Origin of the sequence: Escherichia sp. MOD1-EC4550 (genome assembly GCF_963876935.1) — a bacterium.
In the GTDB taxonomy this organism is placed as follows: Bacteria; Pseudomonadota; Gammaproteobacteria; order Enterobacterales; family Enterobacteriaceae; genus Escherichia; species Escherichia coli_F.
Genome location: NZ_CAWNSE010000018.1, coordinates 1 through 115,343, shown reverse-complemented (window position 1 = coordinate 115,343; position 115,343 = coordinate 1). Strand labels below are relative to the sequence as shown.

97 protein-coding genes, 3 pseudogenes and 1 riboswitch (1 of these 101 running past the window's edge) are annotated in these 115,343 nt (G+C 50.8%); of the genes and pseudogenes, 50 read left to right on the top strand and 50 right to left on the bottom strand.

What is annotated here, in order from left to right; genetic code table 11:
* The 8 genes from AACU19_RS15140 to yihU form a co-directional block, all read right to left on the bottom strand.
* Positions 1-547, bottom strand: the 5' portion of a protein-coding gene (locus tag AACU19_RS15140) for an MFS transporter (RefSeq protein ID WP_001279685.1). It extends 857 nt beyond the left edge of the window; the window shows 547 of its 1,404 coding nt (coding positions 1-547); the start codon lies at positions 545-547; its stop codon lies beyond the left edge, outside the window.
* Positions 548-587: 40 nt separating this feature from the next.
* On the bottom strand, positions 588-1,973 hold the full coding sequence (locus AACU19_RS15135) for an MFS transporter (protein ID WP_039021514.1): 1,386 nt from the start codon (positions 1,971-1,973) through the stop codon (positions 588-590).
* Between the two features lie 45 nt (positions 1,974-2,018).
* Positions 2,019-4,055, bottom strand: coding sequence for a sulfoquinovosidase (gene yihQ, locus AACU19_RS15130; protein WP_105279129.1), 2,037 nt, complete (start codon positions 4,053-4,055; stop codon positions 2,019-2,021).
* A 106-nt stretch (positions 4,056-4,161) separates the two neighbouring features.
* Positions 4,162-5,037, bottom strand: a complete 876-nt coding sequence (locus AACU19_RS15125) for a sulfite exporter TauE/SafE family protein (RefSeq protein ID WP_000345431.1) — start codon at positions 5,035-5,037, stop codon at positions 4,162-4,164.
* 60 nt (positions 5,038-5,097) lie between these two features.
* Complete coding sequence (locus tag AACU19_RS15120; protein ID WP_123057666.1) at positions 5,098-6,000, bottom strand: aldose-1-epimerase; 903 nt, start codon at positions 5,998-6,000, stop codon at positions 5,098-5,100.
* Positions 6,001-6,118: 118 nt separating this feature from the next.
* The gene (gene yihS / locus AACU19_RS15115) at positions 6,119-7,360 is read right to left on the bottom strand and encodes a sulfoquinovose isomerase (RefSeq protein ID WP_000870914.1); all 1,242 of its coding nucleotides are present in this window, start codon (positions 7,358-7,360) and stop codon (positions 6,119-6,121) included.
* 15 nt (positions 7,361-7,375) lie between these two features.
* Positions 7,376-8,254, bottom strand: a complete 879-nt coding sequence (gene yihT, locus AACU19_RS15110; RefSeq protein WP_001046461.1) for a sulfofructosephosphate aldolase — start codon at positions 8,252-8,254, stop codon at positions 7,376-7,378.
* 23 nt (positions 8,255-8,277) lie between these two features.
* Positions 8,278-9,174 (bottom strand): sulfolactaldehyde 3-reductase, encoded by an 897-nt coding sequence (gene yihU, locus AACU19_RS15105; RefSeq protein ID WP_105279127.1) that lies wholly within the window; start codon positions 9,172-9,174, stop codon positions 8,278-8,280.
* 167 nt (positions 9,175-9,341) lie between these two features.
* Between yihU and yihV the strand changes: the two genes are divergently transcribed.
* From yihV to AACU19_RS15055, 10 genes and pseudogenes are all read left to right on the top strand, one after another.
* Positions 9,342-10,238 (top strand): sulfofructose kinase, encoded by an 897-nt coding sequence (gene yihV / locus AACU19_RS15100; protein WP_000621629.1) that lies wholly within the window; start codon positions 9,342-9,344, stop codon positions 10,236-10,238.
* 33 nt (positions 10,239-10,271) lie between these two features.
* Entirely contained in the window at positions 10,272-11,057 is a 786-nt protein-coding gene (locus tag AACU19_RS15095) for a DeoR/GlpR family DNA-binding transcription regulator (protein ID WP_000059678.1), read from the top strand.
* 98 nt (positions 11,058-11,155) lie between these two features.
* Positions 11,156-11,755 carry a glucose-1-phosphatase gene (yihX, locus tag AACU19_RS15090; protein WP_105279126.1) on the top strand — a complete coding sequence of 200 codons (600 nt, stop codon included), beginning with the start codon at positions 11,156-11,158 and terminating at the stop codon, positions 11,753-11,755.
* On the top strand, positions 11,749-12,621 hold the full coding sequence (locus AACU19_RS15085) for a virulence factor BrkB family protein (protein ID WP_032185608.1): 873 nt from the start codon (positions 11,749-11,751) through the stop codon (positions 12,619-12,621). The genes yihX and AACU19_RS15085 overlap by 7 nt, the downstream gene beginning before the upstream one ends.
* Positions 12,618-13,055 carry a D-aminoacyl-tRNA deacylase gene (gene dtd, locus AACU19_RS15080; protein WP_000560983.1) on the top strand — a complete coding sequence of 146 codons (438 nt, stop codon included), beginning with the start codon at positions 12,618-12,620 and terminating at the stop codon, positions 13,053-13,055. Before AACU19_RS15085 ends, dtd begins: the two co-directional genes overlap by 4 nt.
* A gap of 44 nt (positions 13,056-13,099) precedes the next feature.
* On the top strand, positions 13,100-14,041 hold the full coding sequence (fabY, locus tag AACU19_RS15075; protein ID WP_157945122.1) for a fatty acid biosynthesis protein FabY: 942 nt from the start codon (positions 13,100-13,102) through the stop codon (positions 14,039-14,041).
* A 414-nt stretch (positions 14,042-14,455) separates the two neighbouring features.
* Positions 14,456-15,343: pseudogene (locus tag AACU19_RS15070) on the top strand (hypothetical protein); the annotation flags it as partial.
* 12 nt (positions 15,344-15,355) lie between these two features.
* Positions 15,356-16,270 (top strand): transposase, encoded by a 915-nt coding sequence (locus tag AACU19_RS15065; protein WP_241957780.1) that lies wholly within the window; start codon positions 15,356-15,358, stop codon positions 16,268-16,270.
* Positions 16,271-16,964: 694 nt separating this feature from the next.
* The gene (locus AACU19_RS15060) at positions 16,965-17,183 is read left to right on the top strand and encodes a ribbon-helix-helix domain-containing protein (protein WP_032185613.1); all 219 of its coding nucleotides are present in this window, start codon (positions 16,965-16,967) and stop codon (positions 17,181-17,183) included.
* 219 nt (positions 17,184-17,402) lie between these two features.
* Positions 17,403-17,644 (top strand): annotated as a pseudogene (locus AACU19_RS15055) (ribbon-helix-helix domain-containing protein).
* A 330-nt stretch (positions 17,645-17,974) separates the two neighbouring features.
* Here AACU19_RS15055 and fdhE read toward each other — a convergent pair.
* Genes fdhE through fdnG form a run of 4 tightly spaced genes read right to left on the bottom strand, consistent with a single transcriptional unit; the run spans position 17,975 to position 23,498 of the window.
* A complete protein-coding gene (fdhE, locus tag AACU19_RS15050; RefSeq protein WP_000027715.1) occupies positions 17,975-18,904 on the bottom strand; it encodes a formate dehydrogenase accessory protein FdhE in 930 nt (309 codons plus the stop codon).
* Positions 18,901-19,536 carry a formate dehydrogenase cytochrome b556 subunit gene (gene fdoI, locus AACU19_RS15045; RefSeq protein WP_000829013.1) on the bottom strand — a complete coding sequence of 212 codons (636 nt, stop codon included), beginning with the start codon at positions 19,534-19,536 and terminating at the stop codon, positions 18,901-18,903. Before fdoI ends, fdhE begins: the two co-directional genes overlap by 4 nt.
* The gene (fdoH, locus tag AACU19_RS15040; RefSeq protein WP_000331377.1) at positions 19,533-20,435 is read right to left on the bottom strand and encodes a formate dehydrogenase O subunit beta; all 903 of its coding nucleotides are present in this window, start codon (positions 20,433-20,435) and stop codon (positions 19,533-19,535) included. The genes fdoI and fdoH overlap by 4 nt, the downstream gene beginning before the upstream one ends.
* Positions 20,436-20,447: 12 nt before the next feature.
* Entirely contained in the window at positions 20,448-23,498 is a 3,051-nt protein-coding gene (gene fdnG, locus AACU19_RS15035) for a formate dehydrogenase-N subunit alpha (RefSeq protein WP_015953878.1), read from the bottom strand.
* A gap of 193 nt (positions 23,499-23,691) precedes the next feature.
* Here fdnG and fdhD point away from each other — a divergent pair, with 193 nt between their 5' ends.
* The 4 genes from fdhD (at position 23,692) to AACU19_RS15015 (ending at position 30,249) form a co-directional block, all read left to right on the top strand.
* Positions 23,692-24,528 carry a formate dehydrogenase accessory sulfurtransferase FdhD gene (gene fdhD, locus AACU19_RS15030; protein ID WP_039021507.1) on the top strand — a complete coding sequence of 279 codons (837 nt, stop codon included), beginning with the start codon at positions 23,692-23,694 and terminating at the stop codon, positions 24,526-24,528.
* Positions 24,529-24,839: 311 nt separating this feature from the next.
* Positions 24,840-26,675, top strand: a complete 1,836-nt coding sequence (locus tag AACU19_RS15025; protein ID WP_039021506.1) for an ATP-binding protein — start codon at positions 24,840-24,842, stop codon at positions 26,673-26,675.
* Position 26,676: 1 nt separating this feature from the next.
* The gene (locus tag AACU19_RS15020; protein ID WP_105279123.1) at positions 26,677-28,983 is read left to right on the top strand and encodes a hypothetical protein; all 2,307 of its coding nucleotides are present in this window, start codon (positions 26,677-26,679) and stop codon (positions 28,981-28,983) included.
* Between the two features lie 210 nt (positions 28,984-29,193).
* Entirely contained in the window at positions 29,194-30,249 is a 1,056-nt protein-coding gene (locus tag AACU19_RS15015) for a YiiG family protein (RefSeq protein WP_105279122.1), read from the top strand.
* A 101-nt stretch (positions 30,250-30,350) separates the two neighbouring features.
* Here AACU19_RS15015 and AACU19_RS23755 read toward each other — a convergent pair whose 3' ends face one another.
* The 5 genes from AACU19_RS23755 to rhaB form a co-directional block, all read right to left on the bottom strand.
* The gene (locus tag AACU19_RS23755) at positions 30,351-30,899 is read right to left on the bottom strand and encodes a PTS fructose transporter subunit IIA (protein ID WP_105279121.1); all 549 of its coding nucleotides are present in this window, start codon (positions 30,897-30,899) and stop codon (positions 30,351-30,353) included.
* A gap of 313 nt (positions 30,900-31,212) precedes the next feature.
* Positions 31,213-31,527: an L-rhamnose mutarotase gene (rhaM, locus tag AACU19_RS15000; protein ID WP_000619503.1), complete on the bottom strand. Its 315-nt coding sequence runs from the start codon at positions 31,525-31,527 to the stop codon at positions 31,213-31,215.
* 9 nt (positions 31,528-31,536) lie between these two features.
* Positions 31,537-32,361: a rhamnulose-1-phosphate aldolase gene (gene rhaD / locus AACU19_RS14995; RefSeq protein WP_105279120.1), complete on the bottom strand. Its 825-nt coding sequence runs from the start codon at positions 32,359-32,361 to the stop codon at positions 31,537-31,539.
* Between the two features lie 82 nt (positions 32,362-32,443).
* Positions 32,444-33,703 (bottom strand): L-rhamnose isomerase, encoded by a 1,260-nt coding sequence (gene rhaA, locus AACU19_RS14990; RefSeq protein ID WP_105279119.1) that lies wholly within the window; start codon positions 33,701-33,703, stop codon positions 32,444-32,446.
* The gene (gene rhaB, locus AACU19_RS14985) at positions 33,700-35,169 is read right to left on the bottom strand and encodes a rhamnulokinase (RefSeq protein ID WP_105279118.1); all 1,470 of its coding nucleotides are present in this window, start codon (positions 35,167-35,169) and stop codon (positions 33,700-33,702) included. The genes rhaA and rhaB overlap by 4 nt, the downstream gene beginning before the upstream one ends.
* A 287-nt stretch (positions 35,170-35,456) precedes the next feature.
* Here rhaB and rhaS point away from each other — a divergent pair, with 287 nt between their 5' ends.
* Together rhaS and rhaR are read left to right on the top strand one after the other, a co-directional pair.
* Positions 35,457-36,293 carry an HTH-type transcriptional activator RhaS gene (rhaS, locus tag AACU19_RS14980; protein WP_000217153.1) on the top strand — a complete coding sequence of 279 codons (837 nt, stop codon included), beginning with the start codon at positions 35,457-35,459 and terminating at the stop codon, positions 36,291-36,293.
* Between the two features lie 73 nt (positions 36,294-36,366).
* Complete coding sequence (rhaR, locus tag AACU19_RS14975; protein ID WP_001361122.1) at positions 36,367-37,215, top strand: HTH-type transcriptional activator RhaR; 849 nt, start codon at positions 36,367-36,369, stop codon at positions 37,213-37,215.
* Here rhaR and rhaT read toward each other — a convergent pair.
* Positions 37,212-38,246, bottom strand: coding sequence for an L-rhamnose/proton symporter RhaT (gene rhaT, locus AACU19_RS14970; protein WP_105279117.1), 1,035 nt, complete (start codon positions 38,244-38,246; stop codon positions 37,212-37,214). The two genes, rhaR and rhaT, sit on opposite strands and share 4 nt — an antisense overlap.
* A gap of 284 nt (positions 38,247-38,530) precedes the next feature.
* Between rhaT and sodA the strand changes: the two genes are divergently transcribed.
* The 3 genes from sodA to yiiM all read left to right on the top strand — a co-directional run bounded on the left by sodA (position 38,531) and on the right by yiiM (position 41,217).
* On the top strand, positions 38,531-39,151 hold the full coding sequence (gene sodA / locus AACU19_RS14965) for a superoxide dismutase [Mn] (RefSeq protein ID WP_001297064.1): 621 nt from the start codon (positions 38,531-38,533) through the stop codon (positions 39,149-39,151).
* A 259-nt stretch (positions 39,152-39,410) separates the two neighbouring features.
* Positions 39,411-40,394 (top strand): 2-keto-3-deoxygluconate transporter, encoded by a 984-nt coding sequence (gene kdgT / locus AACU19_RS14960; protein ID WP_105279116.1) that lies wholly within the window; start codon positions 39,411-39,413, stop codon positions 40,392-40,394.
* A gap of 148 nt (positions 40,395-40,542) precedes the next feature.
* Entirely contained in the window at positions 40,543-41,217 is a 675-nt protein-coding gene (gene yiiM / locus AACU19_RS14955) for a 6-hydroxyaminopurine reductase (RefSeq protein WP_105279115.1), read from the top strand.
* Positions 41,218-41,321: 104 nt separating this feature from the next.
* Here the strand turns inward: yiiM and cpxA are convergent, their stop codons facing one another.
* Both cpxA and cpxR read right to left on the bottom strand, forming a co-directional pair.
* Positions 41,322-42,695: an envelope stress sensor histidine kinase CpxA gene (gene cpxA, locus AACU19_RS14950; RefSeq protein WP_000580426.1), complete on the bottom strand. Its 1,374-nt coding sequence runs from the start codon at positions 42,693-42,695 to the stop codon at positions 41,322-41,324.
* Positions 42,692-43,390 carry an envelope stress response regulator transcription factor CpxR gene (gene cpxR / locus AACU19_RS14945; RefSeq protein ID WP_001033722.1) on the bottom strand — a complete coding sequence of 233 codons (699 nt, stop codon included), beginning with the start codon at positions 43,388-43,390 and terminating at the stop codon, positions 42,692-42,694. Before cpxR ends, cpxA begins: the two co-directional genes overlap by 4 nt.
* A 149-nt stretch (positions 43,391-43,539) precedes the next feature.
* Here cpxR and cpxP point away from each other — a divergent pair, with 149 nt between their 5' ends.
* The 5 genes from cpxP to cdh all read left to right on the top strand — a co-directional run bounded on the left by cpxP (position 43,540) and on the right by cdh (position 48,404).
* Positions 43,540-44,040, top strand: a complete 501-nt coding sequence (gene cpxP, locus AACU19_RS14940) for a cell-envelope stress modulator CpxP (RefSeq protein ID WP_001223800.1) — start codon at positions 43,540-43,542, stop codon at positions 44,038-44,040.
* 148 nt (positions 44,041-44,188) lie between these two features.
* Positions 44,189-45,091, top strand: a complete 903-nt coding sequence (gene fieF / locus AACU19_RS14935) for a CDF family cation-efflux transporter FieF (RefSeq protein WP_001076748.1) — start codon at positions 44,189-44,191, stop codon at positions 45,089-45,091.
* Between the two features lie 180 nt (positions 45,092-45,271).
* The gene (gene pfkA, locus AACU19_RS14930) at positions 45,272-46,234 is read left to right on the top strand and encodes a 6-phosphofructokinase (RefSeq protein WP_001318165.1); all 963 of its coding nucleotides are present in this window, start codon (positions 45,272-45,274) and stop codon (positions 46,232-46,234) included.
* 318 nt (positions 46,235-46,552) lie between these two features.
* Positions 46,553-47,542: a sulfate/thiosulfate ABC transporter substrate-binding protein Sbp gene (gene sbp / locus AACU19_RS14925; protein WP_105279114.1), complete on the top strand. Its 990-nt coding sequence runs from the start codon at positions 46,553-46,555 to the stop codon at positions 47,540-47,542.
* 106 nt (positions 47,543-47,648) lie between these two features.
* A complete protein-coding gene (gene cdh, locus AACU19_RS14920) occupies positions 47,649-48,404 on the top strand; it encodes a CDP-diacylglycerol diphosphatase (RefSeq protein ID WP_105279113.1) in 756 nt (251 codons plus the stop codon).
* Positions 48,405-48,458: 54 nt separating this feature from the next.
* Here the strand turns inward: cdh and tpiA are convergent, their stop codons facing one another.
* A complete protein-coding gene (gene tpiA, locus AACU19_RS14915; RefSeq protein WP_001216325.1) occupies positions 48,459-49,226 on the bottom strand; it encodes a triose-phosphate isomerase in 768 nt (255 codons plus the stop codon).
* A 107-nt stretch (positions 49,227-49,333) separates the two neighbouring features.
* The gene (locus AACU19_RS14910) at positions 49,334-49,933 is read right to left on the bottom strand and encodes a YiiQ family protein (protein WP_105279112.1); all 600 of its coding nucleotides are present in this window, start codon (positions 49,931-49,933) and stop codon (positions 49,334-49,336) included.
* A gap of 100 nt (positions 49,934-50,033) precedes the next feature.
* Here AACU19_RS14910 and AACU19_RS14905 point away from each other — a divergent pair, with 100 nt between their 5' ends.
* The 3 genes from AACU19_RS14905 to uspD all read left to right on the top strand — a co-directional run bounded on the left by AACU19_RS14905 (position 50,034) and on the right by uspD (position 51,440).
* Positions 50,034-50,474 carry a DUF805 domain-containing protein gene (locus tag AACU19_RS14905; RefSeq protein ID WP_000155255.1) on the top strand — a complete coding sequence of 147 codons (441 nt, stop codon included), beginning with the start codon at positions 50,034-50,036 and terminating at the stop codon, positions 50,472-50,474.
* A 211-nt stretch (positions 50,475-50,685) separates the two neighbouring features.
* Positions 50,686-50,985, top strand: coding sequence for a DUF406 domain-containing protein (locus AACU19_RS14900; protein ID WP_000655986.1), 300 nt, complete (start codon positions 50,686-50,688; stop codon positions 50,983-50,985).
* A gap of 26 nt (positions 50,986-51,011) precedes the next feature.
* Entirely contained in the window at positions 51,012-51,440 is a 429-nt protein-coding gene (gene uspD / locus AACU19_RS14895) for a universal stress protein UspD (protein ID WP_000323553.1), read from the top strand.
* A 4-nt stretch (positions 51,441-51,444) separates the two neighbouring features.
* Here the strand turns inward: uspD and fpr are convergent, their stop codons facing one another.
* The 4 genes from fpr to glpF form a co-directional block, all read right to left on the bottom strand.
* Entirely contained in the window at positions 51,445-52,191 is a 747-nt protein-coding gene (fpr, locus tag AACU19_RS14890; RefSeq protein WP_105279111.1) for a ferredoxin--NADP(+) reductase, read from the bottom strand.
* A gap of 96 nt (positions 52,192-52,287) precedes the next feature.
* The gene (gene glpX / locus AACU19_RS14885) at positions 52,288-53,298 is read right to left on the bottom strand and encodes a class II fructose-bisphosphatase (protein WP_105279110.1); all 1,011 of its coding nucleotides are present in this window, start codon (positions 53,296-53,298) and stop codon (positions 52,288-52,290) included.
* Positions 53,299-53,528: 230 nt separating this feature from the next.
* Positions 53,529-55,037 (bottom strand): glycerol kinase GlpK, encoded by a 1,509-nt coding sequence (glpK, locus tag AACU19_RS14880; RefSeq protein WP_105279109.1) that lies wholly within the window; start codon positions 55,035-55,037, stop codon positions 53,529-53,531.
* Positions 55,038-55,059: 22 nt separating this feature from the next.
* Complete coding sequence (gene glpF / locus AACU19_RS14875; RefSeq protein ID WP_000084268.1) at positions 55,060-55,905, bottom strand: glycerol uptake facilitator protein GlpF; 846 nt, start codon at positions 55,903-55,905, stop codon at positions 55,060-55,062.
* A gap of 424 nt (positions 55,906-56,329) precedes the next feature.
* Here glpF and zapB point away from each other — a divergent pair, with 424 nt between their 5' ends.
* The gene (gene zapB, locus AACU19_RS14870; protein WP_001296623.1) at positions 56,330-56,575 is read left to right on the top strand and encodes a septal ring assembly protein ZapB; all 246 of its coding nucleotides are present in this window, start codon (positions 56,330-56,332) and stop codon (positions 56,573-56,575) included.
* A 38-nt stretch (positions 56,576-56,613) separates the two neighbouring features.
* Here the strand turns inward: zapB and AACU19_RS14865 are convergent, their stop codons facing one another.
* The 8 genes from AACU19_RS14865 to priA form a co-directional block, all read right to left on the bottom strand.
* The gene (locus tag AACU19_RS14865) at positions 56,614-57,240 is read right to left on the bottom strand and encodes a hypothetical protein (RefSeq protein WP_123057342.1); all 627 of its coding nucleotides are present in this window, start codon (positions 57,238-57,240) and stop codon (positions 56,614-56,616) included.
* A gap of 348 nt (positions 57,241-57,588) precedes the next feature.
* On the bottom strand, positions 57,589-58,074 hold the full coding sequence (gene rraA, locus AACU19_RS14860) for a ribonuclease E activity regulator RraA (protein WP_000872908.1): 486 nt from the start codon (positions 58,072-58,074) through the stop codon (positions 57,589-57,591).
* Between the two features lie 92 nt (positions 58,075-58,166).
* The gene (gene menA / locus AACU19_RS14855; RefSeq protein WP_000139496.1) at positions 58,167-59,093 is read right to left on the bottom strand and encodes a 1,4-dihydroxy-2-naphthoate polyprenyltransferase; all 927 of its coding nucleotides are present in this window, start codon (positions 59,091-59,093) and stop codon (positions 58,167-58,169) included.
* 66 nt (positions 59,094-59,159) lie between these two features.
* Positions 59,160-60,491 (bottom strand): HslU--HslV peptidase ATPase subunit, encoded by a 1,332-nt coding sequence (gene hslU / locus AACU19_RS14850; RefSeq protein WP_001293344.1) that lies wholly within the window; start codon positions 60,489-60,491, stop codon positions 59,160-59,162.
* 9 nt (positions 60,492-60,500) lie between these two features.
* The gene (gene hslV / locus AACU19_RS14845; protein ID WP_000208242.1) at positions 60,501-61,031 is read right to left on the bottom strand and encodes an ATP-dependent protease subunit HslV; all 531 of its coding nucleotides are present in this window, start codon (positions 61,029-61,031) and stop codon (positions 60,501-60,503) included.
* A gap of 92 nt (positions 61,032-61,123) precedes the next feature.
* Positions 61,124-62,071 carry a cell division protein FtsN gene (gene ftsN, locus AACU19_RS14840; protein ID WP_039021498.1) on the bottom strand — a complete coding sequence of 316 codons (948 nt, stop codon included), beginning with the start codon at positions 62,069-62,071 and terminating at the stop codon, positions 61,124-61,126.
* A gap of 91 nt (positions 62,072-62,162) precedes the next feature.
* Complete coding sequence (cytR, locus tag AACU19_RS14835) at positions 62,163-63,188, bottom strand: DNA-binding transcriptional regulator CytR (RefSeq protein WP_000644901.1); 1,026 nt, start codon at positions 63,186-63,188, stop codon at positions 62,163-62,165.
* Positions 63,189-63,343: 155 nt separating this feature from the next.
* Positions 63,344-65,542: a primosomal protein N' gene (gene priA / locus AACU19_RS14830; RefSeq protein WP_105279108.1), complete on the bottom strand. Its 2,199-nt coding sequence runs from the start codon at positions 65,540-65,542 to the stop codon at positions 63,344-63,346.
* Positions 65,543-65,744: 202 nt separating this feature from the next.
* On the opposite strand from priA, the gene rpmE reads away from it, so the two are divergent.
* Positions 65,745-65,957 carry a 50S ribosomal protein L31 gene (rpmE, locus tag AACU19_RS14825; RefSeq protein WP_000710769.1) on the top strand — a complete coding sequence of 71 codons (213 nt, stop codon included), beginning with the start codon at positions 65,745-65,747 and terminating at the stop codon, positions 65,955-65,957.
* A 60-nt stretch (positions 65,958-66,017) separates the two neighbouring features.
* Here rpmE and AACU19_RS14820 read toward each other — a convergent pair whose 3' ends face one another.
* A complete protein-coding gene (locus AACU19_RS14820) occupies positions 66,018-66,626 on the bottom strand; it encodes a YiiX family permuted papain-like enzyme (RefSeq protein WP_105279107.1) in 609 nt (202 codons plus the stop codon).
* A gap of 59 nt (positions 66,627-66,685) precedes the next feature.
* Entirely contained in the window at positions 66,686-67,003 is a 318-nt protein-coding gene (gene metJ / locus AACU19_RS14815) for a met regulon transcriptional regulator MetJ (protein WP_000852812.1), read from the bottom strand.
* Positions 67,004-67,279: 276 nt separating this feature from the next.
* Here metJ and metB point away from each other — a divergent pair, with 276 nt between their 5' ends.
* A complete protein-coding gene (gene metB / locus AACU19_RS14810; RefSeq protein ID WP_105279106.1) occupies positions 67,280-68,440 on the top strand; it encodes a cystathionine gamma-synthase in 1,161 nt (386 codons plus the stop codon).
* A gap of 2 nt (positions 68,441-68,442) precedes the next feature.
* Positions 68,443-70,875 (top strand): bifunctional aspartate kinase/homoserine dehydrogenase II, encoded by a 2,433-nt coding sequence (metL, locus tag AACU19_RS14805; protein WP_000110774.1) that lies wholly within the window; start codon positions 68,443-68,445, stop codon positions 70,873-70,875.
* 231 nt (positions 70,876-71,106) lie between these two features.
* Here the strand turns inward: metL and AACU19_RS14800 are convergent.
* From AACU19_RS14800 to AACU19_RS14785, 4 genes and pseudogenes are all read right to left on the bottom strand, one after another.
* Positions 71,107-71,952, bottom strand: a pseudogene (locus AACU19_RS14800) (nucleoside-specific channel-forming protein Tsx); the annotation flags it as partial.
* Positions 71,953-72,030: 78 nt separating this feature from the next.
* A complete protein-coding gene (locus AACU19_RS14795; protein ID WP_105279105.1) occupies positions 72,031-73,650 on the bottom strand; it encodes a bifunctional metallophosphatase/5'-nucleotidase in 1,620 nt (539 codons plus the stop codon).
* Positions 73,651-73,690: 40 nt separating this feature from the next.
* Entirely contained in the window at positions 73,691-75,241 is a 1,551-nt protein-coding gene (locus AACU19_RS14790) for a bifunctional metallophosphatase/5'-nucleotidase (RefSeq protein WP_001261171.1), read from the bottom strand.
* Positions 75,242-75,473: 232 nt separating this feature from the next.
* Positions 75,474-76,601 carry a hypothetical protein gene (locus AACU19_RS14785; protein WP_000067197.1) on the bottom strand — a complete coding sequence of 376 codons (1,128 nt, stop codon included), beginning with the start codon at positions 76,599-76,601 and terminating at the stop codon, positions 75,474-75,476.
* Between the two features lie 132 nt (positions 76,602-76,733).
* Between AACU19_RS14785 and AACU19_RS14780 the strand changes: the two genes are divergently transcribed.
* The 4 genes from AACU19_RS14780 to yijE all read left to right on the top strand — a co-directional run bounded on the left by AACU19_RS14780 (position 76,734) and on the right by yijE (position 83,067).
* Complete coding sequence (locus tag AACU19_RS14780; RefSeq protein WP_105279104.1) at positions 76,734-78,287, top strand: bifunctional metallophosphatase/5'-nucleotidase; 1,554 nt, start codon at positions 76,734-76,736, stop codon at positions 78,285-78,287.
* Positions 78,288-78,669: 382 nt separating this feature from the next.
* Positions 78,670-79,560, top strand: a complete 891-nt coding sequence (gene metF / locus AACU19_RS14775; protein WP_000007523.1) for a methylenetetrahydrofolate reductase — start codon at positions 78,670-78,672, stop codon at positions 79,558-79,560.
* A 327-nt stretch (positions 79,561-79,887) separates the two neighbouring features.
* Entirely contained in the window at positions 79,888-82,068 is a 2,181-nt protein-coding gene (gene katG, locus AACU19_RS14770) for a catalase/peroxidase HPI (RefSeq protein ID WP_001296626.1), read from the top strand.
* A gap of 93 nt (positions 82,069-82,161) precedes the next feature.
* Positions 82,162-83,067: a cystine transporter YijE gene (yijE, locus tag AACU19_RS14765; protein ID WP_105279103.1), complete on the top strand. Its 906-nt coding sequence runs from the start codon at positions 82,162-82,164 to the stop codon at positions 83,065-83,067.
* A 24-nt stretch (positions 83,068-83,091) separates the two neighbouring features.
* Here yijE and AACU19_RS14760 read toward each other — a convergent pair whose 3' ends face one another.
* From AACU19_RS14760 to ptsP, 4 genes are all read right to left on the bottom strand, one after another.
* Positions 83,092-83,709 carry a DUF1287 domain-containing protein gene (locus tag AACU19_RS14760; RefSeq protein ID WP_105279102.1) on the bottom strand — a complete coding sequence of 206 codons (618 nt, stop codon included), beginning with the start codon at positions 83,707-83,709 and terminating at the stop codon, positions 83,092-83,094.
* Between the two features lie 271 nt (positions 83,710-83,980).
* Entirely contained in the window at positions 83,981-85,084 is a 1,104-nt protein-coding gene (gene gldA / locus AACU19_RS14755; protein WP_000373989.1) for a bifunctional L-1,2-propanediol dehydrogenase/glycerol dehydrogenase, read from the bottom strand.
* Between the two features lie 10 nt (positions 85,085-85,094).
* Positions 85,095-85,757 (bottom strand): fructose-6-phosphate aldolase, encoded by a 663-nt coding sequence (gene fsa, locus AACU19_RS14750; protein WP_105279101.1) that lies wholly within the window; start codon positions 85,755-85,757, stop codon positions 85,095-85,097.
* Positions 85,758-85,768: 11 nt separating this feature from the next.
* On the bottom strand, positions 85,769-88,270 hold the full coding sequence (ptsP, locus tag AACU19_RS14745; RefSeq protein ID WP_105279100.1) for a phosphoenolpyruvate--protein phosphotransferase: 2,502 nt from the start codon (positions 88,268-88,270) through the stop codon (positions 85,769-85,771).
* A 308-nt stretch (positions 88,271-88,578) separates the two neighbouring features.
* Here ptsP and AACU19_RS14740 point away from each other — a divergent pair, with 308 nt between their 5' ends.
* The 5 genes from AACU19_RS14740 to AACU19_RS14720 are packed head-to-tail and all read left to right on the top strand — an operon-like array spanning position 88,579 to position 93,528.
* The gene (locus AACU19_RS14740; protein WP_001572162.1) at positions 88,579-89,658 is read left to right on the top strand and encodes a PTS fructose transporter subunit EIIC; all 1,080 of its coding nucleotides are present in this window, start codon (positions 88,579-88,581) and stop codon (positions 89,656-89,658) included.
* Between the two features lie 14 nt (positions 89,659-89,672).
* A complete protein-coding gene (locus AACU19_RS14735; RefSeq protein WP_000161265.1) occupies positions 89,673-89,993 on the top strand; it encodes a PTS fructose-like transporter subunit IIB in 321 nt (106 codons plus the stop codon).
* A 50-nt stretch (positions 89,994-90,043) separates the two neighbouring features.
* Positions 90,044-92,341, top strand: coding sequence for a formate C-acetyltransferase (locus AACU19_RS14730; protein WP_088542119.1), 2,298 nt, complete (start codon positions 90,044-90,046; stop codon positions 92,339-92,341).
* The gene (locus AACU19_RS14725; protein WP_000204103.1) at positions 92,307-93,185 is read left to right on the top strand and encodes a [formate-C-acetyltransferase]-activating enzyme; all 879 of its coding nucleotides are present in this window, start codon (positions 92,307-92,309) and stop codon (positions 93,183-93,185) included. The genes AACU19_RS14730 and AACU19_RS14725 overlap by 35 nt, the downstream gene beginning before the upstream one ends.
* Position 93,186: 1 nt before the next feature.
* Positions 93,187-93,528 (top strand): PTS fructose-like transporter subunit IIB, encoded by a 342-nt coding sequence (locus AACU19_RS14720; RefSeq protein WP_000323849.1) that lies wholly within the window; start codon positions 93,187-93,189, stop codon positions 93,526-93,528.
* Here the strand turns inward: AACU19_RS14720 and AACU19_RS14715 are convergent.
* The 4 genes from AACU19_RS14715 to argE form a co-directional block, all read right to left on the bottom strand.
* Complete coding sequence (locus AACU19_RS14715) at positions 93,515-94,366, bottom strand: AraC family transcriptional regulator (protein WP_105277511.1); 852 nt, start codon at positions 94,364-94,366, stop codon at positions 93,515-93,517. The two genes, AACU19_RS14720 and AACU19_RS14715, sit on opposite strands and share 14 nt — an antisense overlap.
* Positions 94,367-94,514: 148 nt before the next feature.
* Positions 94,515-96,248 (bottom strand): phosphoethanolamine transferase CptA, encoded by a 1,734-nt coding sequence (locus tag AACU19_RS14710; RefSeq protein WP_000556307.1) that lies wholly within the window; start codon positions 96,246-96,248, stop codon positions 94,515-94,517.
* A 181-nt stretch (positions 96,249-96,429) separates the two neighbouring features.
* A complete protein-coding gene (gene ppc, locus AACU19_RS14705) occupies positions 96,430-99,081 on the bottom strand; it encodes a phosphoenolpyruvate carboxylase (protein WP_001005598.1) in 2,652 nt (883 codons plus the stop codon).
* A gap of 301 nt (positions 99,082-99,382) precedes the next feature.
* Entirely contained in the window at positions 99,383-100,534 is a 1,152-nt protein-coding gene (gene argE / locus AACU19_RS14700; RefSeq protein WP_001353723.1) for an acetylornithine deacetylase, read from the bottom strand.
* 153 nt (positions 100,535-100,687) lie between these two features.
* Here argE and argC point away from each other — a divergent pair, with 153 nt between their 5' ends.
* The 6 genes from argC to oxyR all read left to right on the top strand — a co-directional run bounded on the left by argC (position 100,688) and on the right by oxyR (position 108,128).
* On the top strand, positions 100,688-101,692 hold the full coding sequence (argC, locus tag AACU19_RS14695) for an N-acetyl-gamma-glutamyl-phosphate reductase (RefSeq protein ID WP_105279099.1): 1,005 nt from the start codon (positions 100,688-100,690) through the stop codon (positions 101,690-101,692).
* Between the two features lie 7 nt (positions 101,693-101,699).
* Positions 101,700-102,476 (top strand): acetylglutamate kinase, encoded by a 777-nt coding sequence (gene argB / locus AACU19_RS14690; RefSeq protein WP_105279098.1) that lies wholly within the window; start codon positions 101,700-101,702, stop codon positions 102,474-102,476.
* A gap of 60 nt (positions 102,477-102,536) precedes the next feature.
* The gene (argH, locus tag AACU19_RS14685) at positions 102,537-103,910 is read left to right on the top strand and encodes an argininosuccinate lyase (protein ID WP_032185652.1); all 1,374 of its coding nucleotides are present in this window, start codon (positions 102,537-102,539) and stop codon (positions 103,908-103,910) included.
* A 484-nt stretch (positions 103,911-104,394) separates the two neighbouring features.
* Entirely contained in the window at positions 104,395-105,609 is a 1,215-nt protein-coding gene (gene manD, locus AACU19_RS14680) for a D-mannonate dehydratase ManD (RefSeq protein ID WP_000690928.1), read from the top strand.
* Positions 105,610-105,675: 66 nt separating this feature from the next.
* Positions 105,676-106,959: an MFS transporter gene (locus tag AACU19_RS14675; protein WP_000382176.1), complete on the top strand. Its 1,284-nt coding sequence runs from the start codon at positions 105,676-105,678 to the stop codon at positions 106,957-106,959.
* Between the two features lie 251 nt (positions 106,960-107,210).
* Positions 107,211-108,128, top strand: a complete 918-nt coding sequence (gene oxyR / locus AACU19_RS14670; protein ID WP_001025939.1) for a DNA-binding transcriptional regulator OxyR — start codon at positions 107,211-107,213, stop codon at positions 108,126-108,128.
* Here oxyR and sthA read toward each other — a convergent pair.
* Positions 108,111-109,511, bottom strand: coding sequence for a Si-specific NAD(P)(+) transhydrogenase (gene sthA, locus AACU19_RS14665; protein WP_001120810.1), 1,401 nt, complete (start codon positions 109,509-109,511; stop codon positions 108,111-108,113). The two genes, oxyR and sthA, sit on opposite strands and share 18 nt — an antisense overlap.
* Before the next feature lie 331 nt (positions 109,512-109,842).
* Between sthA and fabR the strand changes: the two genes are divergently transcribed.
* On the top strand, positions 109,843-110,493 hold the full coding sequence (gene fabR, locus AACU19_RS14660) for an HTH-type transcriptional repressor FabR (RefSeq protein WP_001309117.1): 651 nt from the start codon (positions 109,843-109,845) through the stop codon (positions 110,491-110,493).
* Complete coding sequence (locus tag AACU19_RS14655) at positions 110,493-110,864, top strand: YijD family membrane protein (RefSeq protein WP_105279097.1); 372 nt, start codon at positions 110,493-110,495, stop codon at positions 110,862-110,864. Before fabR ends, AACU19_RS14655 begins: the two co-directional genes overlap by 1 nt.
* Before the next feature lie 39 nt (positions 110,865-110,903).
* On the opposite strand, the gene trmA is transcribed toward AACU19_RS14655, so the two are convergent.
* Positions 110,904-112,004, bottom strand: coding sequence for a tRNA (uridine(54)-C5)-methyltransferase TrmA (trmA, locus tag AACU19_RS14650; RefSeq protein WP_105279096.1), 1,101 nt, complete (start codon positions 112,002-112,004; stop codon positions 110,904-110,906).
* Between the two features lie 113 nt (positions 112,005-112,117).
* Positions 112,118-112,307, top strand: a riboswitch (cobalamin riboswitch).
* Between the two features lie 65 nt (positions 112,308-112,372).
* Here trmA and btuB point away from each other — a divergent pair.
* A complete protein-coding gene (gene btuB / locus AACU19_RS14645; RefSeq protein WP_105279095.1) occupies positions 112,373-114,217 on the top strand; it encodes a TonB-dependent vitamin B12 receptor BtuB in 1,845 nt (614 codons plus the stop codon).
* A complete protein-coding gene (murI, locus tag AACU19_RS14640; RefSeq protein WP_105279094.1) occupies positions 114,162-115,019 on the top strand; it encodes a glutamate racemase in 858 nt (285 codons plus the stop codon). Before btuB ends, murI begins: the two co-directional genes overlap by 56 nt.
* The last annotated feature ends 324 nt before the right edge of the window (positions 115,020-115,343 follow it).

Below are 115,343 nucleotides of genomic sequence, written 5' to 3'. Positions count from 1 at the left end.
AGTCAGAAAATAGCGACTGCAACGGAATAAACGCCACGGTACAAATCAATAGCCCTATGGTTGCACCACCCTGGCGGTAAGCCGCAAGCTGCGCGCGCTCATTGGGGTTTTTGGTAATTGCTGGGATCATCGCGCCATACGAGCAGTTCATCAGACTGTATGAAAGTCCAAACATCATAAACAGCGCGGTGGCAATCGTCGTTTTAATCGGCAAACTAAAAGTGGTGGCGATAAACTGGAGCGTTGCAATTAACGCCGCCGGAACCGCTGCATATAAAATAAAGGGACGAAATTTGCCTTTAGGCCCAATATTTTTCCGCGAGTCGAGTAAAAATCCGGTGAGCATATCGGTAAACGCGGTAAAGAATTTCGCCACCAGAAAGATAATCCCGCCATAGTAAGCAGGCATCCCTAATTCATCGGTATAAAATTTGAGGAGATACAGAGTGCCGATGCTAAGCATTAAATTCGAACCGACGTCGCCCATGCCATAAGCGATTTTTTCCCGCAGATTCAGTTTTAATGTCAGTGGATTATGGTCAGACATAATCACTCCTTATAACGCCCCGCAGGGCGTTGTTTATTATTTATGCCGTGCGTTTACGGGCTTCTATTTCTTCAACAATGCGGACGTACATTTTCTCGTTCAGACTGTAGAAGCAACCCATCGCAACAATGGTGACTACCGCCAGTGCGCTTGGGTAGATGAAGATCAGCTGGCGTAAACCTTCGATGGTATGGTCAGCCTGCGCCACGTTTGGCACATAGCCGATTTGCGTCAGCATCCAGCCTGGGAAGAAACCTGCCAGCGCCTGAGATACTTTGCGAAAGAAGGTGAAGCCGGTGTAGACCGTACCTTCCGAACGAACGCCGGTGCGCCACTCGCCGTACTCGACGGTGTCAGAAACCAGCGCCCAGTTCAGGCTGTTAACAAACGCTGAGCCGAAGAACGCCAGGCAGGAGAACGCCACAAAGCTGACCGAGCCGCCGCCGAAGAAATAGTTGAGCAGATCGCCCAGCACCCAGATCAGCAGACCGCCGATATAGACTTTCTTCTTACCAAAACGTCTGACTGCACCAGGCATCAGGAACACGCCGATGAAAATACAGCCCATGCTGAAAAATCCCATATACGACAACAGGATGGGATCGTTAAGCACGTACTGGGTGTAATAGACCTGAATGGCGAGCTTGACGTTAAATGCCCCTAAGGTACAGAGGTTAGCAATGCACAAAATGAACAGCGGGCGGTTACCGGCAATCGCACGGAAAGATTGCAACAAGCCTGGCTTTTGCGCCGGATTTGCAGGTTGCGTTTCGACATAACGCTCTTTCACGCCCGAATAGCAGATCCACATAAACAGCAGGCCGAACAGTGAAAACAGCGTGGCGGCGAAGATATAGCCAAGTTGCTGATTACCCTCGATAAGATTCATAACCGGCACGAATCCCACCGTACAAAGCAGCAGGCCCAATGTAGCGCCACCCTGACGCCATGCCGCCAGTGATGCGCGTTCGTTGGGGTTTTTGGTAATAGCGGGGACCATTGCGCCATAAGAGCAGTTCATCATGCTGAAAAACAGCCCGTAGAGCATAAACAGGATAGTGGCCATCACCGTTTTACCGGTGACATCAAACGGTGTGCCGACAAAGTTGGCGATCGCCAGTAAGGTGACCGGGAATGACGCATACAGAATAAAAGGACGGAACTTACCTTTTGGACCGATCTTGCGTCGGGAATCGAGCATGATGCCGGTACCCATATCGGTAAACGCAGTAAAGAACTTCGAAATCAAAAAGATAATGCCGCCATAGGTACCAGGCAGCCCCAGAACGTCGGTATAAAACTTCAAAAGATAAAGCGTGCCGATATCCAGCAGGATGTTAGAGGCCAGATCGCCGATACCGTAAGAGAGTTTCTCTTTAAAGGGCAGGCGTAAAGTAGCCGGATCTTCCGTTGTGATGTGACTCATCGTTGTTCTCCCTGTGCCCGTGAGTTTCCCCACGGGCGGACGTGATTAGATGCTTTTTAACGAGGCGAACAGTGCAGCCCATTCGCTGTCGGCGCGATAAAAGACCGGCGGTTTGCCGATGGGCGCTTCAACGGTGACTTCTCCACCGTGGAAGGTTTCTCCGCTCCAGGTGTGGACCCAGTTATCCTCTGGCAGATAGAGCGTCCAGTCGCTGCGACCTTGCTCGTGCACCGGAGCGACCAGAATGTCGCGGCCCAGCAGGTACTGATATTTCAGGGTGTAGGTGTGTGCATCGTCTTCGTAATGCAGGAACAGCGGGCGCATAACGGGCAGACCGGACTTCGCGTTCTGCGCGACGGCGTCTTTGAGGTAAGGTTTCAGGGTGGTGAAGACGGTGGTCATACGGGCAAAATGGGCGATGGTTTCCGCGTCGCCGTCAAACTGCCAGTTGTCGCCAGGACGGTTACCTTCGTGGGTGCGCATCATCGGCGTGAAGGCGCTGAAATCGCACCAGCGCAGCAGCAGCTCTTTGCTGCGCTTCATCTCAAACAGGGTGGTGTAACCGCCAATGTCACTGTGATGCAGGCCATGCCCGGTCATCGCCAGCGAGAGCGCCGCCGGAACAACCGACGCCAGGCCATCGTCCAGACTCCAGTCGACGTTCTGGTCGCCCGCCCACATCATGGTGGAGTATTTCTGGCTACCGGTAGAACCGGCGCGCATAAAGAAAAGGATCTCGCCAAGCTTGCCCGTTTCTTCAAGGGCTTCGTAGTTACATTTCGCCCACAGTGCGGGCCAGGCGTTATGCATAATTTCGGCGCTAACGCCGTTATGCAGATACGTATCGGTCGGCAAGTATTCGCCAAAATCTGCCATCCAGCCGCCGCAGCCCAATTCGATCATGTTTTTCTTGATGACTTCTTTGAACCAGGAATATGCTTCAGGATTGGTCAAATCGACAACGCCGCCGTAAAACTCCCCAAATTCCACCAGATAGTCACCGCCAGAGGCATCTTTTGCCAGATAGCCATGTTGCGCCGCTTCTTCGCAGAGATCTTTATCGCTGGCAACATACGGGTTGATGTAGGCGAGGAACTGCACGCCTTCTTCTTTCCATTGCTTGATGCGGGAATCTAACTGTGGGTAGTTTTCACTGTTCCACTTCCAGTTCCACATCACACGTTTGCCAAAAGAGGTCATACGGATCCCGGACCAGTCCTGCGCCCAGATGCCGTTGACCTTCACGCCCGCGTTACGCATGGTGTCCAGTTTCTTCTGGCATACATCTGTCCCGCCCTGAATACCTAGCGTTACCCCGTCATAAATCCAGTCGGGCAGTTCTGGCTGACGTCCCAGCAGGGCGGTTAATTTTTCCAACAGGGAGATGTATGTGTCCGCACATTCAAAACGCAGGGTGGCATTGTCTTCCCACAATGCCAGTTCATGGTATTCCGGAGCACTGAAGTCGAAGTTCATATAGCAGCTGTTATCGACATGGCAGTAATACTTCTGCGTGCTGACAAAAGTAGGCTGCGGGAAGAAAGTCCAGTAATAGTCGCCGCCCGCGTTCTCTTTGCAGTCGGCCTGCCAGGTGACATAGGTTTGTTTGTTGCGACCAACGCCTTGTTCACTGGTCCATAGCGGGAACGGTTTGCCGCGCAGATCAAAGTAGGAGAATTGTTCGCCGCAGCCGTAGATATGGTCCTCTGGTTGTGCGGCAAGACGCAGCCAGATGCGGTTGTGGTGATGGTTGTCGTTTTGTAGTTCCAGCAATAAACGGCCCTGATCGTCGGCAGAGATACGCAGCGTGGCGCTAATGTCAGAACCACGGCTGAAATGGATTAACCAGCCATCCGGTGACTGGCTGACGATGGCGTCGGTGAGCGCAATCTTCTCCTGCAATTTATCTTTAATGCTGAAATTACCGCGGAACATATCGATATCCGCTATACCTGAGCCAATCGATAAGCAAGGATTATCTTTGCTATGGATTAAAATAAGACGGTCTTGAAAACGTAGAGTAAAACTGTCGTTATTCTGATGAAGTTGAAAATCTAATAACTGTGGGCGTGGCGTATCCATAAATAATCTCCATAGAGTATAAAATTAATATTTCATGCCATCCTGTTATTACAGGTTTCATTAATTAAAGAATGTGTGAAGGTATAAATTAAAACCCGCATAATGATTATTTACTTTCTTCAGCCCGGCGGATTGCCGCCACTTTTTTACCAAATGCCAGTTGCAGTATAACTAACAAGGTAAACGGAGGCAGAAGTGCGGCAGCGGCGGGAATTCCCAGCGCGCCTTTTATCAACATGGAACCGGAGGCAATCAGCAACAAAAAGACCATCACACGGAACACTTTGACCGAAATGCGTTTATGCACATATTGTCCAATCAGTGAACCGAGGATCATGGTGGGAATACAAAACAGCACCAGTTTAAAGATAGAAACAGTCAAAATTCCGCTGGTCGCCAGCCCGCCGATCACCGCGATGTTGTTTGCGGTGAAGAAGGCGTTCAGTGTGCCGCGAAATGCCGCCGGACCTAAGTTACGCAGCATCCCGTAGATAACCATCGGCGGCCCGTTGGTTGAGAACGCCGCGCCTAATGCGCCAGCTACTGCGCCGATAGGTGCGGCGATCCAGTTACGGTCATAAATCGGCAAGCGAGGAATAAACATGCTGTAAAAGGAGTAGAGGATAAGAAATCCACCTAAGCCCACTTTCATAAAATGGTCGGGTAAATATGACAGCGCATATAAACCGACGGGTATTCCCAAAAATGAGAAAATAATCAGCACCATTGCCGAGCGCCAATCCGTTTCTTTGCGTGATAGCCAGGTGGCGTACAAGGCGGTTGCGGTGCCGACAATTACCGAAAGTGGTGTTGCCATTTTAACGGGGAGCATTAACGTGACGAGTGGCATGGTGGTTAAACCGCCACCAAATCCCGCGCATATCCCCACAAAGGTATAAAGAAACATCAACGCGATAACGATACATACCACGTTTGTTTCCAGCATGGCCCCATCTGGCGAAAATAACGTAAAAAAGTCCATAATATTTCCTGTTGTGTAAATACAACCCTAAACAATGATCTCGTTTTTTTCTTAATGAAATTAATTGTGCTGCCCGTGAATATTAAAAAACAGGCGATGCGTTATTCCTGGTTCCAGTAATAATAAATCGGTGCCGGAATTAAAGGCGTTAGGCGGGCAACTCATAGGTTCAACTGCCAGTCCCTGACGCTGTAATTTTTCGCCGCTATAAACCTGCACCCAGGGTTGATCGGAACAAAGACTCACCGAAAGTGCCTGCTGTGGATGGGTAATGGTCATTTCCCACAGATCATTAGCGGTTTTAAAGGTATGGTCTATTTTTGTCGCGGCTATTTTTGTCGCCCGCGTGAAATTTAAATTCAGCTCATCAACGTGGTGAAGCGTTGTCGGATTTGCGTGCTCATCGACGGCATAAACCTGTTCTGCCGGAAGCTGGAAAAGATAGTCATCAACAGATGTTAAGTTGCAGGTTAAATAAGGATGAATACCCACACCATAAGGTGCGGTCACAGTACCAATATTCTGGCTTGCGATCTCAACGGAAAGGCCCGTGCGAGCATTGAGCGAATAAACAACCTGCGAAGCCAGCATAAACGGATAGCCGTAACTGGGCGGTAGAAAAGCTGTCAGGGTAACGCTGGTGGCGGTTAATTCGCTAATTTGCCAGTCTCGCCAGGCAAGCAGCCCGTGAATAGCGGCTTTTGAACTATGTTCATTAATGGGTAACTGATATTCCTGTCCCTGATAGCGGTAACAGCCGTTGGCGATCCGGTTCGGCCACGGAATAAGCACTTTACCCAGATGCGCCAGCGGCATCTCTTCGGGTTTGTGCGGGATGACTAAATGACAACCCTGAAAAGTTAATTCAGCCAGACCAGCACCAACCGTCACGATAGTCGCGTGATAATCCCCCGCGGCAAGTGAAACGGTTTGTCCACTGCAATGCATGTTGGTGATTTGCATACGAGGCACCTTAATTAAAAAACGGCATACAGCCTCCCATGAGGCTGATGTCAAACCAAAAAACTGCGCCGGGCGGTCCCCTCTCCCCTTTGGGGAGAGGGTTAGGGTTTTCAGTCAGTTATTTGGCATTCACGTCCAGCAGACCCGCCGCAACAGCCGGTGCCAGGCCTGGTGCTAACGGGATACGCGGGATCACCAGGCAATGCAGCAGGTGATAAATATCCTGTTTACCGTCCCAGACTTTGGTGGTGACCTTATTGTCCGCATCCAGCTCCTGCCACCAGGAACCATTTTCATAGTCCATCAGGTACTTAATGCAGTAGTCCCACCATGTCTGATACCAGGTTTCGTACTGGCGATCGCCGGTAACGGTGTAGAGCGCGTAAGCCGTACCCATCGCTTCTACGATAGGCCAACGCACACGTTCGCGGACCACCGGTTTGCCTTCCCAGTCAACGGTATAAACAATCCCGTCGGCACCATCGGGCGCCCAGGCATCGCGCACGGTAGCGTTGAACAGACCTTTGGCATCTTCTAGCAACCAGGCCGGAGGCTGTTCGCAACGGGCTTCCAGGGCAGCGTGGATATGCAGCATTAAACGGCCCCATTCGATCCAGTGGCCCGGCGTGCCTCCGAATGCGCGGAAGCGGTGCGCCGGGTTATCTTTGTTGTAATCCGGCAGCGGATTCCACTGGGTATCGAAGTGCTCGTTAACGCGATAATGATTATTTCTGGCGACGTCGTGGATAATGACGGAAGCCACGCGAATCGCGCGATCCAGCCATTTTTTGTCATGCGTTACGTCATAAACAATCAAGAAAGCTTCCACCGCGTGCATATTGGCATTGCCGCCGCGGTACTCTTCGGTTTTGCTGAAGGCTTCGTCCCAGGATTCCAGGCACATCTGCTCTTCTTCGCTCCAGAAGTATTTCTCGATAATTTCAATGGTGTAATCGAGCAGCTTACGCGCTTCCGGGTGACCCGTTGTGACGGCACTGGCGGCACCCAGCAGGGCAAAGAAATGTTGATAGCCCTGTTTGGAGGCATCCACCACGCCCTCGTCATTGACACAGGCATACCAGCCGCCATATTTTTTATCGCGCAGTGCGCCGTTCATGGCTTTGATACCATGATCAACCAGCGAGTAAGCGCCAGGTCGACCCATCGCCGCAGCAACGGAATACACGTGCAACATACGGGCGGTGATCCACAGATGGGTGCCCATCTCTTCTTTGATTTGCCCTTTATTGCCTAACCAGCCAAAGCCAGTCGGTACTACGGAATTTTTACCAAAATCAAAGATGCGATCGGTTTCCTGTTCCAGCCAACGGTTGTGACTTAAGGTGTTAAACCATTTCATTTTTGTATCCTCATCTTAACGGCGTTTAGCCATCATTTCGTCGACGATATCGCCAAGTTGTTGTAATTTCGGTGCGCAAACGTCACGCAGCATCAGTTCGTTGTCTGGTAAACCGACGACCGATGCCCAGACGGCACGACCAGCCAGGAAGCCCGATGCACCCGCTGTCATTGCCACGCGTACGGCACGCGGGAACAGTTTTTCGTCGACGCCGGATGAGAGGATCACCCACGGCATATTGATATGGTCATTCAGACGTTGTGAAGCACTGAGAAGCTCTTGTTGCGGACCTTTGCCATAAAGCGGCATTTCAACTTTGTAGAGGTCAGCGCCACTGTCGCCCAGCTCTTTAGCGGCATCGATGATCGCTTGTTCGCGATCGAATTTATCGCCACGACGCGGTGGGCGGACGACTGGCTCAATGATGCTCACCAGACCGTGTGAGTGGCACAGTTCATTGAACTCTTTCACCATATCCAGGCGTTGCTGCGCATCTTCATCACTACGCCACAGCACCAGCAGTTTTAAGGCTTTACCGCCGTCTTGTTTGATTTGTAGCGGGTTGATTTTGCGGTCAATGACTACGCTATCTACCGGAATACCGTTGCCAGGGATGAACTCATCGGCGGCGACAATCATGGCGCAACTTTTGGCAATCGCGTTTTGCTCAACCACCTGGCGGTAGCAGAATTGTTGATCTACCAGAATCGCCGATGCATAAGGTGAAAGCGTCTTCGCGGCGTTAACTTTGAAATCAGTTAAAACGCTATCGGCTACTGGAGCGGGTGCGCCAGCCGCGGCAAACATCATGCGCATGGCTTCGCGCTGATCGACCGCCAGCATGGCAAAACCGCCCGATGCGCGCGTAATGTCGTTGATGGTGTACTTATTCATTCATTTATTCCTTTATCCAGTCGTTACATTTTTACTTTGGCAGTCATCCCGGCACTGACACGGACCTGCTCCAGAATGGCGGACCAGTCCTGGCGACCTCGACCCGCTGCGCGCGCCTGGCTATAAACCTCCCGTGAGGCGGCCCCCAGCGGCATCGGCACATGCAACTGGTTGGCGACATCGAGGGCGATGCCAAGATCCTTATGGGCAAGATCGATCATGAAGGCGGGAGAGAGATCTCCACTGAGGACTTTGTTCGGCCAGGAAGTGGTGAAGTGGCCTTTACCGGCGGCAGTACCGCTCATTACCTTGACGGCAACATCGAAGGGAAGATTGAGGGCTTCGCACAAAACGGCGGCTTCTGCCGACAACGCATTGAGCGCGATGCTCATGTAGTTGTTGATAAGCTTAACGCGGATCCCCATGCCCGGACCGCCCGCGTTGATCAACTCGCTGCCCATCGCCATCAGGATCGGCGTGGCGCGTTCAACTTGTTCAGCAGTGCCGCCAGCCAACAGGAGCAGAGTACCGGTAATGGCATTTGCGGAAGTACGGCCAACCGGAACATCCATCATGCTGAAGCCTCTGGCCTGCATATCAGCAATCAATTTATCGGTTTGCAGCGGGTGGATGGTCGACATATCAATGACCAGCGCATCGGAAGATAAGCTCTCACAGACACCGTTTTCACCGAACAACACGTGACGCACCAGATCGCCATTCGGCAACATGGTAATGATAAATTCGGCACCTTTAGCGGCCTGCGCTGGGTTAGCAGCGGGAGTCGCCCCTTTGTCTACCAGATGCTGTACGGCTTCGGCATTCACATCGAAGACGCAAAGTTGAAGCCCTTGCTGCAATAAATTGCTCGCCATTGGCGAACCCATTTGCCCTAAACCGATAAACGCGATTGCTGCCATAACCCTCTCCTGAATACAGTGATGTCACTTTTTGTCATTTATGACATGTCTTGCTTGTCTGTTTTTGATCGTATTTGTAATTTATCGTCAAAAAATTGACAGCCGTCACTTTTTAAACAATTGATGAAATTAAAATGAACGCATCCCAAAATGCTTAAGGAATGACCATGATTCGTGTTGCTTGTGTAGGAATTACCGTGATGGATCGCATCTATTACGTGGAAGGGTTGCCGACGGAGAGCGGTAAATACGTGGCGAAAAATTATACGGAAGTCGGCGGCGGGCCAGCGGCTACAGCAGCAGTTGCGGCGGCCAGACTAGGTGCGCAGGTCGATTTTATTGGTCGCGTCGGTGACGACGACACGGGCAACAGCCTGCTGGCAGAGCTGGAATCCTGGGGCGTTAACACCCGTTACACCAAACGGTATAACCAGGCGAAATCTTCGCAATCCGCCATCATGGTGGATGCCAAAGGAGAGCGAATCATCATTAATTATCCCAGCCCAGACCTGCTGCCTGATGCAGAGTGGTTGGAGGAAATTGATTTCTCTCAGTGGGACGTGGTGCTGGCAGATGTACGCTGGCACGACGGCGCGAAAAAAGCCTTCACCCTGGCCCGGCAGGTGGGCGTGATGACCGTGCTGGACGGTGATATTACGCCGCAGGATATCAGTGAGCTGGTGGCGTTAAGCGATCATGCTGCTTTTTCAGAACCGGGTCTGGCGCGGCTAACGGGCGTGAAAGAGATGGCGAGTGCCCTAAAACAGGCACAAATGCTCACAAATGGACATGTCTATGTTACTCAGGGCAGTGCAGGCTGTGACTGGCTGGAGAATGGCGGGCGACAGCATCAGCCAGCTTTCAAAGTTGATGTGGTAGATACTACCGGTGCGGGCGATGTTTTTCACGGCGCATTGGCGGTGGCGCTGGCAACAGGTGGAGATTTAGCGGATTCCGTCCGCTTTGCCAGCGGTGTGGCGGCGTTAAAATGCACGCGTCCCGGTGGGCGTGCCGGGATCCCTGACTGTGATCAAACCCGATCTTTTTTGTCACTTTTTGTATAAAATGCCAGGGTGATGGTTTTTCGAGGAATTTTCATGAGCCTTACCGAACTAACCGGTAACCCGCGGCACGACCAACTCCTCATGCTGATCGCCGAGCGTGGGTATATGAATATTGATGAGCTGGCAAATCTGCTGGATGTTTCCACGCAGACGGTCCGCCGGGATATTCGTAAATTAAGCGAGCAAGGGCTGATCACGCGCCATCACGGTGGCGCGGGTCGGGCCTCCAGCGTCGTTAATACGGCGTTCGAACAGCGTGAGGTTTCGCAAACTGAAGAGAAAAAAGCGATTGCCGAAGCGGTGGCAGACTATATTCCTGATGGATCGACAATATTTATCACCATCGGTACGACTGTCGAACATGTCGCCCGGGCGTTACTTAACCATAATCATTTGCGGATAATCACGAACAGCCTGCGTGTGGCGCATATTCTGTACCACAACCCGCGCTTTGAAGTGATGGTGCCCGGCGGTACATTGCGCTCTCATAATAGCGGGATCATTGGCCCTTCAGCGGCGTCCTTTGTGGCCGATTTTCGGGCTGATTATCTGGTAACAAGCGTTGGGGCGATTGAGAGCGATGGCGCGTTGATGGAGTTTGATGTTAACGAAGCTAACGTGGTGAAAACGATGATGGCGCACGCGAGAAATATTCTGCTGGTCGCCGATCACACTAAGTATCATGCTTCGGCGGCGGTTGAAATTGGTAATGTGGCACAGGTCACTGCGCTCTTTACCGACGAGCTGCCGCCCGCTGCGCTAAAATCACGTTTACAAGACAGCCAAATTGAAATCATCCTTCCCCAGGAAGACGCGTAGAATTTTGTGACCGTTGACCTTGCTTCATACCTGACCACATAGCCAAACCCATCCTTTCCCGCTACAGTTAATTTCTTGTGGCGCGAAAGGAGGCAAAAATGCTCTATATCTTTGATTTAGGTAATGTGATTGTCGATATCGACTTTAACCGTGTGCTGGGAGCCTGGAGCGATTTAACGCGTGTTCCCCTGGCTACGCTTAAGAAGAGTTTCCACATGGGCGAGGCGTTTCATCAGCATGAGCGTGGGGAAATTAGCGACGAAGCGTTCGCAGAGGCGCTGTGTCATGGGATGGCCCTGCCGCTAAGCTACGAGCAATTCTCTCACGGCTGGCAGGCGGTGTTTGTCGCGCTGCGCCCGGAAGTGATCGCCATCATGCATAAACTGCGTGAGCAGGGGCATCGCGTGGTGGTGCTTTCCAATACCAACCGCCTGCATACCACCTTCTGGCCGGAAGAATACCCGGAAATCCGTGCTGCTGCTGACCATATCTATCTGTCGCAAGATCTGGGGATGCGCAAACCTGAAGCACGAATTTACCAGCATGTTTTGCAGGCGGAAGGTTTTTCAGCCAGCGATACGGTCTTTTTCGATGACAACGCCGATAATATAGAAGGAGCAAATCAGCTAGGTATTACCAGTATTCTGGTGAAAGATAAAACCACCATCCCGGACTATTTCGCGAAGGTGTTATGCTAAAAAACATTCAGGACAAAGCCAGGCACCGTACCCGTCCACTATGGGCCTGGCTAAAACTACTCTGGCAACGCATTGATGAGGACAACATGACAACCCTGGCAGGTAATCTTGCCTATGTGTCGTTGCTCTCTCTTGTGCCGCTGGTTGCCGTTGTTTTTGCGCTTTTCGCCGCGTTTCCCATGTTTTCCGACGTCAGTATTCAGTTGCGTCACTTCATTTTTGCCAACTTTCTGCCCGCAACTGGCGATGTTATTCAGCGATATATCGAACAATTTGTTGCCAATTCCAACAAGATGACCGCCGTTGGGGCGTGCGGGCTGATCGTCACAGCATTATTGCTGATGTACTCCATCGATAGCGCATTGAATACCATCTGGCGCAGTAAACGAGCGCGACCAAAAATTTACTCGTTTGCCGTGTACTGGATGATTTTAACGCTGGGGCCGCTGCTGGCAGGGGCCAGTCTGGCGATCAGTTCCTATTTGCTCTCCCTGCGCTGGGCAAGCGATCTCAATACGGTCATCGACAATGTGTTGCGTATTTTTCCGCTGTTGTTGTCGTGGATCTCCTTTTGGTTGCTGTACAGCATTGTTCCTACCATCCGCGTACCTAACCGCGACGCGATTGTCGGTGCGTTTGTCGCCGCACTCCTGTTCGAAGCAGGAAAAAAAGGTTTCGCGCTTTATATCACCATGTTCCCGTCATACCAGCTCATTTACGGCGTGCTGGCGGTGATCCCCATTCTCTTTGTCTGGGTCTACTGGACATGGTGTATCGTCTTGCTTGGTGCGGAAATTACTGTCACTCTCGGGGAATACCGCAAACTAAAACAAGCAGCTGAACAAGAAGAAGACGACGAACCATGATTGCATTAATTCAACGCGTAACCCGTGCCAGCGTCACCGTGGAGGGAGAAGTGACGGGCGAAATTGGCGCGGGACTTTTGGTGTTATTGGGTGTCGAAAAGGATGACGACGAACAGAAAGCAAACCGTCTGTGCGAGCGTGTGCTCGGCTATCGCATCTTTAGCGATGCCGAAGGCAAGATGAACCTCAACGTGCAACAGGCGGGCGGCAGTGTGCTGGTGGTTTCCCAGTTTACCCTCGCCGCAGATACCGAACGGGGGATGCGTCCAAGTTTCTCCAAAGGCGCATCACCGGATCGCGCAGAGGCGTTATATGACTATTTCGTCGAACGCTGCCGTCAGCAAGAGATGAACACGCAAACAGGACGCTTCGCTGCGGATATGCAGGTATCGCTGGTCAATGATGGCCCCGTAACATTCTGGTTGCAGGTATGAGCCAGCTTCCAGGGTTGTCACGGGAAACAAGAGAGAGTATCGCTATGTATCACCTTCGGGTTCCACAAACAGAAGAAGAATTAGAGCGTTACTATCAGTTTCGCTGGGAAATGTTGCGTAAGCCCTTGCATCAACCAAAAGGTTCGGAACGCGACGCGTGGGATGCGATGGCGCATCACCAGATGGTCGTCGACGAGCAGGGTAATCTGGTGGCAGTAGGGCGGCTGTATATTAATGCCGATAACGAAGCGTCCATCCGTTTTATGGCCGTTCATCCCGACGTGCAGGACAAAGGGTTAGGAACGCTGATGGCGATGACTCTGGAGTCGGTGGCGCGTCAGGAAGGTGTTAAGCGCGTGACCTGTAGCGCCCGCGAAGACGCGGTGGAGTTTTTCGCCAAGCTGGGGTTTGTTAATCAGGGAGAAATCACCACGCCAACCACCACGCCGATTCGCCATTTTTTGATGATAAAACCTGTCGCCACTCTGGATGACATTCTGCATCGCGGCGACTGGTGCGCGCAGCTGCAACAGGCGTGGTACGAACATATCCCGCTAAGCGAAAAAATGGGCGTGCGCATTCAGCAATATACCGGGCAAAAATTTATCACCACCATGCCGGAAACCGGCAATCAGAATCCGCACCACACGCTGTTTGCCGGGAGTTTATTCTCGCTGGCTACGCTCACCGGTTGGGGGCTTATCTGGCTAATGCTGCGCGAACGCCATCTCGGCGGAACCATTATTCTGGCCGATGCGCATATCCGTTACAGCAAACCAATCAGCGGTAAACCACACGCGGTAGCCGACCTCGGTGCCTTAAGCGGCGATCTCGACCGTCTGGCGCGCGGACGTAAAGCACGGGTGCAGATGCTGGTCGAAATCTTTGGCGACGAGACGCCGGGGGCGGTGTTTGAAGGCACGTATATCGTTCTGCCCGCGAAGCCATTTGGCCCGTATGAAGAGGGCGGGAACGAAGAAGAGTAGCTGATGGAGAGGGGCGGTGTAGCCTCTCTCACTCATTCAGGTCATTTACATCAGCCCCTGACTATTCCGGTTATATTGAATAAGAACGCTATAAATTTTTATTCTTCGTTGGCACCATACGTGTCTTGCTACATCACTGTTCAGGAGCATTTAAATATTATTTGTAGAGGTGAGTGGCAATTATCGCCGATAATGCTTAATTCATCATCTTACTTCAGGTTTGAGCGATTTTTGATAGCCAAAACCCCCTCTGGTACCATACTTTTCTCATAAATATTTTTAAAATCTATAGCTAACAAACATTATGCAAAGATAATGGACTGGTATCATTGTCAGTATCATTCATTTACTGCTCTGGATGTTATAAATAATTATGTTGCATGTTTGCTCTTAAACCGTGGGAAGGAGGCTGTAATGGTTGCCAATATTAATCTCATTAAACAAGAAAGTTATTCTATTGTTAATTTAGAAAAACAACTAACGAGTAATGAATCACCGAAGCAAACGCTATTAAATCATTTTTCACTTTGCCTTAAAATGGAAGGTGAGGAGCAACTGTGCGATTGTGTTAACGAACTGAAACTCGGGTTGTCGAGTAATAATGAATATGACCTGTTCAAAAATAGAGAAACCTCACTGTGGAAACGCAAAGTACCAGAAAGCGCAGCGCTGGCAATGACGGGAACAGTATATAAATTATTTGGTAGTCGCTTACTCAACGCCCGCAATCAGTTAGATAAAAACCTCCTCGAAATGGCTATGCAAATGGTTTATGGCAAAGATATGGTGACAAAGTCAGGGGATATATTGATTGATATACAATTAAATAAGGATGGCAGCCTCCAGAGTAAGCACTACACATTTGATGTAGGTGAAGTTATAAACAGTTATAATATTGACCTCTTTGTGAATGCCTCGAGTATTAATCAAACTTACTTACATGATAAAAACCCTGGTGACGTTATTAGCCTATATGGCACTTTAGATAACGTTCCTCTTGTAGTAAAGGAATGCACCGGTAAAAATCATCAAATTAACGTTAAAGCCAAATTGCCACAAGAACGAAGTGAAAAAGTTGAGGATATGTGTGAAAGAATGAGAGGTGGCATCTCTATGTTTAACCACACCACAAAAACAGCTGATAATATAGAGCATAATTTGCAGCTAAGTTTTCTCGTGGATTCACGACCGTCGATCACCAATAAATACTCAGCCAAAGATGTAAGTCCAGATATACTTACATTGCCCGTCAACGTATATCGGGCAGATTTTAAAATTAAAATCAATAACGAAGTAGAGAAGGCTTCGTCAATTGTGTTATGTGCTGTGCAAAAAAATCTCCATGCAGCAAGGAAAGTTCTTAGCGGGATAATAGGAAATGTGCCAAAAAATAATAAACCAAAAACAATCATTTTTGATTTGCGTTTTCTTAGTGCAATTAAGCAGAAAGTTTTTTTTGGCAATGAAAAACCGTTGTTTGTAAAACATACCGCAATGATGAGGGAGGCATGCCAGGATTTACCGCAGCCAGTGGAATATATTCCTTTAGACTGTGAAGCGCATAGCCATCGCAGCGTCGCCTTTGCCAAAACCGTGGTTGCACCTATCATGGTGACAGGTGTGGGCGCTGCTTTAATGTATGCAACATCATCAGGCCCGTATTATGCGAAAAGTATTTCTGACTCTCCGGATATCGAGATGATAAAAAATCGTATGGCTGGATTATTTAACCACATGGGTAATTCTGTACAAACAAAATATCGGCCGGTTTTTGATAAATGGAATGAATTGGTAGATAAATTAAACCACGAAAGAAATACAGTACCGTTTGCGTGTTTGACCACCATTTTAGCAACAGCGTTAAATGAAACCCCAGAGGGGGATACGAATGTTGCCGTTGTGATGGGGTGTAAATCTGCGAAAGATCGAACGATATCCATTGTTCTTGGCAACTCGATGTTGCAAACACTCATTGAAAAACGCCTCGCCTATGGTGGAGAAATTGAAAACCTTTTTGATCAACAGGGATATTTTAGTTGCGAGTCATTAACAGCTGAAGAATTAATGATGTTAAAAGACCTTTTTGATATTCGAGTTCTTCATCTCTCTAACAAATTTAATGTTGGGTTGCAAGGTAATATCAACACGGATGTTTTACAAGATTCGTTTTTTAAAAATGTCGATTTCATTCATGAATCTAACTCGTATACCGTAGGGATGGGAGTCTGAAGAGTAAAACTCATTTGAATTACCAGAATTCGGCCAATGCATTGCAAAAATGACATACAAAGAGAGAAGTGTGCAGGCACTTAGCCGCGAGGGGCATGGTTATGCCATACAGAAAGCACCAGCATTCAGAACTCCTGTGAAAGCGGCATAGTGCCGCCTGCTCAGGAGTTTTACTATGACCCGTAATCGTGCTTAACGTTACCATCCTATGATTCGATTAAAAAAACTCACCGTCGCGCTGATGATTGACGTCAATGCTATCGGATGATACCGGGGTGTTCCGGAAGGAATTCCTTGTTTCCCGAACTGTTACCCACAAAATTATAACGACGAGCAAGTAAAGACCGGTTGGTGGCAGCATTGACCGGTCTGTGATGGATGTTAAATTTCACCTTAAATCCTGGTGCTGTTAGGATGCTGACGTTTTTCGGGTACACCATTCAGATTATGCAAATGAAGACCCAATCAAAAAATAAATATCCCTGAATATAATATATTTATAGCACCCATATCTCATCCTGGGCGATAACCAAACCATTTTTGATTAACAAATGAAACAACTGCAACGTTCTTATTATTTCTGGAAAACGTCTCGCAAAAACAAAACAGCATGCAAAAATCCGCTTTTTTTAAATGATTTTTCGGCGTAATTTTCGCACATACATTAATGAGTAATATATGTAAGGTATTGGTAATGGTGATGAATACGGTTTTTCTTCATTTATCAGAAGAGGCAATTAAACGGCTGAACAAGCTTAGGGGCTGGCGTAAGGTTTCACGATCTGCAATTTTACGCGAAGCGGTAGAGCAATATCTGGAACGTCAGCAATTCCCGGTGCGTAAAGCAAAGGGAGGCAGGCAAAAGGGGGAGACAGTGGGTGTCGATGATCAGTGTAAGGAGCATAAGGAATGACAAAAAATTTTTTATTCTTGAATATAAAAAACCAGATGTCCTTATTCTGGTATTAATACAAGGTTGTTTTACTTGAACTTATAATAACTGCAATTGTTACATCGTATCTGGAAAACGCCTCGCAAAAATAAAAAGTGATGCGTAAATGCGCTTTCTTTAAAGATTCGGCAAGAGTACTTTTCTCTCTATAGATTCAAAAATGATATTGGCGAGATATTTATGAACTCTCTGGCAGGTATGGATATGAGCAGAATTTTACTCGATTTATCGAATGAGGTGATTAAGCAACTTGATGATCTCGAGGTCAGCGTAATCTTCCGCGTGCAGACCTATTACGAGAAGCGGTAGAACAATACCTGGTAAATCAATCGCAAACAGCAAGAACCAGTGCTTTTGGCATCTGGCAAGGATGTGAGGAAGATGGTGTCGAATACCAGCGTAAGCTGCGCGAGGAATGGTAATGGGAAAAAATGATATCAATCAGATTGCTGACAACGTGCGAGTTGTACATGCCGGATGCGGCGTGAACGCCTTATCCGTCCTACAAAGTCGTGAAAATTCAACATATTGCAGTTTATTGGTAGGCCTGATAAGCGCAGCGCATCAGGCAATCTTACGCTTGTCATCAGTGACATACCAATAACCTTATCGATGTGTTGGCGGGAAGAATGAGGCCAAACAGGCACTAACAGCATGGTCTTGAATGGGTAACGCGGAATACGAGAGATGGTGTCGTCATACCCTATGAGCTGTAATCCGGGCGACCTGCGCCACCCGGAAAACGTCAGAGATTACTCCCCTTCACCCGGAAACAGGAACGGGTTAATGGAACTGCGGGCGTAGCCTTCTTGCTCCATTCGCGCATCCAGTACCAGAGAGGCGAGGTCATCTGCCACGGCTTCAACTTTCGGCTCTTTTTCCTGATAAAGAATCTTCAGGTAAGTGCCACAGTCATCGCAGCTTTCGGCTTTAATCGCGGCCTGTTCGTCATCCAGCGACCAGTAATGCAGTTTGCCGCTCTGTTCACAGTTGCTGCATTTTACGCGCACTACGTGCCATTCAGTTTCACACAGGTTGCAGTGCAGGTAACGCAGACCCTGAGTGGTGCCAATTTGCACCATACTGGACACCGGCATAGAACCACAAACCGGGCAATATTGACGTTGTTCGCCGTATTCAGCGCGGGCTTTGCCGGGGATCAGATTGGCCATCTGCGCCCAGTAGAGCGACAGTGCGGCCCAGATAAACGGCGCTTTATCGCTGCTGACGGACGAGAAATCAGAGGCGAACAGCGCGCTGGCCATATCTTCCAGCTCCTGGCTTGATGCCTTCTCCAGATTCTCAATCACTGCCAGCGCCGGGCCGCTCATTTCAGGTTTCAGCTCAGCAATCATTGCCATCAGCAGCTTTTGCCAGTGCTTATCACGCGGCAAAACGTGAATATCCAGCGGTGGCTTGCCTTGTGCGCTGGCTTCTTTAATGCGCGCGGTCAGATCCATCTCCAGCGGATGGTCGTACAGCACCACTTCCTGGGCGTGGGCGATAAGCGCAGCAAAGCGCAGATAATCACCCAGCGGATTATTTTCTGCCAGCTCGCGCAGACGTTCAGCGCGGCGGTTGTATAAATTTTTGAGCCGAGGGAACAATAACGGCGGAATCATATCCGCCGTACGTTTCTCGCTCGAACCCAGCTCATCTTGCGGGATTATGCGAATACTCATTCAGCTTTCTTTTCCGTTGTCTTGCGGACCTCACGGTACCAGCGCGGGTGATGTTTCTTCGCCCAGGCGCTGGTAACCCATCCTTCCACCATGGCGGTAATCGTGCCTTTCACCCAAAGGGCGGCGTAGATATGCACCATGATAACCACAATTAACGCCACTGCGGCAAATGAATGCAGCATTAACGCGAATCGGATCACCGGGATTGAGAAAGCAGGCGCAAAATAAGGACGCCAGATAATCACACCGCTCACCAGCAGCAGGACCAGGAAAATAATCGCCGCCCAGAAAACGCATTTCTGACCGAAGTTATAACGCCCGGTGTCACCTACTTCCTCGTTGACGACGATCTTACGAATATTCTTCGCCCAAAAGATATCATCCCGATTGATTAGGTTGTGATGCCAGTAACGGAAAAACATGATGATGAACGAGGCAAACATAACCACGCCGACAAACGGGTGCAGAATGCGCGCCAGCTGCGGTGTGCCCATGATTTGCATCAACCAGTTGAAGGAAGGGAACAAAAAGCCCAGCCCGCTCACCGCCGCCAGGATGAAGCAGAAGGCGGTGATCCAGTGGTTGATACGTTCCGGCGCGGTGTAGCGCACGATGGTGTCACGTCGTTTCATTTGCGCTCCTCGTCTTTCTCTTCGTGCAGATTATTCTCTTCCTCATCCGCACGGTTCGGACCGACACCCACGTAGTGGAAGATACTGGCTGCGAAGGTAGCCGCAAAGCCAACAGCTGCGAGCGGTTTCCAGATGCCTTTCCAGAATTTCACGGTTTCGCTGATTTCCGGGTTCTCCGGCAAGCCATGATACAGATTCGGCTTGTCAGCATGGTGCAGCACGTACATAACGTGTGTACCACCCACGCCTGCCGGATCGTACAGACCCGCATTGTCGTAACCACGGGTTTTCAGCTCAGCCACGCGCTCGCTCGCCAGCGTTTTCATCGACTCTTTCGTACCGAAGTGAATCGCACCCGTCGGGCAGGTTTTCACACAGGCCGGTTCTTGCCCAACCACCACGCGGTCAACGCACAGCGTACATTTGTAAACGCGGTTGTCTTCCGGGTTGAGGCGCGGAATGTCGAACGGACAGCCCGCAATGCAATAACCGCAACCAATGCACTGCTCAGACTGGAAGTCGACGATACCGTTGGCATACTGAATAATTGCCCCTTCCGCCGGACACGCTTTCAGGCAGCCTGGATCGGAACAGTGCATACAGCCGTCTTTACGGATCAGCCATTCCAGTTTGTCGTTCTGCTCCACTTCCGAGAAGCGCATCACCGTCCACGATTTGGCGCTTAAATCATTGGGGTTGTCGTACACCCCAATGTTATTGCCGACGGTATCGCGAATGTCGTTCCACTCTGAACACGCCACCTGACAGGCTTTACAGCCGATACAGGTGGTGACGTCGATGAGTTTCGCCACTTCTTCCTGGAAGTCCCGCGCCTGAGGCGCGGGGGTCAGACCGTTAGTCGCGGAACGACGAATGATATCTTGAGATTGATAAGCCATATGTCGTCTCCGTTACACCTTTTCCACATTCACAAGGAAGGACTTAAACTCCGGCGTCTGCGTGTTCGCATCACCGACGAATGGCGTTAACGTGTTGGCAATAAAGCCTTTTTTCGCAACACCTTCATAGCCCCAGTGAATCGGAATACCGATGGTATCGATATCTTTGCCATTCGCTTTCAGCGTGCGAATACGTTTGGTCACCACCGCTTTGGCTTTGATATAGCCACGGTTGGAGGAGACTTTCACGGTATCGCCCTGGGCAATGCCAAGTTTATTCGCCAACGACTCCCCGATTTCCACAAACTGCTCTGGCTGCAAAATCGCATTCAACAGCGCGTGTTTGGTCCAGTAGTGGAAGTGCTCGGTCAGACGATAGGTGGTTCCGACATACGGGAACTTATCGGCTTTACCCAATGCTTCGGCATCGTCTTTAAAGATTCGCGCAGCCGGGTTCGAGATAACGTTTGGATGCAGTGGGTTAGTTCCCAGCGGCGTTTCAAACGGCTCGTAGTGTTCCGGGAACGGACCTTCCGCCATCTTATCGAGGGCAAACAGACGCCCCATGCCTTCCTGCTGCATGATAAACGGCCCGACGCCACTGCCCGGAGGCGCTGCGCTGTAGTCCGGAATATCCCAGCCGGTCCATTTGGTGCCGTCCCATTTCAGCAACTGACGCTTCGGATCCCACGGGTTACCCTGCGGATCTGCGGAGGCGCGGTTATACAGAATGCGGCGGTTAAGCGGCCATGCCCATGCCCAGCCCAGCGTGTTACCGAGGCCAGACGGATCGGCGTTATCACGACGCGCCATCTGGTTGCCTTCCGGCGTCCAGCTACCGGCGAAAATCCAGCAGCCACAGGAGGTGGTGCCGTCATCGCGCAGTTGAGCGAACGAGCTAAGTTGTTGGCCTTTCTTGACGATAACCGCACCGGTTGCCGGATCGGTAATATCGGCCAGCGCCTTACCGTTGCTCTCCATCGCCACTTCTTCCGACTTCGGCTCATGCGGGATGGCGTAGTTCCAGGTCATGTTCAGCACTTGGTCCGGGTTCGCGCCACCCTGTTCGGCGTACATCTTGCGCAAGCGCAGGAAGATACCAGAGAGGATCTCGCCATCAGTCAGCGCAATCCCCGGGGCGTCCGCACCTTTCCAGTGCCACTGCAACCAGCGACCGGAGTTAACGATTGAACCGTTCTCTTCCGCGAAGCAGGTCGATGGCAGACGGAACACTTCGGTCTGGATCTTCGACGAGTCCACTTCGTTCAGCTCACCGTGGTTCTGCCAGAAGTTAGAGGTTTCAGTGTTCAGCGGGTCGATAGTGACGAGGAACTTCAGTTTCGACAGACAACCGATCACTTTGTTTTTGTTCGGGAATGAGGCAACAGGGTTAAAGCCCTGGCAGATATAGCCATTGACCTTGCCCTCTTTCATCATCTCGAAGTATTGCAGGACGTCGTAGCCTTTATCCCACTTCGGCAACCAGTCAAAGCCCCAGCTGTTTTCTGCCGTCGCTTTATCACCAAAGAAGGCCTTCATCATGGAGACGAAGAATTTCGGGTAATTGCCCCAGTAGTTAACCTGGCCTTCCAGCAGCGGTTTCGGCGTATTGGCGGCAAGGTAGGTTTGCAGATCGGTCTGCTTCTCGCTTGGCAGCGTCATGTAACCTGGCAGGCTCTGCGACAGCAGCCCCAGGTCCGTCAGCCCCTGAATGTTGGAGTGACCGCGCAGGGCGTTAACGCCGCCGCCTGCCATCCCCATATTGCCGAGCAGTAGCTGGATCATCGCCATCGTACGAATGTTCTGCGCGCCAACGGAGTGTTGAGTCCAGCCGAGCGCGTAAAGGAACGAGGCAGTTTTATCGTGAGCACTGGTCTCTGCGATGTATTCGCAGACTTTCAGGAACGCGTCTTTCGGCGTACCACAGATGTTTTCAACCACATCTGGCGTATAACGGGAAACGTGCTGTTTCAGCAAGTTCCACACGCAGCGCGGATGTTGCAGCGTGGTATCGCGTTTGGCGAAGCCGTTTTCGTCCAGTTCGTAAGTCCAGGAGGATTTATCGTACTTGCGTTTTTCCGCGTCGTAGCCGGTGAACAGGCCATCTTCAAAGCCGTAATCCTCACGCACGATCAGGCTGGCGTTGGTATAGGCTTCGGTGTATTCGCGGTTGAATTTTTCATTGTTCAGCAGGTACAGCAATACGCCTGACAGGAAAGCAATGTCAGTACCGGAACGAATAGGGGCATAGTAGTCAGCCACCGCCGCCGTACGCGTAAAGCGAGGATCGATCACAATCAGCTTCGCGCCGTTGTGAATTTTGGCTTCCATCGCCCAGCGGAACCCGACCGGGTGTGCTTCAGCGGCGTTACCGCCCATCACCACGACGAGGTTGGCGTTCTTGATGTCGACCCAGTGGTTGGTCATCGCACCGCGACCAAATGTTGGAGCAAGACTTGCTACCGTTGGTCCGTGTCAGACACGCGCCTGGTTGTCGACCGCGAGCATACCCAGCGCGCGGGAGAATTTTTGCGTTAAATAGCCGGTTTCGTTACTCGACGCGGAAGCACACAACATCCCGGTGGAGAGCCAGCGGTTAACAGTCACGCCTTCGGCGTTTTGCGCAATGTAGTTAGCATCGCGGTCTTCTTTCATCAGTTTGGCAATGCGATCAAACGCCTCTTCCCAACTGATTTGCTGCCATTTATCAGAACCTGGCGCACGGTATTCCGGAAACTTCAGACGGCTTTCGGAGTGGATGAAATCCACCAGGCCAGCGCCTTTCGGACAAAGTGCACCGCGGTTGACCGGGTGATCCGGGTCACCTTCGATATGGAAGATAGATGCTTTGGCGTTTTTTGCTCCGTCACCGAGGCTGTACATCAACAGCCCACAGCCTACGGAACAATAGGTGCAGGTATTACGGGTTTCGCGGGTGCGCAGCAGTTTATACTGCCGGGTTTCCGCGAGTGCTACGCTGGGTGCAAAACCCAGTGCCGCTGCCGTGGTGCCTGCCATACCGCCAGCGCAGATCTTAAAGAACTGCCTTCTGCTGACCTGCATGGATTGCTCCTTGTTTCGACATTGTCACGTCCCATTTACATTCGCTTGCTGCGTGTGCAGGGAGTGGGAGTTATTTTTCTTTGCGGAAGGGGCCGCAAAGGTCCAGAATTGGCTCAATTTCCCTCCATCCAGGAAGGGTTTGTAACAGAATACCATAATGTTGGTGTGTGTGTTCTTATCCGGTTAATAGAAAGTGAAAAAAACACAGCAAAAAGAAATCAAAAATGTGACAAATGTCACAGGTGTTCGTCAAATTGAGTTATGGCGGCGTGACGATTTACAACACCCACGGTTAGATGAGGTGGCGGAAGAGGTTCCCGTTGCGCTGGTCTACAACGGCATTTCGCATGTGGTGATGATGGCGTCGCCCAAAGACCTTGAATACTTTGCGCTCGGTTTTTCGCTTTCCGAGGGGATTATCGAAAGTCCGCGCGATATCTTCGGTATGGATGTCGTTCCTTCCTGTAATGGTCTGGAAGTGCAAATTGAGCTTTCCAGCCGCCGCTTTATGGGGTTGAAGGAGCGTCGTCGGGCGCTGGCGGGGCGTACGGGCTGTGGCGTGTGCGGCGTGGAGCAACTTAATGACATCGGTAAACCGGTTCAGCCGCTGCCGTTCACTCAGACATTTGATCTCAACAAACTGGATGATGCATTACGCCATCTCAATGATTTCCAGCCAGTGGGGCAACTGACTGGTTGTACTCACGCCGCTGCCTGGATGTTGCCATCTGGCGAACTGGTAGGCGGGCATGAAGACGTGGGTCGCCATGTGGCGCTGGATAAACTGTTAGGCCGCCGGTCACAAGAAGGGGAAAGCTGGCTGCAAGGTGCGGTGCTGGTTTCCAGTCGTGCCAGTTATGAAATGGTGCAAAAGTCAGCGATGTGCGGCGTCGAGATTTTGTTTGCGGTGTCTGCCGCGACCACGCTTGCCGTAGAAGTGGCTGAGCGTTGTAATTTGACGCTGGTGGGCTTTTGTAAGCCGGGTCGGGCAACGGTTTATACTCATCCGCAGCGATTGATTCATAATTAAAGAAATACCGCAATTCTGATTCTGGATTGCGGTTTTATTTTTCTATTAAATAATCCTCAATATATTATTCAGCATTCAAATAATAATTTCACCACAAGAAATTATCTCGTTAAATCCGGGTTATATCGATATACTCCAGTCGCATTAATCCTTTAAGAATTAATCATTATTTATATAAGACATTTTGTTTTAATCATCGCGTCAATAAATAAATGTTTCCGATGAGTGAATGCAAATAACAAACCTTGCACCGGTTGTAAAAAACAGCAATGTATTTTCAATAGTAGGTGATGGATTATGAGTATTGAAAAATGAGTACATTACAGTTACCTGGCAGTTCATATTCTACAGAAGTTAATTTAAACGGTTTAATTGAGGTGCTTAGTAAGCATCTTTACTCCACTCCCGTAGTTGCCGTGCGCGAGCTGGTGCAGAACGGCCATGATGCGATTGTGCGTCGCAGGATTGAGCAGCCCGATGCGCCAAAGGATAACCAAATTCGTGTGGTGGCTGACGTGGCGAAGTCCACTATCACTATTACTGATACCGGTGCGGGTCTGACAGAAAGCGAAATTCACGGCTTCCTTGCTACAGTGGGCGTGGGTTATACCCGAATGTTGCGCCAGCAGGATGACAACACCGGTTTAATTGGTATGTTCGGCCTCGGTTTTTTGTCGGCCTTTGTACTGGCAAAAGAGGTCACGGTGTTGACCACATCCTGGCAAACGCCGGATCAGAGCTGGAAATACCACTCTACCGACGGGCAAAAATATACCGTTACGCCGCATCAGTCCTCGGAAACGGGTACGCAGGTGATTCTGACGCTCAAAGAAGAGTACAGCCATCTGGCGAGTAACAATTTGCTGAACCGCGTTCTTTCACGCTATTGCATATTACTGCACGAACCAGTCTATGTCGGTGATGCCAGCGAGCCGGTGAATAAACTGCAACCACCGTGGCGTGAAGTTGCCCCTGAAGGCGTAACCATGCACCGCGCGCTGGTACAGCGTAAAAATCTCGCCTTTGCCGCACAGTTTGAATCCTCCTTCGAACCGATTTGCACCATTCCGGTGGTGCCCGTGGGGATGAGCGACGCGGTTGGGATTTTATGGATTCAGGATGGCGCAACCTACGGCACCAGCGATAACCGCAACCTGTCGCTGTTTTTGCGCGGTATGTTACTGGATGATGAAGCGCGTGAGTTGTTACCTCCCTGGGCCGGATTTATTGGCGGCGTGATTGAGTCATCGAAACTAACGCCTACGGCGAGCCGGGAAGATCTCCAGCGGGACGAAACCTGGGTTGCGGTGCAGGAGGCGTTAAAGGAGGCGCTGATTTCTGGTTTGTCCGATCTCGCACAAAATCAGCCAGAAATCTGGCGGCGTGTATTAATGCGCCACAACGAAGCGTTGCTCGGTGCGGCATTATGTGATGACCGTCTGTTTGATTTGCTCAAAGATCGCTTGCAGGTGCCAACGTCAAAAGGGGCGTTGCTGGCGAAGGATTTACGCGTTAATAACAGCATTCATATTCTGTTAAGCCGCGACGGCGGTTTTGAAGAGATGTTGTTCCACATTCTGCAACGGCCCGTTGCCCGTGGCGATCGCTATGCGGTGGTGCCATTTTTACGTCGTTGGGCGCTGTTATATCACTGCCGGATTATCGAAGTCGGTACGCAAACGGGTAATGAGCAGTTGTTCAGCCTGGCAGAATTACCTGAAGAGCAGGTTGCTTATCTGGAAGAGCATCTTTGCGACGGCGAGCAATTAATTATCTCCCGCTTCGAACCAGCGGTTTTACCGCTCGTGGTCACGCCAGACCGCGAAGCAGAATTAAAACAAATTCTCGAACAGGATGACGCAGATAAACGCATCAGCACCGCAGCGTTAATGCTGGCGCGGCAATTTACCTCGCAAATCCAAAAGACTAAAACTTCAAGTCTGTATATCAATCTTAATAACCCCTGTGTCATGCAACTGGTGACGGCATTACAACACCATCAACAGCCAGCGGCAGCATTACGGTTATTAAAATCGCTGAAAGTGATTTTGTGCTCCAGTGGTAATAAAGAACAGCAGTGGGATTTACATCAGGCACTGGAAGATTTTACTCAGGTTATTCCTGTCTTAATTAATCAAGGAAAATAAAATGGATATATGGGAGTGGTATCACAAATATACTAAGGAGTTACGCGATGCCGGGCAGGAGTATATTCCGCAACTTATCGATGATTATTCGGAAGGCGTTATGCACCTGCAAATGGAAAAGTGCGATTCGCTGTTACCTGAAGTAAAAGCACTTACCCAGGTGGCAAAAAATCCGTGGCTGGAGATTTTTATTGGTCACTGGGAAATGCGCCATCGCCTGACTAACCGCGAAGAAGGTGAAAAAGTACTGCCTGACGTAGTGGCGCTGTTTGAAAAAGCGCACCGGGAAGAGACAAAAGATTGCCCACAATCTATCTGCGTTACCCAGGATTTATCCGCCTGCTACGAAAATATTGATGCACCTGGCTGGGCGAATGAACGTATGGCGGTATGTGAAGAAACCATCGCGCGGATTGATCCGACCTGGAGCTGTTTTCAGTGTTTGTCCACTGAATATGCCAGTGCACTGATAGATTCCAAAAGAATAGAGGAGGCATTGGCTTATCTGGATCGACAAATCGACGCAGTTAAAGCAGCCGGGGAAGATGATATTGATGCATTACTTTATACTCGTGCCGATATTCTGATTGAACTTCAGCGTTATGATGAAGCACGCATACTGATTGATGAGCTGACAGAAGCCAATGATTACTGGGGCCGCGACCGCATTAGTAATCACCTCAAAAAACTGTACATCATGGCGTTATGCGGGCAGGACGAAGAAGTCTGGGAGGAATTACCGCGTTGGTCAGATCTGACTCCCCATTCATGGGGGTCATGGCTGAAAATCATTACTGTGTTACTTCCCCGTCATCCACAAAGAAACAACTGGCAACTGGCGCGCATCATCCAAAAAATGCTGGAGCACCGCTCGCAGGCCGGAGCGCACCGCAAAGTGGTTGATCTGGCGAAACTGCAAATTACCCTGGCGCTGGAGCGTGAATCCGTCTGGGTTGCCAAAATAGCGATGAAACTGGCCCAGCGACACATGCCAAAATTACGCGTGTTACTGGAGGTTGATCGTGAGTTTCTCGAACTGAGTGAAAAAATCGCCGCCAAAGAAGCAGAGTTGCTTGCTCGTCCGGTTGTAGAAGTACCTGAAAATAGCGATGAAGAAACGCAACCAGATCCAGAAAAAGACGTCGAAACATTCCGCCGCGCTTACCTGAACGCGCCAGATGATGCGGAATTGCTGGGCAAACTGGTCAATGCGTTAAACGCCTGTAATGCGATTGATGAGTCGATTGAACTTCTGCAACGCTACGTCGAAAGCCACATCCAGGAAGATAATGGTCTTTGCTTCGAGCTGTTGGATTTATTGCTCCACCGTGACGATCTGCAAACCATTGAGCACCTGGCGAAGCAGTATGAACAGGCGGGGCTGCTACATATGGCCTTGTGGTTCCGTGCGCGAGTGATCAACCAACAGGAAGACTGGAGTGAACTCGAGTCGATTGGACACCAGTTGCTGCAACACGAAAAAGGGCGTGAGTGGGTTGGCGTTTATCGCATGTGCTCCTGGGCAGCACAAAAACAGGAAGCCTGGGATCGACAGCTGGATTATTTACAACAATTGCAGCAACTGATGATTAGCCGTGAAGAAGATATTCGCAATCTCCAGTGGGATATCATGGCGACCGCCAGCATCCTGCAACAATGGGATTTGGTTCGTGCTATTGCCGCTGAACTGGAAATCGAGCTCATAGAAGGCGAAGGTTTTATTGACGAAAAATGGGGGCTGCTAAACATTCGCTTCCGGGAAAATTATGAATATCGATATTACTATGCTCAACGTATTGGGCCGGTAACAGCAAGGATCATTGAGCCGACTTACCGCACCGATTATCCGCAACATGTTGATGAGGTTGTGGTATTCGATGCAGAAATGTTAAACACCCGCCCCGAAGACGAAGAAGAGCAGAAGAATTTCACGCCACTTTATGCCTGCCTGCAAACCATTATCCCCACCGAGTACGGCGAGTCCTGGTTCTGTGAAGGAGTCATGCCTGGTGAAGAAGAGTTTAATACTTTCCGTGAGGCGCTTCGTGAACGAAACTGGTACTACTGGAGCAACAGTAATGACGACTATACGTTAACGGACAGTCATCAGGGTGAAGATGCGCAGCCACTTCCCGCATTCTACTTTGTTATCAGTGCGCCGCGTTCAATTTCTAAAGGTGATATCGATAAGACCTTGCACGAATTGACCGCTGACTGGGAACATCCGTTGTGCTGGTGGCGTCTTGCCAAAGAAGCCGGGGCGAATGAAGAGAAACATGCTGCTATTGCCGAACGCTACGGGATGTAGTGCATGATTAATGGTGGGGGACATGACACTCCCTCCCGCAAAGGTTGTGCCGTTAATTAAAATAAGTCCTGTGATTTAGAAATTAAATTACAGGACTTATTCATTTTATGAATATTATCGATTTATTTATAAACAAAACGCGTGTAGTGACATTTTCTTTTTTCATTTATTATATTCACTCTCTTATTTATCTATTTATAAGGCAATTAAATGAAAAGGAATTTATTATCTTCCGCTATTATAGTCGCCATAATGGCCCTCGGTATCACTGGTTGTGACGATAAAAAATCCGAAACAGAAACTCCCCCGCCTGCCAATAGTCAACCTGCCGCACCAACTCCTGAAGCGAAACCTACTGAAGCTCCCGTTGCAAAAGCAGAAGCTAAACCTGAAACACCTGCGCAACCGGTGGTCGATGAACAAGCGGTTTTCGACGAAAAAATGGATGTCTATATCAAGTGCTACAACAAGTTACAGATCCCGGTACAGAGCAGTCTGGCGCGTTATGCTGACTGGCTGAAAGATTTTAAACAGGGGCCTACCGGTGAAGAGCGTACTGTTTATGGCATCTACAGTATTAGTGAATCGAATCTCTCTGAGTGTGAAAAAGGAATAAAAAGAGTCGTGGCATTAACGCCTGCGCTGCAACCTATTGATGGCGTGGCGGTGAGTTATATCGATGCTGCTGTGGCGTTGGGTAATACCATTAACGAAATGGATAAATATTACACCCAGGAAAATTATAAAGACGATGCGTTTGCGAAAGGGAAAACGCTGCACCAGACATTCTTAAAAAATCTTGAAGCCTTTGAACCTGTAGCAGAATCTTATCATGCGGCGATTCAGGAAATTAACGATAAGCGTCAGCTTGCGGAACTGAAAAATATTGAAGAAACAGAAGGAAAAACATTCCACTACTACTCCCTGGCAGTCATGATTTCAGCGAAACAAATTAATAACCTGATATCGCAAGATAAGTTTGATGTTGATGCGGCAATGAAGAAAGTCTCTGAACTGGAAACGCTGGTGGCGCAGGCCAAAGAAGCGGATAAAGGCGGTATGAATTTCTCGTTCATTAATTCGGCAGACCAGTATCAACTCGAGGCTAAAAAATATGTTCGCCGCGTCAGAGATAAAGTTCCGTATTCTGACTGGGATAAAGAGCAACTTCAGGATGCAAACACAAGCTGGATGGTCGACGACTCATTTCCGCGAGCGTTACGCGAGTACAACGAAATGGTCGATGATTATAATCGCCTGCGTTAAACGTTTTTATTTTTGCTGAGAAATACAAGGTCGGATGCGGCGTAAACGCTTTATCCGACCTACACGTCGTTAAGCCGTGTCAAACGTGGATCCGACATCATTCACTCCTGACGAAGTAACGCTATACACCCTTCATATCCCGTTAGCCCGGCAATAGTCTCCGCCGGATACGTACATAGTACGCTTGCCAGAGAGCTGAATATTTTCAACTCGTGGCGCGCATCAGCGGCGGCACAGGCGATCAACACATGGTTAATGACTTCGTTATTCACCTCGAGCGGTTGGGCGAGGGTAATAAAAAATCCACGAAAACGGCGTTCCTGTTCGCTCCAGCCATGTGGGATGGCGAGACGATTAACAATCAGGTTTTCGCCTTCGCCGTCGCTGGCTTTCCAGTTAATGGCCTGTGCTTTGCGGGCGAATAACACGAAGGGTAGTTTAACGCAGGCGCTTTTACCGTGTGGTACGGCAATGCCAGAACCAAATCCCGTGGAGTGCATTTTTTCGCGTCGCAGTAGGATCTGCAGAAACGTATGAGAATCGGTAATGAAACCATTTTGACATGCTATTGTAGCCAGCTGTCTCAGAATGGAATAATCGCTATTGCCCTGAATATTCAAGGGAATACAGCTTGCAGTAAGAGCAGCCATTAATCGAACTCCATAAAATATATTTTAACCCATTGTAATGGTGGAGCGACTAAGTGATGAGAGTCGATATGTCGGCAAACGATGACAATTTGAGATAGAGGGAAAGGTCAGGTTTGCGGAGTAATGCAAATAATGGTTATTTAAATAAACGACATGAATCATTAATGAGTTATTCATTATTTTTGTGATTTGCTCATAATGTATCGGGGAAATATAACTTGCCTGGATATACTCATTGAAGGTGCAATATGTTTATTTTTTTAAGTAGAAATTAAAAGTATTGTGCCGGAGGCATCTCCGGCACATTGGGCAATTACGGCAGGTAAAACACTTCTTGCAGCTCGCTACTGACTGGGCTGTTATCCGGGTTAGCTGGCATAACGTCGGTCATATACTTCCACCAACGTTGGCAAACATCAGTACTGGCTACCGCATTCCACCGTTCTTCAGATTCAATCTCTACCGTGGCAAACAGCAGATTACGCGCTTTGTCGAGGTAAATGGCGTAGTTATGCGCACCGTGAGATTTCAACACTGCTTCCAGTTCCGGCCAGATTGGATTATGCCGACGCTGATACTCTTCGTGGGCGTCGGGGTTAACCTGCATGACAAAGGCTTTGCGGATCATATTTGCTCCTTACAGCGCCAGCGCACTGGCAAGTGGTGTAACGCCGAAACGCTGGCCGAGTGCTATCAGCTCTTCACGACTGATGGTCTGTTTCATGCCGCCCATCGAATAAACCTTCACTAATACTTGTGCTGATTTTTCTGCGGTGTCGATTAAACCGAATGTTTCATCCAGTGTCGGACCGCTGCCGAAGACGCCGTGGAAGGGCCACAACACCAGCGAATGTTTTTGCATTTCCTGTGCGGTCGCCTGGCCGATTTCGTCCGTGCCGGGCACCATCCACGGCAAAATGCCGACGCCATCCGGGAACACTACCAGACACTCGGTGCTGCCTTCCCAAAGCTGGCGAGTGAAGAGCGCGGTGTCGTTTTCCAGTACGTAGGTAAGGGCGATCAGGTTGGTGGCGTGGCAGTGCATGATCACCCGATCTTTACCGTTGGTGGCTTTAATGCGCTCGCAGTGGGAAAGGAAGTGAGCCGGAAGTTCAGAGGTTGGAACGGCTTCGTGAGTTAGCCCCCAGAGAATGTGGTAGCCCGCGCCGTCGCTGTCGACTTTTACGACGCCTAAGTTAGCCGCAGGATCAAGCTGGACGTTACGGAAGAATTTGCCGGAGCCGGTGACAATAAACGGTGTATTTGCCAGTAAAGGCATGGGCTGGCTGAGCGGGATATAGCGCGGTTGTGCATGAAAGTTGTCGTGATACGGTGCGATATCGGCGTCATCCAGGCGCAGCGTCAGGTTACCACCATTGCGCTCGTCCCAGCCTTTCAGCCAGGCGTCGGTGGTGGCTTTGATCATTCCCTGGAGAAACCAGGACTGGGTAATGTTTTGCATATTCTGTGTTCCTGTAAATTCGGTGTTGTCGGATGCACGACCCGTAGGCCGGATAAGGCGCTCGCGCCGCATCCGGCAGTGTTTACCCACGCTGGCTCAAAATTTCTTTTTCATAAGCCCGCACGCTTTCCAGCCATTCGCTACCCGCTGGGGTATCGTGACGCTGACAATACATTTCCCACACCGCCTGCCACGGCAACGATTTCTGCTCTTCCAGTAGCGCCAGACGCGCAGTGTAATCGCCAGCTGCTTCCAGCTTGCGCAGCTCAGCGGTAGGTTCCAGCAACGCACGCAGCAGGGCTTTTTTCATATTGCGTGTACCAATGACCCACGCGGCAATGCGGTTGATAGAGGCATCAAAGAAATCGAGACCGATATGTACCCGGTCGAACAGATCGTGACGAACAATCTCACTGGCAATCGCCTGAGTTTCATCATCCAGTAGCACTACGTGATCGCTGTCCCAGCGAACCGGACGGCTGACGTGCAGCAGCAACTGCGGCACATACAGCATGGCGGCGGAAATCTTGTCGGAAATCACTTCAGTTGGGTGGAAATGTCCGGCATCCAGGCACAGCGCCGTCTGGCGGCTGGTGGCATACCCCATGTAAAACTCATTGGAGCCAACCGTGTAGCTCTCCGCGCCAATACCAAACAATTTGCTCTCAACGGCGTCGATATGGTGCGCAGGATCCAGCTTCTCGCTGATCACTTCATCCAGTGCTGCCAGTAAACGCTGGCGCGGGGCGAGACGGTCAACGGTGATATCTTTCATGCCATCCGGGATCCAGATGTTCATCACCGACGGTGTGCCGAGTTGCTCGCCAAAATAGGCTGAAACACGGCGGCTGGCTTTGCAGTGATCAATCCAGAACTGGCGAATGCTGTCGTCGGCATGGGAAAGCGTAAAGCCATCGGCGCTTAGCGGATGCGAAAAACAGGAGGGGTTAAAATCCAGACCGAGCTGATTGGTTTTCGCCCATTCAACCCAGTTTTTGAAGTGCTCTGGTTTGATTTGGTCGCGCGAGACTGGCGTGTCTGATTCCAGATAGATGGCATGTAAATTCAGCCGTTTCGGCCCCGGAATCAGCCGCATCGCCTGTTCCAGATCGGCACGTAGCTCGCTGGCATTACGCGCTTTGCCCGGATAATTGCCAGTAGCCTGAATCCCACCGGTCAGCGAACCTTCCGGGTTTTCAAAACCGGAAACATCATCGCCCTGCCAGCAGTGCATTGAAACGGGTAAACGATCAAGTTGGCGCAGCGCCTCCTCGACATCAATCCCTACTGCCGCGAAACGCTGTTTCGCCAGCTCCCAGGCCTGTTCCAGTTGAGTGGTCATGCGCAAAGCTCCTTTGTCTGTCGTGTAGAGTGAATCTGCGCCACATAGTGGGCAATTTCACTGTCAGGATTAGGGGTAAAGGTGGTCAGATTCGCGGTGGTGCTGACGACCTGACGGAAATCATCCACATTGTTGAGTTCATCCAGCGTCATTAACTGGATGCCGATATTGCCGAGCGTCGAGGCTTCAACAGGCCCGGCAATCACCCGAATACCGCAGGCATCGGCACATAGCTGATTGAGCAGCGTGTTCTGGCAGCCGCCGCCGACAATATGCAGTTGCGAGAAATCTTCACCGCGCAGTTGCGCCAGCTCATGCAACACATCGGCATACAGCAGCGCCAGACTGTCGAAAATACAGCGCGCCAGCTCAGCATCACTTTCCGGGATCGGTTGCGCCGTTTCCCGACACGCAGCCTGAATTTCGCTGCACATCTCGTCAGGATTAATAAAGCGATCGTCATTGGGATTGATGATAAAGCGGCAGGCCGGGAGTGCCTGTGTCGCGGCGATAAGCGCCGGAAGATCGTTGATTTGCCGCTCCTGAAGCACCCGCTGAAGCAGCCATAAGCCCATGATATTTTTCAGCACCCGATAGCGACCTTCCGCCCCACCTTCATTGGTGATGTTGGCTGCCAGCGCCGTGTCATTGGTAAATGGCGTCTGGCTTTCGAAGCCCATCAATGACCAGGTGCCAGAAGAGAGATAAGCGGCGCGTGAACCATTTAACGGCGAGGCGATAACCGCGCTGGCGGTATCATGGCTGGCAACGGCGACGACAGGAATTGCATTACCTTGCGGGCAAATCCAGTGACCAATGACATTACCCGGATGCGTCGGGCGACCAAACCAGGCTTTGTTGGCCCCGCTCCACGCCAGTAGCGTTTCGTCCCAGTCGTCGCTATTGATATTGACCAGTTGCGTGGTGGTGGCGTTGGTATACTCCCAGTTCATCTTGCCGGTCAGGCGATAACTAAAGTAATCCGGCATCAGCAGAGCGTGAGCAATGTGTGGAATAAGTTCAGGTTGTTGCTCCGTCAGCGCACGCAACTGATAAAGCGTATTGAAGGGTAGAAATTGTATGCCGCTACGCTGATAAATATCGCGTTTGCCGAGTTGCTGTTGTGCCTGCGTCATCAGACCATGGGTGCGGCTATCGCGATAAGCAACGGGCAGACCCACACGCTTACCCTGTAGGTCGAGCAGCACAAAGTCCACGCCCCAGGTATCAATCCCAATGCTATCGATACGAATCCCTTGCTCGCACACCTTGTTTAATCCAAGGCGAATGGCACTTTCCAGGCTATCCACATCCCAGGTGACATAACCGTTCTGGCTATGCAGGCCATTGTTAAAACGATGGATTTCGCGCAGCGTCAGGCTGCGGCATTCACGCTCGTAACGCGCCAGCATCACGCGCCCACTGGATGCGCCGAGATCGACGGCGACACAATTGCGAAAGGTCATAATGTGATCCTGCTGAATTTCATTACGACCAGTCTAAAAAGCGCCTGAATTCGCGACCTTCTCGTTACTGACAGGAAAATGGGCCATTGGCAACCAGGGAAAGATGAACGTGATGATGTTCACAATTTGCTGAATTGTGGTGATGTGATGCTTACCGCATTTCCTGAAAATTCACGCTGTATCTTGAAAAATCGACGTTTTTTACGTGGTTTTCCGTCGAAAATTTAAGGTAAGAACCTGACCTCGTGATTACTATTTCGCCGTGTTGACGACATCAGGAGGCCAGTATGACCGTATTACATAGTGTGGATTTTTTTCCGTCTGGTAACGCGTCCGTGGCGATAGAACCCCGGCTCCCGCAGGCGGATTTTCCTGAACATCATCATGATTTTCATGAAATTGTGATTGTCGAACATGGCACGGGTATTCATGTGTTTAATGGGCAGCCCTATACCATCACCGGTGGGACGGTCTGTTTCGTACGCGATCATGATCGGCATCTGTATGAACATACCGATAATCTGTGTCTGACCAATGTGCTGTATCGCTCGCCGGATCGATTTCAGTTTCTCGCCGGGCTGAATCAGTTGCTGCCACAAGAGCAGGATGGGCAGTATCCGTCTCACTGGCGCGTTAACCACAGCGTGTTGCAGCAGGTGCGACAGCTGGTTGCACAGATGGAACAGCAGGAAGGGGAAAATGATTTACCCTCGACCGCCAGTCGCGAGATCTTGTTTATGCAATTACTGCTCTTGCTGCGTAAAAGCAGTTTGCAGGAGAACCTGGAAAACAGCGCATCACGTCTCAACTTGCTTCTGGCCTGGCTGGAGGACCATTTTGCCGATGAGGTAAATTGGGATGCCGTGGCGGATCAATTTTCTCTTTCGCTGCGTACGCTACATCGGCAGCTTAAGCAGAAAACGGGACTGACGCCTCAGCGTTACCTGAACCGCCTGCGACTGATGAAAGCCCGACATCTGCTACGCCACAGCGAGGCCAGCGTTACTGACATCGCCTATCGCTGCGGATTTAGTGACAGTAACCACTTTTCGACGCTTTTTCGCCGAGAGTTTAACTGGTCACCGCGTGATATTCGCCAGGGACGGGATGGCTTTCTGCAATAACGCGAATCTTCTCAACGTATTTGTACGCCATATTGCGAATAATCAACTTCGTTCTCTGGCCGAGGTAGCCACGGTGGCGCATCAGTTAAAACTTCTCAAAGATGATTTTTTTGCCAGCGACCAGCAGGCAGTCGCTGTGGCTGACCGTTATCCGCAAGATGTCTTTGCTGAACATACACATGATTTTTGTGAGCTGGTAATTGTCTGGCGCGGTAATGGTCTGCATGTACTCAACGATCGCCCTTATCGCATTACCCGTGGCGATCTCTTTTACATTCATGCTGACGATAAACACTCCTACGCTTCCGTTAACGATCTGGTTTTGCAGAATATTATTTATTGCCCGGAGCGGCTGAAGCTGAATCTTGACTGGCAGGGGGCGATTCCGGGATTTAGCGCCAGCGCAGGGCAACCACACTGGCGCTTAGGTAGCATGGGGATGGCACAGGCGCGGCAGGTTATCGGTCAGCTTGAGCATGAAAGTAGTCAGCATGTGCCGTTTGCTAACGAAATGGCAGAGTTGCTGTTCGGGCAGTTGGTGATGTTGCTGAATCGCCATCGTTACACCAGTGATTCGTTGCCGCCAACATCCAGCGAAACGTTGCTGGATAAGCTGATTACCCGGCTGGCGGCTAGCCTGAAAAGTCCCTTTGCGCTGGATGAATTTTGTGATGAGGCATCGTGCAGTGAGCGCGTTTTGCGTCAGCAATTTCGCCAGCAGACTGGAATGACCATCAATCAATATCTGCGGCAGGTCAGAGTGTGTCATGCGCAATATCTTCTCCAGCATAGCCGCCTGTTAATCAGTGATATTTCAACCGAATGTGGCTTTGAAGATAGTAACTATTTTTCGGTGGTGTTTACCCGGGAAACCGGGATGACGCCCAGCCAGTGGCGTCATCTCAATTCGCAGAAAGATTAATTCGCCATGCCCATGCCGACGATGTTGGCGGCGACAATAATCACCACACAACCGAGGCTCAACACCGTTACCGGATGGCGACCTGCATTGTTCCACTCTTTCAGCACCAGCCCGACGATACCGCCGCACAATACATAGAAGCTCATATGCAGCATCCAGCTGATGTAGTCATACTGCGCCGGAATGCGGGCGTGGCCCCAGGCATAGAAAAAGAATTGCAGATACCACATCAAACCGCCCAGTGCCGAGAGTAACACGTTGTGAATGATCAGCGGTTTTGCCAGCGAAAAGTCGGCTTTTAGCGACAAATCCTTCACTTTTGCCAGACGAATGAAGCAGAAACCGAGGTTGATGATCGCGCCGCCTCCCATGATGACAACATAGCTTGGCAGAGCGACATACAGTGGATCGACGCCCAGTGCGGCAGCGGCTTCATGCATCGGTTTTGCGGCGTTCATCGCAAAGGACATCCCGGCAGAGAAAATGCCGCACATCACCGCCAGCAGCAGCCCTTTTTTCAGATTGAACTCTTCGGCTTTAATGCCCATTTTGCGCTCTTTTAACTGCCCGGCACGGGTCACAATCCCTACACCAATCAGCGCTACCAGAACGCCGAGCAACGTCATGCGTCCGCCTTCAGTATTAATCAGAACATCGAAATTGCCGTTGATAATTGGCGTCATCAGCGTACCAACAATCAACGTAATGCCAATGGCGATGCCAATTCCCATCGACATGCCGAGATAACGCATGGTCAGGCCGTAGTTGATATTACCGATCCCCCACATAGCACCGAACAGAAAAACAGGCAGCAGTGTAGAGAGACTAAACGAGCTGTAATACGCCCAGAAATTCGGTAGTAACAGGGCGCTGATGGCCCACGGCAGAATAATCCACGAAACAATCCCACCGACTGACCACATGGTTTCCCATGACCATTTCTTTACTTTTTTGAACGGCGCGTAAAAACAGGCTGCACTGGCCGCGCCGATCAAATGCCAAAATATCCCCATCGTAATCGCGTTACTCATCTTCTTATCCTCATCATTTTTCGTCGCGTCACATCTCCGACGAGATGAGTGTAAAAATCGTGCTGTCGATTAACCTTTCGCCTGTTGCCGCCGTTGTCGATTTACTGGCAATCACGGCATTAAGTGGGTGATTCGCTTCACATCTCGGGCATTTTCCTGCAAAACCATACCCTTACGAAAAGTACGGCATTGATAATCATTTTCAATATCATTTAATTAACTATAATGAACCAACTGCTTACGCGGCATTAACAATCGGCCGCCCGACAATACTGGAGATGAATATGAGCTATACCCTGCCATCCCTGCCGTATGCTTACGATGCCCTGGAACCGCACTTCGATAAGCAGACCATGGAAATCCACCACACCAAACACCATCAGACCTACGTCAACAACGCCAACGCGGCGCTGGAAAGCCTGCCAGAATTTGCCAACCTGCCGGTTGAAGAGCTGATCACCAAACTGGACCAGCTGCCAGCAGACAAGAAAACCGTACTGCGCAACAACGCTGGCGGTCACGCTAACCACAGCCTGTTCTGGAAAGGTCTGAAAAAAGGCACCACCTTACAGGGTGACCTGAAAGCGGCTATCGAACGTGACTTCGGCTCCGTTGATAACTTCAAAGCAGAATTTGAGAAAGCGGCAGCTTCCCGCTTTGGTTCCGGCTGGGCGTGGCTGGTACTGAAAGGCGATAAACTGGCGGTGGTTTCTACTGCTAACCAGGACTCCCCGCTGATGGGTGAAGCCATTTCTGGCGCTTCCGGCTTCCCGATTCTGGGCCTGGATGTGTGGGAACACGCTTACTACCTGAAATTCCAGAACCGCCGCCCGGACTACATCAAAGAGTTCTGGAACGTGGTGAACTGGGATGAAGCAGCGGCACGTTTTGCGGCGAAAAAATAATCATTTGCCGCCTGCTGCAATGAGGCGTTTACGCCGCATATCAGCTTAAAAAATGAACCATCGCCAACGGCGGTGGTTTTTTTGTGATCAATTTCAAAATAAAAACAATGATCCGATAAAAATAAAACAGTGTTTCAATTGATGTGGTTTTGATCACTTTTATTGATTAAATGAATGTCTATCTTCGTTTTCATCAACACTGATGCTCCGTTGAGGAATTACGCATCAGCCCTTAAAAATATGCCGACAGGTGATGGAAATGCAGATAAAACGCTCGATTGAAAAAATCCCGGGGGGGATGATGCTCGTCCCGCTATTCCTTGGCGCACTGTGCCACACCTTCTCGCCGGGGGCGGGGAAATATTTTGGATCATTCACCAACGGGATGATTACCGGTACGGTGCCCATTCTGGCGGTGTGGTTTTTTTGCATGGGGGCGTCAATAAAATTAAGCGCGACGGGAACGGTATTGCGTAAATCCGGTACGCTGGTGGTAACAAAAATTGCCGTCGCGTGGGTGGTTGCGGCAATTGCCTCGCGCATTCTTCCGGAACATGGTGTTGAAGTTGGATTCTTTGCCGGACTTTCAACGCTGGCGCTGGTGGCGGCGATGGATATGACCAACGGCGGACTTTACGCTTCCATCATGCAGCAGTACGGTACGAAAGAAGAAGCTGGGGCATTTGTGTTGATGTCATTGGAGTCCGGGCCGCTCATGACGATGATTATTCTGGGCACTGCCGGGATTGCCTCGTTTGAACCGCATGTTTTCGTCGGCGCAGTATTACCGTTCCTGGTGGGCTTTGCCCTTGGGAACCTTGACCCTGAATTACGAGAATTTTTCAGCAAAGCGGTGCAGACGCTGATTCCATTCTTTGCCTTCGCGCTGGGCAATACCATTGATTTGACTGTAATTGCCCAGACAGGTTTGCTGGGGATCCTGTTGGGTGTGGCAGTAATTATCGTGACCGGTATTCCGTTGATTATCGCCGATAAATTGATTGGCGGTGGCGATGGCACTGCCGGAATTGCCGCTTCCAGTTCCGCAGGGGCCGCGGTAGCGACACCTGTGCTGATTGCAGAAATGGTGCCTGCGTTTAAACCGATGGCTCCGGCAGCAACTTCCCTGGTCGCGACGGCGGTCATTGTGACTTCGATTCTGGTGCCAATTCTTACCTCTATCTGGTCACGTAAAGTCAAAGCCAGAGTGGCGAAAATCGAAATTTTAGGCACGGTAAAATAAACCTGCTTCCTTAATCCCCACAGCCGGATGAACTAACGTTCGTCCGGTTTGCGATTGAGCTCCTGCCTGGATACATACCGCGAAAACAGCACGCCTGACATAAAATAAATATGGTCTAATGGGGAAATTTCTCGTGGAGAGGGAACAGATGCGATATCCGGTTGATGTATACACAGGCAAGATTCAGGCTTATCCCGAAGGCAAACCCAGCGCAATTGCCAAAATCCAGGTTGATGGTGAGTTGATGCTGACGGAGCTGGGGCTGGAAGGTGACGAACAGGCGGAGAAAAAGATCCACGGCGGGCCAGACAGAGCGCTGTGTCATTATCCTCGTGAGCATTATCTCTACTGGGCGCGGGAATTTCCGGAACAGGCGGAGCTGTTTGTTGCGCCTGCGTTTGGCGAAAATCTCTCAACCGACGGTCTGACGGAAAGTAATGTTTATATTGGTGATATTTTCCGCTGGGGAGAGGCATTAATTCAGGTCAGCCAGCCACGCTCACCTTGCTATAAACTCAATTACCATTTTGATATCAGCGACATAGCGCAGTTGATGCAAAACACGGGTAAAGTGGGGTGGTTGTATAGCGTGATTGCGCCAGGGTTGGTATCTGCTGATGCGCCGCTGGAGTTGGTTTCCCGTGTCAGTGATGTGACCGTGCAGGAGGCTGCTGCCATCGCATGGCATATGCCGTTTGATGACGAGCAGTATCACCGTTTACTCTCCGCTGCCGGGTTATCGAAAAGCTGGACGCGGACGATGCAGAAACGCCGACTGAGCGGCAAAATCGAAGATTTTTCACGGCGGTTGTGGGGAAAATAACCCCCGGAGAGTAGGCCTGATAAGACGCGACTAGCGTCGCATCAGGCATCATGCTCAGATGCCGGATGCGGCGTAACGCCTTATCTGGCCTACAAATGCGGAGTTTAACTCCGCTTATACAGCGGCAGCCAAATCACCAGCCGCAAACCGCCCAGCGGGCTGTCTTCTGCCTTCACCCAACCACGGTGCTGCTGGATAGCTGTTTCGACAATCGCCAGCCCTAAGCCCGTACCGCCAGATTCACGATCGCGCGCTTCATCGGTGCGATAGAACGGACGGAAAATCTGCTCGCGATCTTCCGGGCTAACGCCAGGACCATCGTCGTCCACCGTAATGGTGATACCATCTTTATCTACCGCAAAGCCCACCTCAATCTTCGTATGGGAATAACGCAGAGCATTACGAACAATGTTTTCCAGCGCACTTTCCAGAGCGTTCGGGTTGCCATACAGAGGCCACGGCCCAGGCGGGAAGTTAACCGTAAACGACTTGCCCATTTGTTCCGCTTCGAACGCCGCGTTATCCAGCACTTCACCCCACAACTGGTTAGCTTTCAATGTCTCGCTCACCAGCGCGTTTTTCTGCTGATTACGTGACATCACCAACAGGTCGTTGATCATGCTGTCCAGACGCTGGGCTTCGGTTTCAATACGCTCCAGTTCCTTGCTTTCACCACTACGACGGCGCAATAACGCCGTACCCAGTTGCAGGCGCGTCAGTGGCGTGCGCAGTTCGTGAGAGATATCAGAAAGCAGACGCTGCTGAGAGGTCATCATGCGCTCCAGCGCGGTGACCATCTGGTTAAAACTGGCACCAGCGGCAAGAAATTCCTGTGGCCCCGCTTCAAGTTCCGGGTGCTGGCGTAAGTTTCCCTGGGCAACTTCATCGGCCGCGTTTTTCAGCTTACGCGCCGGTTTTGCCAGACTCCAGGCCAACCACAACAGCAGCGGCGTACTGACCAGCATGGTGACAATCAGCAGTAATAGCGGGCGGTCAAACAGTAAGTTAATGAAATCGGATTGAGAACTGCTGGCCGGACGAATCAGATACAGTTGGTAATTATCTTCGCCATCACGCACGGAGAACGGACCGACCAGTTCCACGCGGCCATACTTTTTCTTCTGCGGATGATCGGCGTTATCGGCCTGGCCAATAAAGTTGCGAATGATCTGCATTTCGCTGCGTTCAGCGCCGATCACGCGGCCCTCGGTGGTCACCAATAACAAACGCTGTCCTGGCGGTGCCCACTTATCAATCGCCCGGAACAGACGCCGCCACCACATTAAATCGTTGGGCGGATCGTTCGCCAGTTCCGCTTCGACATGCTGCTCAATCATCAGCCCCTGACGCTGTTCGCTATCCAGAAGCTCGGTCATCTGGCGTGAATCGAGCTTGGGTAACATCAAAACCAACATCAACACCAGCGCCAGCGTCAGCCAGAAGATGGCGAAGATGCGCGCGGTTAAGCTGCCTATCATGAAGCAGAAACCATCAGATAGCCGCGACCACGCAAGGTTTTAAACCACGGGTGACCATCTTTACGATCCGGCAGTTTACGACGCAGGTTGGAAATGTGCATATCGATAGCGCGGTCGAAAGGCGTCAGGCGTTTGCCCAGCACTTCCTGGCTTAAATGCTCACGGGAAACCACCTGACCCAGATGCTGTGCCAGCAAATAGAGCAGGGTAAACTCAGTGCCGGTTAACTCCAGCGTTTGCCCGTCGAAGCTGGCTTCCTGACGGCCTGGATTCAGCACTAAAGCATCAACTTCCAGTGTCGGTGAACCGTTGTCGTTGTTTTGCTGTTGCTCGCTCCAGTGCGAACGGCGCAGGATCGCGCGAATACGTGCCACCAGCTCACGATCATTAAACGGTTTCGGGAGATAGTCATCTGCGCCCAGCTCAAGGCCGAGAACGCGATCAAGTTCACTGCCGCGCGCCGTCAACATAATGACAGGCGTCTGGTGTGTCTGGCGAAGTGCTTTTAATGTGTCGATACCATTTTTCTTCGGCATCATGACATCAAGCAAAAGTAAATCAATGCTGTCGTCCAGAAGATCAAGCGCCTGTTCCCCATCGTGGGCAACAATCACGTTGAAGCCTTCCATCTCGAGCAGCTCCTTTAACAGGGAAGTCAGCTCTCGGTCATCATCAACTAACAGGATTTTATTCATTGTTTAAATACCTCCGAGGCAGAAATTACGTCATCAGACGTCGCTAATCCATGACTTTACGTTGTTTTACACCCCCTGACGCATGTTTGCAGCCTGAATCGTAAACTCTCTATCGTTGAATCGCGACAGAAAGATTTTGGGAGCAAATGATGCGCATAGTTACCGCTGCCGTCATGGCCTCAACGCTGGCAGTCAGTTCATTAAGCCACGCTGCTGAAGTCGGTTCAGGCGATAACTGGCATCCGGGTGAAGAACTTACGCAGCGCAGTACGCAGAGCCATATGTTCGACGGCATAAGTTTAACCGAACATCAGCGTCAGCAGATGCGAGATCTTATGCAACAGGCCCGGCACGAACAGCCTCCTGTTAATGTTAGCGAACTGGAGACAATGCATCGCCTTGTCACCGCAGAAAATTTTGATGAAAACGCTGTGCGCGCACAGGCAGAAAAAATGGCGAATGAGCAAATTGCTCGTCAGGTTGAGATGGCAAAAGTCCGCAACCAAATGTATCGCCTGTTAACGCCGGAGCAGCAAGCGGTTTTAAACGAGAAACATCAACAACGAATGGAGCAGTTGCGCGACGTGACGCAATGGCAAAAAAGTTCATCGTTGAAGCTATTGAGTAGTAGCAACTCACGTTCCCAGTAGTAAACCCTGTTTTCCTTGCCATAGACACCATCCCTGTCTTCCCCCACATGATGTGGGGGTTTTTTTTATCCTCAATTTGCCTACTGCTTAATGCATTGCAGATGATTTGCTTCCGTTATACTACCGTCAGTTGATAGCGGGAGTATTTATGAATCAATCTTATGGACGGCTGGTCAGTCGGGCGGCGATTGCTGCAACGGCGATGGCTTCGCTGCTATTGCTGATTAAAATTTTTGCATGGTGGTATACCGGGTCGGTGAGTATTCTCGCCGCGCTGGTGGATTCGCTGGTGGATATCGGCGCGTCGTTGACGAATTTACTGGTGGTGCGATATTCCCTGCAACCTGCCGACGATAATCACTCGTTTGGTCACGGTAAAGCTGAGTCCCTCGCGGCGCTGGCGCAAAGTATGTTTATCTCCGGTTCGGCACTATTCCTGTTTTTGACGGGTATTCAACATCTGGTATCTCCAACACCGATGACAGATCCAGGCGTCGGGGTTATCGTGACAATTGTGGCGCTAATTTGTACGATTATCCTTGTCTCGTTTCAGCGGTGGGTGGTGCGCCGGACGCAAAGCCAGGCGGTGCGGGCTGATATGCTACATTACCAGTCTGATGTTATGATGAACGGCGCAATTCTGCTGGCGCTGGGGTTGTCCTGGTACGGCTGGCATCGCGCCGATGCTCTGTTTGCATTGGGAATCGGCATCTATATTTTATATAGCGCGTTACGCATGGGATATGAGGCGGTACAGTCATTACTGGATCGCGCATTACCTGATGAGGAACGGCAAGAAATTATTGATATCGTGACTTCCTGGCCGGGTGTTAGCGGCGCTCACGATCTTCGCACGCGGCAGTCAGGGCCGACCCGCTTTATTCAGATTCATTTGGAAATGGAAGACTCTCTGCCTTTGGTTCAGGCACATATGGTGGCGGATCAGGTAGAGCAGGCTATTTTACGGCGTTTTCCGGGATCGGATGTGATTATCCATCAGGACCCCTGTTCCGTCGTACCCAGGGAGGGTAAACGGTCTATGCTTTCATAATCAGTATAAAAGAGAGCCAGACCCGCATTTTGTGTATAAAATACCGCCATTTGGCCTGACCTGAATCAATTCAGCAGGAAGTGATTGTTATACTATTTGCACATTCGTTGGATCACTTCGATGTGCAAGAAGACTTCCGGCAACAGATTTCATTTTGCATTCCAAAGTTCAGAGGTAGTCATGATTAAGAAAATCGGTGTGTTGACAAGCGGCGGTGATGCGCCAGGCATGAACGCCGCAATTCGCGGGGTTGTTCGTTCTGCGCTGACAGAAGGTCTGGAAGTAATGGGTATTTATGACGGCTATCTGGGTCTGTATGAAGACCGTATGGTACAGCTAGACCGTTACAGCGTGTCTGACATGATCAACCGTGGCGGTACGTTCCTCGGTTCTGCGCGTTTCCCGGAATTCCGCGACGAGAACATCCGCGCCGTGGCTATCGAAAACCTGAAAAAACGTGGTATCGACGCGCTGGTGGTTATCGGCGGTGACGGTTCCTACATGGGTGCAATGCGTCTGACCGAAATGGGCTTCCCGTGCATCGGCCTGCCGGGCACTATCGACAACGACATCAAAGGCACTGACTACACTATCGGTTTCTTCACTGCGCTGAGCACCGTTGTAGAAGCGATCGACCGCCTGCGTGACACCTCTTCTTCTCACCAGCGTATTTCCGTGGTGGAAGTGATGGGGCGTTACTGTGGCGATCTGACGCTGGCTGCGGCCATCGCCGGTGGTTGTGAATTCGTTGTGGTTCCGGAAGTTGAATTCAGCCGTGAAGACCTGGTAAACGAAATCAAAGCGGGTATCGCGAAAGGTAAGAAACACGCCATTGTGGCGATTACCGAACACATGTGTGATGTTGACGAACTGGCGCATTTCATCGAGAAAGAAACTGGTCGTGAAACCCGTGCAACTGTGTTGGGCCACATTCAGCGTGGTGGTTCTCCGGTGCCTTACGACCGTATTCTGGCTTCCCGTATGGGTGCTTACGCCATTGAACTGCTGCTGGCAGGTTACGGCGGTCGTTGTGTAGGTATCCAGAACGAACAGCTGGTTCACCACGACATCATCGACGCTATCGAAAACATGAAGCGTCCGTTCAAAGGCGACTGGCTGGACTGCGCGAAAAAACTGTATTAATGATTTCGGAAAAAGGCAGATTCCTTTAGCCTGAAACCGATGACAGAAGCAAAATGCCTGATGCGCTTCGCTTATCAGGCCTACATGAATTCTGCAATTTATTGAATTTGCAAACTTTTGTAGGCCGTATAAGGCGTTCGCGCCGCATATGGCATGGACAAAGCGCACTTTGTCAGCAATATGAGGCGGATTTCTTCCGCCTTTTTAATCCCCCAGCATATACCCGCAAGTTATAGCCAATCTTTTTTTATTCTTTAATGTTTGGTTAACCTTCTGGCACGCTTTGCTCATCACAACACAACATAAGAGAGTCGGGCGATGAACAAGTGGGGCGTAGGGTTAACATTTTTGCTGGCGGCAACCAGCGTTTTGGCGAAGGATATTCAGCTTCTTAACGTTTCATATGATCCAACGCGCGAATTGTACGAACAGTACAACAAAGCATTCAGTGCCCACTGGAAACAGCAAACTGGCGATAACGTGGTGATTCGTCAGTCACACGGTGGTTCAGGCAAACAAGCGACGTCGGTAATCAATGGTATTGAAGCTGATGTTGTCACTCTGGCTCTGGCCTATGACGTGGACGCAATTGCGGAACGCGGGCGGATTGATAAAGAGTGGATCAAACGTCTGCCGGATAACTCCGCACCGTACACTTCCACCATTGTTTTCCTGGTACGTAAGGGCAATCCGAAGCAGATCCATGACTGGAACGATCTGATTAAACCGGGTGTTTCGGTGATCACGCCTAATCCGAAAAGCTCTGGTGGCGCGCGCTGGAACTATCTGGCTGCCTGGGGCTACGCGCTGCACCACAACAACAACGATCAGGCAAAAGCGCAGGATTTTGTTCGGGCACTGTATAAAAACGTCGAAGTTCTGGATTCTGGCGCGCGCGGCTCCACTAACACTTTTGTCGAGCGCGGAATTGGCGATGTACTGATTGCCTGGGAAAACGAAGCTCTGCTGGCAGCGAATGAACTGGGGAAAGATAAATTCGAAATCGTCACGCCGAGTGAGTCTATCCTCGCAGAGCCAACCGTGTCGGTGGTCGATAAAGTGGTTGAGAAAAAAGGTACTAAAGAGGTGGCGGAAGCCTACCTGAAATATCTCTACTCGCCAGAAGGTCAGGAAATTGCCGCGAAAAACTACTACCGTCCGCGCGACGCTGAGGTAGCGAAAAAGTACGAAAATGCGTTTCCAAAATTGAAGTTATTCACCATTGATGAAGAGTTCGGCGGCTGGACGAAAGCGCAAAAAGAGCATTTTGCTAACGGCGGTACGTTCGATCAGATCAGCAAACGCTGATTTCCCCAGGATAATTATCAACCCCGGTGGTTTCTCGCGGCCGGGTTTTTTATTTGTCACGATTTTGCGTTACCCTTGCATCTCTTTGAGGTACAGGGAAAAAAATATGAAAAAAGCGGGTCTTCTTTTTTTGGTGATGATAGTTATCGCCGTTGTGGCTGCCGGTATTGGTTACTGGAAATTAACCGGTGAAGAGTCGGATACATTACGTAAGATTGTCCTTGAGGAATGTTTGCCCAATCAGCAGCAAAATCAAAATCCTTCGCCATGTGCGGAAGTCAAACCTAATGCCGGATACGTGGTTTTAAAAGATCTTAATAGCCCACTGCAATATCTGTTGATGCCAACGTATCGTATTAACGGTACTGAAAGTCCTTTGTTGACCGATCCTTCAACGCCGAACTTCTTTTGGTTGGCCTGGCAGGCGCGTGATTTTATGAGCAAAAAATACGGCCAGCCGGTTCCCGATCGCGCGGTTTCTTTGGCGATCAACTCCCGCACCGGACGTACGCAAAACCATTTTCATATTCATATCTCTTGTATTCGCCCTGATGTGCGCGAACAGCTGGATAATAATCTGGCGAACATCAGCAGTCGCTGGTTGCCGCTGCCAGGTGGCTTGCGCGGGCATGAATACCTGGCGCGTCGGGTAACGGAAAGCGAACTGGTACAACGCAGCCCATTTATGATGCTTGCAGAAGAAGTGCCTGAGGCGCGGGAACATATGGGAAGCTACGGGCTGGCGATGGTGCGGCAGAGTGATAATTCGTTTGTGTTGCTGGCGACACAACGAAATCTACTGACGCTGAACCGTGCTTCAGCCGAGGAAATCCAGGATCATCAGTGTGAGATTTTGCGTTAAGGCGAGGAGTTAAGGAAAGTAAGTGCCGGATATGAAATCCGGCACCTGTCAGACTTAAGCCTGTTTAGCCGCTTCTGCAGCTTTAACGATCACTGCGAAAGCGTCAGCTTTCAGAGAAGCACCGCCAACCAGCGCGCCGTCGATGTCTGGCTGAGCAAACAGTTCTGCAGCGTTAGACGCGTTTACAGAGCCGCCGTACTGGATGATCACTTGTTCAGCGATGTTAGCGTCAACTTTAGCGATGTGGTCACGGATGAATTTGTGAACAGCCTGTGCCTGCGCCGGAGTTGCCGATTTGCCAGTACCGATTGCCCATACTGGTTCGTAAGCGATTACCGCACCTTCGAATGCTGCAGCACCCTGAGTTTTCAGTACCGCGTCGATCTGACGTGCACAAACTTCTTCAGTTTTGCCCGCTTCGTTTTCAGCTTCGGTTTCACCGATGCACAGAACCGGAGTCAGACCCTGCTCTTTCAGCACCGCGAATTTTTTCGCGATCAGTTCGTCAGACTCTTTGTGGTAAGTACGACGTTCAGAGTGGCCGATGATGATGTACTGTGCGCCGATGTCTTTCAGCATAGCAGCAGAGGTTTCACCGGTGAATGCGCCGGACAGGTTCAGGTCCACGTTTTGCGCACCCAGCATGATGTGGCTGCCTTCAGCTTCGCGCTTCGCCATATCGATGTACATTTCCGGTGGTGCGATTGCAACCGCACAGCCAGCAACACCTGCCAGCTCTTTACGCAGGTTAGAAACCAGCTCGTGAACCATGTGGCGGCTGCCGTTCAGTTTCCAGTTACCCATCACTAAAGGATGTCGCATTTTAATTCTCCACGCTTATAAGCGAATAAAGGAAGATGGCCGCCCCGCAGGGCAGCAGGTCTGTGAAACAGTATAGAGATTCATCGGCACAAAGGCTTTGCTTTTTGTCATTTATTCAAACCTTCAAGCGATTCAGATAGCGCCAGCTTAATCGGTTCAACAGCGAAGGTCAGCCCCTTTTCGCCGTTATCCGCGACAACATAGCGTAGTGCACCTTCAGTCTCGGTGTAATAACGTTTGTTTTTCCCCGCCGTTAGCAGTGACTGCAGCTTTTTCTGGCTTTGTGTTTTAGTCATTAATGGGGTGAGTGTGCGGATCACCGCCGCCATGTATTCCTGTGCTTTCGCTTTCGCGGCTTTTTGCTCTGGCCCCTGGATAGGTAGCCAGGTCATTTGAATACTTTTGATTTTTAAGGTGCCGCGCTCCAGTGCTGTAGAAGCATACAAGTTCTCATTAATTTTACTGGCAGCGCGAGTGAGATTGGCTTTGTCGGGGCTACTGTCGATGGCACGAAATTCGTTCAGTGGCAGGTTGGGATTCTGGCTGTTAAAGTCTTCTCGAAACTGGCTGATGGAGAGATCGAAAGTAGGAGCTCCAGCCAGCAGATAAGGCGCGGTCGTTGCCGTATCTGGTGTTTGTGCATGCACCGTTGTTGTAACGGTTAATGCAGAACATAAGAGAAAAAACAGCGTACACCCTGGCTTCATTGACAGTACCTTTTGTTATGACTGGCTCCGATTAAAACGATATCTGTCGCCCTTGTCAAAAGGGTAGAATCCTGGAAAAGACAACCATCAAGGAACTTACATGACCATACAGCAATGGTTATTCTCATTTAAAGGGCGTATTGGACGCCGTGATTTCTGGATTTGGATAGGCCTGTGGTTCGCAGGCATGTTGGTGCTTTTCTCACTGGCGGGTAAAAATTTACTCGATATTCAGACCGCGGCGTTTTGCCTTGTGTGCTTGCTTTGGCCAACAGCGGCAGTAACCGTTAAGCGCTTGCATGATCGCGGGCGTTCCGGCGCATGGGCATTTCTGATGATTGTGGCGTGGATGCTGCTGGCGGGTAACTGGGCGATTTTACCTGGTGTCTGGCAATGGGCGGTGGGGCGTTTTGTCCCGACGTTGATTCTGGTGATGATGCTTATCGATCTTGGTGCGTTTGTTGGCACACAAGGCGAAAATAAATATGGTAAAGATACCGAGGATGTGAAGTATAAAGCCGACAATAAATCAAGTAATTAACCTTTAATATATCTCTTACTGCTATTTTTTTCCGGGTTTGTTATTTCCACGTTGAAAATGACAATGCCCGGAAAATCCTTCTGATCTCTTCACCTTAAGCAATATCAAAAAAAATGGTAATCCATAAGATCATTACTTGTTTGTTCTTCCCTTAACGGCGCATTATTCTTAAGTCGTAATCGACAGAGAGGCGAATATACAGAGGTGCCCTATGAAAGATGTCGTAGATAAATGCAGTACTAAAGGATGTGCGATTGATATCGGTACGGTGATTGATAACGACAACTGTACCAGTAAGTTTTCGCGCTTTTTTGCCACCCGCGAAGAAGCAGAGTCCTTTATGACTAAACTGAAAGAGCTTGCCGCCGCTGCATCCTCTGCGGATGAAGGGGCCAGCGTGGCCTATAAGATTAAGGATCTGGAGGGGCAAGTTGAGCTTGATGCGGCCTTCACCTTCTCATGCCAGGCCGAGATGATTATTTTTGAGTTATCACTGCGTTCGTTAGCTTGATGGAGTTGCTTTAGAAGGAGTTAAACATGGCTTATAAACACATTGGCGTGGCAATTTCCGGGAATGAAGAAGATGCCTTACTGGTGAATAAAGCCCTGGAGCTCGCCAGACATAATGACGCTCACCTGACGTTAATTCATATTGATGATGGCTTAAGCGAGTTGTATCCGGGTATCTACTTCCCTGCAACAGAGGATATTCTTCAATTGTTGAAGAATAAGTCGGATAACAAGCTGTATAAACTGACGAAAAATATTCAATGGCCGAAGACAAAACTGCGTATTGAACGTGGGGAAATGCCGGAAACACTGCTGGATATTATGCAACAAGAGCAGTGCGACCTCCTTGTCTGTGGTCATCACCACTCATTTATCAACCGTTTGATGCCGGCATACCGCGGGATGATCAATAAGTTGAAAGCGGATCTGCTCATCGTGCCGTTTATCGATAAGTAACCGCTTACCAGTAATGCTCCGCTGTCATATGGCCCGGTCGACGACGTAAATGTTTCGTCATCTGCCGGGTTTCTTTTAGCAACTGTTGCGTATCGCGAACCATCTGTGGATTGCCGCACAGCATCACATGGCTGGTTTCTTTATCCATCGGCAAGCCCACCGCACTTTCCAGTTCACCACTTTCAATTAACGCCGGTATTCGCCCGGTGAGCGAACCCGCCGCCGTTTCCCGACTGACCACCGTCTGAATGCGCAGTTTCCCTTCGTAGCGTTTTTCCAGTTCTTGCATCAGTGGCAAATAGCTTAAGTCGGCGGCATAACGTGCGGCGTGAACCAGAACCAGACTTTTGAAGCGATCTAAATCTTTGCCCAGTTGCAGAATTGATAAATAAGGGCCAATCGCTGTACCGGTTGCCAGCATCCACAGTGTTTCGCAGTCAGGGACCTCATCCAGCACAAAGAAGCCAGCTGCTTCGCTAACCACCTGTACTTCATCGCCCGGTTTCAGTGCCGCTAATCGTGGGCTTAATTTTCCATCGGGCACGGTCACCAGGTAAAACTCCAGATCGGGATTATCAGGAGAGTTAACGTAGGAATAGGCACGCTGGACGCGTTCGCCGTCAATTTCAAGGCCTAGTTTGGTAAATTGCCCGGCAGTAAATGGAAGCACGGGAGCGTGAACGGTGAGACTAAACAGGGCGTCGGTCCAGTTCTGCACTTTAGTGACTTTGCCTGTTACCCAATCAGCCATGTTTTTCTCCTGTTTTGATTGACTTGCCTTATCTTCGTTCTCCGAACAAAAAAATTCCAGTCCCGAAGGACTGGAAGGCTCAATCGATCAAATCACTCAGAGAATGTGCACCTGCATTTCCGGGTCTTTACGATCCAGATAGTGGATGGACTGAATGCGGCGAATGGTGCGTGACTTGCCGCGGATCAGCAGTGTTTCGGTGGTGGCGATATTGCCTTTGCGGCTAATACCTTCCAGCAGATCACCTTTGGTGATGCCAGTGGCAGAAAAGATGACGTTGTCGCTGCGCGCCATATCGCCCAGACGCAACACTTTACCCGCTTCGATACCCATCGCTTTGCAGCGCACCAGCTCCTGCTCACCAATGCGGCGATTTTCTTCGTTGTCGCCTTTGACGTCATGACGTGCCAGCAGACGACCATTCATGTCGCCATCTAATGCGCGGATCACCGCCGCAGAAACCACGCCTTCCGGCGCGCCACCAATGCCATACAGCACGTCAACTTCGCTGTCTGGCATACAGGTGAGAATCGAGGCCGCAACGTCACCATCCGGAATGGCAAACACGCGCACGCCGAGTTGCTGCATTTCTGCGATAACGGCATCGTGGCGTGGTTTAGCCAGAATCGTTACCGTCAGTTCGCTCAACGGTTTGCCGAGCGCCGCCGCAACATTGCGCAGGTTATCTGCCAGTGGCAGATTCAGGTCAATGGTGCCTTTGGCTCCCGGTCCGACGATCAGCTTCTCCATATACATATCCGGCGCGTTGAGGAAGCAGCCTTTATCGCCTACTGCCAGCACCGCCAGCGCGTTAGCCTGGCCCATCGCCGTCATGCGCGTGCCTTCAATCGGATCAACAGCAATATCTACCGCATCGCCGCGACCGGTACCGACTTTTTCACCAATGTAGAGCATCGGCGCTTCGTCGATTTCACCTTCACCAATGACGATGGTACCGTCAATGTTGACCTGGTTGAGCATAATGCGCATGGCGTTAACCGCTGCGCCGTCCGCGGTGTTTTTATCGCCGCGTCCTAACCATTTGTAGCCAGCCAGCGCCGCAGATTCGGTGACGCGGGAAAATTCGATGGCAAGTTCTCGTCTCATAGCAAACTCTAAGCAGTAAGGAATGGCGCGAAGTGTAGCACAGGGGAAGGGCAGGATTATTGATGTGTGCGGGGGTTGCCCCCGCACGATTTCAGAGTCTACGACATGCCGGATGCGGCGTGAACGCCTTATCCGGCCTACACAAAATGGCATCGGCTCGTAGGCCTGATAAGACGCGTAAGCGTCGCATCAGGCGATCAGTATCAGGCAATTGGTTCAGATGCCTGATATTACTCGTCGTGTTCTTCCCACGCCATCGCGCGTTTGACCGCTTTTTTCCAGCCAGCGTAACGGTAATTACGCTCGGTGGTTTCAATGCCAGGACGGAACTCGCGCTCAATCACCGCTTTCTCTTGCAGCTCGTCGAGGTTCTGCCAGAAGCCTACCGCCAGACCAGCAAGATAGGCCGCACCCAATGCGGTGACTTCGCGCACTTCCGGGCGCTCAACGCGCGTGCCGAGAATATCGGACTGGAACTGCATCAGGAAATTGTTCGCCACTGCGCCGCCATCCACGCGCAGGGCGTGTAGACGAATACCAGAATCGGCCTGCATCGCTTCCAGCACGTCACGCGTCTGATAAGCAATAGACTCCAGCGTCGCGCGTATAATGTGGTTAGCGTTCACTCCACGAGTCAGACCGAAAATCGCCCCGCGCGCATACGGATCCCAGTACGGCGCACCCAGCCCGGTAAAGGCCGGAACCACATACACACCGTTGGTGTTTTGCACTTTGGTGGCGAAATATTCGGAATCGTAGGCGTCGTTAATCAACTTCATCTCATCACGCAGCCACTGAATGGATGCGCCCGCCATAAACACCGCACCTTCCAGCGCATAGTTTACTTCGCCAGTTGGGCCACAGGCGATGGTGGTCAGCAGGCCGTTTTCTGATTTCACCGCTTTCTCGCCGGTGTTCATCAGCATAAAGCAGCCAGTGCCATAGGTGTTCTTCGCCATCCCTTCTTTCACGCACAACTGACCGAACAGCGCCGCCTGCTGGTCACCGGCGATCCCGGAGATTGGAATACGCGTGCCGCCTTTACCACCAATGTTAGTCTGACCGTACACTTCGGAAGAACGACGCACTTCTGGCAGCATCTCGCGCGGAATATCCAGCACCTCCAGCATTTTGTCGTCCCAGTCCAGGGTATGGATGTTGAACAACATGGTACGAGAGGCGTTGGTGTAATCGGTGACGTGGACACGGCCCTGAGTCATTTTCCAGATAAGCCAGGTATCAACGGTGCCAAACAGCAGTTCGCCGCGCTTAGCACGCTCGCGAGAGCCTTCCACATGGTCGAGGATCCACTTCACTTTGGTGCCAGAGAAGTACGGGTCAATCACCAGACCGGTATTGCTTCGAATGTATTCTTCCATGCCATCGCGCTTGAGATGCTCGCAGATCTCGGCGGTACGACGACACTGCCAGACAATAGCGTTATAGATAGGCTTGCCGGTTTCTTTTTCCCAGACAATAGTGGTTTCACGCTGATTCGTAATACCGATAGCTGCAATTTGATCGGAACTGATATCGGCTTTCGCCAGCACTTCTACCAGCGTGGAGCTTTGGGTGGCCCAGATTTCCATTGGGTCGTGTTCTACCCAGCCTGGTTTTGGGTAGATTTGCTCAAATTCGCGCTGTGACACGCTAATGATATTGGCATCGTGATCCATTACGACCGCGCGGGAGCTGGTGGTGCCCTGGTCGAGCGCAACGATATATTTTTTTTCAGTCATGTTTAATTGTCCCGTAGTCATATTACAGCGAAGCTTTTTGTTCTGAAGGAGTTGTGGTCTCCTTTTCTTCCACAACACAGATATCGCAAGGCAAATGGCGACCAATCAGTTTGCGATAGGCAAATGCACCTACAATCGCGCCAACGATAGGGCCAAAAAGCGGCACCAGGAAGTAAGGAATGTCTCTGCCGCCGGTAAAGGCGACATTGCCCCAGCCCGCCAGCCAGGCAAAGACTTTCGGACCGAAGTCACGCGCTGGGTTCATGGCAAAGCCCGTCAATGGGCCCATAGATGCGCCAATGACCGCAATCAGTAGACCAATCAGCAAGGGAGCCAAAGGGCCGCGTGGTACACCGTTGCCATCGTCCGTTAACGCCAGGATCAGCCCCATCAGAATAGCGGTAATCACCATCTCAACTGCGAAAGCCTGCACAAAATTGATATGAGGATTCGGGTAAGTAGAGAAAGTGCCAGCCAGATCAACACTTTCAACGCTGCCGCGAACAATGTGATGAGTCTGTTCGAAGTCGAAAAATAAATTGTAGTAAAGCCCGTAAACTAAAGCCGCAGCGCAGAAAGCGCCGGCAACTTGTGAAACGATAAAAGGAATAACTTTGCGCTTGTCGAAACAGGCAAACAGCCACAATGCAATGGTAACAGCGGGGTTAAGATGCGCGCCGGAAACCCCTGCGGTCAGGTAGATGGCCATTGCCACCCCCAGTCCCCAAATGACACTGATTTCCCACTGACCAAAAGACGCACCAGCGACTTTTAGTGCTGCAACGCAACCCACACCGAAAAAAATCAACAACCCGGTACCGAGGAATTCAGCAATGCACTGGCCTTTCAAGGTTGATGTTTGACTCATAATCGGATCCTGAAGAGTTAATGTTTGTTGTATGCGTGAAAGTCACGGACCTCCACGATGCTTGTAGGCATGCTGTAAACTTATCGTTAACGAGCAAAAACGAGAAATATCGAACTTAAAATGTGTGTGCTTCGTCATAAAATGAGCGTTATCGCGCCATTTATTCCATCTGATTGTACATGATGCATGTTTGTTAGATCATTCGCGCAACAAATTTATTAACATTTTCGATTTGCGTGGATTATGTCTCCAGGAGAAGGATGAAAAGTGTGGCAAACCGTAATCTGCAAGGCGTGCCGCTGGACAGCGATGGCGCGGCTTCATACAATCGGAGCTAACTAAAGTGCGCTCGTATTTATTAAGGCGTCACCGGTAATCGGGACGAGGATTTTTATCCATCAACGCCTTGCAATTCAGGAGAGGTATGACAATGTCATTAGAAGTGTTTGAGAAACTGGAAGCAAAAGTACAGCAGGCGATTGATACCATCACTCTGTTGCAGATGGAAATCGAAGAGCTGAAAGAAAAAAACAACTCACTGTCGCAGGAAGTTCAAAATGCCCAGCATCAGCGCGAAGAGCTGGAGCGTGAGAACAACCATCTGAAAGAACAGCAGAACGGCTGGCAGGAACGTCTGCAGGCCCTGCTGGGTCGCATGGAAGAGGTTTAATCTCTTCCACGCAGAGGCGCCGCAAGGCGCCTTATTTTTTACTTCACTGCATTTTTAGCGGAAAGCATAATCTCCATCGCCTGTTGGCGATATTTATCTGCCGTATCTGGCGCCATTAATGCAATGATCCCCACAGCCCTGGGGGTGTCTTCAAGATAAACACTGATGGTTCTTTTCTGCTGACCATCAAAATTTATCAACACATCCTGATACTTACAGGTGAAATGTTTGGCATTACAATCATGAAACTGGAAGGCTTCCTCATTGTATTGATCCTTGAGATTGTCTCGCTGCTTCTTCTTTAACGCTTCCAGCGGGTCATCGGCGCTACGTCCTGCGGGCAGGCGGAAAGCAGAAATGAAGACGCTATTATCCTCACTTCTTATATCAATGGTTTTATTAGTACTAATGGAAACCGTATTCCAGTGTCGGTTCGGGATAGTCACGGTTATCGCAGCATTCTCAAAGGTATATTGCCACGGGGTAAACATACGAAACGTATTGCCGACTTTGGATAAAAGCAGGATTCCCAATACCCAACAGCACCCGCGAGTAAAACTGGCGAAGTTACGTTTTTTTTTAATAAATGCGCACAGAATACCTGACACAAGCACGGGAAGTAACAACGGCCCCAGAAATACTGAACCGATATACTCGCCAACCATGCCAGGATCTCCAGACAGTAGGTTGCTGTGCTGAAGATGACTAAGAAAAGTAGTTATTATCCATAGTATTAATAAGATAACGTATCTCATATCAATCCCTTATTATATAATACGTTCGCTACTAACGATGATTCATATCCCTATTCCCAGAATAGTTAATTTACCATATAGCATTAATTTTTAATGCTGCATATTTTTATGAAATGATTTATCGATAATTAATTTATATTGTCAGATGTGAACTATTGATATTTAAAATGAATTAAATAAAAACAAACGATAGTCTTTATGAATATTTTGCATATAAAAAAGGGGAATTTAATTCCCCTTTTAACGCATGGCAGGTACTTATTCAATATCCAGCGGATCTTCTGAAAGAATAATTCCGGTATTGTCGGCATAAAGATGGTCACCGGAGAAGAAGGTGACGCCGCCAAAATTAACGCGGACATCGCTTTCGCCAATGCCTTCGCCAGCGGCACCGACTGGAATTGCTGCCATCGCCTGGATGCCGATATCCAGCTCTTCCAGGTCATCTACCTGACGCACCGCGCCGTAAATGACCAGGCCTTCCCATTCATTTTGTACTGCCAGACGCGCCAGCTCAGCATCGACCAGTGCGCGACGAACAGAACCACCGCCATCAACGACGAGAACACGACCACGGCCATTCTGTTCGAGCAGATCGTACAGCAACCCGTTGTCCTCGAAACATTTTACCGTGATTATTTGTCCGCCAAACGACGCCCGTCCGCCAAAGTTGGAGAACAGCGGTTCCACGACGTTAACATCTTCTTGATAGATGTCACAAAGCTCGGAAGTATCGTATTTCATAGGCTTAACATTCAGTTGCTGCGAGAATTTTCAGTATATCGCGCTATGTGGGCTGTTGGCAAAATCATCAATTGTTAATTGATATTTGTCAGTTATGCTGCCCACTGGCTTAGGAATATCCCTAAAACAAACAGCAGGTTAGTCAGTAACGCTCCCTTGACAGTGCGTTCCAGCATCGGTCGCATCGCCACCGGGTCCATTTCCCGCATCACATAACGGGCTTGCTTCACCAGTAATGGTGCCGCCAGCAGGAACAGCCAGCCCCACAGGCTATGCAGTGAAAAGAGATTAAACAGCGCCAGACACACCAGAGAGCCCATCAGCAGGCAGGCATGGTAACGACGCGCGTTCACTTCACCTAAGCGCACTACCAGCGTGTTTTTGCCATTCTCGCGGTCGCTATTGATATCACGCAGGTTATTAATGTTCAGAACCGCTGTTGCCAGCAGGCCACAGGCGGTCGCCGGAAGGATCAACGCCGGAATCAACGTATGAGCCTGTAAATACCAGCTGCCCATGACGCTCAACCAGCCAAAGAAAACCAGTACGGAAATATCACCCAAACCGATATAACCATAAGGACGATTGCCCACGGTGTAGGTGATAGCGGCAATGATCGACAACCCGCCAAGAATCAGGAAACCGACAAAATCGGCCAGCGTATGGCACGCCACTGCAACCAGTGCCAGCCCGGAGAGACAGATGAGCACGACGGTAATAATGAGCGCCCGTTTCATCTCTTGCTGGGTAATGACCCCTTTTTGCATGCCGCGTAGCGGTCCGATACGGTCAGGTTTATCGCTGCCTTTTACTGCATCGCCGTAATCATTAGCGAGGTTAGAGAGAATTTGAAGCAGTCCGGCGGTAATCAGTGCCAGCAGGGCGACCAGCGGATCGAAGTGACCTTGCCACCATGCCAGCGCCGTCCCGACGATAATTGCAGCAAAGGCGAGGGGGAGGGTTTTAGGTCGTAAACTTTCCAGCCACGCCTGAGTTCGGCTAATTTGTTGTTCAGTCATAATACGCGCCAATAAAAATGGGGCCTTTCAGCCCCATCAAACAATGATGAAAATGATTGAACGCGATTATAGGATAAAACGGCTCAGATCTTCATCTGCCACCAACGCATCCAGATGTTTGCTCACATAATCTGCGTCAATAGTGATGGTTTGACCGCTTAAATCGCTGGCGTCGTAGGAAATCTCTTCCATTAAACGCTCCAGAACAGTATGTAAACGACGAGCACCGATGTTTTCGGTAGATTCGTTCACCTGCCATGCTGCTTCCGCGATCCGCTTAATACCGGAGTCGGTGAACTCGATATTTACGCCTTCAGTCGCCATCAGTGCTTTGTACTGCACGGTGATAGAGGCATTCGGTTCGGTCAGAATACGCTCGAAGTCGCTGGTGGTCAGTGCCTGCAGTTCAACTCGGATTGGCAGACGACCTTGCAGTTCCGGGATCAGGTCAGACGGTTTCGCAATCTGGAACGCGCCAGAAGCGATAAACAGAATGTGGTCAGTTTTGACCATCCCGTGTTTGGTGGAAACGGTGCAACCTTCTACCAGCGGCAGCAGGTCACGCTGAACACCTTCACGAGAAACATCCGGACCGGAAGACTCGCCGCGCTTACAGATTTTGTCGATTTCGTCGATAAACACGATCCCGTGCTGCTCAACAGCGTCGATAGCGTCTTGCTTCAGCTCTTCCGGATTCACCAGTTTCGCCGCTTCTTCTTCAATCAGCAGCTTCATGGCGTCTTTGATTTTCAGCTTACGCGCTTTTTGTTTCTGACCACCCAGGTTCTGGAACATGGACTGCAGCTGGCTGGTCATCTCTTCCATTCCCGGAGGCGCCATAATTTCAACGCCCATCGGTGCTGCGGCAAGATCGATCTCGATTTCTTTGTCATCGAGCTGGCCTTCACGCAGTTTTTTGCGGAATGCCTGACGAGCAGCGGACGGTTCCTGCTGTTGTTCGGTCTGTCCCCAGTTGTTTTTAGCCGGTGGGATCAGCACGTCGAGAATACGTTCTTCTGCCAGTTCTTCAGCGCGATAACGGTTTTTCTCAATAGCCTGGACGCGTACCATTTTCACGGCGGCATCGGTCAGATCGCGGATAATAGAATCCACTTCCTTACCTACATAGCCCACTTCGGTGAATTTGGTCGCTTCAACTTTAATGAACGGCGCATTCGCCAGCTTAGCCAGACGACGAGCGATTTCAGTTTTACCGACACCGGTCGGGCCGATCATCAGGATATTTTTCGGGGTCACTTCATGGCGCAGCTCTTCGTTAAGCTGCATGCGACGCCAGCGGTTACGCAGTGCAATCGCCACGGAACGCTTGGCGTTATCCTGGCCGATGATGTGTTTATCCAGTTCGCTGACGATTTCGCGTGGGGTCATTTCAGACATGGGAGATCCTTACGCTTTGTAGCTTAATTCTTCGATGGTGTGGAAATGGTTGGTATAGATGCAAATGTCGCCTGCAATATCCAACGCCTTTTCAGCAATTTCACGGGCGCTTAGTTCAGTGTTTTCTAACAGCGCGCGCGCCGCAGCCTGGGCGTAAGGGCCGCCGGAGCCGATAGCAATAAGATCGTTTTCTGGCTGCACCACGTCACCGTTACCGGTGATGATCAGTGAAGCGGTTTCATCCGCGACTGCCAGCAGTGCTTCAAGTTTGCGTAACATGCGATCGGTACGCCAGTCTTTTGCCAGCTCAACGGCGGCTTTGACCAGATGGCCCTGATGCATTTCCAGTTTACGTTCAAACAGTTCGAACAGCGTAAAAGCATCCGCAGTACCGCCCGCAAAGCCCGCGATGACTTTGTCGTTGTACAGACGGCGGACCTTTTTCACGTTACCTTTCATTACGGTATTGCCCAACGTGGCCTGACCATCACCAGCGATGACCACATGGCCGTTACGGCGTACGCTTACTATAGTTGTCACGAGCTGACCCCTTGGTTACGAATACAGAGTACAAACCCCGTACAAAAGTACGGGGCATAATGCAATTATAGATGGGGGGGATTTTGAGGGTTTCAACCCCCGGTAGCGAGTCGAATACAGTTTGTATGACCCGCCATCTTCAGGCGATTCAGGGTGCCGTCGGCATTTTCTTTCCCTTTAATCGGGCCAATCACCACACGATTCCAGCCATTGTTGGTGGTAATTTTCGAGTCAAAGCCTTCGAACGCCAGCTGAGCTCGTACCGTCTCTGCCTGTTCCGCGCCTCGGAACGAACCGCACTGTACCATCCAGCGCCGCTCGTCTTTTTTCTCCGCCGTCGGTTTTGGCGCGTCAGCGGCCCGGCTAACAGGCGCGACTTGCTGTGACTTCGGCTGCGCCGCGGCAGTGTGTGCTGGCGTTTGCAGGAGATCCTGGTACGGCTGCTGAGCCGCCTGGCGAGTCTGCTGCGTCTGGCGCGGTGGTTGCTGCGCTTGCGCGGTACGCGGTTGTTGATATGCCTGCTCAGCCTGACGCTGCTGCTGTTGAGCCGCCTGAATCTGACGCTGTTGTGCCTGACGTTGAAGCGTTTGCTGACGCTGTTCCGGCGTCTGTTCATTCCATGGGACTTCAACCAGTTGCGTTGGTTGCTGGCGCATATCAGCCTGCATTTGTTCAAGAAGCTGACGTTGTTCTGGTGTCAGTTGTTCCGGCGTTTTCACTTCACCACCGGCAGAAGGTTCTGTTGGTGCACGCACACCCGGCTGGCGACTTTCCAGCTCTTTAATGTAGCGCCAGCGTTCTTCTGGTTTCGGTGGTAATCCGTTTCCGGTCACTTTCTGGCTTTGCAGCGTCTCGGACTCTTCTTTCTTGTGATGCGTAATGAAGTACAGACCACCGATAAAGGTCACAAGAACGGCGGCAGCAATAGCGACCATTGCGGGAGAAACCGCAGGCAGATTTCGTTGCTTTTTCCGTGAGGTGCTTTTTTTTCGCCGCGAAGGTGCCGGTTGGCTGCGGCGTACATAATCTCGTTGTGCCACTATCGTTTCGCTGTATTTATTCGTTCGTCAGCCCGCCATGTTACTTAAGCGGCGGGCCTTTGACCAGTCACGGCAGTCTTAAAGGTTTACTTTAAGGTAACGCGCGCGTTGATCCCCGGATGATAAGTTCGCAGTCCATTAAACGAGAGCCACTGCCAACGTGTTGCCCCTGCATTTGATCAAGCAATAACAGCATAGCTTCCCGACCGATTTCGTAACGCGGCTGCGCGATGGTTGTCAGCGGCGGATCACAAAATTGCGTCAGGTCGATGTTATCAAAACCGATTATGGACAGATCATCCGGGACTTTCAGCCCCTGGCGTTTTGCCTGAGAAAGTGCGCCGAGCGCCATTACATCGCTATGGCAGAAGACAGCAGTAGGCGGTTGCGGAAGAGCAAGCAGCTGTTGCATCGCGTTGCTTCCGGCTTCAAAGGAGAAGTCGCCCCGGGCGATGTATTGCGGATCAACCATAATGCCGCAGCGACGCAGCGCCTGAACGTAGCCTTGCAGGCGGTAGTGACACAGCGGCATCTCTTCGGGACCGGCTATACAGCCAATCCGTTTATGACCTTGCTCATATAAATAATTTACTGCATCAAATGCGGCGGTCAGATTGTCGATATGAACTGTAGGCAGCTCCAGTTCCGGTGCAAATTCGTTCGCCATCACCATCGGCGGCAGATTACGCTGTTCCTCAATGCTGGCATCAAACGGCAGCCTTGAACCCAGCAGCAACATGCCATCAATTTGCTTGGTGATGATCAAATCGATAAAGGTTTTTTCCTGCTGATTTTGATGCGCACAGTCGCCAATCAGCACCAGATATCCGTGATTTGCCGCCGTAACTTCGATACCGCGAATAATTTCGCTAAAGAAGGGATCGCAGATATCCGGGACAATCACCAGAATGGTACGGGATTCATTACGCTTGACGTTGCGCCCCATAGGCTGCGGTAAATAACCCACTTCCCGGGCCGCTTTTTCAACCCGATTACGGGTGGCCTGGGAGACTTTATCGGGATTCATTAATGCTCGGGAGACGGTCGCTGTAGAGACTTTTGCCTTGAGGGCAACGTCTTTCATGGTCGCGGCAGTTTCCTGCTTCTTCGCTTTCACACTCACTCCTCGCCCGGCACGGCAGGCGTACTACTTCCATGTTTACTTCACATCGGCAACATTTTTAGCAGATAGCGCGTGAAAACGGTTACAGAATTTTCATGAAAAGTGTGATGAATATTGAATTTTTCGATCCGCCTCGCATCGTGAGCGGTTTAACCCTCAATCGGATCAACATCCAGCACCCATTTCACTTTACGGGAATCCGGTATTGTATTGATGAGCGCCAGCGTACCATTGATGATGTGCTGTAAGCGCACGCGGGAAGGGTGCTGCAACAAAATTTGCCAGCGCCAGCGACCGCCACGTTTCGGAGCCAGCGCCGGAACTGGGCCGAGAACCCAGAGTTTGTCGTCCGCCAGTGGGCTGGAGAGGATGAGATTACGCAGTTGTTGCAGGAACAATGGCGCGTGCTGATTGTTATGATCTTCCGCACGCACAATCACATGGCTGGTCCACGGCGGCAGTTGCATCATGCGTCGTTCAGCCAGCGCCTGTTCGGCAAAAGCGTCGTAGCCTTTATAGAGCAACGTTTGCAACAGCGGATGTTCAGGATGGTGCGTTTGCAGCACCACTTCACCCTGTTTACCCGCACGCCCGGCACGACCGGCGACCTGGGTGTAAAGCTGGGCGAAACGCTCTGCCGAGCGAAAATCGGCAGAAAACAGCGCGCCGTCTACGTCCAGTAATGCCACCAGCGTCACATCCGGAAAGTGGTGACCTTTCGCCAGCATTTGCGTGCCGATCAAAATCCTCGCACCGCCGCGATGTACTTCCGCCAGTTGTTGTTCAAGCGCCCCTTTGCGGCTGGTGGTATCGCGGTCGATACGAGAAATGGGCACACCAGGGAACATTGGCGCGAGCGTCTGTTCAAGCTGTTCGGTGCCCAGCCCCACGGGTACCAGGTGCGTGGAGCCGCAGGAAGGGCACTGGCGCGGTACCGGACGCTGACTGTCACAGTGGTGACAGCGCAGATGCTGTTGCGCCTGATGTAGCGTGTAGTAGTGATCGCAACGCGGGCATTCGGCTATCCAGCCGCAGTCATGGCACAGCAGGGCAGGTGCAAAACCCCGGCGGTTAAGGAAGAGGATAACCTGATTGTCGGCCTGTAAATGTTGGCGCATTCGGGTGATCAATGCCGGAGCCAGCCCCGCCTGCACCTTCTGACCTTTTAAATCCAGCACATGTTGAATTGCGGGGCGCGCATTGCCTGCCCGACGGGTCAGGCGCAGCAGGCGGTATTTTTTCTGCTGCACGTTGCACAACGTTTCCAGCGCGGGCGTTGCGGAACCAAGAATAATCGGGATTTGCTCGCTGTGCGCACGGTACACCGCCAGGTCGCGGGCATGGTAGCGCCAGCCTTCCTGCTGTTTATAGGAACTGTCGTGCTCTTCATCAATGACAATCACACCGAGATTTTTAAACGGCGTAAACAGTGCGGAGCGAGTGCCGATCACAATCGCCGCCTCTCCATTTTTCGCTTTCAGCCACGCTAAAAGGCGCTCACTGTCGTTCAGGCCGGAATGCAGAACTTCTACGGGCGCATTAAAACGTTCACGAAAACGGGCGATAGTTTGCGGCGTCAGGCCGATTTCCGGCACCATCACCAGCGCCTGTTTGCCCTGAGCGAGCACGTTTTCCAGCACGCTTAAATAGACTTCCGTTTTACCGGAACCGGTAACACCCGCCAGCAGCCAGGCAGAGAAGGTATCCGCTGCGCTATGGATGGCGCCAACGGCGGTGGCCTGTTCAGTATTCAATCGCAACCGCTCGCCAGAAACGGCATAGTTCGTGCGCCAGTCGCTAAACTCTGGCGTTTCACTTGCTAAATCACACAGACCTTTTTTGCGCAGCGCCTGCAACGCGGCATCATTAAATTCGAGCGTGGCAACCTGATCACGCCAGATTTTGCCTTGCCGTAACGCTGCCAGCGCCTGTTGTTGCTTGGGTGAGCGTTTCAGGCTGTTCAGATCCACTGCCTGACCTTGTTCAGTGGCAAACCAATACCACATCGGCGCGTTCGCCGCAGGCCGCCCCTGGCGCAGTAAAATCGGCAAGGCATGAAACAGCACATCGCCAATCGGATGATGATAGTAATCCGCGGCCCATAGCAGTAATCGCCAGACGGAGTGAGTAAATACCGGCTCAACGTCCAGCACTTCTACTACCGCTTTCAGCTCGTTAAGCGGCAGCTCGCTGATGTCGCTAACTGACACCACAACCCCGATACGCTCCTGCTGTTTGCCAAACGGCACGCGCACGCGACACCCGGCTTTAACCGTCATGCCTTCTGGCAGCAGATAGTCAAAGGTACGAGGAAGCGGAACGGGCAAGGCAACGTGGGCAACGGGCATAGCATCATCCTGACTTGAAATTCGGTGGGTTAGTATACACATTGCCGTAGAAGAGTGCGGATCAGTTTGCATACGCTGGTTAATTTCTGTATGATTTCGCGCCTTCGTACGAAATGATCGTATTGAAGCTATACTTTTAACATCGCGTGGTGTCTGGCGTTAGGGCTGGAAGAGCGACGCGGCCTTAAACCGAGGTTTTCCCATGAAAAAAGATATTCACCCGAAATACGAAGAAATTACTGCTAGCTGCTCTTGCGGTAACGTAATGAAAATCCGCTCCACCGTTGGTCATGATCTGAACCTCGACGTGTGCAGCAAGTGCCACCCGTTCTTCACTGGCAAACAGCGTGATGTTGCTACCGGTGGCCGTGTTGACCGCTTCAACAAGCGTTTCAACATCCCGGGCAGCAAATAAGACCGGATTTCCGAAAAAAGCGCCGCACGGCGCTTTTTTTGTGTCTGAATTTTGGTCGTATTACCACGAAAACAGCGGCCATTCTTTGGCGACTGTGGTGAGTTGTGGCGCATCGAAAACGGCTTGTGGCGAGACCACCGTTTCCTCAAGCGGAATATTTTTCCCGTAACGTTCTTTGAGCTTCGCCTGAACCAGCGGGTTGCTGAGATCGAACTCTTTCAGTTTTTGCTGTTCACCCACGCGCATTCCCAGTGCGTTCTGGTAAACCTTCCACACTACTTCCGAACAGTACTGGCGATTGTCACTCCACGAGAAGCTGAAATCGTACGGTTTGCCGAGATAACGTTTTGCCGTTTGCGCCAGTTTTTGCTGTTGTTCAACGCTCAGTCCGCCTTCAACGCGGCGAACAACGTATTTGCCCTTTTCACCATGGGCGATCCACTGCTTGAGCGGGGTGTATTTCACCGGGCCGACCGCTTCAAAAACGTAGGGCTTTTTGTTACGCATCACCAGCATACCGGTGTGGCTGTAATCGGAATGGGTCGCCAGTTGGATTGCTTTACTTTGCGATGAGCGAGAGATCTGAAAGATGATGTCGCCAGTTTCCGGCTGCCAGGCAAGGGCAGGCACAGAAACCAGCATGCTGAGGATCAGTAGCCTGTATTTCATAGTTAAACGTCCATGTATGAAAAAAGCGGCTGGTTAACTCCGCGCCGCTCTTTTCCGCTTTAGTATTCCCACGTTTCCGGGTTAATCCCCATCTCACGCATGATCTCTTTTGCCGCTTCCGGGATTTCGTCGCTGCGCTCTTTACGCAGGTCGGCATCATCCGGCAGAGGTTGCCCGGTAAAGGCATGCAGAAACGCTTCGCACAGCAGCTCGCTGTTGGTAGCGTGACGCAGGTTGTTCACCTGACGACGCGTGCGTTCATCGGTGAGGATTTTTAACACCTTAAGAGGAATGGAAACCGTAATCTTTTTGACTTGTTCACTCTTCTTGCCGTGCTCAGCGTATGGGCTGATATATTCGCCGCTCCATTCAGCCATGAGATACTTAATCCTCTTCGTCAATAAATTGAGACCAGACCACACAATTTATGTGGGTACTGACCGTAAACCCGCATAGTTTACCGTACAGGCGTTACCGTGACATCGTGTAATGCACCTGTCGGCGTGATAATGCATATAATTTTAACGGCTATTTGGGATTTGCTCAATCTATACGCAAAGAAGTTTAGATGTCCAGATGTATTGACGTCCATTAACACAATGTTTACTCTGGTGCCTGACATTTCACCGACCAAGCCCAGGGAACTTCATCACATGACGCGTAAACAGGCCACCATTGCAGTGCGTAGCGGGTTAAATGACGACGAACAGTATGGTTGCGTTGTCCCTCCCATCCATCTTTCCAGCACCTATAACTTTACCGGATTTAATGAACCGCGCGCGCATGATTACTCGCGTCGCGGCAACCCAACGCGCGATGTGGTTCAGCGTGCGCTGGCAGAACTGGAAGGCGGTGCGGGTGCAGTACTTACTAATACCGGCATGTCCGCGATTCACCTAGTAACGACCGTCTTTTTGAAACCTGGCGATTTGCTGGTTGCGCCGCACGACTGCTACGGCGGCAGCTATCGCCTATTCGACAGCCTGGCGAAACGCGGCTGTTATCGCGTGCTGTTTGTTGATCAAGGAGATGAGCAGGCATTGCAGGCTGCACTGGCAGAAAAACCCAAACTGGTACTGGTAGAAAGCCCAAGTAATCCATTGTTACGCGTCGTGGATATTGCGAAAATCTGCCATCTGGCAAGGGAAGTCGGGGCGGTGAGCGTGGTGGATAACACCTTCTTAAGCCCGGCATTACAAAATCCACTGGCATTAGGTGCCGATCTGGTGTTGCATTCATGCACGAAATATCTGAACGGTCACTCAGATGTAGTGGCTGGCGTGGTGATTGCTAAAGACCCGGACGTTGTCACCGAACTGGCCTGGTGGGCAAACAATATTGGCGTGACGGGCGGCGCGTTTGACAGCTATCTGCTGCTACGCGGTTTGCGAACGCTGGTGCCGCGTATGGAGCTGGCGCAGCGCAACGCGCAGACGATTGTGAAATATCTGCAAACCCAGCCGTTGGTGAAAAAACTGTATCACCCGTCGCTGCCGGAAAATCAGGGGCATGAAATTGCCGCGCGCCAGCAAAAAGGCTTTGGCGCAATGTTGAGTTTTGAACTGGATGGCGATGAGCAGACGCTGCGTCGTTTCCTGGGCGGGTTGTCGTTGTTTACGCTGGCGGAATCATTAGGGGGAGTGGAAAGTTTAATCTCTCACGCCGCAACCATGACACATGCAGGCATGGCACCAGAAGCGCGTGCTGCCGCCGGGATCTCCGAGACGCTGCTGCGTATCTCCACCGGTATTGAAGATGGCGAAGATTTAATTGCCGACCTGGAAAATGGCTTCCGGGCTGCAAACAAGGGGTAAAAATGAGTGTGATTGCGCAGGCAGGGGCGAAAGGTCGTCAACTGCATAAATTTGGTGGCAGTAGTCTGGCTGATGTGAAGTGTTATTTGCGTGTCGCGGGCATTATGGCGGAGTACTCTCAGCCTGACGATATGATGGTGGTTTCCGCCGCCGGTAGCACCACTAACCAGTTGATTAACTGGTTGAAACTAAGCCAGACCGATCGTCTCTCTGCGCATCAGGTTCAACAAACGCTGCGTCGCTATCAGTGCGATCTGATTAGCGGCCTGCTACCCGCTGAAGAAGCCGATAGCCTCATTAGCGCTTTTGTCAGCGATCTGGAACGCCTGGCGGCGCTGCTCGACAGCGGTATTAACGATGCGGTGTATGCGGAAGTGGTGGGCCACGGTGAAGTGTGGTCGGCGCGCCTGATGTCTGCGGTACTTAATCAACAAGGGCTGCCAGCGGCCTGGCTTGATGCCCGCGAGTTTTTACGCGCTGAACGCGCCGCGCAGCCGCAGGTTGATGAAGGGCTTTCTTACCCGTTGCTGCAACAGCTACTGGTACAACATCCGGGCAAACGTCTGGTGGTGACCGGGTTTATCAGCCGTAACAACGCCGGTGAAACGGTGCTGCTGGGGCGTAACGGTTCCGACTATTCCGCGACACAAATCGGTGCGCTGGCGGGAGTTTCCCGCGTAACCATCTGGAGCGACGTCGCCGGGGTATATAGCGCCGACCCGCGTAAAGTGAAAGACGCCTGCCTGCTGCCGTTGCTGCGTCTGGATGAAGCCAGCGAACTGGCGCGTCTGGCGGCCCCCGTTCTTCACGCCCGTACTTTACAGCCAGTTTCTGGCAGCGAAATCGACCTGCAGCTGCGCTGTAGCTACACGCCGGATCAAGGTTCCACGCGCATTGAACGCGTGCTGGCCTCAGGTACTGGCGCGCGTATTGTCACCAGCCACGATGATGTCTGTTTGATTGAGTTTCAGGTGCCCGCCAGTCAGGATTTTAAACTGGCGCATAAAGAGATCGACCAAATCCTGAAACGTGCTCAGGTGCGCCCACTGGCAGTTGGCGTGCATAACGATCGCCAGTTGCTGCAATTTTGCTACACCTCGGAAGTGGCCGACAGTGCGCTGAAAATCCTCGACGAAGCGGGATTACCCGGCGAACTGCGCCTGCGTCAGGGGCTGGCGCTGGTGGCGATGGTTGGTGCAGGCGTCACCCGTAACCCGCTGCATTGCCACCGCTTCTGGCAGCAACTGAAAGGCCAGCCGGTCGAGTTTACCTGGCAGTCCGATGACGGCATCAGCCTGGTGGCAGTACTGCGCACCGGGCCGACCGAAAGCCTGATTCAGGGGCTGCATCAGTCCGTCTTCCGCGCAGAAAAACGCATCGGCCTGGTATTGTTCGGTAAGGGCAATATCGGTTCCCGCTGGCTGGAACTGTTCGCCCGTGAGCAGAGCACGCTCTCGGCGCGCACCGGCTTTGAATTTGTGCTGGCAGGCGTGGTGGACAGCCGCCGTAGCCTGTTGAGCTATGACGGGCTGGACGCCAGCCGCGCGCTAGCCTTCTTTAATGATGAAGCCGTCGAGCAGGATGAAGAGTCGCTATTCCTGTGGATGCGTGCCCATCCGTATGATGATTTAGTGGTGCTGGACGTTACCGCCAGTCAGCAACTGGCCGATCAATACCTCGATTTCGCCAGCCACGGTTTCCACGTCATCAGTGCCAACAAACTGGCGGGAGCGAGCGACAGCAATAAATATCGCCAGATCCACGACGCGTTCGAAAAAACCGGGCGTCACTGGCTATACAACGCCACCGTCGGCGCAGGTTTGCCGATCAACCATACCGTGCGCGATCTGATCGACAGCGGCGACACTATTTTGTCGATCAGCGGGATCTTCTCCGGCACACTCTCCTGGCTGTTCCTGCAATTCGACGGTAGCGTGCCGTTTACCGAGCTGGTGGATCAGGCGTGGCAGCAGGGCTTAACCGAGCCTGACCCGCGTGATGACCTCTCCGGCAAAGACGTGATGCGCAAGCTGGTGATTCTGGCGCGTGAAGCGGGTTACAACATCGAACCGGACCAGGTGCGTGTTGAATCACTGGTACCTACCCATTGCGAAGGTGGAAGCATCGACCATTTCTTTGAAAATGGCGATGAACTTAATGAGCAGATGGTGCAACGACTGGAAGCGGCCCGCGAAATGGGGCTGGTGTTGCGCTACGTGGCGCGTTTCGATGCCAACGGCAAAGCGCGAGTGGGCGTGGAAGCGGTGCGTGAAGACCATCCGCTGGCATCACTACTACCGTGCGATAACGTCTTTGCCATCGAAAGCCGCTGGTATCGCGACAACCCGCTGGTGATCCGCGGGCCAGGTGCAGGGCGCGACGTCACCGCCGGGGCGATTCAGTCGGATATTAACCGTCTGGCGCAGTTGTTGTAGTGATTATTGAACAAAAGCTGGCAGTTGCCAGCTTTTGTTGTCACCTCTAAACCACCTCCTGCGGAGGTGGTGATTGATTGTCATTTTGCCTTTGGTCAGTGCCCCGGTAATAAGGGGGCTTTTGTGTTGAGCGATGAATTCACAGTGTGAATGGTGAAGTTATTTATGACAATTACAAAATGGCATTAAGTAAAAATATCTAAAACATCACCTGATTTAAAATTGATAACCAATAGTAGTATAGGTTCCCCATCCTGTGTTTTTTAATTCAAATGGACCATCTCCGAAGTTAACTTTCTCCCCAGCATTCCATTGTCCACCGTTGTGAAAATAACGTAGTGTAAATGCAAATTTCCAGTGTTCATATAGCAGGGAAAGGATATGGCTTGAAGCAATAGCATTACTGGTTCGTTTATTATTGTGTGATTTGTCCGCAAGATCGGAGCCAAAATCAAAGTTAGTAAAACTATTGTATACCAATCGCCCTCCGAATAAATGGGTAAGAGGAATGCTATATTTTATTTTGAATCGATATCCGTCCCATTCATTTTCATTAGCGGCACCATAGTTTTGCCACTGATACTTGGCGTATATATTGGCAGAAAGCTTAATTGGTAGACCCGTGTCGATATCTGTACCAAGCCCCATATACCATGTACTTTGCCGGGATGACTGGTTGTCACCCATATCATAGACATAGTTGTTTGCAATGAACCATTCTTTAAAAGGGCCGAACGCAAGATTTAATCCGGTCAATTTGTCAATGGAAAACCGAGGTTCTATTTCCGTAAATAGTGGTGAGCCCTCATCCCAGATCCCAACATCATAGTGACTGCCGACGCCAAAGAATTTTGGTAGATCAACATAACCATAAAAATCAAACCAGTCTTTTCTTCCTGCTACAGTATATTCAGGGTAGAGGTCGTTAGTCAGTCTTGGGCCAAAGCGAGAGTCTGTGCGACCAATGACATTCAAGCTTTGATGTAACCAGCCTTCCTCACTTTTAATTTCCTGAGCGTTTCCAATGCAAGGTATTAATAGAATCGATAAAGCTATCCCGTGCTTTTTTATACACATAAATATATCTCATTATTTATTGTTGATTTAGAGAAAAATAATGCCATTCAGTGAATGAATGGCATTATAATTTTTTTATTATTTGCTAACGTCCACCCGCATTTCATTTACCTGTGCAGGCGTAATCTTGTGGCCTTTCTTCAAATAATCGATCACGACATCGGACATGTTATTTCCGGCGCGGACCTGAACATTTTTCCCTTCTTTGAATGCCAGAAAACCATCGCCCCCCAGTGCAAGGAAAGTCGTTGTTGCAACATGGTAAATATTCGTATCAACGATCTCTTCACCATTAATTTTAAAAGATACTATGCGCTGACCTACTGGTTTCTGCGGGGTATAGCGCATTTCTGCGCCTTTTGACATTTGCAGGATGCCATTGGTAAGCGATGCCCCGTGTTCCAGTAGGTTACGCAGATCCTTACCGCTGAGATCCATTTCAGTAAGTTCATTCTTGAAGGGGAATGTACTGGTAATGTCGCCAAAGGTAATCGTGCCTGCATTTATATCCGCACGTAAGCTGCCGGAGTTTATCAATGCAATCTGTGCAGTCGGAGCAGCGACAAGCATTGCATCGGTAAACAGGTTGCCTAGTTGCGATGACTCACCATAGGCGCGAGTTAATGCAATCGATGATTCACCTACTGGTTGGCGTACAATATCCGCCAGTTTTTTATTCCAGCCATTGATAACTTTTTGTGTCGTTGGATCGGGTATCCATTCATCGGCATAAACTGTTTTCAGCTCAAAGCTCTTCATTTTATGGGTACGAGCTGTAGGGTTGACATCAAGGACTAATTTACCAATATCGATACCGCCACTATCAGTTGAAAGGATTAAGGTGTTGCCGACTTTGATTGGTTCTGGCGTCCCGACGTGGGCATGCCCGGTAATCAGAATATCCAATCCTTTCACCTTGCTAGCGGTTTGAATATCTTTATCAAGAGCGCGTCTAACATCTGTATTGCCAATGCTGGACTGACGCGCCGGAACGCCTTCATGAACCAGCGCCACAGTGAGGTCAACCTTATCACGTAACTCGTCGATATAATGCTGCAAATACTTCACTTCATCACGTGCTTCAATCCCCTGATTCTTAAGGGTCTCGGAAGATTTATCAAAGCGGTTATTATTGTCATTATCGAGTCCCTGGAGAGAGAGCTCCGAGACCGTATCATTAAATGCAAATACGCCGTGTAGCCCAATAATACCAATCTTGATGCCATCTTTTTCCAGGATGGTGTAGGGCTTGTTCCAGAAGGGTTTCTCACTCTCTTTATGATAAACATTGCCCAATAAAACAGGAAAATTCGCTTTGCTTAATTGTCGCAGGGCATTATCCCAGCCATGGTCAAACTCATGATTACCGATTGATACTGCGTCAAAAGGCATGGTATTCATAATGTCAATTATTGCTTCGCCCTTTGTCAGACTGCTGATATAAGGGCCGGTGAAATAGTCTCCAGCATCAAAATAAAAGGTGGCTTTATTTTTCGCTTTCTCTTGTTTTACTAAAGTAGATATATTGGCAAAGCCGCCAATGTCGCGTTTTCCGTCTGCGATATACGGCACTTTATAAGAATCCACATGAGCGTGAAGATCATTTGTATAAATAATCGTGACATCCTGCGCCATGACTGAGACCGAAAAAATAGTCAGCAATGTTGCGGAAAGTAAAGTACGCTGCACTGTTTTCATTCGCATTCCTTGTTAAATAAATAGACTGATAAATGATATTTTATTTGGCGACGTCCATGACTCGTTTAGTTAAGTCTGGGGTGACAGGTTTATGATTTTTGAAATAATCGATGATAGATTCCGCCGAGGTTGTTCCCGGTATCGTCTTCACATTTTTTCCATTCAAAAATGCTTCAAAACCGTCACCACCACTGGCACAAAAGGAGTGCGTGGCAATACGATATGTTTGATTATCTTCCACGGGTTTGCCGTTAATGGTGAAAGAGATTAACCGTTGGTTGAGTGGTTTTTTGCTGTCATAGACAACCGCAACGCTTTTTGAAACCTGTAACACACCGTTAGTTAGATTGGTTGCATGCGTCATCAATGATTTGAGATCGCGGCCCGTCAAATCCATCTCGATGAGGTCATTATTAAAGGGGAATGTGCTAATAACATCTCCCAGTGTGATATCACCTTTAGGAAAATCAGCTCGCATCCCACCGCTATTTTGAAATCCGGCAATGGCATCAGGTGTTTTTTCCATCATTGCATCTAGAATAAGGTTACCGGTAGAAGAAGAACTGCCATACTCACGTGTTAAAACTACGGGAGAATGGCCGACAACTTCCTGTGTTATTTTGTTAAGCTTTACGCTCCATTTATCGATAGTATTTTGAACGATGGTGTCAGGTTTAAATTGATCTGCAAAGATGGTGATTAACTCACCATTATAACTATCAATTTTCTTTGTTTTCGGATTGTAATCAAGCACAAGTTTTCCGATGTCGGTGCCGTATGCATCGGTAGATACAATTAATGTGTTATTAACTTTTATTGGTTGCGGTGTTCCGACATGTGCGTGACCGGTAATTAAGACATCAACACCATTCACTTTTTTAGCTGTCTCAATATCTGCCTGTAGTAGCCGCTCCACATCTTTACTACCAAAGCTTGATTGACGCGCCGGAACACCTTCGTGAATTAGCAAAACGGTAATGTCGACTTTACCTTTTAATTCTGCAAGTGCTTTATTTAAATATTTAATTTCGTCTCTGGCTTCTACGCCTTCACGTGCTTTTGCCGCGACTGTATCATAGAAAGCGAATGCACCATGCAATCCAATCACACCAATCTTTAAACCATCTTTTTCGATAATGGTCCACGGATGATCCCAAACTGGTTTATTTGTATCGGTGTAGTAAATATTTCCCAGCAGAATGGGGAATTTTGCTTTTGATAACTGAGATACCATATTGGGCACGCCGTGATCGAACTCGTGATTACCAACGGACACCGCATCAAAGGGCATGGTGTTCATGATATCAATAATAGCTTCACCTTTGGTCAGGGTACTGATATACGGACCGGTAAAATAGTCGCCTGCATCAAAGAAAAAGACATCTTTGTTTTTTTTCTTCGCTTCATTAACGATGCCTGCAATATTAGCCATACCACCTACAAGTCTGTTCTTATCAACAGCGGGAATTTTTGCCGGATTGACATGTGCGTGAATATCATTCGTATAATAAATAGTAACGTCCTGAGCTAGTATACTGTGAGAAAACATCACGCTGAATATGACTGATAAAGTCGTAAATACAGTTCTCATCATCCCTCCTTGATAGGGGTTGTTACATTGGTTGAATTATTTAAATAAAAGGAACACCGTGTCTTATTTTTATAAGAGCATAGGTCAGGAAAGTATTATGTGATCTTAGTAACAAATAATGTTATTAATTAAACATTGACTGCGATTATATTTTTCAGTCATACATTCATATATTTAATTAAATGAGAAATAGTGATCCCATTAATTTATGGTCGTTTGTCGAGTGTATTGACTAACAAGATGGAGTGAGCGATTCATTGTATTTTAACGCCAGTGAGGTCAGCATTTTCGTTACGCGACCTGCGGATAATAACGCGCTTTGGGTAAAGTCGTGTTGGTCTGTCAGCCATGTGATAAAGCAACGACTGGTTGCCAGAGAAACATTTGCGCCCCTTTCTAAGGAGACTCCTGTGAGCAGGCAGACCATCTTGCTGTTATTCCCCTGCCCCCAGCGTTGCCACTGATTTTGCCACCAACCATGGTATGTCGTTCCCTGAAAATGCCAGGGAATATCAGCGTTACGGTCGCTGATTTCTTCTTCTACGAACCAAAGTTCGCCTTGTTGTTGGCGGAACTGATCTGCCCAGGCTGTAATAATTGCGCCTCTCAGAAAACATTCGTGTGAAATTATATGCGTTTTGACATGTGGAAAGCGGATTTTCAGTATTCTGAAATGCCCGTGTGCCGTGATAACCGGGCGTAGTATGGCTCCCTTGCCGTTGCGCTTGAGCACAGCACTGCCATACTGAATTTCATCGAACTGGCTCCGGCGCAAGAATTGCGCTTCACGCATATCTACCCTCTGCACAATATCGCTATGGTGCTCAGTTGGTTCTGTATTGCCTCTGTAACTGTACCGCAGACTGTCTCCTGTCTGATGTTGCGTATAATTCGTGGAGAGATGAAGGATGTTGCCACGAGTGGCGTCAAGACTGACTAAAACATAGAGCTTTTGTACTGCGCTGGCTCCTTGAAAGGGCATGAACAGTTGAACGGTTTCAATGGACTGGGGATACGTAATTTCTCTTGCTGGCTGCTGTTTCGGAGTCCAGACTTTTTTGCATGAACGGCATTGAACGCGTTGTGTTCCCTGCGGGTTGTGACCATAAAAAATCTTTTCTTTACAATAGCATGATGGACAAAAATGCCCTGTTTCTATGGCACACGCAGTCATGTGAACTGACAACCAGTCACGAAATTGTTGTTCATCAAACAAAGGGGGGTAACTTCCGCATGCCTGGCAGTGCAGTGCCGGAAAACCCAGTTTATAGTCTGGCCAACTGTAATCTTCCGATGAGGCCAATCCCAAATTTCGACAACCGAACGTTTTACAGACATTAATCGCAAACAGATTTGACATATATCACCAACGATTTCATAAGGTCGTTGATTTTGTCCTACGGTTATCGCCTCTGGATGTGAGTATTCTCACATAAAAAAGCCTTTCAGAACGTAATGTAGCAATCCTTTATCTCACTGGAAGGGATTGTTTATGAAAATTAAAATGCTTGCTGCGGGTATCGCATTAACACTGCCGTTTTGGGCTTGCGCCAAAGATGTCACCATCATTTATACCAACGACCTCCATGCACATGTAGAGCCTTATAAAGTGCCGTGGATTGCTGACGGTAAACGAGATATTGGCGGCTGGGCAAATATCACTACGCTTGTTAAACAAGAAAAAGCTAAAAACAAAGCGACCTGGTTTTTTGATGCGGGTGACTATTTTACCGGGCCGTATATCAGCAGCCTGACTAAAGGCAAGGCGATTATCGATATTATGAATACCATGCCATTCGATGCGGTCACTATAGGTAATCATGAATTTGATCACGGCTGGGACAATACGTTATTACAGTTGAGTCAGGCAAAATTCCCGATTGTGCAGGGTAATGTTTTTTATCAGAACAGCAGTAAATCATTCTGGGATAAGCCCTATACCATCATTGAAAAAGACGGTGTGAAAATTGGCGTGATTGGTTTGCACGGTGTATTTGCCTTTAATGATACGGTATCTGCGGCAACGCGAGTGGGTATTGAGGCGCGTGATGAAATTAAATGGCTACAACGTTATATCGATGAACTCAAAGGCAAGGTTGATTTGACCGTTGCCCTGATCCACGAAGGTGTTCCGGCCCGCCAGTCCAGTATGGGAGGCACAGATGTGCGTCGCGCGCTGGATAAAGATATTCAGACGGCAAGTCAGGTGAAAGGGCTGGATATTTTGATCACCGGGCATGCACATGTGGGTACGCCGGAACCGATTAAAGTCGGCAATACGTTAATCCTCTCCACTGACAGCGGCGGGATTGATGTGGGTAAACTGGTTCTCGACTACAAAGAGAAGCCGCACACTTTTACGGTGAAAAACTTCGAGCTTAAAACCCTTTACGCCGATGAGTGGAAGCCCGATCCGCAAACGAAACAGGTGATTGATAGTTGGAACAAAAAGCTGGATGAAGTCGTGCAGCAAACGGTGGCGCAATCGCCGGTTGAATTAAAACGTGCCTATGGTGAATCGGCTTCCCTCGGGAACCTGGCGGCGGACGCTTTGCTGGCAGCGGCGGGTAAAAATACCCAGTTGGCGTTAACCAACTCTGGTGGGATTCGCAATGAGATCCCGGCGGGTGCAATTACGATGGGTGGCGTCATCAGTACCTTCCCGTTCCCCAACGAACTGGTGACGATGGAACTCACGGGTAAACAATTACGCGGTTTGATGGAACACGGCGCAAGTTTAAGTAATGGCGTTTTACAGGTATCGAAAGGCCTGGAAATGAAGTACGACAGCAGCAAGCCGGTTGGTCAGCGGGTTATCTCGCTGACGCTGAATGGCAAACCGATTGAAGATGCGACAGTTTACCACATTGCCACTCAGAGTTTCCTTGCTGATGGTGGAGATGGTTTTACCGCGTTTACCGAGGGTAAAGCGCGCAATACGATGGGCGGTTATTACGTTTATCACGCGGTGGTTGATTACTTTAAAGCGGGTAACACCATCACGGATGAACAGATCAACGGTATGCGCGTGAAAGATATTAAATAAAAGTACGCACTGAGTTGACTCTACTGTTTGTTACCCGTTGATTTCGCAGATTCTGTATTCGGCCTACACGAGAGCGCAGGCCGAATCAGATGCTTTAGCATCACCATCCGGTGGCAGGGCGTTGTTTTTCGAATGAGAACAGGTGCCGTTGTGTTGCCTGTATATCAGTCAAAACGAGTGAGGTTGATTGCGCTATAAAGAAATCTCTTTATTACCTCTAATTAAGATGAGTTTTTTTCATCTTCCCTGATTTTTCCTCACCATCATTGGTCATTTTTCGGTTGACGCCCTTCAGCTTTTCCTTCATCTTTACATCTGGACGTCTAAACGGATAGATGTGCACAACACAACATATAACTACAAGCGATTGATGAGGTAAGGTATGAGCTTTTTTCACGCCAGCCAGCGGGATGCCCTGAATCAGAGTCTGGCTGAAGTCCAGGGGCAGATTAACGTTTCGTTCGAGTTTTTCCCGCCGCGTACCAGTGAAATGGAGCAGACCCTGTGGAACTCCATCGATCGCCTTAGCAGTCTGAAACCGAAGTTTGTATCGGTGACCTATGGCGCGAACTCCGGCGAGCGCGACCGTACGCACAGCATTATTAAAGGCATTAAAGATCGCACTGGTCTGGAAGCAGCACCACATCTTACCTGTATTGATGCGACGCCCGACGAGCTGCGCACCATTGCACGCGACTACTGGAACAACGGTATTCGCCATATCGTGGCGCTGCGTGGCGACCTGCCGCCGGGAAGTGGTAAGCCAGAAATGTATGCTTCTGACCTGGTGACGTTGTTAAAAGAGGTCGCGGATTTCGATATCTCCGTGGCGGCGTATCCGGAAGTGCATCCGGAAGCGAAAAGCGCTCAGGCGGATTTGCTCAACCTGAAACGCAAAGTCGATGCCGGAGCCAACCGCGCGATTACTCAGTTCTTCTTTGATGTCGAAAGCTACCTGCGTTTTCGCGATCGCTGCGTATCGGCGGGCATTGATGTGGAGATTATTCCGGGAATTTTGCCGGTATCTAACTTTAAACAGGCGAAGAAATTCGCTGACATGACCAACGTGCGTATTCCGGCGTGGATGGCGCAAATGTTTGACGGGCTGGACGACGACGCTGAAACCCGCAAGCTGGTGGGCGCGAATATTGCCATGGATATGGTGAAGATTTTAAGCCGTGAAGGAGTGAAAGATTTCCACTTCTATACGCTTAACCGCGCTGAAATGAGTTATGCGATTTGCCATACGCTGGGTGTTCGTCCTGGTTTATAAATAGTGTGCCTTTTGTGAAAATCACACTGTGATCACAAATTTTAAACAGAGCACAAAATGCTGCCTCGAAATGCGAGTGAGAAAATAAGGTAGTCAGCCTTGTTTTCTCCCTCATTTCTTGAAGAATACGAAGCTAAAACCTTTTTTATAAAGCATTTGTCCGAAATCGGACATAATCAAAAAGTCTTAATTACGATCAATTTGATCTACATCTCTTTAACCAACAATATGTAAGATCTCAACTATCGCATCCGTGGATTAATTCAATTATAACTTCTCTCTAACGCTGTGTATCGTAACGGTAACACTGTAGAGGGGAGCACATTGATGAGCACGTCAGACGATATCCATAACACGACAGCCACTGGCAAATGCCCGTTCCATCAGGGCGGTCACGACCAGAGCGCGGGTGGAGGCACAACCACGCGCGACTGGTGGCCAAATCAACTCCGTGTTGACCTGTTAAACCAACATTCTAATCGTTCTAACCCGCTGGGTGAGGACTTTGACTACCGCAAAGAATTCAGCAAATTAGATTACTACGGCCTGAAAAAAGATCTGAAAGCCCTGCTGACAGAATCTCAGCCGTGGTGGCCTGCCGACTGGGGCAGCTACGCCGGTCTGTTTATTCGTATGGCCTGGCACGGCGCGGGTACTTACCGTTCCATCGACGGACGCGGCGGCGCGGGTCGTGGTCAGCAACGTTTTGCACCGCTGAACTCCTGGCCGGATAACGTAAGCCTCGATAAAGCGCGTCGCCTGCTGTGGCCAATCAAACAGAAATATGGTCAGAAAATCTCCTGGGCAGACCTGTTTATCCTCGCGGGTAACGTGGCGCTGGAAAACTCCGGCTTCCGTACCTTCGGTTTTGGTGCCGGTCGTGAAGACGTCTGGGAACCGGATCTGGACGTTAACTGGGGTGATGAAAAAGCCTGGCTGACTCACCGTCATCCGGAAGCGCTGGCGAAAGCACCGCTGGGCGCAACCGAGATGGGCCTGATTTACGTTAACCCGGAAGGCCCGGATCACAGCGGTGAACCGCTCTCTGCGGCTGCGGCTATCCGCGCGACCTTCGGCAACATGGGTATGAACGACGAAGAAACCGTGGCGCTGATTGCGGGTGGTCATACGCTGGGTAAAACCCACGGTGCCGGTCCGACTTCTAACGTAGGTCCTGATCCAGAAGCTGCACCGATTGAAGAACAAGGTTTAGGCTGGGCGAGCACTTACGGCAGCGGCGTTGGCGCAGATGCCATCACCTCTGGTCTGGAAGTGGTCTGGACCCAGACACCGACCCAGTGGAGCAACTATTTCTTCGAGAACCTGTTCAAATATGAGTGGGTACAGACTCGCAGCCCGGCTGGCGCAATCCAGTTCGAAGCGGTAGACGCACCGGAAATTATCCCGGATCCGTTCGATCCGTCGAAGAAACGTAAACCGACAATGCTGGTCACCGACCTGACGCTGCGTTTTGATCCTGAGTTCGAGAAGATCTCTCGTCGCTTCCTCAACGATCCGCAGGCGTTCAACGAAGCTTTTGCCCGTGCCTGGTTCAAACTGACGCACAGGGATATGGGACCGAAATCTCGCTACATCGGGCCGGAAGTACCGAAAGAAGATCTGATCTGGCAAGATCCGCTGCCGCAGCCGATCTATAACCCGACCGAGCAGGACATTATCGATCTGAAATTCGCGATTGCGGATTCTGGTCTGTCTGTCAGCGAACTGGTGTCGGTGGCCTGGGCGTCTGCTTCTACCTTCCGTGGTGGCGACAAACGCGGTGGTGCCAACGGTGCGCGTCTGGCATTAATGCCGCAGCGCGACTGGGATGTGAACGCCGCAGCCGTTCGTGCTCTGCCAGTTCTGGAGAAAATTCAGAAAGAGTCTGGCAAAGCTTCGCTGGCGGATATCATTGTGCTGGCTGGTGTGGTTGGCGTAGAGAAAGCCGCAAGCGCCGCAGGTTTGAGCATTCATGTCCCGTTTGCGCCGGGTCGCGTTGATGCGCGTCAGGATCAGACTGACATTGAAATGTTCGAACTGCTGGAGCCAATTGCTGACGGTTTCCGTAACTACCGCGCTCGTCTGGATGTTTCTACCACCGAGTCACTGCTGATTGATAAAGCCCAGCAACTGACACTGACCGCGCCGGAAATGACCGCGCTGGTGGGCGGGATGCGTGTACTGGGTGCCAACTTCGATGGCAGCAAAAACGGTGTCTTCACTGACCGCGTTGGTGTATTGAGCAATGACTTCTTCGTGAACTTGCTGGATATGCGTTACGAGTGGAAAGCGACCGACGAATCGAAAGAGCTGTTCGAAGGCCGTGACCGTGAAACCGGCGAAGTGAAATACACGGCCAGCCGTGCGGATCTGGTCTTTGGTTCTAACTCAGTCCTGCGTGCGGTGGCGGAAGTTTATGCCAGCAGTGATGCCCACGAGAAATTTGTTAAAGACTTCGTGGCGGCATGGGTGAAAGTGATGAACCTCGACCGTTTTGACCTGCTGTAATCTGACCTTCTTCAGCGACTGTCTGTCTGGCAGTCGCTGAAGTTTCTTTACCAGCGTATAGTGTCCACAGGAAAACTACACACTGGATCTCTCATGTCTGCCGCAGGAAAGAGCAACCCACTGGCAATCAGTGGCCTGGTTGTGCTCACACTTATCTGGAGTTATAGCTGGATTTTCATGAAGCAAGTCACCAGTTACATCGGTGCCTTCGACTTTACCGCTTTACGCTGCATTTTCGGCGCTCTCGTTTTATTCATCGTCCTTTTATTACGTGGTCGCGGAATGCGCCCGACGCCCTTTAAATACACCTTAGCCATTGCCCTGTTACAAACCTGCGGGATGGTTGGCCTGGCGCAGTGGGCGCTGGTGAGCGGCGGAGCAGGGAAGGTGGCAATCCTGAGCTATACCATGCCATTCTGGGTGGTGATTTTCGCCGCGTTGTTTCTCGGTGAACGCCTGCGACGCGGGCAATATTTGGCGATTCTGATTGCCGCTTTCGGCTTATTTTTGGTGTTGCAGCCGTGGCAACTCGATTTCTCTTCGATGAAAAGCGCCATGCTGGCGATCCTCTCTGGTGTCAGTTGGGGGGCGAGTGCCATTGTCGCTAAACGCCTTTACGCCCGTCATCCGCGCGTGGATTTATTGTCGTTAACATCCTGGCAGATGTTGTATGCGGCGCTGGTGATGAGCGTAGTCGCTTGGCTGGTGCCACAACGTGAAATTGACTGGCAGCCCACCGTATTCTGGGCGCTGGCCTACAGTGCGATTCTGGCGACGGCGCTGGCCTGGAGCTTATGGCTGTTTGTGCTGAAAAACTTGCCCGCCAGTATTGCCAGCTTAAGTACACTGGCGGTTCCCGTTTGCGGCGTACTCTTTTCCTGGTGGTTGCTCGGTGAAAATCCGGGGGCCGTTGAAGGTAGCGGCATTGTGCTGATTGTGCTGGCACTGGCGCTGGTGAGCCGTAAGAAAAAAGAAGCCGTCAGCGTAAAAAGGATCTGAATTTTTTACAGGTGGGGCGAGCGCTCATTTAGCAAAATACCGATAGTGCCCCACCATCCGCCAGCTAAACAGCACGTCTTCTTCCTGCGCGCCTGCGCCAATGTTATGTATCACCAGCGGCGTACCGTCGCGGGCGAAGCCATCTGAAACCACCCCAATATGTGCCAGCCCATTATCTAATCGCCAGGAGACAATATCGCCCGCTTGGTAGTCACTGGCGTTTTTGCTGGTGGGGCGTGTTTTATCGTGGCGGGTAAACCAGGTTTCCAGATTAGGCACCCGACGGTGATCGATGTTGCTGTCCGGGCGCTTTAACTTCCACTTTTGCGGATAATCGGCAAAATTCTTCGCCATATCTTCGTGAAGCAGTTTTTGCAAATCGACCTTCTGGCTGCGCAGGGCGCGGATCACCACATCGGAACATACACCGCGTTCTTGTGGGACATCACCGCCAGGATAAGTAAGCTGCACATACGCCGGATCGTAAAATAGCGTGCTGCCAATTTGCTGTCTGGCACCGTCTGCGATGGCAAGATTGGTGTTGGCCTGGATTTGTACCACGGTTGGTGGAACAGCGGGAGATTTTAAGGAGTAACTGGTAAATACCGTCAGAAGACTGAACAACGCCAGTGAAGCTTTCATCTGTTTCGTCCGTGAAAAAATATTCACAGATTCGACCTTCCGGGCTAACGATTGTTCTGTGGAGAAAATGTCCAGAAGCGGATAAAAACTCCCGAACAACGTGGGAGTATCAGATTAATGGCACAGAGTGCCGGATGCGGCGTGAACGCCTTGTCAGACATAAAAAACACGTAAATTCAATGCATTGCAGATATTTCGTAGGCCTGATAAGCGTAGCGCATCAGGCAATTTTGCGTTCAAACTCCCGGACAAGCCGGGAGTTTGGCATAGATTATTCCCACTCTTGCAGGAAACGCTGACCGTACTGGTCGGCTACCAGCAGTGCGGCGTAAACCTGATCTGGCGTCGCGCCGCCAGGCATGTTGTGGATGGTTTCACCTTCTGCACATGCCGCTTCTGCCACAATCCGCATTTTCGCCGGGACATCTTCTTTAATATCCAGTTGAGCGAGGGTTATTGGCAAACCTACCGCATGGCTAAGTGCAGCTACGGTTTCGATTTCTTCCACCGGCGCATTTTCCAGAACCAGCTGCGTCAGCGTACCGAATGCCACTTTTTCACCATGATAATAGTGATGGGCATCAGGGATTGCAGTCAGGCCGTTATGCACCGCGTGTGCCGCAGCCAGCCCACCGCTTTCAAAGCCAACGCCGCTCAAATAGGTGTTCGCTTCAATCACGCGTTCCAGTGCTGGAGTTACTACATGCTGTTCGGCGGCAAGCATCGCTTTTTCGCCTTCTTCCAGCAGCGTGTTGTAGCACAGTTCAGCCAGCGCCAGCGCTGCCTGAGTACACTTACCGCCCGCCATTGTGGTCGCACCGCTACGAGAGCAAGCACGCGCTTCAAACCAGGTCGCCAGCGCATCGCCGATACCCGCCGCTAACAGACGTGCAGGTGCGCCCGCGACGATTTTGGTGTCGACAATGACCATATTCGGGTTATTTGGCAACAGCAAATAGCGGTCAAACTCACCATCATCGGTGTAGATAACAGACAGCGCGCTGCACGGTGCGTCGGTAGAGGCAATAGTCGGTGCGATCGCTACCGGAACACCCATGAAATGTGCCAGCGCTTTGGCAGTATCGAGGGTTTTTCCGCCACCGATACCGAGAATTGCGCCACACTGCGCAGTCTCCGCGATGCCACGCAGACGGTCGATCTCATTTTGCGAACATTCACCGCCAAACGGCGCAATTTCTACTACCAGTCCAGCATCTTTAAAGCTTTTCTCGACAGTGGATTGAGCAAAACCTAAAACAAATTTGTCACCCACCACTAACCAGCGTTCTGCCAGCGGCTTCAGGTACTCGCCCAGACGATTAATGACATCTGCGCCCTGGATGTATTTACCCGGTGATTGAATAATGCGGTCCATAATTGCTCCTTTAGAGATGAGTAGTGCCAAATGCGGCATTCCAGTCGTGCTCAAACTTCTCTATAGCCGACTCTACCGCAGGAGTGTTGAGCATTTGTTGCGCTACATCTAAGGGTAGGGTGATGGACTCACATCCTGCCAGCAAACAATCCAGCGCCTGACGCGGTGTTTTAAAGCTGGCAGCCAGCACCATGCTTTCTGGCGCGTGCATTTCCAACAGCGCTTGCAGCTCCTGAACCGTACGAATGCCGTCACCGCCCTGGGCGTCGACGCGGTTAACATACGGAGCAACATATTTTGCCCCTGCCAGCGCGGCTAATAACCCTTGTGCGGCGCTATATACAGCGGTGCCAAGTGTAGTAATACCCTCTTTTTTCAATATCTTAATTGCTGCCAGACCTTCGGAAGTTACCGGGATTTTCACCACAATGCCCGGAATGGCGTCGCGCAGGCGCTTCGCTTCTTCCACCATACCCTGCGCGTCACGACTCATGGTCTGAGCAAACAGAATACCCTCATCACCAATCGCTTTTTGCAAACGCGGCAGCACTTCCCAGATGGACTCCTTGCTGGCCGCGATAATGCTCGGGTTAGTTGTTACCCCGGTAATCGGGAATATGCGTGCCAGACGTTCGACTTCTGCGACGTTAGCGGTGTCCAGATACAGTTCCATGATGTTTCCTTTTACAGTTCCAGTTCATGTTGCAGCAGGCTGGCGATAGCGTCGGCAGAGGCGGCGTTAACCAGCGCGTTACGGAATTCTTCGTGCATGATGCGGCGAGCGAGGCGCGAGAAAATGCGCATATGCTGATCGCCGGCAGCGTGTTTGTTCAGGGTTAACATAATGATGAATTGTGCTTCATCATCTCCCCAGCGCACTGGCGCTTGCAGACGCGCCACGCTGATGGTGGACTGCTCAATGTGTTCTGATTTGCTGTGTGGAATGGCAAAACTAAAGCCCAGACCGGTAGAGAAAACGGCCTCGCGCGCCCACAAGTCGGCTTCCAGTTTACGCGGATAGCGGCAGCGGCCCGCCAGCAGCAGGTTATCGGTCATGCCTTTGAGCACTTCTTCTTTGCTGCGCCAGTCGCTTTCCAGCGTGATGCACTCGGAGGTGACCAGCGGTGCATCCTGTTGCGTCATGCGGAATTGTGCCAGCAGGTGTTCCACTTCCAGCGAAGTACGGCAGGCCATTGCCTGGTTGAGTAACTGGCGGCATTCGCGGCTATCAAGTTGCGCCATTCGCGCTTTCGCCGCCGGAATTGACGGTGCACTCATGCTCAACTCATCCAGCCCTAAACCGACCAGCAACGGCAGCACGGAACCTTTCGCCCCCAGTTCACCGCACAGACCAATCCATTTGCCCTGGCGATGCACTGCCTGCACGGCGTAATCAAGCGCTCGTAAGAATGCCGGATTCAGGCTGTTGTAGTGACGAGTTACCTTAGCGTTATCGCGATCCACTGCCAGCAGATATTGCGTCAGGTCATTACTACCAATACTAAAGAAATCAATCTCCTCACAGCATTGATCGATGATGAACATTACTGACGGCACTTCCAGCATAATGCCGAGCTGGATCTTCTCATCAAACGGAATGTGTTCGTTACGCAGCTGCTGTTTAGCTTCTGCCAGTTTTTCTTTCACCCATAAGATCTCTTCCATTGAAGAGATCATCGGGATCATGATTTTCAGGCTACCATGAGCGGAGGCGCGCAGGATCGATCGTAGCTGCGTGGTAAATAACGACGCGTACTCTTCATAAATACGCACGGCGCGATAACCGAGGAACGGGTTTGCCTCTGCGGGAATATTCAGATAATCAACGGGTTTGTCACCGCCAATATCCATAGTGCGCACAATAATGCTGCGTCCGTTGGCGGACTCCAGCGCCTGACAAAAAATGTTGTACAGCTCGCTTTCGCCCGGTGCACTGGTGCGATCCATATAGAGCATTTCAGTGCGGAACAAACCAACGCCTTCTGCACCATTGCCGAATGCGGCCTGCGCTTCGACGGAGTGAGCGATGTTAGCGGCAATTTCAATGCGGATACCGTCAGCGGTACGGGCTTGTTGGGTCAGCCAGACACGCTGTTGCTCACGCAGGGCGTTCTGTACGCGGGCTTCTTGCTGATAATAACGGGCAACGGCTTCCCCAGGCTCAACCACAATCGCCCCAGCGTTGCCGTCGATATAAATCGTTTGATGCTGCCACGGAGTAAGGGCATCAATATCCACACCAACCAGCGTCGGAATGTTGAACGAACGGGCAAGTATCACCGTGTGTGAGGTGGTGCCGCCGCTTTTGAGCAACAATCCTTTGAGGTGATTTTTATCCAGTTCGAGGAACTGGCTAGGGGTCAGTTCATCAGCCATACAAATGGCGGGCTGCGTCAGTTTGCCCGGTGCCGGAAAGCGTTTCTCGCCGTAGATTTGCTGGAGTAACTGGAAGCAGACATCGCGCACATCCAGCGCGCGTTCTTGCAGGTAGCTGCTGCTGGAACGGGAAAACTCTTCGCAAAAGTGATTCGCACTGGCGACAATCGCTTCGGCGCAGCTTAATCCGGCGCTGACGCCTGCCAGTAAATGTTCGCGCAGGGAAGTATCGCCAGCCAGGGATCGGTGAGCTTCCAGAATCGCGCTGGTAGCACCGTCGCTATCCAGCAGACGAAACTCAATATTTTTCAGTACCAGTGTCAGGCCGTTTTCCAGCGCGGATTGCTCGGCGTCAACGCCGTTGGTTGCGGGGAGGTTACCCAGCGCGTTGAGATCTAAAGAAGAGATTGGCGTCAGAATGCCGCCTGCGCTACCACTGCATACGGTGCGGGCGCGGATAATACGCGGATTCAGGTTGGTTAATGATACCGGCAGCGGCTCCAGTTCGTCAGATTTTATTTCCGCCAGCGGCGCGTCGCAGTGGGGAAATTCATCGCGCAGCCATTGGCTTAAACGCTGATGCGCTTCCTGTTCATCGGCCCCGGAAATCAGTAACTGGCAGCTATCGCCCACCAGCGTATCGGTGCCAATCAGCGCAAGGGCGCTTTTGGCGTTGCCCTTGCGGTCAGTGCGCAGGTTATGCCACTCAATTTGTGATGAAAAAGTATTACACAGCGTTTCAACGTGGCTTGCCGGACGGGCATGTACGCCGTTAGGTAGCTCACAAATAAATTCCACAATCAGGGCCATTGCCTTTCTCCCGGTACGGTTCTCTGTTTACAGGATAAGAGCGCACGGCAACGGCCTGCCATGTGACAAATCTGCCAAAAGCTGGACAAATGTAATGTAACCGTCAATTTGCGACGCGTCTCACAAGACGCCGTTCTGCGGCATGCTTCCGGGTTATCGCAAGTTATGAGGCGGATCGCATTTTTGTACTGATATTACAAAAGTCCAGTAAATGGCCTTTTTATCCACTGTTTGCTCCGCCTGCGATTGCCTATTGTTTCCTCCATCAAAAATATGGACATGGGCTTTTGCAAGCCCGGGAGCAGCTTATGAATGAGTTGGTGCAGATCCTGAAAAATACCCGTCAGCATTTAATGACGGGCGTTTCACATATGATTCCCTTCGTGGTATCGGGCGGTATTTTGCTGGCGGTTTCCGTCATGTTGTATGGCAAAGGCGCAGTGCCGGATGCCGTAGCCGATCCGAATCTGAAAAAACTGTTTGATATCGGCGTTGCGGGGTTGACGCTGATGGTGCCTTTCCTCGCAGCGTACATCGGTTATTCCATTGCAGAACGTTCTGCGCTGGCTCCGTGCGCCATCGGTGCCTGGGTTGGTAACAGCTTTGGCGCGGGCTTCTTTGGGGCGCTGATCGCAGGGATTATCGGCGGCATCGTGGTGCATTATCTGAAGAAAATTCCGGTGCATAAAGTTCTGCGCTCGGTGATGCCAATCTTCATCATTCCGATCGTCGGCACACTGATTACCGCTGGTGTCATGATGTGGGGACTGGGCGAGCCGGTGGGTGCGTTGACCAACAGCCTGACTCAGTGGCTACAGGGGATGCAGCAGGGCAGCATTGTTATGCTGGCGGTGATCATGGGGCTGATGCTGGCGTTCGATATGGGCGGTCCGGTTAACAAAGTGGCCTATGCCTTCATGCTGATTTGCGTTGCTCAGGGTGTTTATACCGTGGTGGCTATTGCCGCTGTTGGGATTTGTGTTCCACCGTTGGGCATGGGGCTGGCGACGCTGATTGGTCGTAAAAACTTCTCTGCAGAAGAGCGCGAAACCGGCAAAGCGGCGCTGGTGATGGGGTGCGTTGGTGTTACTGAAGGGGCGATTCCTTTCGCCGCTGCCGATCCGCTGCGTGTCATTCCTTCCATCATGGTCGGTTCAGTTTGTGGTGCAGTGACTGCGGCGCTGGTCGGTGCGCAGTGCTATGCAGGCTGGGGTGGTCTGATTGTGCTGCCGGTGGTTGAAGGCAAGCTGGGTTATATCGCCGCAGTGGCTGTCGGAGCAGTGGTGACGGCAGTCTGCGTGAACGTGCTGAAAAGTCTGGCGCGTAAAAATGGGTCTTCGACTGATGAAAAAGAAGACGACCTGGATTTGGATTTTGAAATTAATTAATTGAGGAACGAGCCATGACGAAAATTATTGCAGTAACCGCATGTCCATCTGGTGTTGCCCATACTTATATGGCGGCAGAGGCGCTTGAAAGCGCTGCGAAAGCGAAAGGTTGGGAAGTGAAAGTAGAAACTCAGGGCTCGATTGGTCTGGAAAATGAACTGACTGCGGAAGACGTGGCGAGCGCCGATATGGTGATTCTGACCAAAGATATCGGCATCAAGTTTGAAGAGCGTTTTGCTGGCAAGACCATCGTGCGTGTCAACATCAGCGACGCGGTAAAACGCGCTGACGCCATTATGAGCAAAATTGAAGCTCACCTGGCACAAACCGCTTAAGTTCTTATCCCGCTCGCAAGGGCGGGGTCGCTTTCCCACAGGAGTTCCTCATGACGAATCGTATCTCTCGCCTCAAAACTGCACTGTTTGCCAATACCCGTGAAATCTCGCTGGAGCGGGCGCTGCTTTATACCGCCAGTCATCGGCAAACCGAAGGCGAACCGGTGATATTGCGCCGGGCGAAAGCAACAGCGTATATCCTTGAACATGTTGAAATTTCGATTCGTGATGAAGAACTGATTGCCGGTAACCGCACCGTAAAACCGCGCGCCGGGATTATGTCGCCGGAAATGGACCCTTACTGGCTGCTGAAAGAGCTGGATCAATTTCCGACGCGACCGCAGGACCGCTTCGCCATTAGTGAAGAAGATAAACGTATCTACCGCGAAGAGTTGTTCCCATACTGGGAAAAACGTTCGATGAAAGATTTCATCAACGGGCAGATGACGGATGAAGTAAAAGTCGCGACCAGCACGCAGATTTTCAGTATCAACCAGACAGATAAAGGCCAGGGGCACATCATTATTGATTACCCGCGCCTGCTGAATCACGGGCTGGGTGAGCTGGTGGCGCAGATGCAGCAACATTGCCAGCAACAGCCGGAGAATCACTTTTATCAGGCTGCGCTGTTATTGCTCGAAGCCTCGCAGAAACACATTTTGCGTTACGCCGAACTGGCGGAAACGATGGCGGCAAACTGCACCGATGCCCAGCGTCGCGAAGAACTGCTGACTATCGCGGAGATCTCCCGCCATAACGCCGAACATAAGCCGCAGACGTTCTGGCAAGCGTGCCAGTTGTTCTGGTACATGAACATCATTCTGCAATACGAATCCAACGCCAGCTCGCTGTCTTTAGGGCGCTTCGACCAGTATATGTTGCCATTCTATCAGGCATCATTAACCCAGGGCGAAGATCCGGCGTTCCTGAAAGAACTGCTCGAATCTTTATGGGTGAAATGCAATGACATCGTGCTGTTACGCTCCACCAGCAGTGCGCGCTATTTCGCAGGTTTCCCGACCGGTTATACCGCACTGCTCGGTGGGTTAACCGAGAACGGACGTAGCGCAGTGAACGTGCTTTCGTTCCTCTGTCTCGATGCTTATCAAAGCGTGCAATTGCCGCAACCGAACCTTGGCGTGCGCACTAACGCCTTGATCGACACGCCTTTCCTGATGAAAACCGCAGAAACCATCCGCCTCGGCACGGGGATTCCGCAAATCTTTAACGATGAAGTGGTGGTGCCAGCGTTCCTCAACCGTGGCGTTTCGCTGGAAGATGCGCGCGACTATTCCGTAGTGGGCTGCGTGGAATTATCTATTCCCGGCAGAACCTACGGCTTGCATGACATCGCGATGTTTAACCTGCTGAAAGTGATGGAAATCTGCTTGCATGAAAATGAAGGCAATGCCGCGCTGAGTTATGAAGGTTTGCTGGAACAGATCCGCGTCAAGATCAGCCACTACATCACCCTGATGGTTGAAGGCAGCAATATTTGTGATATCGGCCATCGTGACTGGGCCCCTGTACCGCTGCTCTCGTCGTTTATCAGCGATTGTCTGGAAAAAGGCCGCGATATTACCGATGGCGGCGCGCGTTATAACTTCTCCGGCGTACAGGGGATCGGTATCGCCAACCTGAGCGATTCTCTCCATGCGTTGAAAGGGATGGTTTTTGAGCAACAGCGTTTAAGTTTTGACGAATTGCTGTCGGTATTAAAAGCCAACTTCGCAACGCCAGAAGGCGAAAAAGTCCGCGCTCGCTTAATTAACCGCTTTGAGAAATACGGTAACGATATCGACGAGGTGGATAACATTAGCGCCGAACTCCTGCGTCATTACTGCAAAGAAGTGGAAAAATACCAGAACCCGCGCGGTGGCTACTTCACGCCAGGATCGTATACCGTTTCTGCTCATGTCCCGTTGGGAGCGGTGGTTGGTGCGACGCCAGACGGTCGTTTTGCCGGGGAACAACTGGCAGACGGAGGCTTGTCACCCATGCTGGGCCAGGACGCACAAGGACCAACGGCGGTACTGAAATCAGTCAGCAAGCTCGATAACACGCTGCTTTCTAACGGTACATTGCTGAACGTGAAATTCACTCCGGCGACCCTGGAAGGTGAAGCGGGATTACGCAAACTAGCCGACTTCTTACGGGCATTTACCCAGCTTAAGTTGCAGCATATTCAGTTTAACGTGGTGAACGCTGACACGTTGCGGGAAGCCCAACAGCGCCCACAGGACTATGCCGGGCTGGTGGTGCGCGTAGCCGGATACAGCGCCTTCTTTGTCGAATTGTCGAAGGAGATCCAGGATGACATCATCCGCCGGACAGCGCATCAGCTGTAACGTTGTGGAAACGCGCCGCGATGATGTGGCGCGCATTTTCAACATTCAGCGTTATTCACTGAATGACGGCGAGGGCATTCGTACGGTGGTATTTTTTAAAGGCTGTCCGCATCTTTGCCCGTGGTGTGCTAATCCGGAGTCGATCTCCGGCAAAATCCAGACGGTACGCAGAGAGGCGAAATGTCTGCACTGCGCGAAATGTTTGCGCGATGCGGATGAATGTCCCTCCGGCGCGTTTGAACGGATTGGTCGTGATATCAGCCTCGACGCGCTGGAACGGGAAGTGATGAAAGATGACATTTTCTTTCGCACGTCTGGCGGCGGCGTCACGCTTTCTGGCGGTGAAGTGCTAATGCAGGCGGAGTTTGCTACCCGTTTTTTGCAACGGCTGCGATTGTGGGGCGTGTCATGCGCCATCGAAACTGCCGGAGACGCGCCAGCCAGCAAGCTGTTACCGCTGGCGAAATTGTGCGATGAAGTGTTGTTCGATTTAAAAATAATGGATGCAACTCAGGCGCGGGATGTGGTGAAGATGAACCTGCCGCGCGTGCTGGAGAACCTGCGTTTGCTGGTGAGTGAGGGTGTCAACGTGATACCGCGTTTACCGCTGATCCCAGGTTTCACGCTCAGTCGGGAGAATATGCAGCAGGCGCTGGACGTGCTGATCCCGCTGAATATCAGGCAGATCCATCTGTTGCCGTTTCATCAGTACGGCGAACCGAAATACCGTCTGCTGGGGAAAACATGGTCGATGAAAGATGTTGCTGCGCCGTCGTCAGCTGATGTGGCAACGATGCGTGACATGGCAGAACGGGCCGGATTTCAGGTTACCGTGGGAGGTTAAAATGGCATACCTGGTGGCAGTAACCGCCTGCGTCAGTGGCGTGGCGCATACTTATATGGCGGCGGAACGGCTGGAAAAGTTGTGCCAGTTAGAGAAGTGGGGCGTCAGCATTGAAACTCAGGGTGCTTTGGGAACGGAGAATCGTTTAGCGGACGAGGATATCCGCCGGGCGGATGTTGCGCTGTTGATTACGGATATTGAACTTGCCGGTGCTGAGCGATTTGAACATTGCCGCTACGTGCAATGCAGCATCTACGCGTTCCTGCGTGAGCCGCAGCGGGTGATGAGCGCGGTGCGTAAAGTGCTTTCTGCGCCGCAGCAAACCCATCTTATTCTGGAGTAGTCGATTTTTCTGTCAGTTGGCTATGGTATTGCCGACGATATTCCGACGGCGAGCGTTCGGTGTTTTTACGAAACAGACGGCAGAAGTAGTTGCTGTCAACAAAGCCGCAGGCGTGCGCCACTTCTTTTACCTTCAGGTCATAGCCTTTCAATAACGTCTTAGCGTGCTCCAGTCGCGTGTGATTCAGGTATTCGTTAAAACCAATGGCCCCCGTTTTTTGAAACAGGTGCGAGAGATAGTTTGGTGAAATATAGAATGCCTGTGCGACAGATTCGCGGGTAAGCGCGGAGGCATAGCGTTCGTCGATATAATCGCGAATAGCTTCGAATAGTGCCTGGCTGCGTGAGGCGGTCTGGATTTGGCTGCCAAGCAAATCGCGGCAGTGGCTAAGCAGGCTGGCGACGATAAGCCTTGCCGTTTGCTGCTCTTGCGACTGCATTTGCATTTCATTGAGCGTTTGTAGCAGAAAAGAACCAATGCGCGGGCCGCGTCGGGCGACGTGTTGCTTCGCCAGATTTTGATACTGTTTGCCATCCCATTGCACGACGCTGAAACCGAGTTGCTGTTTGCCAAACAGCACGCTAAAGGTGGTCGCGGGGGCTTGCCATTGTGGGAAATTCCAGCCGCCAGCGGGAACGTACAGCACATCGCCGGGAACTAACGTTGCGCCAGCGCCGGTATCAACAAATTCACCTTCCAGCACTATTTCCAGCCGTGGAAAATCGACCTGATACGCAAGATCGGGCGCCGGACCGTTGCTGCTGGCAAAGTAAATCTGGCGCAGCGACAGCGGGCCGTTTATCAGGCGGGAGAGCAGATAGCTGACGTCGTGATACATGTTATTCCCTTAGGTACATAGACGGGAAAACAGTAACTGGCATTATGAAAAAAGGCCACCTGAAAAGTGTGGCCTGATGGGAGTTCGATGTAAACATTGTGCCAGTATCGCATCCGGCAAATAGTGCCAGACACGATACAAAGGTCATTTACTGATTACCCACCTGATCGCCATACGGCAGAGTGTCGTAATCGATCAGCGCGTTTTTCTTGTACGGGTTACCAATCCAGCGGGTAGTTTCTTTGAACTGCGGATTCACCACTGAACGGGTTGGATCGTAACCGTCGTAAGATAAGCCCGCCAAATCTGACCAGGTGTGGATCAGTTCCGCCAGGCTGTATTTACGATCAACATCCTGCGAGAAATCACGCGGATGAGTCGCTTGCCATTTTTCTGACGTCCACAGCAGGAACGGAATGGTGTACATATGACGCGTCGGGTTGTCCTCATTACGCCCCTGAGTTTTGTGCGGCGGCGTGTCGTAAACCTCTTCACCGTGGTCAGAGAAGTAAACCAGGAAACCGTTCGGGTCTGCTGCTTTAAAGTCTTTAATCAGGCTGGCAACCACATGATCGTTATACAGGTTAGCGTTATCATAATCGTTATATGACTCCAGCTCTTCTGCGCTTAGTCCCGGCGGAACATGATCGGTATTGCCATCAAACTTGCCCTGATTTTCCGGGTAGCGGTATTTGTATTTGATATGCGTACCCAGCAGATGAACGATGATCAGTTTCTTCGGCGCAGGGTCATTCAGCACTTCCTGGAACGGCTTCAGCACGTTGGTGTCGTATTCACGCGCACTCTGCGTACGTTGCTGGTTCATGTAGTACTGCTTGTCGGTCTGGCGCGAAAATACCGTCAGCATGGTATTGCGGGCGGTCATCGTTTGCTGGTTGGTGATCCAGAAGGTTTTATAACCCGCCTGTTTCATCATGTTCATCAGCGACGGCTGCGTCAGATACAGATCCGGGTTCTTTTCATTGGCAAAAGTCAGCGCCTGTTGCAGGATTTCAATGGTGTACGGACGAGACGTCACCACGTTATTAAACACGGTCAGATTCGGATCGGTTTTATGCAGCGCATCCAGCTCCGGCGTGGTTTCACGCGGATAACCGTACAGACTCATGCGTCCACGCTGGGTCGACTCGCCAATCACCAGCACTAAGGTGCGCGGTTCGTTACCCGATTCATCTTTGAAATTAGCCAGCGGCGGCAAGGCATTATTTTCATTCAGTAGCTTTGTTAGCGAGTTTAGTTGCTGACGATACTGATAATAGCCGGTCAGGAATTGCCACGGTGCGGCAGGCTCCATACGCGATGCCAGGTTATCCAACGTTTTCTCAAACGGCTTGTTTTTGATAAACGTATTCATGGCGATCGGATGCAGAATCAAGCCATAAAGCAGGGCAAAAGAGACAACATAACGCCACGGCTTTGGAATATAGACCGGGCGCAGGCGTGTCCACAGCAGAACTGCCACCGCCGTATAGGCCAGCGCGATAAGCACAATTTTCAGGCTGAAATACTGGCTTAAATACTCGCTGGCTTCGTTGGTGTTGGTTTCGAACATCACAAACAGAACGCTCTGCGAGAACTCCTGACCGTAGATGACGTAGTAGCACAGCGCCGCCAGAGAGGCCGCCCATAGCACCACGCCGATTACTGCGGCAATAATTTTAATCCGCTTCGGAAAGAGGAATACCGGGATCAACCACAGCGAACTGAATAACAGCGAGTCGCGAATGCCGTTAGTGCCACTATAACCACTGATGTAAATAATGGCCTGTAGCAGAGTAGAGAAAAACCAAAAGTAGAGCAGTGCCCAACCCAGGGCTTTCCAGCTAAAAAGAGGTTTAGCCTGGACTTCTGTGGAATGCATAGTAAGAACCTGTCTTGAAAAAATATCGCCGAATGTAACGACAATTCCTTAAGGATATCTGAAGGGATATCCAGAATTTGAATAAAATGCAGACAGAAATATATTGAAAACGAGGGTGTTAGAACAGAAGTATTTCAGAAAACCCTCGCGCAAAAGCACGAGGGTTTGCAGGAGGGGAAGATTAGCCGGTATTACGCATACCTGCCGCAATCCCGGCAATAGTAACCATTAACGCTTGCTCGACGCGAGGATCCGGTTCCTGGCCTTCTTTTTCTGCCTGGCGGGAGCGGTGCAGCAACTCGGCCTGCAATACGTTCAGTGGGTCGGTGTAAATATTTCGCAGCTGAATAGACTCCGCAATCCACGGCAGATCGGCCATCAGGTGAGAATCGTTGGCAATCGCCAGCACCACTTTGATGTCTTCTTCTTGCAGATTACGTAACTCTTTACCTAACGGCCATAATGCTTTGTCTACCAGACGTTGATCATAGTATTCCGCCAGCCACAGGTCTGCTTTGGCGAAGACCATCTCCAGCATGCCGAGACGCGTCGAGAAGAATGGCCAGTCGCGGCACATGGCTTCCAGTTCGCTCTGCTTGCCATCTTCGACCACTTTTTGCAGCGCCGTACCTGCACCCAGCCAGGCGGGGAGCATCAGGCGGTTTTGTGTCCAGGCAAAAATCCACGGAATGGCGCGCAGTGACTCGACGCCGCCGGTCGGGCGACGTTTCGCCGGACGTGAACCCAACGGCAGTTTGCCAAGCTCTTGTTCCGGCGTAGCGGAGCGGAAGTACGGCACAAAATCTTTGTTTTCACGTACGTAGCCACGGTAGAGATCGCAGGAGATGACTGACAGTTCATCCATAATGCGACGCCAGCTCTCTTTCGGCTCCGGCGGTGGCAGCAGGTTGGCTTCCAGAATTGCCCCGGTGTACAGCGACAGGCTGCTAACGGTGATTTCTGGCAGACCATATTTAAAGCGGATCATCTCGCCCTGTTCGGTCACGCGAAGGCCGCCTTTCAGGCTTCCTGGCGGTTGTGACAGCAGCGCCGCATGGGCAGGTGCGCCGCCGCGACCAATGGAACCGCCGCGGCCGTGGAACAGCGTCAGTTCAATACCCGCTTTTTCGCAGGTTTTGATTAATGCATCCTGTGCCTGATATTGCGCCCAGGAAGCCGCCATCACCCCCGCATCTTTTGCTGAGTCGGAATAGCCAATCATCACCATCTGTTTGCCCTGAATCAGGCCGCGATACCAGTCGATATTGAGCAACTGGGTCATGACATCGTTGGCGTTGTTCAGGTCATCAAGGGTTTCAAACAGCGGTGCAACCGGCATCGCAAATCCAATACCCGCTTCTTTCAGCAGCAGGTGTACAGCCAGTACGTCGGACGGCGTTTTTGCCATCGAGATCACGTAGGCGGCAATGGAACCTTGCGGTGCTTCAGCAATTACCTGACAGGTATCAAGTACTTCGCGCGTTTCGGCGCTCGGTTGCCAGTTACGCGGCAGAAGAGGGCGTTTGGAGTTCAGTTCGCGGATCAGGAACGCCTGTTTGTCGGCCTCTGACCAGCTTTCATAGTCGCCGATGCCGAGGTAGCGGGTCAGTTCGCCCAGCGCTTCGGTATGACGGGTGCTCTCCTGACGGATATCAATACGGACCAGCGGTACACCGAAACATTTCACGCGGCGCAGGGTGTCGAGCAGATCGCCGTTGGCAATAATACCCATGCCACACGCCTGAAGGGACTGGTAGCAAGCGTAGAGCGGCTCCCACAGTTCTTCGTTCTGCGTCAGCAGACCCTCTGGTTTTGGTACTTCTTCACCTTTCAGGCGCGCTTCCAGCCATGCCTGTGTCGCCATCAAGCGGGAACGCAGGTTTTTCATCAGATAGCGATACGGTTCTGCGGCACCTTCTTCGCCGACCAGCGCCAGCAGTTCCGGAGTTGCTTCAACCATCGACAGTTCAGAAACCAGAACTTGAATATCTTTCAGGAACAGATCGGTGGCTTTCCAGCGGCTGAGCAGCAGGACGTGGCGGGTGATATCGGCAGTGACGTTCGGGTTTCCGTCGCGGTCGCCGCCCATCCACGAGGTAAAACGCACCGGAACAAATTCGACGGGTAGTTTGTAGCCGAGGTTCTCTTCCAGTTGTTCGTTCAGTTCGCGCAGGTAATTCGGTACGCCTTGCCACAGGCTGTTTTCTACTACGGCAAAGCCCCATTTGGCCTCATCTACCGGGCTTGGGCGCAGCTTACGGATTTCATCGGTATGCCATGACTGGGCGATCAACTGGCGCAGGCGGCGCATCAGTTGGTTATGTTCGTAGTCGGCGATATCTTTGTTGTCGAGCTGTTTTAAGCAGGCGTTCACTTCCACCATTTTGTGGATCAGCGTACGACGGGTAATTTCGGTTGGGTGAGCCGTGAGGACCAGTTCCAGCGACAGCGATTCAACTGCTTTTTTGATGGTGTCTTCGCTCAGTTCCGGCTGGTTTTTCAGTTTACGCAGGGTGCGGGCGATCACTTCCGGATTGCTGGCTGCTTCGCCTTTCGGCGAAATGCTATGGTATTGCTCGGCGGTGTTAGCCAGATTCAGGAACTGACTAAACGCACGCGCAACGGGCAGCAGCTCGTCGTTCGACAAATTTTGTAAAGTGGTGAGCAACTCCTGGCGGTTAGCATCATTGCCAGCGCGTGAAGATTTGGACAACTTACGGATAGTTTCAACGCGTTCAAGAATGTGTTCTCCCAACGCATCCTTGATGGTTTCCCCCAGCACTTTGCCGAGCATACTGACATTACTACGCAATGCGGAATATTGTTCGTTCATATTACCCCAGACACCCCATCTTATCGTTTGATAGCCCTGTATCCTTCACGTCGCATTGGCGCGAATATGCTCGGGCTTTGCTTTTCGTCGTCTTTTATAAAGCCACGTAAAAGCGATGACGTCAAATGCTGCGAAATCGCTTCAGCAAACGAATAAATAGCAGGAATTTACGCCATTAAATACACGACGCTTTAAATAAGCGTAACTTATGGAAATGTTAAAAAATCGCCTTGAGTAACACCAAAGGTGTAGGTCGGATAAGATGCGCAAGCATCGCATCCGACATTGTTTGGCCTACGTTTTAATGCCAGCAGAAATGGTGAATCACCTGGGTGATCAGTTCGCGGGTGGGCTTAATAAACCGTGTCTCCAGGTATTCATCAGGCTGATGAGCCTGATTAATTGAGCCAGGTCCCAGCACCAGTGTCGGGCATAACGTCTGAATAAACGGCGCTTCGGTACAGTAGTTCACTACTTCGGTCTTTGCTCCGAGCAATTTCTCAACCACTTCAACCAGTTGATGATTCGGTGGGCATTCATAGCCAGGAATCGGTGGATGCAGCTCGTCGACCGTCAGACGACCCGGCCAGCGCTCGCTCACCGGAGACAATGCATCGTTGAGCAAACCATTAAGTTCATTGAGTGTCATGCCTGGCAGCGGACGAATATCCATATGCAACTCACAGCAAGCGCAAATACGGTTAGATGCATCGCCACCGTGAATATGCCCGAGGTTGAGCGTAGGGTATGGCACGGTAAATGCTTCGTAGTGATAACGTTCTTTCAGATTATCGCGCAATTGCAAAATATGCCCGATGGCGTCGTGCATCAATTCGATCGCGTTAACTCCGCGTGCTGGATCGCTGGAGTGCCCCGACTGGCCCTGAATACGGATGGCGTTCGAGATATGGCCTTTATGCGCGCGTACCGGTTGTAGTGACGTCGGTTCGCCAATGATGGCGCAATCCGGGCGCAGGGCGGTAGTTTCGGCAAAATATCGCGCTCCGGCCATACTGGTTTCTTCATCGGCAGTTGCGAGAATGTAGAGTGGTTTTTTCAGTTTCGTGACGTCGACATCGCGTAGCGCATCAAGGATAAACGCAAAAAAGCCTTTCATGTCGGCGGTGCCTAAGCCGTAAAGCTTGCCGTCATGCTCCGTCAGCGTAAACGGATCGCGCGTCCAGCGGCCGTCATCAAATGGCACCGTATCGGTATGCCCCGCCAGCAGCAAACCGCCAGCTCCCTGTCCGCAACTGGCTAGCATATTAAATTTGTTGCGAGTTCCCGGCACGGGCTGCACTTCCACATTGAAGCCCAAATCTTTAAACCAGTCCGCCAGCAGAGTGATTAAATCTGCATTGCTTTGATCGAGTGCCTCTTCCGTGGCGCTTATTGAAGGTGTGGCAATCAGAGCACGGTAAATCTCGATAAATGGCGGTAATTTGTTTTTCATTGTTGACACACCTCTGGTCATGATAGTATCAATATTCATGCAGTATTTGTGAATAAAAATACACTAACGTTGAGCGTAATAAAACCCACCAGCCGTAAGGTGAATGTTTTACGTTTAACCAGGCAACCAGACATAAGAAGGTGAATAGCCCCGATGTTGAATACGCTGATTGTGGGCGCCAGCGGTTACGCTGGCGCAGAGCTAGTGACCTATGTAAATCGCCATCCGCATATGAACATAACCGCTTTGACTGTTTCAGCGCAAAGCAATGATGCGGGAAAGTTAATCTCCGATTTGCATCCGCAGCTAAAAGGCATCGTTGATCTGCCGTTGCAGCCGATGTCGGATATCAGTGAGTTTAGCCCAGGGGTGGACGTGGTGTTTCTTGCTACTGCCCATGAAGTTAGTCACGATTTAGCGCCACAATTTCTTGAAGCGGGCTGTGTGGTGTTCGACCTTTCCGGCGCGTTTCGTGTTAACGACGCCACCTTCTATGAAAAATATTACGGCTTTAGCCATCAATACCCGGAACTGTTGGAACAGGCAGCTTACGGTCTGGCGGAGTGGTGCGGTCATAAATTAAAAGAAGCGAACTTAATTGCGGTGCCTGGCTGTTATCCGACGGCGGCGCAATTGGCGCTGAAACCGTTGATTGATGCCGATCTTCTTGACCTCAATCAGTGGCCGGTTATCAACGCCACCAGTGGTGTGAGCGGAGCAGGACGTAAGGCAGCGATTTCAAATAGTTTTTGTGAAGTTAGCCTGCAACCGTATGGTGTCTTTACCCATCGCCACCAGCCGGAGATCGCCACACACCTCGGTGCTGAAGTTATCTTCACCCCGCATCTGGGCAATTTCCCGCGCGGCATTCTCGAAACCATTACCTGCCGCCTGAAACCGGGTGTGACCCAGGCGCAAGTCGCGCAAGCGTTACAGCAGGCGTATGCCCATAAACCGCTGGTGCGGCTGTATGACAAAGGCGTTCCGGCGCTGAAAAATGTCGTCGGGCTGCCGTTCTGCGATATCGGTTTTGCCGTTCAGGGGGAACATCTGATTATTGTGGCGACCGAAGACAACTTATTGAAAGGCGCGGCAGCACAAGCGGTACAGTGCGCCAATATTCGTTTCGGCTATGCGGAAACGCAGTCTCTTATTTAGGGGTGCAATGATGAATCCATTAATTATCAAACTGGGCGGCGTACTGCTGGATAGTGAAGAGGCGCTGGAACGTCTGTTTACCGCACTGGTGAACTATCGCGAGTCACATCAGCGTCCGCTGGTGATTGTCCACGGCGGCGGCTGCGTGGTGGATGAGCTGATGAAAGGGCTGAATCTGCCGGTGAAAAAGAAAAATGGCCTGCGGGTGACGCCTGCGGATCAGATAAACATTATCACCGGAGCACTGGCGGGAACGGCAAACAAAACCCTGCTGGCATGGGCGAAGAAACATCAGATTGCGTCCGTAGGTTTGTTTCTCGGTGACGGCGACAGCGTCAAAGTGATCCAGCTTGATGAAGAGTTAGGCCATGTTGGACTGGCGCAGCCAGGTTCGCCTAAGCTTATCAATACATTGCTGGAAAACGGTTATCTGCCGGTGGTCAGCTCCATTGGCGTAACAGACGAAGGGCAACTGATGAACGTCAATGCCGACCAGGCGGCGACGGCGCTGGCGGCAACGCTGGGCGCGGATCTGATTTTGCTCTCTGATGTCAGCGGTATTCTCGACGGCAAAGGGCAACGTATTGCCGAAATGACCGCCGCGAAAGCAGAACAACTGATTGAGCAGGGCATTATTACTGACGGCATGATAGTGAAAGTGAACGCGGCGCTGGATGCTGCGCGCACGCTCGGCCGTCCGGTAGATATCGCCTCCTGGCGTCATGCGGAACAACTTCCGGCACTGTTTAACGGTATGCCGATGGGTACGCGGATTTTAGCTTAAGTTTTGTTGGCCGGAGACGTAGCTTTCTGGCATTGAATTTAAAAATAAGGAAACAGATTTATGGCACTTTGGGGCGGGCGTTTTACCCAGGCAGCAGATCAACGGTTCAAACAATTCAACGACTCACTGCGCTTTGATTACCGTCTGGCGGAGCAGGATATTGTTGGCTCTGTGGCCTGGTCCAAAGCGCTGGTAACGGTAGGCGTGTTAACCGCAGAAGAACAGGTGCAACTGGAAGAGGCGCTCAATGTGCTGCTGGAAGATGTTCGCGCCAGGCCACAACAAATTCTTGAAAGCGACGCCGAAGATATCCATAGCTGGGTGGAAGGCAAACTGATCGACAAAGTGGGCCAGTTAGGCAAAAAATTGCATACCGGGCGTAGCCGTAATGATCAGGTAGCGACTGACCTGAAACTGTGGTGCAAAGATACCGTTAGCGAGTTGCTGACGGCTAACCGGCAGCTGCAATCGGCGCTGGTGGAAACCGCACAAAACAATCAGGACGCGGTAATGCCAGGTTACACTCACCTGCAACGCGCCCAGCCGGTGACGTTCGCGCACTGGTGCCTGGCGTATGTTGAGATGTTGGCGCGTGATGAAAGCCGTTTGCAGGATGCGCTTAAGCGTCTGGATGTCAGCCCGTTAGGCTGTGGCGCACTGGCGGGAACGGCTTATGAAATCGACCGTGAACAGTTAGCAGGCTGGCTGGGCTTTGCCTCGGCGACCCGTAACAGTCTCGACAGCGTTTCTGACCGCGACCACGTGCTGGAACTGCTTTCTGCCGCCGCTATCGGTATGGTGCATTTGTCGCGTTTTGCCGAAGATCTGATTTTCTTTAACACCGGCGAAGCGGGTTTTGTGGAGCTTTCTGATCGCGTGACTTCCGGTTCATCATTAATGCCGCAGAAGAAAAATCCGGATGCGCTGGAGCTGATTCGCGGTAAATGCGGTCGTGTTCAGGGCGCGTTGACCGGCATGATGATGACGCTGAAAGGTCTGCCGTTGGCCTATAACAAAGATATGCAGGAAGACAAAGAAGGTCTGTTCGACGCGCTCGATACCTGGCTGGACTGCCTGCATATGGCGGCGCTGGTGCTGGACGGGATTCAGGTGAAACGCCCACGTTGTCAGGAAGCGGCGCAGCAGGGGTATGCGAACGCCACTGAACTGGCGGATTACCTGGTGGCGAAAGGTGTGCCGTTCCGCGAGGCGCACCATATTGTTGGTGAAGCGGTGGTGGAAGCCATTCGTCAGGGCAAACCGCTGGAAGAACTGCCGCTCAGTGAGTTGCAGAAATTCAGTCAGGTGATTGGCGAAGATGTCTATCCGATTCTGTCGCTGCAATCGTGCCTCGACAAGCGTGCAGCAAAAGGCGGCGTCTCCCCGCAGCAGGTGGCGCAGGCGATTGCTTTTGCGCAGGCGCGGTTGGAGTAATTGGTTTATATTGCTCCCCTGAAAATGGGGAGCTTACCACGCCTATAAAGTAGCGACACTACGTAGGCGGACTGCCTCAGGCAGAAATTTTTCAGCATTCTGGTGACCTTAAATTTAACGCCCAACCAGAACTATTATTTGTCATATTCCTTTTTATTCTTGCGTCTTCTTTACCTTCACTCTCCCCATGAAAATCATATTTTCAATACATCAATCAATACATATTTTAATTAATTGAATATAATTCATTTCTATTGCTGCGCTCATTTTTAATGATTAATGGAGTTTGTTATGTGATTATTTAACGTGTTGTTTTAACGATGATGGTTAATTATTCAGGTGGTTTTTGAGGGGGGGGGTCTCCTCGGTGGAAATTTTTATTTTTAATGTGATCACGGTTGAATAATCGCTCTTTCTCTCTTGTATGGTAGTAGGCGTAAAATTAAGTTTGAAGCGTCTATTTACAACACAGGAGATTGCAATAATGAAAATTATTGCTGCAGATGTTTTTGTTACTTGCCCAGGACGTAATTTCGTTACGCTTAAAATAACCACTGCAAGCGGACTTTGTGGATTGGGAGATGCCACATTAAATGGTCGCGAATTGTCGGTCGCTTCTTATCTGAAAGATCATCTTTGTCCACAATTAATTGGCCGCGATGCCAGCCGTATCGAAGATATCTGGCAATTCTTTTATAAAGGTGCTTACTGGCGACGTGGCCCCGTCACAATGTCGGCCATTTCTGCCATTGATATGGCGTTGTGGGATATCAAAGCCAAAGCGGCAAATATGCCATTGTATCAACTGCTTGGTGGGGCTTCTCGTGAAGGCGTGATGGTTTATTGCCACACCACCGGGCGCACGATTGATGAAGTCCTTGAAGACTATGCAAAGCACCAGCAGATGGGCTTTAAGGCGATTCGTGTGCAGTGCGGTGTACCGGGTATGCAAACCACTTATGGCCTGGCGAAGGGCAAAGGACTGGCGTATGAACCGGCAACCAAAGGCCTGTGGCCGGAAGAGCAGTTGTGGTCTTCAGAAAAGTATCTCGATTTTACACCGAAGTTATTTGAAGCGGTGCGTAATAAGTTCGGTTTTAACGAACATCTGTTGCATGACATGCACCATCGCCTGACTCCTATCGAAGCGGCGCGCTTTGGGAAGAGCATTGAGGATTACCGCCTGTTCTGGATGGAAGATCCGACGCCTGCCGAGAACCAGGAATGTTTTCGTCTGATTCGCCAGCATACTGTGACGCCGATTGCGGTCGGTGAAGTGTTTAACAGTATCTGGGACTGCAAGCAGTTAATCGAAGAGCAGCTGATTGACTATATTCGCACGACGATTACCCATGCAGGCGGCATTACCGGGATGCGACGGATTGCCGATTTTGCATCGCTTTATCAGGTACGTACCGGTTCGCATGGCCCTTCAGATTTATCGCCTGTTTGTCATGCGGCGGCGCTGCATTTTGACCTCTGGGTGCCAAACTTTGGTGTTCAGGAGTACATGGGCTATTCCGAACAAATGCTTGAAGTCTTCCCGCACAGCTGGCGCTTCGATGAAGGTTATATGCACCCAGGCGATGAACCGGGGCTGGGTATTTCTTTCGATGAGAAACTGGCGGCGAAATATCCGTATGACCCGGCGTATCTCCCCGTCGCACGACTGGAAGATGGCACATTGTGGAACTGGTAATAACGGTTCGCTTAATTATTTTCTGAATAGTCAGCAAATCGATTAATTCCGCTCAAGGAGCTAAAAATGGACGTTGATGTGTCAACCAGTGTTGCGGGTAATAAACCGCAACGGATTCGTCGTATTCAGACAGTAACGCTGGTTTTATTATTTATGGCGGGGATCGTTAATTTCCTCGACCGTTCGTCATTGAGCGTGGCAGGCGAAGCGATTCGTGGCGAGTTAGGATTATCGGCGACAGAATTTGGCGTTTTGCTTTCTGCATTTTCTCTGTCTTATGGTTTTTCACAACTCCCTTCCGGTATTTTGCTAGACCGCTTTGGCCCACGAATAGTTTTAGGTGCAGGCTTAATATTCTGGTCATTAATGCAGGCATTAACAGGAATGGTTAATTCTTTTAGCCACTTTATTTTAATGCGTATCGGTCTGGGTATTGGCGAAGCGCCATTTATGCCTGCGGGAGTAAAGTCGATCACCGACTGGTATGCGCAAAAAGAACGCGGCACGGCGCTGGGGATTTTTAACTCATCTACCGTTATCGGTCAGGCTATTGCGCCTCCTGCTCTTGTATTGATGCAGCTGGCATGGGGCTGGCGGGCAATGTTCGTCATCATCGGCGTGGCGGGGATTCTGGTTGGGATCTGTTGGTACGCGTGGTATCGCAACCGGGCGCAGTTTGTCCTGACCGACGAAGAACGGACCTATCTCTCCGCGCCGGTTAAACCGCGTCCACAATTACAATTTAGCGAGTGGCTGGCGCTGTTTAAGCATCGGACAACCTGGGGGATGATTTTAGGTTTCTCTGGCGTCAATTATACCGGTTGGCTCTACATCGCGTGGTTACCCGGTTATTTACAAGCCGAGCAAGGCTTCAGTCTGGCGAAAACCGGTTGGGTGGCGGCGATTCCTTTCCTCGCGGCGGCGGTCGGGATGTGGGTTAACGGTATTGTTGTCGATCGGCTGGCGAAAAAAGGCTACGACCTGGCGAAGACGCGTAAAACGGCTATTGTCTGCGGTTTGATGATGTCGGCATTAGGCACGTTGCTGGTCGTGCAATCCTCCTCGCCAGCCCAGGCTGTAGCGTTTATCTCAATGGCGCTGTTCTGCGTGCATTTCGCGGGAACATCTGCATGGGGACTGGTGCAGGTGATGGTGTCAGAAACAAAAGTGGCTTCCATCGCCGGGATTCAAAACTTTGGCAGTTTTGTTTTTGCTTCCTTTGCTCCGATCGTAACCGGTTGGGTAGTGGATACCACGCACTCGTTTAATCTGGCGCTGGTTATCGCGGCCTGTGTGACGTTCACCGGGGCGCTGTGTTACTTCTTTATTGTCAAAGATCGGATTGAGTAACTGTTACTATCAGGCTCTCTTGCTGTGGGCCTGTAGAATAAAAAAAAGCGGATCCTGGAGATCCGCAAAAGTTCACGTTGGCTTTAGTTATTCGAGTTGAGAAACTCTCGAAACGGGCAGTGACTTCAAGGGTTAAAAGAGGTGCCGCTCCGTTTCTGTGAGCAATTATCAGTCAGAATGCTTGATAGGGATAATCGTTCATTGCTATTCTACCTATCGCCATGAACTATCGTGGCGATGGAGGATGGATAATGAATATTCGTGATCTTGAGTACCTGGTGGCATTGGCTGAACACCGTCATTTTCGGCGTGCGGCAGATTCCTGCCACGTTAGCCAGCCGACGCTTAGCGGGCAAATTCGTAAGCTGGAAGATGAGCTGGGCGTGATGTTGCTGGAGCGGACCAGCCGTAAAGTGTTATTCACCCAGGCGGGAATGCTGCTGGTGGATCAGGCGCGTACCGTGCTGCGTGAGGTGAAAGTCCTTAAAGAGATGGCAAGCCAGCAGGGCGAGACAATGTCCGGGCCGCTGCATATTGGTTTGATTCCCACGGTTGGGCCTTACCTGTTACCGCATATTATCCCGATGCTGCACCAGACCTTTCCAAAGCTGGAAATGTATCTGCATGAAGCACAGACCCACCAGTTACTGGCGCAACTGGACAGCGGCAAACTCGATTGCGTGATCCTCGCGCTGGTGAAAGAGAGCGAAGCATTCATTGAAGTGCCGTTGTTTGATGAGCCAATGTTGCTGGCTATCTATGAAGATCACCCGTGGGCGAACCGCGAATGCGTACCAATGGCCGATCTGGCAGGGGAAAAACTGCTGATGCTGGAAGATGGTCACTGTTTGCGCGATCAGGCAATGGGTTTCTGCTTTGAAGCCGGGGCGGATGAAGATACACACTTCCGCGCGACCAGCCTGGAAACTCTGCGCAACATGGTGGCGGCAGGTAGCGGGATCACTTTACTGCCTGCGCTGGCTGTGCCGCCGGAGCGTAAACGCGATGGGGTTGTTTATTTGCCGTGTATTAAGCCGGAACCACGCCGCACTATTGGCCTGGTTTATCGTCCGGGCTCACCGCTGCGCAGCCGCTATGAGCAGCTGGCAGAGGCCATCCGCGCAAGAATGGATGGCCATTTCGATAAAGTGTTAAAACAGGCGGTTTAAACCGTTTAACGCGGCTACCCGATAGGCTTCCGCCATCGTCGGGTAGTTAAAGGTGGTGTTGACGAAGTACTCAATAGTGTTGCCGCCACCTTTCTGTTCCATAATCGCCTGACCGATATGAATAATTTCGGCTGCGCGCTCGCCAAAGCAGTGAATGCCCAGAATCTCTTTTGTTTCCCGATGGAACAAAATTTTCAGCGTGCCCACGTTCATGCCGACGATTTGTGCGCGTGCCAGATGTTTGAACTGGGCGCGGCCCACTTCATATGGCACTTTCATCGCGGTCAGCTGCTGTTCGGTTTTGCCCACAGAGCTGATTTCCGGGATGGTGTAAATACCGGTAGGGATATCTTCAATCAGATGTGCGGTGGCTTCGCCTTTCACCAGCGCCTGCGCGGCAATGCGCCCCTGGTCATAGGCCGCCGACGCCAGGCTCGGATAACCAATCACGTCGCCCACCGCGTAAACGTGTGGCTGTGCGGTCTGATACATGCTGTTGACCTTCAGCTGTCCACGACTGTCAGTTTCCAGCCCAATGTTCTGTAACGCCAGCGAATCGGTATTACCGGTGCGACCGTTGGCATAGAGAAGACAGTCGGCTTTCAGCTTTTTGCCCGACTTCAGATGCATAATCACACCGTCGTCACAGCCTTCGATCTTTTCGTACTCTTCGTTGTGACGAATCACTACGCCACTGTTCCAGAAGTGATAGGAGAGAGAATCTGACATCTCTTGATCGAGAAATGCCAGCAGGCGATCGCGGGTATTGATCAGATCCACTTTTACATCCATACCGCGGAAGATCGACGCATATTCACAGCCGATCACTCCAGCACCGTAAATCAGTACATGGCGCGGTTCGTGGTGCATGCTAAGAATTGAGTCGCTGTCATAAATGCGTGGATGGGTGAAATCAACATCTGTTGGATGATAAGGGCGAGAACCACAGGCAATAACAAATTTTTCAGCGGTTAGTGTTTCGACGCTGCCGTCCGGGCAATCCAGCGCCAACGTATGCTCGTCAACAAAGCGAGCGTTCCCCTGCAATATTTCACAGTGATTACGTTCGTAAAATCCCTGACGCATGCGCGTTTGTTGATTAATCACGTTATCGGCATGGTTAAGGATATCGGCAAAAGAAGAGCGGAGCAGTCGGGAATGGTCGCTGTAAAGTGGGTTTTGATTGAATTCTATAATGCGGCTGACGGCGTGACGGAGAGCTTTCGACGGGATGGTGCCCCAGTGGGTGCAACCGCCGCCAACATTTTGATAACGCTCGATAACTGCGACGCGCGCACCTTGCTTAACCAGGCCCATTGCAGCGCCTTCGCCGCCGGGGCCGGAACCTATTACTATGGCATCGTAATCGTAGGAATGTGGCATGGTAGGGCTTACCTGTTCTTATACATAAAAGCAACAGAATGGTAACATTTTATCGCGGGTAAGCCAATTGATCCCCGTCATTTATCTGGCTATATCGTGAGCGGCCTTTGCTTTGTCTGTTTCTTACTTTTGCCTTGAACGTTTTATTGGATTTTTATCGCCAGTACTCACCGTTTAAGTGGCAGGTTTCCGTTGTTCGTAAAAGAACCGGCCAAAGAATTGCAGTAAATATGTTTTATTGCGTTACCGTTCATTCACAACACTGGAGCAATCCAGTATGTTCATTCTCTGGTATAGTGCCAGCAGTACTTTTGGCAAGGATTCAGACATCGTGATGGGCGTAAGAGCGCAACAAAAAGAAAAAACCCGCCGTTCGTTGGTGGAAGCCGCATTTAGCCAATTAAGTGCTGAACGCAGCTTCGCCAGCCTGAGTTTGCGTGAAGTGGCGCGTGAAGCGGGCATTGCTCCCACCTCTTTTTACCGGCATTTTCGCGACGTAGACGAACTCGGTCTGACCATGGTTGATGAGAGCGGTTTAATGCTGCGCCAACTCATGCGCCAGGCGCGTCAGCGTATCGCCAAAGGCGGGAGTGTGATCCGCACCTCGGTCTCCACATTTATGGAGTTCATCGGTAATAATCCTAACGCCTTCCGGTTATTATTGCGGGAACGCTCCGGCACCTCCGCTGCGTTTCGTGCCGCCGTTGCGCGTGAAATTCAGCACTTCATTGCGGAACTTGCGGACTATCTGGAACTCGAAAACCATATGCCGCGTGCGTTTACTGAAGCGCAAGCCGAAGCCATGGTGACGATTGTCTTCAGTGCGGGTGCCGAGGCGTTGGACGTCGGCGTCGAACAACGTCGGCAATTAGAAGAGCGACTGGTACTGCAACTGCGAATGATTTCGAAAGGGGCTTATTACTGGTATCGCCGTGAACAAGAGAAAACCGCAATTATTCCGGGAAATGTGAAGGACGAGTAATGAAACAAGCAAATCAAGATAGAGGTACGCTGCTGCTGGCGCTGGTGGCTGGCTTATCGATTAATGGTACTTTCGCAGCGCTGTTTAGCTCCATTGTGCCATTTTCTGTATTCCCGATTATTTCCCTGGTGCTGACAGTTTACTGCCTGCATCAACGTTATCTTAATCGCACTATGCCGGTAGGCTTGCCGGGTCTGGCTGCTGCTTGTTTTATTCTCGGCGTACTGCTGTACAGCACGGTAGTTCGTGCGGAATATCCGGATATCGGCTCTAACTTCTTCCCGGCAGTACTGTCCGTCATTATGGTGTTCTGGATTGGCGCGAAGATGCGTAACCGTAACCGTAACCGTAAGCAGGAAGTTGCTGAGTAATCGGTATCATGCCGGATGCTGGCGCATCCGGCATAGATTTTACTTCGCGGTCAGTAATACGCCGCACTCCATATGGTGCGTGTAGGGGAACTGATCAAACAGAGCCAGACGTTCAACCTTGTGCGTCTGGCTTAATGTTTCCAGATTCTTGCATAACGTTTCCGGATTGCAGGAGATATACAGAATACGTGGATACGCCTGCACCATTTTCTCGGTTTCACTGTCCAGACCGCTGCGCGGTGGGTCGACAAAAATGGTTTCGCACTGATAACTCTTCAAGTCGATCCCTTGCAGGCGATTAAACTCGCGCACACCATTCATCGCCTGAGTAAATTCTTCTGCCGCCATACGAATAATTTGGACGTTATCAATATGGTTAGCGGCAATGTTGTATTGCGCGGCAGCGACCGAAGGCTTGGCGATTTCGGTGGCTAATACCCGATCAAAATTGCGCGCCAGGGCTAATGAGAAGTTACCGTTGCCGCAGTACAGCTCCAGTAAATCGCCTTTTGAGCCTTTGGTGACGTCCAGCGCCCATTCCAGCATCTGAATATTCATCGCCGCGTTCGGCTGGGTAAAGCTGTTTTCTACCTGACGGTAGATCATCTCTTTCCCTGCGACCGGCAGACGTTCGTCGATGTAATCTTGATCCAGCGCGATTTTGGTTTTCGTTGCCCGACCAATCAGATGCACATTTAAATTTTGTGCGCGCAACGCATCGCGCAGAGCTTCCGCATGTTGACGCCATTCGTCATCCAGCTTTTTATGGTACAGCAGGGAAACCACCGCCTGATTACTCAGCGTAGTGAGGTAATCAATCTGGAATAGCTTGTGGCGCAGAACTGGATTATTACGCACACCCGCAATCATCGCCGTCATCAACTGGTTGATAAGTTCACTGGCGGCGGGGAAGCTATCCACGCGGATACGGCTTTTGGTTTGTTGATCGAAAATGATGTGGTACAGGTCATCGCCATCGTGCCAGATGCGGAACTCCGCACGCATCCGGTAATGACTGACCGGCGAGCGAAACACTTCCGGAACCAGGTCAGAAAACGGCGCCATCATACTTTGCAAACGTACCACTTTTTCGGCTAACTGCGCTTCATACTGTTCTGTTGGAAGGTGTTCGGGGGTCATGATGTATCCTGAAAATGAAATGTACGCGGCGATTGTAGGGATTGCTCATCAGATGTCCAGATCTTGATGTATTCCTATTTGTGAGCTACGTCTGGACAGCAACTTGTTACAACCTGTAGCATCCACTCGCCGGTCCTGTGAGTTAATAGGGAATCCAGTGCAAATCTGGAGCTGACGCGCAGCGGTAAGGAAAGGTGCGATGATTGCGTTATGCGGACACTGCCATCCGGTGGGAAGTCATCATCTCTTAGTATTTTATATACCCCTCCAAGCCCGAAGACCTGCCGGCTAACGTCGCATCTGGTTCTCATCATCGCGTAATATTGATGAAGCCTGCGGCATCCTTCTTCTATTGTGGATGCTTTACAATGATTAAAAAAGCTTCGCTGCTGACGGCGTGTTCCGTCACGGCATTTTCTGCTTGGGCACAGGATACCAGCCCGGATACTCTCGTCGTTACTGCTAACCGTTTTGAACAGCCGCGCAGCACTGTGCTTGCACCAACCACCGTTGTGACGCGTCAGGATATCGACCGCTGGCAGTCGACCTCGGTCAATGATGTGCTGCGCCGTCTTCCGGGTGTCGATATCACCCAAAACGGCGGTTCAGGTCAGCTCTCATCTATTTTTATTCGCGGTACAAATGCCAGTCATGTGTTGGTGTTAATTGATGGCGTCCGCCTGAATCTGGCGGGGGTGAGTGGTTCTGCCGACCTTAGCCAGTTCCCTATTGCGCTTGTCCAGCGTGTTGAATATATCCGTGGGCCGCGCTCCGCCGTCTATGGTTCCGATGCAATAGGTGGGGTCGTGAATATCATCACGACGCGCGATCAACCCGGAACGGAAATTTCAGCAGGGTGGGGAAGCAATAGCTATCAGAACTATGATGTTTCTACACAGCAACAACTGGGAGATAAGACACGGGTAACGCTGTTGGGCGATTATGCCCATACTCATGGTTATGATGTTGTCGCCTATGGTAATACCGGAACGCAAGCTCAGCCAGATAACGATGGTTTTTTAAGTAAAACGCTTTATGGCGCGCTGGAGCATAACTTTACTGATGTCTGGAGCGGTTTTGTGCGCGGCTATGGCTATGATAACCGTACCAATTATGACGCATATTATTCTCCCGGCTCACCGTTGCTCGATACCCGTAAACTCTATAGCCAAAGTTGGGACGCCGGGCTGCGCTATAACGGCGAACTGATTAAATCACAACTCATTACCAGCTATAGCCATAGCAAAGATTACAACTACGATCCGCATTATGGTCGTTATGATTCGTCGGCGACGCTTGATGAGATGAAGCAATACACCGTCCAGTGGGCAAACAATGTCATCGTTGGTCACGGTAGTATTGGTGCGGGTGTTGACTGGCAGAAACAGACTACAACGCCGGGTACAGGTTATGTAGAGGATGGATATGATCAACGTAATACCGGCATCTATCTGACCGGGCTGCAACAAGTCGGCGATTTTACCTTTGAAGGCGCAGCACGCAGCGACGATAACTCACAGTTTGGTCGTCATGGAACCTGGCAAACCAGCGCCGGTTGGGAATTTATCGAAGGTTATCGCTTCATTGCTTCCTACGGGACATCTTATAAGGCACCAAATCTTGGGCAACTGTATGGCTTCTACGGAAATCCGAATCTGGACCCGGAGAAAAGCAAACAGTGGGAAGGCGCGTTTGAAGGCTTAACCGCTGGGGTGAACTGGCGTATTTCCGGATATCGTAACGATGTCAGTGACTTGATAGATTATGATGATCACACCCTGAAATATTACAACGAAGGGAAAGCGCGGATTAAGGGCGTCGAGGCGACCGCCAATTTTGATACCGGACCACTGACGCATACTGTGAGTTATGATTATGTCGATGCGCGCAATGCAATTACCGACACGCCGTTGTTACGCCGTGCTAAACAGCAGGTGAAATACCAGCTCGACTGGCAGTTGTATGACTTCGACTGGGGTATTACTTATCAGTATTTAGGCACTCGCTATGATAAGGATTACTCATCTTATCCTTATCAAACCGTTAAAATGGGCGGTGTGAGCTTGTGGGATCTTGCGGTTGCGTATCCGGTCACCTCTCACCTGACAGTTCGTGGTAAAATAGCCAACCTGTTCGACAAAGATTATGAGACAGTCTATGGCTACCAAACTGCAGGACGGGAATACACCTTGTCTGGCAGCTACACCTTCTGAACCACGTCCCACCGTGCTGGTGTTTGACTCCGGCGTCGGTGGGTTGTCGGTCTATGACGAGATCCGGCATCTCTTACCGGATCTCCATTACATTTATGCTTTCGATAACGTCGCTTTCCCGTATGGCGAAAAAAGCGAAGAGTTTATTGTTGAGCGAGTGGTGGCAATTGTCACCGCAGTGCAAGAACGCTATCCCCTTGCGCTGGCAGTGGTCGCTTGCAACACCGCCAGTACCGTTTCACTTCCTGCCTTACGCGAAAAGTTCGACTTCCCGGTTGTTGGAGTCGTGCCGGCGATTAAACCTGCTGCACGTCTGACGGCAAATGGCATTGTCGGATTACTGGCAACCCGCGGAACAGTTAAACGTTCTTATACTCATGAGCTGATCGCGCGTTTCGCTAATGAATGCCAGATAGAAATGCTGGGTTCGGCAGAGATGGTTGAGTTGGCTGAAGCGAAGCTGCATGGCGAAGATGTTTCTCTGGATGCGCTAAAACGTATCTTGCGTCCGTGGTTAAGAATGAAAGAGCCGCCAGATACCGTTGTACTGGGGTGTACCCATTTCCCTCTACTACAAGAAGAACTGCTACAGGTGCTGCCAGAGGGAACACGGCTGGTGGATTCTGGCGCAGCGATTGCTCGCCGAACGGCCTGGTTGCTAGAGCATGAAGCCCCGGATGCAAAATCCGCCGATGTGAATATTGCCTTTTGTATGGCAATGACGCCAGAAGCTGAACAATTATTGCCCGTTTTACAGCGCTACGGCTTCGAAACGCTCGAAAAACTGGCAGTTTTAGACTGATTTGGTTGAATGTTGCGCGGTCGGAAAATTATTTTAAATTTCCTCTTGTCAGGCCGGAATAACTCCCTATAATGCGCCACCACTGACACGGAACAACGGCAAACACGCCGCCGGGTCAGCGAGGTTCTCCTGAGAATCTCGACAGAGAAAAGAAAAAAAATGCTTGACTCTGTAGCGGGAAAGCGTATTATGCACACCCCGCGCCGCTGAGAAAAAGCGAAGCGGCACTGCTCTTTAACAATTTATCAGACAATCTGTGTGGGCACTCGAAGATACGGATTCTTAACGTCGCAAGACGAAAAATGAATACCAAGTCTCAAGCGT

Excerpts from the sequence above, each read along its gene's own strand:
- ppc (WP_001005598.1), bottom strand. The coding sequence starts at position 99,081 with ATGAACGAACAATATTCCGCATTGCGTAGTAATGTCAGTATGCTCGGC.
- hslU (WP_001293344.1), bottom strand. The coding sequence starts at position 60,491 with ATGTCTGAAATGACCCCACGCGAAATCGTCAGCGAACTGGATAAACAC.
- metB (WP_105279106.1), top strand. The coding sequence starts at position 67,280 with ATGACGCGTAAACAGGCCACCATTGCAGTGCGTAGCGGGTTAAATGAC.
- murI (WP_105279094.1), top strand. The coding sequence starts at position 114,162 with ATGGCTACCAAACTGCAGGACGGGAATACACCTTGTCTGGCAGCTACA.
- cpxR (WP_001033722.1), bottom strand. The coding sequence starts at position 43,390 with ATGAATAAAATCCTGTTAGTTGATGATGACCGAGAGCTGACTTCCCTG.
- argC (WP_105279099.1), top strand. The coding sequence starts at position 100,688 with ATGTTGAATACGCTGATTGTGGGCGCCAGCGGTTACGCTGGCGCAGAG.
- manD (WP_000690928.1), top strand. The coding sequence starts at position 104,395 with ATGAAAATTATTGCTGCAGATGTTTTTGTTACTTGCCCAGGACGTAAT.
- glpK (WP_105279109.1), bottom strand. The coding sequence starts at position 55,037 with ATGACTGAAAAAAAATATATCGTTGCGCTCGACCAGGGCACCACCAGC.
- menA (WP_000139496.1), bottom strand. The coding sequence starts at position 59,093 with ATGACTGAACAACAAATTAGCCGAACTCAGGCGTGGCTGGAAAGTTTA.
- rhaS (WP_000217153.1), top strand. The coding sequence starts at position 35,457 with ATGACCGTATTACATAGTGTGGATTTTTTTCCGTCTGGTAACGCGTCC.
- ptsP (WP_105279100.1), bottom strand. The coding sequence starts at position 88,270 with ATGGCCCTGATTGTGGAATTTATTTGTGAGCTACCTAACGGCGTACAT.
- AACU19_RS15135 (WP_039021514.1), bottom strand. The coding sequence starts at position 1,973 with ATGAGTCACATCACAACGGAAGATCCGGCTACTTTACGCCTGCCCTTT.
- fpr (WP_105279111.1), bottom strand. The coding sequence starts at position 52,191 with ATGGCTGATTGGGTAACAGGCAAAGTCACTAAAGTGCAGAACTGGACC.
- oxyR (WP_001025939.1), top strand. The coding sequence starts at position 107,211 with ATGAATATTCGTGATCTTGAGTACCTGGTGGCATTGGCTGAACACCGT.
- AACU19_RS14725 (WP_000204103.1), top strand. The coding sequence starts at position 92,307 with ATGACATCATCCGCCGGACAGCGCATCAGCTGTAACGTTGTGGAAACG.
- yiiM (WP_105279115.1), top strand. The coding sequence starts at position 40,543 with ATGCGATATCCGGTTGATGTATACACAGGCAAGATTCAGGCTTATCCC.
- AACU19_RS14715 (WP_105277511.1), bottom strand. The coding sequence starts at position 94,366 with ATGTATCACGACGTCAGCTATCTGCTCTCCCGCCTGATAAACGGCCCG.
- AACU19_RS14735 (WP_000161265.1), top strand. The coding sequence starts at position 89,673 with ATGACGAAAATTATTGCAGTAACCGCATGTCCATCTGGTGTTGCCCAT.
- AACU19_RS15120 (WP_123057666.1), bottom strand. The coding sequence starts at position 6,000 with ATGCAAATCACCAACATGCATTGCAGTGGACAAACCGTTTCACTTGCC.
- metJ (WP_000852812.1), bottom strand. The coding sequence starts at position 67,003 with ATGGCTGAATGGAGCGGCGAATATATCAGCCCATACGCTGAGCACGGC.
- kdgT (WP_105279116.1), top strand. The coding sequence starts at position 39,411 with ATGCAGATAAAACGCTCGATTGAAAAAATCCCGGGGGGGATGATGCTC.
- AACU19_RS14740 (WP_001572162.1), top strand. The coding sequence starts at position 88,579 with ATGAATGAGTTGGTGCAGATCCTGAAAAATACCCGTCAGCATTTAATG.
- AACU19_RS14675 (WP_000382176.1), top strand. The coding sequence starts at position 105,676 with ATGGACGTTGATGTGTCAACCAGTGTTGCGGGTAATAAACCGCAACGG.
- yijE (WP_105279103.1), top strand. The coding sequence starts at position 82,162 with ATGTCTGCCGCAGGAAAGAGCAACCCACTGGCAATCAGTGGCCTGGTT.
- metF (WP_000007523.1), top strand. The coding sequence starts at position 78,670 with ATGAGCTTTTTTCACGCCAGCCAGCGGGATGCCCTGAATCAGAGTCTG.
- fdhE (WP_000027715.1), bottom strand. The coding sequence starts at position 18,904 with ATGAGTATTCGCATAATCCCGCAAGATGAGCTGGGTTCGAGCGAGAAA.
- AACU19_RS15015 (WP_105279122.1), top strand. The coding sequence starts at position 29,194 with ATGAAAAGGAATTTATTATCTTCCGCTATTATAGTCGCCATAATGGCC.
- cpxP (WP_001223800.1), top strand. The coding sequence starts at position 43,540 with ATGCGCATAGTTACCGCTGCCGTCATGGCCTCAACGCTGGCAGTCAGT.
- glpX (WP_105279110.1), bottom strand. The coding sequence starts at position 53,298 with ATGAGACGAGAACTTGCCATCGAATTTTCCCGCGTCACCGAATCTGCG.
- btuB (WP_105279095.1), top strand. The coding sequence starts at position 112,373 with ATGATTAAAAAAGCTTCGCTGCTGACGGCGTGTTCCGTCACGGCATTT.
- rhaT (WP_105279117.1), bottom strand. The coding sequence starts at position 38,246 with ATGAGTAACGCGATTACGATGGGGATATTTTGGCATTTGATCGGCGCG.
- AACU19_RS14900 (WP_000655986.1), top strand. The coding sequence starts at position 50,686 with ATGAAAGATGTCGTAGATAAATGCAGTACTAAAGGATGTGCGATTGAT.
- AACU19_RS14710 (WP_000556307.1), bottom strand. The coding sequence starts at position 96,248 with ATGCATTCCACAGAAGTCCAGGCTAAACCTCTTTTTAGCTGGAAAGCC.
- uspD (WP_000323553.1), top strand. The coding sequence starts at position 51,012 with ATGGCTTATAAACACATTGGCGTGGCAATTTCCGGGAATGAAGAAGAT.
- AACU19_RS23755 (WP_105279121.1), bottom strand. The coding sequence starts at position 30,899 with ATGGCTGCTCTTACTGCAAGCTGTATTCCCTTGAATATTCAGGGCAAT.
- cpxA (WP_000580426.1), bottom strand. The coding sequence starts at position 42,695 with ATGATAGGCAGCTTAACCGCGCGCATCTTCGCCATCTTCTGGCTGACG.
- rhaA (WP_105279119.1), bottom strand. The coding sequence starts at position 33,703 with ATGACCACTCAACTGGAACAGGCCTGGGAGCTGGCGAAACAGCGTTTC.
- AACU19_RS14910 (WP_105279112.1), bottom strand. The coding sequence starts at position 49,933 with ATGAAGCCAGGGTGTACGCTGTTTTTTCTCTTATGTTCTGCATTAACC.
- AACU19_RS14730 (WP_088542119.1), top strand. The coding sequence starts at position 90,044 with ATGACGAATCGTATCTCTCGCCTCAAAACTGCACTGTTTGCCAATACC.
- cdh (WP_105279113.1), top strand. The coding sequence starts at position 47,649 with ATGAAAAAAGCGGGTCTTCTTTTTTTGGTGATGATAGTTATCGCCGTT.
- tpiA (WP_001216325.1), bottom strand. The coding sequence starts at position 49,226 with ATGCGACATCCTTTAGTGATGGGTAACTGGAAACTGAACGGCAGCCGC.
- AACU19_RS14865 (WP_123057342.1), bottom strand. The coding sequence starts at position 57,240 with ATGGTTGGCGAGTATATCGGTTCAGTATTTCTGGGGCCGTTGTTACTT.
- fdoI (WP_000829013.1), bottom strand. The coding sequence starts at position 19,536 with ATGAAACGACGTGACACCATCGTGCGCTACACCGCGCCGGAACGTATC.
- AACU19_RS15060 (WP_032185613.1), top strand. The coding sequence starts at position 16,965 with ATGGTGATGAATACGGTTTTTCTTCATTTATCAGAAGAGGCAATTAAA.
- pfkA (WP_001318165.1), top strand. The coding sequence starts at position 45,272 with ATGATTAAGAAAATCGGTGTGTTGACAAGCGGCGGTGATGCGCCAGGC.
- AACU19_RS15020 (WP_105279123.1), top strand. The coding sequence starts at position 26,677 with ATGGATATATGGGAGTGGTATCACAAATATACTAAGGAGTTACGCGAT.
- rpmE (WP_000710769.1), top strand. The coding sequence starts at position 65,745 with ATGAAAAAAGATATTCACCCGAAATACGAAGAAATTACTGCTAGCTGC.
- AACU19_RS15125 (WP_000345431.1), bottom strand. The coding sequence starts at position 5,037 with ATGGACTTTTTTACGTTATTTTCGCCAGATGGGGCCATGCTGGAAACA.
- rhaM (WP_000619503.1), bottom strand. The coding sequence starts at position 31,527 with ATGATCCGCAAAGCCTTTGTCATGCAGGTTAACCCCGACGCCCACGAA.
- argE (WP_001353723.1), bottom strand. The coding sequence starts at position 100,534 with ATGAAAAACAAATTACCGCCATTTATCGAGATTTACCGTGCTCTGATT.
- argB (WP_105279098.1), top strand. The coding sequence starts at position 101,700 with ATGATGAATCCATTAATTATCAAACTGGGCGGCGTACTGCTGGATAGT.
- yihT (WP_001046461.1), bottom strand. The coding sequence starts at position 8,254 with ATGAATAAGTACACCATCAACGACATTACGCGCGCATCGGGCGGTTTT.
- AACU19_RS14795 (WP_105279105.1), bottom strand. The coding sequence starts at position 73,650 with ATGAAAACAGTGCAGCGTACTTTACTTTCCGCAACATTGCTGACTATT.
- zapB (WP_001296623.1), top strand. The coding sequence starts at position 56,330 with ATGACAATGTCATTAGAAGTGTTTGAGAAACTGGAAGCAAAAGTACAG.
- AACU19_RS15025 (WP_039021506.1), top strand. The coding sequence starts at position 24,840 with ATGAGTACATTACAGTTACCTGGCAGTTCATATTCTACAGAAGTTAAT.
- AACU19_RS14905 (WP_000155255.1), top strand. The coding sequence starts at position 50,034 with ATGACCATACAGCAATGGTTATTCTCATTTAAAGGGCGTATTGGACGC.
- fabY (WP_157945122.1), top strand. The coding sequence starts at position 13,100 with ATGTATCACCTTCGGGTTCCACAAACAGAAGAAGAATTAGAGCGTTAC.
- sodA (WP_001297064.1), top strand. The coding sequence starts at position 38,531 with ATGAGCTATACCCTGCCATCCCTGCCGTATGCTTACGATGCCCTGGAA.
- yihU (WP_105279127.1), bottom strand. The coding sequence starts at position 9,174 with ATGGCAGCAATCGCGTTTATCGGTTTAGGGCAAATGGGTTCGCCAATG.
- AACU19_RS14655 (WP_105279097.1), top strand. The coding sequence starts at position 110,493 with ATGAAACAAGCAAATCAAGATAGAGGTACGCTGCTGCTGGCGCTGGTG.
- AACU19_RS14720 (WP_000323849.1), top strand. The coding sequence starts at position 93,187 with ATGGCATACCTGGTGGCAGTAACCGCCTGCGTCAGTGGCGTGGCGCAT.
- AACU19_RS14780 (WP_105279104.1), top strand. The coding sequence starts at position 76,734 with ATGAAAATTAAAATGCTTGCTGCGGGTATCGCATTAACACTGCCGTTT.
- sbp (WP_105279114.1), top strand. The coding sequence starts at position 46,553 with ATGAACAAGTGGGGCGTAGGGTTAACATTTTTGCTGGCGGCAACCAGC.
- AACU19_RS15095 (WP_000059678.1), top strand. The coding sequence starts at position 10,272 with ATGAGCCTTACCGAACTAACCGGTAACCCGCGGCACGACCAACTCCTC.
- glpF (WP_000084268.1), bottom strand. The coding sequence starts at position 55,905 with ATGAGTCAAACATCAACCTTGAAAGGCCAGTGCATTGCTGAATTCCTC.
- yihS (WP_000870914.1), bottom strand. The coding sequence starts at position 7,360 with ATGAAATGGTTTAACACCTTAAGTCACAACCGTTGGCTGGAACAGGAA.
- AACU19_RS14760 (WP_105279102.1), bottom strand. The coding sequence starts at position 83,709 with ATGAAAGCTTCACTGGCGTTGTTCAGTCTTCTGACGGTATTTACCAGT.
- AACU19_RS14790 (WP_001261171.1), bottom strand. The coding sequence starts at position 75,241 with ATGAGAACTGTATTTACGACTTTATCAGTCATATTCAGCGTGATGTTT.
- AACU19_RS14785 (WP_000067197.1), bottom strand. The coding sequence starts at position 76,601 with ATGTCAAATCTGTTTGCGATTAATGTCTGTAAAACGTTCGGTTGTCGA.
- rhaB (WP_105279118.1), bottom strand. The coding sequence starts at position 35,169 with ATGACCTTTCGCAATTGTGTCGCCGTCGATCTCGGCGCATCCAGTGGG.
- fieF (WP_001076748.1), top strand. The coding sequence starts at position 44,189 with ATGAATCAATCTTATGGACGGCTGGTCAGTCGGGCGGCGATTGCTGCA.
- rhaD (WP_105279120.1), bottom strand. The coding sequence starts at position 32,361 with ATGCAAAACATTACCCAGTCCTGGTTTCTCCAGGGAATGATCAAAGCC.
- rraA (WP_000872908.1), bottom strand. The coding sequence starts at position 58,074 with ATGAAATACGATACTTCCGAGCTTTGTGACATCTATCAAGAAGATGTT.
- yihX (WP_105279126.1), top strand. The coding sequence starts at position 11,156 with ATGCTCTATATCTTTGATTTAGGTAATGTGATTGTCGATATCGACTTT.
- fsa (WP_105279101.1), bottom strand. The coding sequence starts at position 85,757 with ATGGAACTGTATCTGGACACCGCTAACGTCGCAGAAGTCGAACGTCTG.
- dtd (WP_000560983.1), top strand. The coding sequence starts at position 12,618 with ATGATTGCATTAATTCAACGCGTAACCCGTGCCAGCGTCACCGTGGAG.
- sthA (WP_001120810.1), bottom strand. The coding sequence starts at position 109,511 with ATGCCACATTCCTACGATTACGATGCCATAGTAATAGGTTCCGGCCCC.
- yihV (WP_000621629.1), top strand. The coding sequence starts at position 9,342 with ATGATTCGTGTTGCTTGTGTAGGAATTACCGTGATGGATCGCATCTAT.
- AACU19_RS15085 (WP_032185608.1), top strand. The coding sequence starts at position 11,749 with ATGCTAAAAAACATTCAGGACAAAGCCAGGCACCGTACCCGTCCACTA.
- gldA (WP_000373989.1), bottom strand. The coding sequence starts at position 85,084 with ATGGACCGCATTATTCAATCACCGGGTAAATACATCCAGGGCGCAGAT.
- katG (WP_001296626.1), top strand. The coding sequence starts at position 79,888 with ATGAGCACGTCAGACGATATCCATAACACGACAGCCACTGGCAAATGC.
- AACU19_RS14820 (WP_105279107.1), bottom strand. The coding sequence starts at position 66,626 with ATGAAATACAGGCTACTGATCCTCAGCATGCTGGTTTCTGTGCCTGCC.
- argH (WP_032185652.1), top strand. The coding sequence starts at position 102,537 with ATGGCACTTTGGGGCGGGCGTTTTACCCAGGCAGCAGATCAACGGTTC.
- yihQ (WP_105279129.1), bottom strand. The coding sequence starts at position 4,055 with ATGGATACGCCACGCCCACAGTTATTAGATTTTCAACTTCATCAGAAT.
- fdoH (WP_000331377.1), bottom strand. The coding sequence starts at position 20,435 with ATGGCTTATCAATCTCAAGATATCATTCGTCGTTCCGCGACTAACGGT.
- trmA (WP_105279096.1), bottom strand. The coding sequence starts at position 112,004 with ATGACCCCCGAACACCTTCCAACAGAACAGTATGAAGCGCAGTTAGCC.
- priA (WP_105279108.1), bottom strand. The coding sequence starts at position 65,542 with ATGCCCGTTGCCCACGTTGCCTTGCCCGTTCCGCTTCCTCGTACCTTT.
- metL (WP_000110774.1), top strand. The coding sequence starts at position 68,443 with ATGAGTGTGATTGCGCAGGCAGGGGCGAAAGGTCGTCAACTGCATAAA.